The 115,343-nt window shown below is 45.5% G+C and carries 94 protein-coding genes and 1 riboswitch (1 of these 95 running past the window's edge); of the genes, 47 read left to right on the forward strand and 47 right to left on the reverse strand.

Annotated elements, in window-relative coordinates:
- Positions 1–195: 195 nt before the first annotated feature.
- Positions 196–651 (reverse strand): helix-turn-helix domain-containing protein, encoded by a 456-nt coding sequence (locus Q5691_RS01720; protein ID WP_333209312.1) that lies wholly within the window; start codon positions 649–651, stop codon positions 196–198.
- Between the two features lie 1,251 nt (positions 652–1,902).
- Here Q5691_RS01720 and gatA point away from each other — a divergent pair.
- Positions 1,903–3,363: an Asp-tRNA(Asn)/Glu-tRNA(Gln) amidotransferase subunit GatA gene (gatA, locus tag Q5691_RS01725; RefSeq protein ID WP_333082744.1), complete on the forward strand. Its 1,461-nt coding sequence runs from the start codon at positions 1,903–1,905 to the stop codon at positions 3,361–3,363.
- 118 nt (positions 3,364–3,481) lie between these two features.
- Entirely contained in the window at positions 3,482–4,540 is a 1,059-nt protein-coding gene (locus Q5691_RS01730) for an alpha/beta fold hydrolase (RefSeq protein WP_333209203.1), read from the forward strand.
- A 104-nt stretch (positions 4,541–4,644) separates the two neighbouring features.
- Here the strand turns inward: Q5691_RS01730 and Q5691_RS01735 are convergent, their stop codons facing one another.
- Together Q5691_RS01735 and Q5691_RS01740 are read right to left on the reverse strand one after the other, a co-directional pair.
- The gene (locus Q5691_RS01735) at positions 4,645–5,388 is read right to left on the reverse strand and encodes a pentapeptide repeat-containing protein (RefSeq protein ID WP_333209205.1); all 744 of its coding nucleotides are present in this window, start codon (positions 5,386–5,388) and stop codon (positions 4,645–4,647) included.
- Between the two features lie 149 nt (positions 5,389–5,537).
- On the reverse strand, positions 5,538–5,807 hold the full coding sequence (locus Q5691_RS01740) for a hypothetical protein (protein WP_333209207.1): 270 nt from the start codon (positions 5,805–5,807) through the stop codon (positions 5,538–5,540).
- Between the two features lie 170 nt (positions 5,808–5,977).
- Between Q5691_RS01740 and Q5691_RS01745 the strand changes: the two genes are divergently transcribed.
- Together Q5691_RS01745 and Q5691_RS01750 are read left to right on the forward strand one after the other, a co-directional pair.
- A complete protein-coding gene (locus tag Q5691_RS01745) occupies positions 5,978–6,631 on the forward strand; it encodes an ATP-binding protein (RefSeq protein WP_333343806.1) in 654 nt (217 codons plus the stop codon).
- A gap of 297 nt (positions 6,632–6,928) precedes the next feature.
- Complete coding sequence (locus tag Q5691_RS01750) at positions 6,929–7,228, forward strand: DUF3593 domain-containing protein (RefSeq protein WP_333209210.1); 300 nt, start codon at positions 6,929–6,931, stop codon at positions 7,226–7,228.
- 42 nt (positions 7,229–7,270) lie between these two features.
- On the opposite strand, the gene Q5691_RS01755 is transcribed toward Q5691_RS01750, so the two are convergent.
- The gene (locus Q5691_RS01755) at positions 7,271–11,101 is read right to left on the reverse strand and encodes a DNA polymerase III subunit alpha (RefSeq protein ID WP_333209212.1); all 3,831 of its coding nucleotides are present in this window, start codon (positions 11,099–11,101) and stop codon (positions 7,271–7,273) included.
- Positions 11,102–11,361: 260 nt separating this feature from the next.
- Between Q5691_RS01755 and Q5691_RS01760 the strand changes: the two genes are divergently transcribed.
- A complete protein-coding gene (locus tag Q5691_RS01760; RefSeq protein WP_333227580.1) occupies positions 11,362–12,225 on the forward strand; it encodes a DUF4037 domain-containing protein in 864 nt (287 codons plus the stop codon).
- A gap of 73 nt (positions 12,226–12,298) precedes the next feature.
- On the opposite strand, the gene Q5691_RS01765 is transcribed toward Q5691_RS01760, so the two are convergent.
- Both Q5691_RS01765 and Q5691_RS01770 read right to left on the reverse strand, forming a co-directional pair.
- Positions 12,299–12,718 carry a lysozyme inhibitor LprI family protein gene (locus Q5691_RS01765; protein ID WP_333209216.1) on the reverse strand — a complete coding sequence of 140 codons (420 nt, stop codon included), beginning with the start codon at positions 12,716–12,718 and terminating at the stop codon, positions 12,299–12,301.
- A 16-nt stretch (positions 12,719–12,734) separates the two neighbouring features.
- A complete protein-coding gene (locus Q5691_RS01770; protein WP_333154630.1) occupies positions 12,735–13,046 on the reverse strand; it encodes a DUF2499 domain-containing protein in 312 nt (103 codons plus the stop codon).
- 410 nt (positions 13,047–13,456) lie between these two features.
- Here Q5691_RS01770 and csaB point away from each other — a divergent pair, with 410 nt between their 5' ends.
- The 3 genes from csaB to trmB all read left to right on the forward strand — a co-directional run bounded on the left by csaB (position 13,457) and on the right by trmB (position 16,061).
- A complete protein-coding gene (gene csaB, locus Q5691_RS01775; RefSeq protein WP_333227582.1) occupies positions 13,457–14,494 on the forward strand; it encodes a polysaccharide pyruvyl transferase CsaB in 1,038 nt (345 codons plus the stop codon).
- Positions 14,495–14,516: 22 nt separating this feature from the next.
- On the forward strand, positions 14,517–15,269 hold the full coding sequence (locus Q5691_RS01780) for a Uma2 family endonuclease (RefSeq protein ID WP_333343807.1): 753 nt from the start codon (positions 14,517–14,519) through the stop codon (positions 15,267–15,269).
- Positions 15,270–15,428: 159 nt separating this feature from the next.
- Positions 15,429–16,061: a tRNA (guanosine(46)-N7)-methyltransferase TrmB gene (trmB, locus tag Q5691_RS01785; protein ID WP_333209314.1), complete on the forward strand. Its 633-nt coding sequence runs from the start codon at positions 15,429–15,431 to the stop codon at positions 16,059–16,061.
- Positions 16,062–16,210: 149 nt separating this feature from the next.
- Here the strand turns inward: trmB and Q5691_RS01790 are convergent, their stop codons facing one another.
- Positions 16,211–17,725, reverse strand: a complete 1,515-nt coding sequence (locus Q5691_RS01790) for a phospholipid carrier-dependent glycosyltransferase (protein WP_333227584.1) — start codon at positions 17,723–17,725, stop codon at positions 16,211–16,213.
- A 308-nt stretch (positions 17,726–18,033) separates the two neighbouring features.
- Here Q5691_RS01790 and Q5691_RS01795 point away from each other — a divergent pair, with 308 nt between their 5' ends.
- Positions 18,034–21,792, forward strand: a complete 3,759-nt coding sequence (locus Q5691_RS01795; RefSeq protein ID WP_333343808.1) for a CHAT domain-containing protein — start codon at positions 18,034–18,036, stop codon at positions 21,790–21,792.
- 142 nt (positions 21,793–21,934) lie between these two features.
- On the opposite strand, the gene acsF is transcribed toward Q5691_RS01795, so the two are convergent.
- A complete protein-coding gene (acsF, locus tag Q5691_RS01800) occupies positions 21,935–23,011 on the reverse strand; it encodes a magnesium-protoporphyrin IX monomethyl ester (oxidative) cyclase (protein ID WP_333309872.1) in 1,077 nt (358 codons plus the stop codon).
- Positions 23,012–23,428: 417 nt separating this feature from the next.
- On the opposite strand from acsF, the gene Q5691_RS01805 reads away from it, so the two are divergent.
- Together Q5691_RS01805 and rpmF are read left to right on the forward strand one after the other, a co-directional pair.
- The gene (locus tag Q5691_RS01805) at positions 23,429–23,905 is read left to right on the forward strand and encodes a TM2 domain-containing protein (RefSeq protein ID WP_333209224.1); all 477 of its coding nucleotides are present in this window, start codon (positions 23,429–23,431) and stop codon (positions 23,903–23,905) included.
- Between the two features lie 180 nt (positions 23,906–24,085).
- Positions 24,086–24,259: a 50S ribosomal protein L32 gene (gene rpmF, locus Q5691_RS01810; protein ID WP_006632406.1), complete on the forward strand. Its 174-nt coding sequence runs from the start codon at positions 24,086–24,088 to the stop codon at positions 24,257–24,259.
- 42 nt (positions 24,260–24,301) lie between these two features.
- On the opposite strand, the gene queA is transcribed toward rpmF, so the two are convergent.
- Positions 24,302–25,444 carry a tRNA preQ1(34) S-adenosylmethionine ribosyltransferase-isomerase QueA gene (queA, locus tag Q5691_RS01815; protein ID WP_333209226.1) on the reverse strand — a complete coding sequence of 381 codons (1,143 nt, stop codon included), beginning with the start codon at positions 25,442–25,444 and terminating at the stop codon, positions 24,302–24,304.
- 157 nt (positions 25,445–25,601) lie between these two features.
- On the opposite strand from queA, the gene Q5691_RS01820 reads away from it, so the two are divergent.
- Positions 25,602–25,991: a hypothetical protein gene (locus Q5691_RS01820; protein ID WP_333057186.1), complete on the forward strand. Its 390-nt coding sequence runs from the start codon at positions 25,602–25,604 to the stop codon at positions 25,989–25,991.
- A 198-nt stretch (positions 25,992–26,189) separates the two neighbouring features.
- Here Q5691_RS01820 and Q5691_RS01825 read toward each other — a convergent pair whose 3' ends face one another.
- Positions 26,190–26,819, reverse strand: a complete 630-nt coding sequence (locus Q5691_RS01825; RefSeq protein ID WP_333209228.1) for a YraN family protein — start codon at positions 26,817–26,819, stop codon at positions 26,190–26,192.
- 14 nt (positions 26,820–26,833) lie between these two features.
- Between Q5691_RS01825 and Q5691_RS01830 the strand changes: the two genes are divergently transcribed.
- Positions 26,834–27,349: a pentapeptide repeat-containing protein gene (locus Q5691_RS01830; RefSeq protein WP_333042425.1), complete on the forward strand. Its 516-nt coding sequence runs from the start codon at positions 26,834–26,836 to the stop codon at positions 27,347–27,349.
- A 157-nt stretch (positions 27,350–27,506) separates the two neighbouring features.
- Here Q5691_RS01830 and dnaG read toward each other — a convergent pair whose 3' ends face one another.
- On the reverse strand, positions 27,507–29,525 hold the full coding sequence (dnaG, locus tag Q5691_RS01835) for a DNA primase (RefSeq protein WP_333343809.1): 2,019 nt from the start codon (positions 29,523–29,525) through the stop codon (positions 27,507–27,509).
- Between the two features lie 402 nt (positions 29,526–29,927).
- On the opposite strand from dnaG, the gene Q5691_RS01840 reads away from it, so the two are divergent.
- From Q5691_RS01840 to Q5691_RS01850, 3 genes are read left to right on the forward strand one after another with little or no spacing between them, the layout of a single operon-like run.
- Positions 29,928–30,863, forward strand: coding sequence for an NAD-dependent epimerase/dehydratase family protein (locus Q5691_RS01840; RefSeq protein ID WP_333343810.1), 936 nt, complete (start codon positions 29,928–29,930; stop codon positions 30,861–30,863).
- Between the two features lie 60 nt (positions 30,864–30,923).
- Entirely contained in the window at positions 30,924–31,868 is a 945-nt protein-coding gene (locus Q5691_RS01845; protein ID WP_333209234.1) for an Rpn family recombination-promoting nuclease/putative transposase, read from the forward strand.
- Between the two features lie 19 nt (positions 31,869–31,887).
- Positions 31,888–33,984: a tetratricopeptide repeat protein gene (locus tag Q5691_RS01850; RefSeq protein WP_333343811.1), complete on the forward strand. Its 2,097-nt coding sequence runs from the start codon at positions 31,888–31,890 to the stop codon at positions 33,982–33,984.
- Positions 33,985–34,051: 67 nt separating this feature from the next.
- Here Q5691_RS01850 and Q5691_RS01855 read toward each other — a convergent pair whose 3' ends face one another.
- Positions 34,052–34,789: a hypothetical protein gene (locus tag Q5691_RS01855; RefSeq protein WP_333209237.1), complete on the reverse strand. Its 738-nt coding sequence runs from the start codon at positions 34,787–34,789 to the stop codon at positions 34,052–34,054.
- Entirely contained in the window at positions 34,786–35,112 is a 327-nt protein-coding gene (locus tag Q5691_RS01860) for an MgPME-cyclase complex family protein (RefSeq protein ID WP_333209239.1), read from the reverse strand. Before Q5691_RS01860 ends, Q5691_RS01855 begins: the two co-directional genes overlap by 4 nt.
- Positions 35,113–35,226: 114 nt before the next feature.
- Between Q5691_RS01860 and Q5691_RS01865 the strand changes: the two genes are divergently transcribed.
- The gene (locus tag Q5691_RS01865; RefSeq protein ID WP_333209242.1) at positions 35,227–35,433 is read left to right on the forward strand and encodes a hypothetical protein; all 207 of its coding nucleotides are present in this window, start codon (positions 35,227–35,229) and stop codon (positions 35,431–35,433) included.
- A 391-nt stretch (positions 35,434–35,824) separates the two neighbouring features.
- Positions 35,825–37,024: a glycosyltransferase gene (locus tag Q5691_RS01870; protein ID WP_333209246.1), complete on the forward strand. Its 1,200-nt coding sequence runs from the start codon at positions 35,825–35,827 to the stop codon at positions 37,022–37,024.
- Between the two features lie 203 nt (positions 37,025–37,227).
- Here Q5691_RS01870 and Q5691_RS01875 read toward each other — a convergent pair whose 3' ends face one another.
- The 4 genes from Q5691_RS01875 to Q5691_RS01890 form a co-directional block, all read right to left on the reverse strand.
- Positions 37,228–38,136, reverse strand: a complete 909-nt coding sequence (locus tag Q5691_RS01875) for a MoxR family ATPase (protein WP_333209248.1) — start codon at positions 38,134–38,136, stop codon at positions 37,228–37,230.
- Between the two features lie 178 nt (positions 38,137–38,314).
- Positions 38,315–39,529: a bifunctional riboflavin kinase/FAD synthetase gene (locus Q5691_RS01880; protein WP_333343812.1), complete on the reverse strand. Its 1,215-nt coding sequence runs from the start codon at positions 39,527–39,529 to the stop codon at positions 38,315–38,317.
- Positions 39,530–39,922: 393 nt separating this feature from the next.
- Entirely contained in the window at positions 39,923–40,825 is a 903-nt protein-coding gene (locus Q5691_RS01885) for an MBL fold metallo-hydrolase (protein ID WP_333209252.1), read from the reverse strand.
- A gap of 608 nt (positions 40,826–41,433) precedes the next feature.
- Entirely contained in the window at positions 41,434–41,652 is a 219-nt protein-coding gene (locus Q5691_RS01890; RefSeq protein WP_333343813.1) for a hypothetical protein, read from the reverse strand.
- A 301-nt stretch (positions 41,653–41,953) separates the two neighbouring features.
- On the opposite strand from Q5691_RS01890, the gene Q5691_RS01895 reads away from it, so the two are divergent.
- Complete coding sequence (locus Q5691_RS01895) at positions 41,954–42,907, forward strand: hypothetical protein (protein ID WP_333209255.1); 954 nt, start codon at positions 41,954–41,956, stop codon at positions 42,905–42,907.
- Here Q5691_RS01895 and Q5691_RS01900 read toward each other — a convergent pair.
- Complete coding sequence (locus tag Q5691_RS01900) at positions 42,875–43,456, reverse strand: hypothetical protein (RefSeq protein WP_333343814.1); 582 nt, start codon at positions 43,454–43,456, stop codon at positions 42,875–42,877. The genes Q5691_RS01895 and Q5691_RS01900 overlap by 33 nt on opposite strands.
- 565 nt (positions 43,457–44,021) lie before the next feature.
- Here Q5691_RS01900 and Q5691_RS01905 point away from each other — a divergent pair.
- A complete protein-coding gene (locus tag Q5691_RS01905; protein ID WP_333209258.1) occupies positions 44,022–44,933 on the forward strand; it encodes an alpha/beta hydrolase in 912 nt (303 codons plus the stop codon).
- Between the two features lie 157 nt (positions 44,934–45,090).
- Here Q5691_RS01905 and Q5691_RS01910 read toward each other — a convergent pair whose 3' ends face one another.
- Entirely contained in the window at positions 45,091–45,615 is a 525-nt protein-coding gene (locus tag Q5691_RS01910) for a DUF4330 domain-containing protein (protein ID WP_333209260.1), read from the reverse strand.
- A gap of 371 nt (positions 45,616–45,986) precedes the next feature.
- On the opposite strand from Q5691_RS01910, the gene Q5691_RS01915 reads away from it, so the two are divergent.
- Positions 45,987–46,838 (forward strand): M48 family metallopeptidase, encoded by an 852-nt coding sequence (locus Q5691_RS01915; protein ID WP_333209261.1) that lies wholly within the window; start codon positions 45,987–45,989, stop codon positions 46,836–46,838.
- Between the two features lie 312 nt (positions 46,839–47,150).
- Here the strand turns inward: Q5691_RS01915 and Q5691_RS01920 are convergent, their stop codons facing one another.
- The 5 genes from Q5691_RS01920 to rfbF form a co-directional block, all read right to left on the reverse strand.
- On the reverse strand, positions 47,151–47,921 hold the full coding sequence (locus Q5691_RS01920) for a metallophosphoesterase family protein (protein ID WP_333209263.1): 771 nt from the start codon (positions 47,919–47,921) through the stop codon (positions 47,151–47,153).
- Positions 47,922–48,250: 329 nt separating this feature from the next.
- A complete protein-coding gene (locus tag Q5691_RS01925; protein ID WP_333209265.1) occupies positions 48,251–48,997 on the reverse strand; it encodes a DUF1995 family protein in 747 nt (248 codons plus the stop codon).
- Between the two features lie 109 nt (positions 48,998–49,106).
- Positions 49,107–49,838, reverse strand: a complete 732-nt coding sequence (locus Q5691_RS01930; RefSeq protein ID WP_333209266.1) for a cyclase family protein — start codon at positions 49,836–49,838, stop codon at positions 49,107–49,109.
- A 77-nt stretch (positions 49,839–49,915) separates the two neighbouring features.
- Positions 49,916–50,980 carry an acyl-CoA dehydrogenase family protein gene (locus Q5691_RS01935; RefSeq protein ID WP_333209267.1) on the reverse strand — a complete coding sequence of 355 codons (1,065 nt, stop codon included), beginning with the start codon at positions 50,978–50,980 and terminating at the stop codon, positions 49,916–49,918.
- Positions 50,981–51,185: 205 nt separating this feature from the next.
- Positions 51,186–51,962, reverse strand: coding sequence for a glucose-1-phosphate cytidylyltransferase (gene rfbF, locus Q5691_RS01940; protein ID WP_333209269.1), 777 nt, complete (start codon positions 51,960–51,962; stop codon positions 51,186–51,188).
- 317 nt (positions 51,963–52,279) lie between these two features.
- Between rfbF and Q5691_RS01945 the strand changes: the two genes are divergently transcribed.
- Positions 52,280–52,819 (forward strand): RNase A-like domain-containing protein, encoded by a 540-nt coding sequence (locus Q5691_RS01945; RefSeq protein WP_333209271.1) that lies wholly within the window; start codon positions 52,280–52,282, stop codon positions 52,817–52,819.
- A complete protein-coding gene (locus Q5691_RS01950; RefSeq protein ID WP_333209272.1) occupies positions 52,816–53,115 on the forward strand; it encodes a contact-dependent growth inhibition system immunity protein in 300 nt (99 codons plus the stop codon). Before Q5691_RS01945 ends, Q5691_RS01950 begins: the two co-directional genes overlap by 4 nt.
- Positions 53,116–53,185: 70 nt before the next feature.
- Here the strand turns inward: Q5691_RS01950 and Q5691_RS01955 are convergent, their stop codons facing one another.
- From Q5691_RS01955 to Q5691_RS01965, 3 genes are all read right to left on the reverse strand, one after another.
- On the reverse strand, positions 53,186–54,514 hold the full coding sequence (locus tag Q5691_RS01955; protein WP_333209274.1) for a GH39 family glycosyl hydrolase: 1,329 nt from the start codon (positions 54,512–54,514) through the stop codon (positions 53,186–53,188).
- A 71-nt stretch (positions 54,515–54,585) separates the two neighbouring features.
- Positions 54,586–58,092 carry a glycosyltransferase gene (locus Q5691_RS01960; protein ID WP_333209276.1) on the reverse strand — a complete coding sequence of 1,169 codons (3,507 nt, stop codon included), beginning with the start codon at positions 58,090–58,092 and terminating at the stop codon, positions 54,586–54,588.
- A 134-nt stretch (positions 58,093–58,226) separates the two neighbouring features.
- The gene (locus tag Q5691_RS01965; RefSeq protein WP_333343815.1) at positions 58,227–60,773 is read right to left on the reverse strand and encodes a glycosyltransferase; all 2,547 of its coding nucleotides are present in this window, start codon (positions 60,771–60,773) and stop codon (positions 58,227–58,229) included.
- A 160-nt stretch (positions 60,774–60,933) separates the two neighbouring features.
- Between Q5691_RS01965 and Q5691_RS01970 the strand changes: the two genes are divergently transcribed.
- From Q5691_RS01970 to Q5691_RS01980, 3 genes are all read left to right on the forward strand, one after another.
- Positions 60,934–63,252, forward strand: coding sequence for a tetratricopeptide repeat protein (locus tag Q5691_RS01970; protein ID WP_333209280.1), 2,319 nt, complete (start codon positions 60,934–60,936; stop codon positions 63,250–63,252).
- A 183-nt stretch (positions 63,253–63,435) separates the two neighbouring features.
- Positions 63,436–64,728: an ATP-binding protein gene (locus tag Q5691_RS01975; protein ID WP_333209282.1), complete on the forward strand. Its 1,293-nt coding sequence runs from the start codon at positions 63,436–63,438 to the stop codon at positions 64,726–64,728.
- Between the two features lie 419 nt (positions 64,729–65,147).
- Positions 65,148–70,343 carry a PAS domain S-box protein gene (locus Q5691_RS01980; RefSeq protein ID WP_333343816.1) on the forward strand — a complete coding sequence of 1,732 codons (5,196 nt, stop codon included), beginning with the start codon at positions 65,148–65,150 and terminating at the stop codon, positions 70,341–70,343.
- 63 nt (positions 70,344–70,406) lie between these two features.
- Here the strand turns inward: Q5691_RS01980 and Q5691_RS01985 are convergent, their stop codons facing one another.
- Complete coding sequence (locus tag Q5691_RS01985; protein WP_333309852.1) at positions 70,407–70,970, reverse strand: Uma2 family endonuclease; 564 nt, start codon at positions 70,968–70,970, stop codon at positions 70,407–70,409.
- A gap of 163 nt (positions 70,971–71,133) precedes the next feature.
- On the opposite strand from Q5691_RS01985, the gene Q5691_RS01990 reads away from it, so the two are divergent.
- Positions 71,134–72,519, forward strand: coding sequence for a lipid-A-disaccharide synthase-related protein (locus Q5691_RS01990; RefSeq protein ID WP_333343817.1), 1,386 nt, complete (start codon positions 71,134–71,136; stop codon positions 72,517–72,519).
- Between the two features lie 322 nt (positions 72,520–72,841).
- Here Q5691_RS01990 and Q5691_RS01995 read toward each other — a convergent pair whose 3' ends face one another.
- Positions 72,842–73,633 carry a 2-phosphosulfolactate phosphatase family protein gene (locus Q5691_RS01995; protein ID WP_333309857.1) on the reverse strand — a complete coding sequence of 264 codons (792 nt, stop codon included), beginning with the start codon at positions 73,631–73,633 and terminating at the stop codon, positions 72,842–72,844.
- An 89-nt stretch (positions 73,634–73,722) separates the two neighbouring features.
- Between Q5691_RS01995 and Q5691_RS02000 the strand changes: the two genes are divergently transcribed.
- On the forward strand, positions 73,723–74,616 hold the full coding sequence (locus Q5691_RS02000; RefSeq protein WP_333209291.1) for an EI24 domain-containing protein: 894 nt from the start codon (positions 73,723–73,725) through the stop codon (positions 74,614–74,616).
- A 3-nt stretch (positions 74,617–74,619) separates the two neighbouring features.
- Here Q5691_RS02000 and Q5691_RS02005 read toward each other — a convergent pair whose 3' ends face one another.
- Positions 74,620–74,874 (reverse strand): hypothetical protein, encoded by a 255-nt coding sequence (locus Q5691_RS02005; RefSeq protein ID WP_333084919.1) that lies wholly within the window; start codon positions 74,872–74,874, stop codon positions 74,620–74,622.
- Between the two features lie 467 nt (positions 74,875–75,341).
- On the opposite strand from Q5691_RS02005, the gene Q5691_RS02010 reads away from it, so the two are divergent.
- Both Q5691_RS02010 and Q5691_RS02015 read left to right on the forward strand, forming a co-directional pair.
- Positions 75,342–75,662, forward strand: coding sequence for a DUF7873 family protein (locus Q5691_RS02010; protein WP_333209293.1), 321 nt, complete (start codon positions 75,342–75,344; stop codon positions 75,660–75,662).
- 114 nt (positions 75,663–75,776) lie between these two features.
- Positions 75,777–76,715 carry a serine/threonine-protein kinase gene (locus tag Q5691_RS02015; RefSeq protein WP_333209294.1) on the forward strand — a complete coding sequence of 313 codons (939 nt, stop codon included), beginning with the start codon at positions 75,777–75,779 and terminating at the stop codon, positions 76,713–76,715.
- On the opposite strand, the gene Q5691_RS02020 is transcribed toward Q5691_RS02015, so the two are convergent.
- The 3 genes from Q5691_RS02020 to Q5691_RS02030 form a co-directional block, all read right to left on the reverse strand.
- Positions 76,709–77,335 carry a J domain-containing protein gene (locus tag Q5691_RS02020; protein WP_333209296.1) on the reverse strand — a complete coding sequence of 209 codons (627 nt, stop codon included), beginning with the start codon at positions 77,333–77,335 and terminating at the stop codon, positions 76,709–76,711. The genes Q5691_RS02015 and Q5691_RS02020 overlap by 7 nt on opposite strands.
- A gap of 130 nt (positions 77,336–77,465) precedes the next feature.
- Positions 77,466–78,059, reverse strand: coding sequence for an ATP-dependent Clp protease proteolytic subunit (locus Q5691_RS02025; protein WP_172188328.1), 594 nt, complete (start codon positions 78,057–78,059; stop codon positions 77,466–77,468).
- Positions 78,060–78,306: 247 nt separating this feature from the next.
- A complete protein-coding gene (locus Q5691_RS02030) occupies positions 78,307–78,966 on the reverse strand; it encodes an ATP-dependent Clp protease proteolytic subunit (protein ID WP_333209298.1) in 660 nt (219 codons plus the stop codon).
- A 72-nt stretch (positions 78,967–79,038) separates the two neighbouring features.
- On the opposite strand from Q5691_RS02030, the gene Q5691_RS02035 reads away from it, so the two are divergent.
- From Q5691_RS02035 to thrB, 4 genes are all read left to right on the forward strand, one after another.
- Entirely contained in the window at positions 79,039–80,274 is a 1,236-nt protein-coding gene (locus Q5691_RS02035) for a VWA domain-containing protein (protein WP_333343819.1), read from the forward strand.
- Positions 80,275–80,597: 323 nt separating this feature from the next.
- Positions 80,598–81,164 carry a Uma2 family endonuclease gene (locus Q5691_RS02040; RefSeq protein WP_333209302.1) on the forward strand — a complete coding sequence of 189 codons (567 nt, stop codon included), beginning with the start codon at positions 80,598–80,600 and terminating at the stop codon, positions 81,162–81,164.
- A gap of 3 nt (positions 81,165–81,167) precedes the next feature.
- Positions 81,168–81,662: a tetratricopeptide repeat protein gene (locus Q5691_RS02045; RefSeq protein ID WP_333209303.1), complete on the forward strand. Its 495-nt coding sequence runs from the start codon at positions 81,168–81,170 to the stop codon at positions 81,660–81,662.
- A 90-nt stretch (positions 81,663–81,752) separates the two neighbouring features.
- Positions 81,753–82,784, forward strand: coding sequence for a homoserine kinase (thrB, locus tag Q5691_RS02050; protein WP_333343820.1), 1,032 nt, complete (start codon positions 81,753–81,755; stop codon positions 82,782–82,784).
- A 283-nt stretch (positions 82,785–83,067) separates the two neighbouring features.
- Here thrB and Q5691_RS02055 read toward each other — a convergent pair whose 3' ends face one another.
- Positions 83,068–84,339, reverse strand: a complete 1,272-nt coding sequence (locus Q5691_RS02055; RefSeq protein WP_333343821.1) for an ATP-binding protein — start codon at positions 84,337–84,339, stop codon at positions 83,068–83,070.
- Positions 84,340–84,802: 463 nt separating this feature from the next.
- Between Q5691_RS02055 and Q5691_RS02060 the strand changes: the two genes are divergently transcribed.
- On the forward strand, positions 84,803–87,505 hold the full coding sequence (locus tag Q5691_RS02060) for an endonuclease MutS2 (RefSeq protein WP_333343843.1): 2,703 nt from the start codon (positions 84,803–84,805) through the stop codon (positions 87,503–87,505).
- Between the two features lie 262 nt (positions 87,506–87,767).
- A complete protein-coding gene (locus Q5691_RS02065; protein WP_333209307.1) occupies positions 87,768–88,709 on the forward strand; it encodes a site-specific DNA-methyltransferase in 942 nt (313 codons plus the stop codon).
- On the opposite strand, the gene Q5691_RS02070 is transcribed toward Q5691_RS02065, so the two are convergent.
- Together Q5691_RS02070 and Q5691_RS02075 are read right to left on the reverse strand one after the other, a co-directional pair.
- Positions 88,672–89,223 (reverse strand): hypothetical protein, encoded by a 552-nt coding sequence (locus Q5691_RS02070; RefSeq protein ID WP_333343822.1) that lies wholly within the window; start codon positions 89,221–89,223, stop codon positions 88,672–88,674. The genes Q5691_RS02065 and Q5691_RS02070 overlap by 38 nt on opposite strands.
- Entirely contained in the window at positions 89,213–89,425 is a 213-nt protein-coding gene (locus tag Q5691_RS02075) for a helix-turn-helix domain-containing protein (RefSeq protein ID WP_242715747.1), read from the reverse strand. The genes Q5691_RS02070 and Q5691_RS02075 overlap by 11 nt, the downstream gene beginning before the upstream one ends.
- A gap of 384 nt (positions 89,426–89,809) precedes the next feature.
- On the opposite strand from Q5691_RS02075, the gene Q5691_RS02080 reads away from it, so the two are divergent.
- A complete protein-coding gene (locus Q5691_RS02080; protein ID WP_333209311.1) occupies positions 89,810–90,415 on the forward strand; it encodes a DUF3038 domain-containing protein in 606 nt (201 codons plus the stop codon).
- 66 nt (positions 90,416–90,481) lie between these two features.
- Positions 90,482–92,053: a DUF4335 domain-containing protein gene (locus Q5691_RS02085; RefSeq protein ID WP_333343823.1), complete on the forward strand. Its 1,572-nt coding sequence runs from the start codon at positions 90,482–90,484 to the stop codon at positions 92,051–92,053.
- Between the two features lie 408 nt (positions 92,054–92,461).
- On the opposite strand, the gene Q5691_RS02090 is transcribed toward Q5691_RS02085, so the two are convergent.
- From Q5691_RS02090 to Q5691_RS02100, 3 genes are all read right to left on the reverse strand, one after another.
- Positions 92,462–92,845 carry a VanZ family protein gene (locus Q5691_RS02090; RefSeq protein ID WP_333213324.1) on the reverse strand — a complete coding sequence of 128 codons (384 nt, stop codon included), beginning with the start codon at positions 92,843–92,845 and terminating at the stop codon, positions 92,462–92,464.
- A gap of 123 nt (positions 92,846–92,968) precedes the next feature.
- Positions 92,969–94,327 carry a DUF3370 domain-containing protein gene (locus Q5691_RS02095; RefSeq protein WP_333343824.1) on the reverse strand — a complete coding sequence of 453 codons (1,359 nt, stop codon included), beginning with the start codon at positions 94,325–94,327 and terminating at the stop codon, positions 92,969–92,971.
- A 104-nt stretch (positions 94,328–94,431) separates the two neighbouring features.
- Positions 94,432–95,355, reverse strand: coding sequence for a nucleoside hydrolase (locus Q5691_RS02100; RefSeq protein WP_333213326.1), 924 nt, complete (start codon positions 95,353–95,355; stop codon positions 94,432–94,434).
- Between the two features lie 79 nt (positions 95,356–95,434).
- On the opposite strand from Q5691_RS02100, the gene Q5691_RS02105 reads away from it, so the two are divergent.
- Together Q5691_RS02105 and Q5691_RS02110 are read left to right on the forward strand one after the other, a co-directional pair.
- Positions 95,435–97,378 (forward strand): S9 family peptidase, encoded by a 1,944-nt coding sequence (locus Q5691_RS02105; protein ID WP_333343825.1) that lies wholly within the window; start codon positions 95,435–95,437, stop codon positions 97,376–97,378.
- A gap of 212 nt (positions 97,379–97,590) precedes the next feature.
- Positions 97,591–97,809 (forward strand): hypothetical protein, encoded by a 219-nt coding sequence (locus Q5691_RS02110; RefSeq protein ID WP_006632461.1) that lies wholly within the window; start codon positions 97,591–97,593, stop codon positions 97,807–97,809.
- Positions 97,810–98,019: 210 nt separating this feature from the next.
- Here the strand turns inward: Q5691_RS02110 and Q5691_RS02115 are convergent, their stop codons facing one another.
- From Q5691_RS02115 to ntrB, 4 genes are all read right to left on the reverse strand, one after another.
- Complete coding sequence (locus Q5691_RS02115) at positions 98,020–98,805, reverse strand: universal stress protein (protein ID WP_333311602.1); 786 nt, start codon at positions 98,803–98,805, stop codon at positions 98,020–98,022.
- Positions 98,806–98,851: 46 nt separating this feature from the next.
- Positions 98,852–99,691: a nitrate ABC transporter ATP-binding protein gene (locus tag Q5691_RS02120; protein ID WP_333311603.1), complete on the reverse strand. Its 840-nt coding sequence runs from the start codon at positions 99,689–99,691 to the stop codon at positions 98,852–98,854.
- 262 nt (positions 99,692–99,953) lie between these two features.
- Positions 99,954–101,381 carry an ABC transporter substrate-binding protein gene (locus tag Q5691_RS02125; RefSeq protein WP_333343826.1) on the reverse strand — a complete coding sequence of 476 codons (1,428 nt, stop codon included), beginning with the start codon at positions 101,379–101,381 and terminating at the stop codon, positions 99,954–99,956.
- A gap of 153 nt (positions 101,382–101,534) precedes the next feature.
- A complete protein-coding gene (gene ntrB, locus Q5691_RS02130; RefSeq protein ID WP_333343827.1) occupies positions 101,535–102,383 on the reverse strand; it encodes a nitrate ABC transporter permease in 849 nt (282 codons plus the stop codon).
- Positions 102,384–102,482: 99 nt separating this feature from the next.
- Positions 102,483–102,695: riboswitch (cyclic di-AMP (ydaO/yuaA leader) on the reverse strand.
- Between the two features lie 172 nt (positions 102,696–102,867).
- On the opposite strand from ntrB, the gene Q5691_RS02135 reads away from it, so the two are divergent.
- Positions 102,868–104,061 carry a HAMP domain-containing sensor histidine kinase gene (locus Q5691_RS02135; RefSeq protein ID WP_333213332.1) on the forward strand — a complete coding sequence of 398 codons (1,194 nt, stop codon included), beginning with the start codon at positions 102,868–102,870 and terminating at the stop codon, positions 104,059–104,061.
- A 58-nt stretch (positions 104,062–104,119) separates the two neighbouring features.
- On the opposite strand, the gene Q5691_RS02140 is transcribed toward Q5691_RS02135, so the two are convergent.
- Positions 104,120–105,457 carry an ArsB/NhaD family transporter gene (locus Q5691_RS02140; protein WP_333213333.1) on the reverse strand — a complete coding sequence of 446 codons (1,338 nt, stop codon included), beginning with the start codon at positions 105,455–105,457 and terminating at the stop codon, positions 104,120–104,122.
- Positions 105,458–105,664: 207 nt separating this feature from the next.
- Between Q5691_RS02140 and Q5691_RS02145 the strand changes: the two genes are divergently transcribed.
- Together Q5691_RS02145 and bchD are read left to right on the forward strand one after the other, a co-directional pair.
- Positions 105,665–106,948: a HAMP domain-containing sensor histidine kinase gene (locus Q5691_RS02145; protein WP_333213334.1), complete on the forward strand. Its 1,284-nt coding sequence runs from the start codon at positions 105,665–105,667 to the stop codon at positions 106,946–106,948.
- Positions 106,949–106,982: 34 nt separating this feature from the next.
- Positions 106,983–109,091 carry a magnesium chelatase ATPase subunit D gene (gene bchD, locus Q5691_RS02150; protein WP_333227699.1) on the forward strand — a complete coding sequence of 703 codons (2,109 nt, stop codon included), beginning with the start codon at positions 106,983–106,985 and terminating at the stop codon, positions 109,089–109,091.
- Positions 109,092–109,176: 85 nt separating this feature from the next.
- Here the strand turns inward: bchD and Q5691_RS02155 are convergent, their stop codons facing one another.
- Positions 109,177–109,500: a PEP-CTERM sorting domain-containing protein gene (locus Q5691_RS02155; protein WP_333213336.1), complete on the reverse strand. Its 324-nt coding sequence runs from the start codon at positions 109,498–109,500 to the stop codon at positions 109,177–109,179.
- 505 nt (positions 109,501–110,005) lie between these two features.
- Here Q5691_RS02155 and Q5691_RS02160 point away from each other — a divergent pair.
- Both Q5691_RS02160 and Q5691_RS02165 read left to right on the forward strand, forming a co-directional pair.
- Positions 110,006–110,734, forward strand: coding sequence for a Bax inhibitor-1 family protein (locus Q5691_RS02160; protein WP_333177599.1), 729 nt, complete (start codon positions 110,006–110,008; stop codon positions 110,732–110,734).
- A 250-nt stretch (positions 110,735–110,984) separates the two neighbouring features.
- Positions 110,985–112,568: a tetratricopeptide repeat protein gene (locus Q5691_RS02165; protein WP_333343828.1), complete on the forward strand. Its 1,584-nt coding sequence runs from the start codon at positions 110,985–110,987 to the stop codon at positions 112,566–112,568.
- Between the two features lie 78 nt (positions 112,569–112,646).
- Here the strand turns inward: Q5691_RS02165 and Q5691_RS02170 are convergent, their stop codons facing one another.
- Positions 112,647–113,393, reverse strand: a complete 747-nt coding sequence (locus Q5691_RS02170) for a Uma2 family endonuclease (RefSeq protein WP_333213338.1) — start codon at positions 113,391–113,393, stop codon at positions 112,647–112,649.
- Between the two features lie 206 nt (positions 113,394–113,599).
- Between Q5691_RS02170 and prfB the strand changes: the two genes are divergently transcribed.
- Positions 113,600–114,716 (forward strand): peptide chain release factor 2 gene (prfB, locus tag Q5691_RS02175; protein ID WP_333213339.1). Its coding sequence is split into 2 segments (ribosomal slippage): positions 113,600–113,671 and positions 113,673–114,716, totalling 1,116 coding nucleotides; the frame shifts between segments, so codons are not numbered across the junction.
- 278 nt (positions 114,717–114,994) lie between these two features.
- Complete coding sequence (gene rpsU, locus Q5691_RS02180) at positions 114,995–115,189, forward strand: 30S ribosomal protein S21 (RefSeq protein WP_006632476.1); 195 nt, start codon at positions 114,995–114,997, stop codon at positions 115,187–115,189.
- An 11-nt stretch (positions 115,190–115,200) separates the two neighbouring features.
- On the opposite strand, the gene Q5691_RS02185 is transcribed toward rpsU, so the two are convergent.
- Positions 115,201–115,343: the 3' portion of an AtzE family amidohydrolase gene (locus tag Q5691_RS02185; RefSeq protein ID WP_333343829.1), read on the reverse strand. 1,321 nt of this gene lie beyond the right edge of the window; the window shows 143 of its 1,464 coding nt (coding positions 1,322–1,464); its start codon lies off the right edge, out of view; the stop codon is at positions 115,201–115,203.

Raw genomic sequence — 115,343 nt, forward strand, 5'->3', positions numbered from 1 at the left:
TTAGATTTTAGATTTTAGATTTTAGATTTTAGATTTTAGATTTTAGATTTTAGATTTTAGATTTTAGATTTTAGATTGCAGAACAAATCTACAATCTACAATGTGAAATCCGAAAGTTAGATTGCAGCAAAATAACCAAAATAAAGGGAGCGATCGCACCAAAGCAATCAACCCCCTTTAAATATTGCGAACTATCTACTTTCTGCGCCGCCGTCGCCAGTCAGCACCCAACCGCTTGAGGTAATCCCAGCCGCGTTGGGGCCAGACATGATCGCTACCAATCTTTTCGGCAATCCAGCGAGCGACTTTGGGGCCTGTCCAGTCTCCGCCGTCGGGGGCAGGGCCTTGCAGCGCTTGTCGCAGTTCTTCTTGCTGTTCTGGATTCAGCAAGGATTTTGCAGGAGGGGGCTGGCGGTCTCCGCTGCGGTTCCTGACAGAGGTAGGCCCTTCTCGGTTATAGCGCTGGACAATTTCTTTGGCGTAGTCGTAGTTGAGGCCTACGACTTGGGCTGCTTGTTTGATAGTCCAATTTCGGGAAACTAACAGCAGCAAGTGCCAGCGGCGCGACTCTGTGGTGTTTTGTGCCTGCCGGTAGCGAATTTTGAGTTCCTCTGCCGTCAGGTGGGATTCTAAGTGAGCTTTAGGTGGCATTCCTCCAACGGGGCATCGGGAACTTCTTACCATATATCTTGGGTTTTGGGGATAATTCCGGATGAAATTATTTTCCTGGGGATCGATCGGGCAAATAAGTAGCTTTTTTTACCGCAGATGCACGCAGCTAGTCGCAATTGAGGAAGGACTGCTGTTTTTTTGCAGGTGCGCGCAACAGGAGACCACGGCGTGGCGGTGAGCGTTCCCAGCTTTTTTGTGAACCCCAGATTTATGACAGGCTTGTTGACCGAAAGCATCCAGGATACAAGCCGCCGGATTCATTCCGAAAGCAGACTCAGGATCCAGAAATAAAAAACCTGTATCCGATGAAACTTGCCCCCCGAATTTATCCGTGGGGTCAATGCTTCAATTCTAAAATCTAAAATCTAAAATCTAAAATCGATTGACCTCTGGCACAGGGGGCGTGGATCGGAAAAGGTCGATCGCTATTTTCTTCGATCGGGCAGCGGCCCTTAATTCACTCGGCTGAATGATAACTTTTAGTCATTTTTGACTAAAAAAGTATTCTTCATAATCTGACCCTAATTATTAGGCTATATACCGCCATAATCTAATCTTTTATTATCATATTTTTTATATTAAGTTTATTTATTTATATGTTTACAGGAGATTAATCTTCTATAAAATCAGCTTAAATGCTGCTAATTATGCCCTTTAAAATAACTTAAGCCTAATAAACAAATATGTATTGTGAACTATAATATTCTGAAAATTCCCCGGAATAAAGCATTCATAACCGGGAATTGGTTTATTTTCTATGCCTTCTTTTTCTTCCCTAAATACTTGGTTGCGTCGAAGAAAAGCTAGGTTCTATCTAATATTTGAGAATTTAGATTGCAGAATTGGGAATGACTAATTTCCTAATGATTGTGATCTTGCATACACATTCTTGGAGGCATAACCTAATTATGTAGGGGTCTCATTGCACACATTACCCCTTCTTCAAATAATTCGCGAGTCCAACCACTTGTTGCATAAGTTTTGATACAGTTGCATTCTTGGTTTGTTAAAAGATGAGGTAAAAAACTCGATCGCTATTTTGTGTTCGGTGGGATTTGGGGAATTTAATCTATTGTAGATAAAATGACCTATCGCCCGTTAGCGGAGTCCTCTTTGAGGCTCGAACTTTCGCCACAAAAATAGCCGACTTTGCCTTCGGGCTGTAAGCAGGTACAATTGCCAGTTATATTAACTGTATTGTCTCAAAGTAGAAAGAATAAAGGTACGAGCATGGCATCCATCCGCGAGTTGCACCGACAACTGGTCAATAAAGAACGCTCTGCTGTGGAAATTACTCAAGAAGCATTAGACCGAATTACCCAGCTAGAGCCGAAGTTGAAAAGCTTTCTGTGCGTGACGGCAGACAGCGCACTGGCGCAGGCCCATAAAGTGGATGCCCAAATCGCAGCCGGAGAGCAAATTGGCCTGTTGGCCGGCATCCCGATCGCCGTTAAAGATAATATGTGCACCGAGGGCGTTCCCACAACCTGCGCCTCTCGGATTTTGGAGAATTTTGTGCCTCCCTACGATGCAACCGTCGTCTCCAAACTCCAAGCAGCCGGTGCGGTGATTGTGGGTAAGGCGAATATGGACGAGTTTGCAATGGGGAGCTCGACAGAAACTTCTGCTTATCAAGTTACCGCGAATCCTTGGGACTTGGAGCGCGTGCCCGGAGGGTCTTCTGGCGGTTCTGCCGCAGCGGTAGCCGCTGGAGAATGCGTCGTGAGTTTGGGTTCGGATACTGGGGGCTCAATCCGCCAACCTGCTGCTTTTTGCGGGTTGGTGGGGCTGAAACCAACTTATGGGTTGGTTTCTCGCTACGGTTTGGTGGCCTATGCTTCTTCTCTCGATCAAATCGGGCCCTTTGGCCGGACTGTTGAGGATACGGCGATTTTGTTGGGGGCGATCGCGGGTTATGATCCGAGAGATTCCACGAGTCTTAATGTCCCAATTCCTGACTACGCTCAAGCTTTAAGACCCAGTTTGCGACCCAAGGGTCAAATTAGAATTGGTGTAATTAAAGAAACTTTTGGTGTAGGGCTGGACTCGGGGGTTAAAGACGCTGTTACTAAGGCGATCGAGCAATTTCAACAATTGGGCGCAGAAATTCAAGTCATTTCTTGCCCCCGGTTCCGCTACGGTTTACCCACTTACTACATCATTGCTCCCTCGGAAGCTTCGGCAAATTTGGCGCGATATGATGGAGTGAAGTACGGTTTCCGATCTCCAGACTCCGATAATCTTTTGGATATGTATGCCAAAACCCGCTCTCAGGGGTTCGGTGCGGAAGTTAAACGCCGGATTGCGATCGGCACTTACGTATTGTCGGCTGGATATTACGATGCCTATTATCTAAAAGCTCAAAAAGTTCGGACTTTGATTAAAGAAGACTTTGAAAAAGCTTTTTCTCAAGTTGATGTTTTAGTCTGTCCCACTGCTCCTACTACCGCATTTAAGGCAGGCGAAAAATTCAATGATCCCCTGAGTATGTATTTGTCAGATTTGATGACTATTCCCGTGAATCTTGCTGGTTTGCCAGCTTTGAGTTTGCCCTGCGGATTTGATGATAAAGGACTGCCCGTGGGTATACAACTGATTAGTAATGTTTTGCAAGAATCTCGGTTGTTTCAAGTGGCTCACGCTTACGAACAGTCTACGAATTGGCACTTACACCACCCGGAATTGCATTAATTTTTGAAAATCGGCGGAATACGGTGGCGGAAGTTAGTAATCGATCTTGGCTAATTGTCTAAATTAATAATTTGCCATTAGCTTTTGAGCGATCTCTAATTTCCCGCGTGCTCTATCTATGAACAATTTGCTAGTATTCCTTTTGTCTAAATCGCTAATAGCTTTTGGGATAGTTTTGGCCGTTGCTTATTCTGCTGCTTGTGTATTCCTATTTGTAGCGCAAGGTAAGTTTATCTTTTTTCCTGCGCGGGCGATCGAAACTACGCCAGATGATTTTCAGTTGAAATATCAAGATGTCTGGCTGCCAATTTCAACTAAAACAGGCGCGGTTGACAGCGTGCACGGGTGGTGGATTCCTGCCTCGGAAAATCCCCCCAGCCCCCCCTTAGCAAGAGGGAGAGCAAGAAAGGGAGAGGCCGTTCCCTCTGTTAACACCGGAGGCTCGGATAGCCCCCCCAGCCCCCCCTTGCCAAGGGGGGGAGCTAGAGGAGTCGGAACGTCCCCGCAAAGTGATAGACCGACAGTCGCTCCGCTTCCCCCCCTTAACAAGGGGGGGTTAGGGGGGGTAGTTTTGTACCTGCACGGCAATGCTTCAAATGTGGGATCAAATGTCGAACACGCTCATCGATTTCATCGATTAGGTTTGTCGGTATTTGTGATGGATTATCGTGGTTATGGAAAAAGCCAGGGCGATTTTCCGAGTGAATCTCAGGTTTATGAGGATGCTCAACTTGCTTGGGATTATTTGGTGAAACAGCGGGGGATTAACCCGAATCAAATTTATATCTACGGTCATTCTTTGGGAGGCGCGATCGCGATCGATCTAGCCGTGCGTCACCCGGAGGCGGCGGGGTTAATCGTAGAAGGATCTTTTACTTCGACGCGGGCGATGGTGAATTTCCAAAAAGGCTTGTTTTGGATGTTTCCGATCGATTTTTTGCTGACACAGCGGTTTGATTCTCTTTCAAAAGTCGATCGCCTGCAAATGCCCGTGCTGTTTATTCACGGAACTGCTGACAATGTAGTTCCAGTGGAAATGACCAAAAAACTGTTTGATGCAGCACCTGAACCCAAACAGCTTTACATAGTTCCTGATGGAGGTCACACTAATGTGGCACAGATCGGGGGCGCAGAATATCTGCAAATACTGAGCCAATTTTTAGGTTCTTCAAAGTAGATAAAAGCTATTGGCGGTAACAGGTTAAGTTTGATATCTGTACCGCCTGCTCGCACTTCTAACAGTAGATATCTAAAGCGGAGTAGTTATCCCGATGATACCGCTTAGTATAACCTTAATACATTCAGCCACCAGTCATTCACGGCATAGCAATAATTGCAATAATTGTTCGTACTTATAGCTTGTTCTTTCTTAACTTCGCAGCCGCGCCGAGATGTTTTTCGATCCGGCATCCGGGCGCCGCAGAGATTGGCACCTGTGAGATTAGTTTTGTTCAATCTCGCATCCCTCAAGTCTGCCGATCTAAGGTCGGCACCGCTGAGATTTGCACCGCTTAAATCGGCTTCTTGGAGGTCGGCACCGGTGAGATTTGCACCGCTTAAATCAGCATTTCTCAGGTCGGTTCTATTTAGTTTAGCAGCGCTCAAATTACTGCATTTTAAGTTAGCCAACTGGAGGGATGCGCCTCGCAGGAAACTCTCGCTGAGGTTGGCATTTTCTAAGTTGGCTCCCCTGATGTCTGCCCTGCTCATATCGGCTTTGCTGAGGTCGGCGTCAGCCAAAAAGGCGTTTCTCATGTTGGCGTGGTTTAAATTAGCTTCCATTAAATCAGCCGCAGTCAAATCGGCATCAACTAAGTCGGCCCTGTTGAGAGTGGCGCGGCTCAAGGAAGCGCCAAACAAATCTGCACGGCTCAAGGAAGCGCCAAATAAGTCGCATCCGGGACATCCTCTGGTTTCTAGCAGCCGCTTGACTAGAGACAGATTTTGAGCTTGCAAGGGAAGTGCGGCGCAAAATGGGAGTAGCATTATCGCTGCAGTCAGAATTTTCAGTTGGATTTTGGTCATAGTTTGGGTAAGTCCTGTAACTGCCTTTCATCACCGATTTGTCTGCTGGACTTACGCGCGCGGGGTGAAAAACCCGGTTTCCTCGTTAATTTCTCGCTGTCAAACGCAATATTCTTAGCAGAAACCGGGTTGTTTGCCCAAGTCCTAGTCTAGTGGATGGACGCGCCTCGACGGTGTAAGGTTCGATCGCGCTCACGAGTCCGGATATTACTTACGCCTTTGGGATGAGAGCGCGCCTCAAGGCTCCCTTGCAGCGAACAGCGAACTGCCGGAGTCCCTGAATACCAGGGATTTTGGAGCTTGCGACGGCTGCGGCAAGTGGTTGACTCCGACAGCGCATAAGTATTTGTAATCGATGCAGTGGGATTTTGCTGCGGAGGGTGATCGTTCTCCGTACAGGCGATCGGTAAATAAGCCAATTGGCTTAGACTCTTAAGACATATTGCTGATGCGCTGCCTTCTATAAAAAAGATAGCATTTTTATGTGATCCCCGAAATAATACCGAGCCAGCAAGTATAAAAAAGATACCGGGTGTCTCGGCGGGCGGGAAAATAGGGTACAGCTAATACTTTCATACGAGGAAAATAGATGTCTAACAGCATAGATCAACTTGCAGAATGCGGCAGGGGGATCAAACTCATGTGGCAGATTGCAGACGAGATCAGTTACACCCGGACTCTCGACAATCGAAACTGTTTGTGGCTGACCAAAACTTACGAAGTAGAAGGTCGCAAGCGATCCCAAAATTTTATAAAAAAAGCTAGCGTTTTAGATGGATTAATGAATTTATTAAACACCTGGGATTGGCAGAGTAAACAGCAGCAGGAAGAAGAGTTCCATGAAACTTGTATTCAACATATTAGCCTGCAAGTCAACACAGATGTGAATGCTTTAACTCAAGTTTTGTTGTGGTTTGAGCAGTTGAAAGATTTATCGCTCCCCAATGAGGTTTGGTGGAAGTTTCAGTTGGCGCTGGCTGAAGGTTTCACTAATGCAGTTCGCCACGCTCACAAAAATCTGCCAGTAGAAACTCCTATTCAACTGGAAATTATGGTGTTTAACGGACGGTTGGAACTCAAAGTTTGGGATTGTGGCCCTTGTTTTGATTTTGATGCTAAGCTGAAGGAAATTCTGGTAGCAAATAGAAATAACTGCTTGGATTTAGAGGTTTTGAACGATGCTTGCTTGATGCCTAGCAGACAAAAAACTTTGGAACCGTCTCTATTTCTAATTGCTGGGTAGCTTTGGGGTGATGGACAATTAACAGACTGGCACGGTGAAAAATGTGTTATGCTAAAAACGGTGTTAGGGGAAAAGTTACGGGTTTTGTCTCCGCGTGGGTGAGGGGTTTTAAATACTGCCAACCTGCTGCAGCTTGGGTTAAGAGCTATGGTCTTGGGTAATTCTAAAGCAGTTCGATTGAAACGGGTGCATCTGTCTAATTAAATATTAAAAACTAAACATTAAAAGTTAAAAATTATTCACAATAATTTTTGAGCTTTTAATTTATCATAGTATCTGGTTGCTCACCAATTACTAATGATTTCCAAAGAAACTTTATTTGTTCTGTCTCTATTTCCCTACTTGGGATTTCTCTGGTTTTTGACTCGATCGGGAAAAACACCCCGTTTAGCTCTGATGGGATTTTACGGCACTCTCGTTTTTGTAGCGGTGACGATTCCCGCCGCAATTTACGCAAAAGTTGCCTACAACGAGTCACTAGCAAATGTCGATTGGCTGCACGGTTCTGCGGAACTATTCTTGACACTTGCCAATATTTTATTAGTTTTAGGCTTTAGAGAAGCGGTGATTAAAGCCAAAGCATCCTCGCCCGAATAAACTTGAGAGGGTAGTTGGGATTAATGCGAAACTTTCATTTGGCTAGCGTCTGTTTAGTTGGGCGAGATAAGTGACATACTTGTGAAGGCGATCGGTTTCAGTGTCAAGTAAACGACTAGCCCAAGAATGTACATTAAGTTGCGATCGCATTTCTCGAAATGCCACAGTATCTCCGCGATTGTCTAGAGGAAAAACCCAAGCATCAAATCCAGCCGACTTGAGACGGCTAACAGTTCCCTCGCCATCTTGCACCCACAATTGTGGGTTAATGCGAAGGGGTTGACATGAATATTCACCGACAACAATTCCCCCCAAAGAAACGCTAGCATCTTCTCCCCGATTGGAAAGTTCTTGCAAAATAGCTTTGAGGGAATTGAGTTTTTTCCCGTCTTGTACTTGTTGCGGTGTAAGCTTGAAAATCACCATTTCTAAAACTTCGACAGGTTTTGTCGATCGTACAATGTTGACTGGTTCCGCCGGCCAATGGTTATTTATTTCCGGTTCCCCCCTCTCGATTTCCTCTGTAATTTGTACTGTTTCAACCGGCTTGGCAGTGTCTACAATTATCTGAATTTCCTCCCCATCTTTCTCAAGTTTTCCACTAATCAGTAAGATCGCATTCTCTACGATGTAAGGTTTCACTTGTTCGTAAGCCTTGGGGAACACAACCGCTTTTATTTGATGTGTCAAATCTTCTAATTGCAAAATTGCCATCGCATCACCTTTTTTAGTCACTACCAGCTTGATAGCGCTGATCATGACAATAACTGATACTTTCCCCTTTTTATCTGCTAACTGTTCGAGAGTCACCACATCGGGGTCTGGGTTTACTTGCATGAGAAACTTTAGAGGATGTTCTGACACATAAAAACCAAGTAATTCTTTTTCTAAACGCAATTTTTCCTGTTTGTCATAATCTTGTACCAATTTAGATTTTGGCGCCGACTCATAGGTATTGACCGACTTACCAAAGCTATTCGCACCTAACAAATCAAAGAGATTGCCTTGGCCACTTTCCCGATCTCTTTTGCGGTCTTGCGCCCATTTCACCACCCCTTCGATGTCGTTTACTAATTGATGACGGTTGGGCTCAATTTTATCAAAAGCTCCGCATTGAATTAAAGCTTCTAGAGCGCGGCGGTTGACAGAATGGAGATTTACGCGATCGCACAAATCAGCCAACGATTTAAACTTACCCCCTTCCTGTCGCGCAGCCAAAATATTTTCAATTGCCGATTCTCCCACATTTTTAACAGCCGAAATCCCAAACAAAATTTTATCTTTTGCAGAGCCAGTCATCTGTTTCGGCATCGGTGTAAAAGTAAGTTCCGAGCTATTAACATCGGGCGGCTCAACCTCAATACCCAGCTTCAGACAATTGGCAATATATTTCTGTACTTTATCCTGATCGCCCCTGTTAGCCGTCAGCAGTGCAGCCATATATTCTAGAGGATAATTCGCCTTTAAATAGGCAGTTTGATAAGTGATATACGCATAGGCCATTGAATGGGATTTATTAAAACAATATTCCGCGAATTGTAGCATTTGCGCGAACAACTTTTCAGCAATTCTTTGACTGACTCCATTCTTAGTGGCGCCGTCGATAAATGTTTCCTTTTGCTTCTGCATTTCATCAGCTTTCTTCTTGCCCATTGCGCGCCGCAGCAAGTCAGCTTGACCCAAAGAATAGCCCGCCAAATCTTGAGCCATCCGCATAATTTGCTCTTGAAAGCAAAGCGTTCCGTAAGTCTCTTTTAAAATCGGCTCTAATAGCGGATGATCGTACTCAACTGTTTTACCATGCTTGCAGTCAATAAACTGAGGAATCAAACCTGCGTCCAGCGGCCCAGGTCGGTAAAGTGCCAAAATAGAAGAAATATCATCCAGACAGGAAGGTTTGAGTTTTTTCACTACATCCAGCATTCCAGATGATTCTAGCTGAAAAATACCTTCTAAATCTCCTCTTTCTAAAAGTCTATAGGTTTTATCTACATCATCGGGTAACTTTTTGATTCTGCCAAAAGTCTCTTGAGCTCTGCGCTCTATATCAGAAGGTAGCATTTCTGGATCGACAATTAGATTTTGGGTTTGCTTAATATAATCAACAGTTTTCTGGAGCGTTGTTAAGTTTTTCAATCCCAAAAAGTCCATTTTCAGCAGCCCCAAAAATTCCAAATCTTCCATGAAATATTGGGTAATCACAGCACCCTCATTATTCTTTTGCAGCGGTACAATTTCATCCAACGGCTCTGAGGAAATTACCACACCTGCCGCGTGAACACCATAGGTTTTGTTAGTTCCTTCAATGCGAATTGCCATGTCAATCCACTGACGAACGGGGACTTCAGTACCAGTTTCTGCATTTATGCAAATTGTATTTTCATAGTTGTCTTTAAATTCCTGTGCAGGTGTGTCATTGGAAATCATCACTTTAAGTTTTTCCGGTTTTCCCCTGGACACGGGAATTAGTTTAGCCATTTCGTCGGCTTTTTTGTAGGGAATACCTAACACTCTCCCAACATCTTTCAAGACAGCTTTTGATGTCATTCTGTTGAAAGTAATAATTTGCGCTACGCGCTCGCTACCATATTTTTCCGTAACGTATTTAATCATGTCGTCCCGTCTTTCTATGCAGAAATCGCTATCAATATCTGGCATAGATTTCCGTTCGGGATTGAGAAATCGCTCGAATAGTAGTCCGTGGTGTACGGGGTCGATATTGGTGATTTTGAGGACGTATGCAACTAGAGAACCTGCGGCAGAACCGCGTCCTGGCCCTACTGGGATATCGTTATCTCTAGCATATTTTATGTAGTCCCAAACTACTAAGAAATATTCCGAAAATCCCATCTGCTGAAGCATTTTCAGTTCGTATTCTAGTCTTTGTTTGTAGACGGGGGGGATTTCATTTCTGGTGCGGGCTTTGAGGCGTTCTAACAGTCCCAGCCAGGATATTTCTTCTACATAAGTATCGGCTGTATGTTCTGGAGGAATTGGAATTGTGGGAATTCGAGCTTCTCCTGTGAGCTCGTATCTCGATACTTTATTTGCGACCTCTAGGGTATTTTCGATCGCCTCTTTGATTGTTTCATCATCCAAATGATCTCGAAACAGTTGCGCCATCTCCTCGGCGGACTTAAGATATTCAGTACCGCTGTAGCGCATCCGCTTGTCTTCTTCAATCAGTTTGTTGGTGTTAATGCACAGCAAAGCATCGTGTGCTTCTACGTCGTTGCAGGAAATATAGTGAGAATCATTGGTGGCAATTATTTTAATCTTGAGTTCGCGGGCAATTTTAACGATTTCAACATTAACAATCCGGTCTTCCGGGGAACCGTGGTCTTGAATTTCTATATAGTAATCTTCCCCAAATACTTCTTTATACCAACTGGCTACTTCACGGGCAGCATCTAACTTGTTTTGCAGAATCATTTGGGGAACTTCGCCACCCAAACAAGCACTGGTAACAATTAAACCTTCGGAGTATTGTTTTAGCAGTTCCTTGTTAATGCAGGGGCGGGCAAAGATACCTCTTTCAGGCATTCCCTTTAAGTGGGAAATTGTGGTTAGTTTGACGAGGTTTTTATAACCTTGGGTATTTTTAGCTAAAACAACTTGATGGTATTTTCTTCTACCTCGAACTTTTACTTCAATGTCGCCGTTGACGACATACATTTCATTGCCAATAATCGGCTTAATATTTTTATTTCGGCAAACTTTGATGAGTTCGATCGCGCCGTACATCACGCCGTGGTCTGTAAGGGCGATCGCGGGCATCCCCAATTCCACCGCCCGTTCTGCGAGCTGTTGTAGCTGAGAAGCCCCATCTAGTAAGCTATAATCGCTGTGAATGTGCAAACCAACGAAGGACATAGGGATTTTAGATTTTAGATTTTAGATTTTAGATTCTACACTATCCGCGTGTCAAAGTGTAAAATAAAAAACAAACTTTTATGTTACTTTTGAGATAATTTTGGTAGGGGATACGAGACCGCAGCGCATCAGTTCGCCTCCGCCGTATTTGTTAACAATTATCAATTGTTGAGTTAGGAGTTCAAAGTTATGCGTTAAAATCTTGATCGCTAGAGTTAAGCATTTGCTGTGATTTTTTAAGTGCAAAACAAGGTAATTAAATGCCGCACAATTATCAACTAGCTCTCGAACAAATTCCCCCACTGGCTCAAACTATTGGGGAGCAGTTTAGCAGTTTGCCTCAAGTTGTAGCCGTCGTTTTAGCAGGTTCTCGAACAACTCTCGTTACGGATGAGTCATCGGATTTTGATTTTTACGTATATGTTAAAGAGGAAATTCCTGTTGACATACGGGAGGCGATAGCGAGACAATTTTCCGATCGCATTTCAATCAACAATCAATTTTGGGAACCCGGAGACGAGTGGATAGATATTAACACTGGCTGCGGTATAGATATTATGTACCGCAGGCCCGAATGGATCGAAGAAGAACTCGATCGCATCCTGGTAAAATATCAAGCATCAGTAGGTTATTCAACCTGTTTTTGGTGGAACATTCTCACCTCAGTATCATTGTATGACAGAGACGGTTGGTTTCAGCAATTTCAAGCCAATGTCGATCGACCTTATCCAGAACAACTCCGTCAAGCCATAATTGCCAAAAATTATCCGATTTTGCGCCACCAGATTTTTTCATTTCGCCACCAGCTAGAATCCGCTGTTTTGCGCCGCGATTCAGTAAGTATTATCCACCGAACAGCCGCTTTTTTAGGCAGTTATTTTGATATTATTTTTGCTGTTAATTCTATCCCTCATCCGGGCGAAAAGCGTCTGGTAGAAAGGGCAACAGCTTTGTGTTCAAAATTGCCGGAAGATTTGGAAAGCCAAATTCACAGTCTAACTAATTCTATTTCGTTACCTGCAGGCGATCGCCAAATTTTACATTGTCTTGATGGACTGGTTGACAGTCTCGATCACTTGTTGATTGAGGCAGGTTTAATTGCTACTAATTCTCTCGCTAACTAGGTAAGTGCAAAAAAAACAGAGTGCCATATCCTAGGGTTAGCAGTGTGCACCTCCCTAAATAGCGATCGAACTTTTACAAATTTGCTTGTTGCAAATAACGCTCCAAATCTTTAATCCGTTCTTGCGTCACTCTTGCCCTGCAATAACCGTAGGTAGAAGCAGCCAAAGAACCGCCTTCAAACTGCCCCATTTCATAATTGCAAGATTCATCTCTAAACTTGAGCCAACTACGCTGTGCTACTATCAATCTTTGCTTTTGTTTGCTGTTGAGTTTCGGCTGAAGTTGCTGATATACTTGATTGAGTTTCCTGTCGGCTGCCTGAAACTCCTGACTGGAACACGCATTCTGCTCCTGTGTAGTTTGAGGACTTTTGCAGTTGGGCTGTTGAGCGAGTTGCAAGGAAGTGTTGCTGGCTTTGCTAGGAAGCAAAAATCCGGCTGTTAACAACAGCGAACTCGTGGCTAATTTGACCCAAATAGTGATTTTTTTCAAAATATTTACCTCTTTTTCAATCTTTAATTTTTTCGGGTTGAGCCGATCGCCAAATCCACCAAGCCGCCGCCCACAAAGTAAAATTGCCGAAGAGAGTCATCGCCGCTTGCAGGGTAACTATCCATTCTAGGGCTGGGGAGTTGTCAAAATAGTGCCATGTACAGGCACACATAGCGCTGACGAGAGCGGGCAGCATTCCGGCGGAAAGGGCCCACCAAGCTCGGTTTTGAGTGACTTCGCCGTAAGTCCAAATTAACCAGATGGCGGCAATCCACTCGACGACGCTAGAGACGTGAATAATCCAGGTGGGAATTGACAAAGCGTGCATTTTTTGTATTGTGAACGAAGATGAAAGATTTATCGATCGGGACTTACGCAACGGTCATATAAAGTATGATGAGTCAGTCGATTTTAGATTTTAGATTTTAGATTTTAGATTTACTCCACAGATGAATCTTGGAGCTTGAGCTTTGGTCTAAAATTTTAGGAGCATCCACGACTTAAGTCGGGGCTTGTACCTGTTTTTGGGCTGGTCATACAATTTTAGATTAGCGATTCGAGATTTTATTAGATTTGCGATTTGAGCTGACTGATGACGTAAAGCCTTGAAGCTTACTGACAGTAGCGTTTTTTTGGGTAGTAGTATTATCAAATTTCAAATCTCAAAAAAATCTAAAATCCAAAATCTAAAATCTAAAATACTTAGATTCTCCATCACAAACAAACAAAAGAGTAGAAATGCGAGCAATTTTGTGCGGCTATTACGGTAAAGGCAACGGCGGCGACGAGGCGCTGTTGGCATCGCTACTGCAAATGTTACCAGATGGCGTGACGCCGATCGTCCTGTCTGGCAATCCTGTTGAGACAAATCAGCGGTACGGGGTAGCTGCGCGCGATCGCATGAATGCCTTTCAAGTTCTCGAAGCACTCCGCACCTCCGACGCCCTAATCTGGGGCGGCGGTAGTTTAATCCAAGACGCTACTAGCATTGTGAGTCCTTTCTATTATGGTGGTTTGATGGGATTAGCGCAGCAGATGGGCTTAAAAACTGTTGCCTGGGCCCAGGGAATTGGGCCTTTGAAGCGCGAAATGACTCGCAAGTTATCTCAGCGCTGTTTTGCGGGATGCACCGGCGTCAGCGTGCGGGATAAAGGTTCAGCTACTTTACTTGCAGATTGGAAAATTCCCTTTACTTTAGCGCCCGATCCGGTGTGGGCTTTGGAGAACTCGCCCGTGTCGGGTTTGTGGGATTTACCTGCGCCCAGAGTAGCTGTTTGTTTGCGTTCTCATCCTACACTAACTACCGCCCGTTTATCAATCTTAACTCAAGCTTTAGTTGACTTTCAAAAAGCAACTCGCACCTTAATTTTGCTGCTGCCTTTTCAAGCGTCTCACGACTTAGAAATTGCCCAACATTTGCACGAAGCCCTGCCCAAAAGGAGTCGCATCCTCAGTTTAGACGATCCGAGAAAATTGAAAGGAGTGTTCCGGGGAGTCGAAATGGCGATCGGGATGCGCTACCACAGTTTAATTATGGCAGCATCGGAAGAATGCCGCTGTTTTGCCCTCAGCTACGATCCGAAAGTCAGCCAGTTAATGGAAGAGCTAGAAATGCCGGGATACTTATTATCAGAATTGCCAGACGATCCTTATTTAATCAGCAAAACCTGGATCGAACACTATGCTAACGGCGACGCCTTATCGTCAGACAGGATAAAATTTATAGTAGAGCGATCGCTCTTTCATCGCGAAGTATTGCGAGCCGCGCTCCAATAATCTCATTCAGAGGTGAAATACAATGACAGTCAGTACAGCCGACTTAAAAATTACCTGGGAAAAATTGCCAGACGACTTCATTTTAGACGAGCAACCAGTGGAAAATATCGACCAACCCTTGGTAGCCGCCGCCTTGCGCGAAATCTTAGAAATCGCAGGGCTAATTGTAACAGGAATATTAGTTGCCCCAAACATAGGAATTTGCGCTACATTAAACGGCAAGCTAGTTATTAAAGCTCCAGATTGGTTTTATGCCCGCAACGTCCAGCCGCTTTCCAGTCAAGAAATTCGCCGCAGTTACACTCCAAACTTAGAAGGAGACATTCCGGCGATTGTCATGGAATTTTTGTCAGCTAGTCCCAACGATGAATATTCTAGCAAACAAACTTATCCGCAGGGAAAATGGTTTTTTTACGAACAAGTATTGCGAGTTTCAATCTATGCACTTTTTGAGCCTGCCGCTGGAGTGTTAGAAGTCTACCAGTTGGATTCATCAGGAAAGTATGAAGTACAACCACCAGATTTAAACGGCCGTTATTGGATTGCAGGAGTTGGGTTATTTCTGGGGGTTTGGCAGGGAACAAAAGCCGAAAGAACGGGATATTGGTTGCGGTGGTGGGATGAGAGCGGAGAAATGTTATTGTGGGGAGCAGAGATGGTAGAAAGGGAAAGGCAGCAAAGGGATCTCGCTCAACAGCAAGCCGAACAAGAACGAGAACGATCGGAAAGATTAGCCGCCCAATTAAGAGCAGCAGGCCTTGAACCAGAAGCCTAATGCAATAATGAGCAATTTAAAATTGTCCCTCTGCAATTTAAGATTGCTCATTAATTAAAAAGTATTGGCTAAGATCGCAAAAATCAATATTTATCTGCGTTAATCCACGTTCATCTGCCTTCATCAGCGGTTCAAAATTACATTCAGGAGACAGCAAAATTGGCAAGAGTAAGAGTGCGGGAACACGTCAATCCCCTATCAATTAGATATCAAGCATCTGCAAGTCCCCCGGATTGGACTAAAATCTATGCCGACTTAAATTTACCGCTGCATTTAGATATTGGCTGCGGCAGAGGACGGTTTTTGTGGCACATGGCGCAAATCCAAACAGACTGGAACTTTCTCGGATTAGAAATTCGCGAACCTCTGGTAGAAGAAGCGAATCTTTGGCGGGACGAAAAAGGCTTGACAAATTTGCACTATTTGTTTTGCAATGCGAATAGTTCCCTGAAGCCAATTTTAGAAACTTTACCCGCAGGCACTTTGCAGCGAGTTAGCATTCAATTTCCAGATCCGTGGTTCAAGAAAAAGCACCACAAACGGCGGGTGGTGCAGCAGGAATTAGTCAATGAATTGGCAAATTATCTGGCAATTGGTGGGGAAGTTTTTATCCAGTCAGATATTGAAGAAGTAGAAAGAGAAATGTGCGATCGCTTTTCATCTCACCCGATTTTTAAACGTCAAAATGGCGGCGAATGGTTAGCAGAAAATCCCCTGCCTGTGGCTACAGAAAGAGAAATTGCTACTCTGAAACGGGGTGAACCAGTTTATCGAGCACTCTATCAAAAATAATGCTTGCTTTCGCAAACTCACCTTTGTCATAAATGTTATAACTTACATCTTGCACCTTGGTTAGGAACAGGCAAGATGCCTGTTCCACAAAACTTAATTTTCTTGTGGAACGGGCCGGAGAGCCCGTTCATAAAAGAATTATTTCTAACTTAAACCCAAGACGGCAGCCACATCCGAATATTGAATTCCCACTTCGACAAAGGCAGTCCCAAATAGATAGGCATCCAGAAAATAAAAGCACCCAAAACCAGAAAAATAATTGTTACCCCCATCCCTCGGAGTCTAGTTTGAGGGCTGTGCAGCCACCTGTCAACCCACCAAGCAAGTGCTAAGCCTGAAAACACAGAACAGCCCATATAATGGTATAAAAATATGCAGCGAGTCACCTTCACCCAAGGCAGCAAATTAGCGGCCCAATTAACTATTAAATATAACCCCAGCCACATTTCAGCAGTCGGCGGAAACAAAATCGGCTGCTGCTGTTCTATCCTTTCAACAGAAGCCTCGTTGCGCGTTTGCAGCCACACCAAAATTCGGTGAACTAAAACTCCTATTACTAGCAGTAAAGCTAAGGTTGACAGCCACCAAAGGAAGGGATTTCCCATTGCATGAACGTCAAAAATTACCTCAGTTGCACCTTCAGGTAAAGGCGGCAAAACCGGATCTGATTGTGCATTGTTGCTAGCTTTTTTGAAGAAGTAAACTATCGGGCGCAGCATCAACGGCCAGCCGTACCACGCGGAACAGTAAGGATGCACATCTGGGCCACTTTTAATCCGCTGGTGATAAGTCAAGATTTCCGTTTGCATCTGCCAGAAATTGGGAGTTGGATTAAAGTGCAGGTGAGGAATCCAAGAGATGCTGTAAACTAGAATAGGAATAATAGCTAGACTCAAGCAGAGTTCTATAAAATTGAGTTTAGTCAGTTTTTGTACTGGACTTTCGGCAGGAATTAGAGGTGAATCTACCTCGCGGCTTTGTTCTTCATTTCCTCTGTTACCCTGGATAAAACGAACGACCCAAGCACAGATTAAAATTAGATAAGTACCGAAAAGGAACCATAATCCGTTCCATTTGATAGCCGCAGATGCGCCGAAACCTATTCCGGCGAGTACCAGCCAAAGCCAGCGCTTTTTGCCTTCGGCTTCTACGGATTTTAAAATAAATAACTGACCTAAAATTCCAAATAAAACCAGATAAATGTTGTTCAGCGCGTAGCGAGACTCAACTAAAAACAGACCGTCGCAAGCGATCAATAAAGCAGCAATAAAAGCAAAGGTGCGGCGCGGAACTAGCTGATAAGCCAGGGTTCCCACAACTAGCGGAATAAAGGAACCTGTAAGAGCATTCAGCCAACGGTAATCCCAAGGAGAAAGCAGGGAACCAGCCATACTGTTGACGGCTGTTTTGCCGAAGGGAAGGTGAGTGCCAATCCAAATGCCGATCGCAATTATGTACTGGCTCAGAGGCGGGTGAGCGTTGAAAAAAGGAGTTTTTGTGAGATAATTGTTGGCAAATTTAGCGTAATAAACCTCGTCAAATACTAAAGTGTTAAATCGCTCTAGTTCCCAAAAGCGGAGAGTTAAGGAAAATAGAAAGATGCCGAGCATTGCTAGGGAGAAAATAACATTCGATTTGTTAAATTGTTTTTTCTTGATTTTCATAAAACAGCAGCAAATAATAGATACTAAATTTGAGGGCGATCGCTAATTTAAAATTCCTGAGTTGAGAGTAACGTAAAATAGGACTTGTGCAGAAACCGAATTTTTAATTATAAACCGGGTTTTTTGGAAAAACCCAGTTTCTTAAACCCGGTTTATAATAATGCTTGGAGAGTGCAGCGAGAAGCAGTAGCGACTATTGTTTCACCAAATACTCCCGATCTAATTGGCAAGCAGGAAGGAAAAGGGTGCATCACAAGGTGCGATAGATTATGATAGCAGCTAATCATGTCTTTTTTGAGCGAGTGCTTATGAATCCCATACTTTCGATTTGGGGGCGTTGGGGGTTAGCTGTAGGTGCGACTATCCTGATGGGATCTGCCGCGGCGCCAAATCCCCAGACATTTGAAACTTTTGCTGATTTTTGTACAAACAAAGAGAATTTGCCCCCTGGAACCAGACATACGGTGGAGGTGTTGCTATCAAAAGCAAAAACACAAGAGTGCGATCGCGCTCAAACAGCACTGACTAATCTCACAGAACTTTCCCTAATTCGCAATCAAATAGTCGATATCAAACCATTATCAAAATTCACCAATCTGAGAGAGCTCAACCTCAGTACAAATCAAATAACAGATGTGCAACCCTTATCGGGACTGACTAATCTGAGATCCCTCGTCCTCAATTTCAATCAAATCTCAGACGTGAAACCATTATCGGGGCTGACTAATCTGACAGACCTTTTCCTCGAAGCTAATCAAATCGTAGATGTAAAACCTTTAGCGGGATTAACTAATCTAACAAAGCTGTCCCTCGAAGCTAATCAAATTGTAGATGTGACACCTTTATCGAGAATGACTGAGTTAAATTTTCTTTATTTGGGTGACAATCAAATCTCAGACGTGAAACCATTATCGGGACTGACTAATCTCACACTACTTTACCTAGCTGACAATCAAATAGTCGATATCAAACCATTATCAAAATTCACCAATCTGAGAAGGCTCAACCTCAGTATAAATCAAATAACAGATGTGCAACCCTTATCGGGACTGACTAATCTGAGCTCTCTCGTCCTCAATTTCAATCAAATCTCAGACGTGAAACCATTATCGGGGCTGACTAATCTGACAGACCTTTTCCTCGAAGCCAATCAAATCGTAGATGTAAAACCTTTAGTTGGATTAACTAATCTAACAAAGCTGTCCCTCGCATCTAATCAAATTTTAGATGTGACACCTTTATCGAGAATGACTGAGTTAAATTTTCTTTATTTGGGTGACAATAAAATTGCAGATGTGAAACCATTATCGGGATTTGCCAATCTGATACTGCTTTTCCTCGAATCCAATCAAATCGCAGATATCAAACCTTTAGCGGGATTGACAAATCTGACCGCCCTACACCTCAGTAGAAATCAAATCGCAGATATCAAACCTTTAGCGGGATTGGTATATCTGACCACCCTCGATGTCAGTAGAAATCAAATCCCGGATGGAGAAGCCGATCGATTAATTGAGAAAAACAAACAACGATTAAATCAAAAAACAGATGAAGCCGAGCGATTGGTTGAGGAAGCTGGGCGACTATTCGATCGGGAAACAGCAGCATCTTACCAGGAGGCATTGCAAAAGTTTGATGCAGCGCGTTCGCTTTATCAAATGCTTAGAAATCGGGACAAGGAAGCTAAGACGCTGAATATAATGGGCTTGATTAGTAATAGATTAGGAGAAAGACAGCAAGCCCTGAACTACTACAAGCAAGCCCTTTCTGGGTCTCAGACTGTAGGCGATCGCCAGATGCAAGCCCTCATCCTCAACAATATCGGCGCCTTCTACTATGCTTTGGGAGAGAAACAGCAAGCCATCGACTACTATAACCAAGTCCTTTCCTTAATTCGGGAAATGGGCGATCGCCCTGAAGCAAGTATCAACCTCAGCAACATCTCGAACCTACCCGCAAACAGCGATAGATCTTCGGTCAATCGCACTGCGGAAGCCACCACACTCAACAACATCGGCTTAGCCTACAAAGATTTTGGAGAAAAACAGAAAGCAAAAGAGTATTTTAACCAAGCCCTTACCTTATTCCGCGCTATGGGCGATCGGACTAAGGAAGCCACTATCCTCAACAATATTGGCTTAGTCTATTCAGATTTGGGAGAAAAACAAACAGCCCTCGACTACTACAAACAAGCCCTAGATTTGAGACAAAAAGCGGGCGATAGGCGTGGAGAAGCCAACAGCCTCAACAATGTAGGTAATACTTACTCAGAATTGGGAAAACTGGAGAAAGCAGAAGAATATTTCAACCAAGCCCTGCCGCTGTTTCGCACTGTGGGCGATCGTCCTGGGGAAGCCCTCACCCTCTACAATAGGGCTATTCTCAAAGGCGATCGAGGCAATTTAATCGCAGCCATCACTGACATTGAAACCTCCATCAAAATCATCGAAAACCTCCGCACAAAAATTACCAACCACGAGCTCCGCATCTCATACTTTGCCACCGTACAACACTATTACCAGTTATACATTGACCTGTTAATGGAACTGCACAAAGCCAATCCCAACTCTGGTTACGATCGCAAAGCCTTAGAAGCCAGCGAAAGTTCCCGCGCCCGCAGCCTCCTAGAACTTCTTCAAGAAGCAAACGCCGATATTCGCCAAGGTGTCGCCCCGGAATTATTGCAGCAAGAACGCAATTTACAACAGCAACTCGATGCCTTAGAAACACGGCGGATCGAAACTATAAGCCGCCCCAATCATACCCCCGCAGAAAAAGCAGAATTAGACCAAAAACGGCAAACTTTACTAGGACAATATCAGGACATTCAAGCCCAAATCCGCTCCACCAGTCCTCGGTACGCCACCCTCACCCAACCGCAACCTCTAACGCTGGCACAGATTCAACAACAAATCCTCGATGACAATACCATTTTACTCCAGTATTCTTTAGGGAAAAATCGCAGCTATCTCTGGGCTGTGACTAAAACCAGTATCACCAGTTATGAATTGCCCAAACAGGTTGACATCGAAAAAGCCGCCCGCAATTTCCGCAATGCTGTGACTAGCCCGCTCTACCGAAACATTCCCGCTCGAGTTGCTGAAGCTAACAACACGCTTAGTCAAATTATTTTACAGCCCGTAGCAGCACAACTCGGTCAAAAGCGCCTGCTGATTGTTGGCGATGGCATTCTCAATTACCTCCCCTTTTCCGCCCTTTCGCTCCCCGAAACACCCGGTAAAAATCCGAATCCGCCTTTAATTGTAGACCATGAAATCGTGCTGCTGCCTTCCGCCTCCACCTTGGGAATCTTAAGACAAAACTACAATGACAGACAACCCCCAACTCGGACTTTAGCAATGCTCGCCGATCCAGTTTTTAGCGGTGACGATGAACGAGTCAGAACCCAGTCTAATAGCGCCAATCCCCAAGCAATAGAATCAGTAAATCTCGGTTTAAGCCGCTCTAGCCGCGCCAATAACATACAGTTGAGCCGTTTAAAATTTACACGCCAAGAAGCTCAAATCATTCAAGCGTTAGTTCCGGCCAATTCTCGCACCGCATCTTTGGATTTTGCAGCCAGCCGCGCCGCAGCAACCAGTCAGAACTTAAGCCAATATAAAATCATTCATTTTGCCACTCACGGTTTAGCGAATAGCACTAACCCGGAACTATCAGGAATCATCTTGTCGCTGATAGATGAAAAGGGCAACCCTTTAAACGGATTCCTGCGACTTACTGATATTTTCAATCTGAAGTTAGCAGCCGATTTAGTAGTGTTAAGTGCCTGTCAAACCGGATTAGGGCAGAACATCCAAGGCGAGGGCATGGTAGGATTAACGCGGGGATTTATGTATGCAGGGGCGAAGCGAGTTGTGGTGAGTTTATGGAATGTGGATGATGAAGGAACGGCTAACTTAATGTCGAGTTTCTATCAGGGAATGCTGCAAAAAGGGTTAACGCCAGCGGCTGCTTTAAGGGCGGCGCAACTCGAAATGTGGAAGCAGGAAAAGTGGCGTTCTCCTTATTATTGGGCGGCTTTTAACCTTCAGGGGGAATGGCGATAAATTTTATGAAAGAAACCAGCATTAATTCCAATTCCGGGCGACTGTAAGTCGGGCGAGAACTTTTTGCGGTGAATCTGGATACCAAAAAAAAGCGGTTCTGCTTGTCGCAGAACCGCCGTCACAGAGGATGAAAAATCAAAACTTAACGCACAGCGCCCTGTACTGAAGGTGATTCAATTGTTTTCATGAAGTACAGCTTCACTAATTGCCAGCCGTTCGACAGATACAAAGGCAATTTTTGGAAGAATTGCAAGAATTTCGGAGTATTAGAAGCAACAATTGCAGTCAACTTCTGATTGTTCTTGAGGCAAATATCCAGCCGTTCATAAAATTCTGGATTGTTCACGTCCAGCATGACGGGGAATACGCGGCCTGCTGTTTCGTTGGTCTTTTTAATCACTTCGATGTCGTATTCGCGAGCATCGAGACCGAGCGATCGATAAAAACCCGCGCGCTGGATATCATTGAGATACATTGTCGCGAACACTGACAGCAAGAAGAAACGGCACCAAAGCTTAGCGCGCCAATCGTTCAACATCTGAGGCTGAGCTCTCATCACGGCATCGAAGAAATCTCCGTGGCGGTTTTCATCCTGGCACCAATTTTCAAAGAATCGGAAAATCGGATAAATCTGGTCTTCAGGATGGGCTTTTAAGTGCTGATAAATCGTGATGTAGCGCCAATAACCGATCTTTTCAGACAAGTAAGTCGCGTAGAAAATAAACTTCGGCTTAAAGAATGTGTAACTGCGGCTCTTTGTCAAGAAACCTAAATCCAGGGACAAATTAAAGTCGGACAGCGCTTTGTTGAGGAATCCGGCGTGCCGCGCTTCGTCGCGCGACATCAGGTTGAAACCCTCGGCGAGCACTGGATTTTTGTCTTTGAGCCTGCGTCCCAATTCTTTGTAAAGCAAGAACCCAGAAAACTCAGCGGTGCATGAACGTTCTAGAAACTCAATGAACAACTGGCGTTTTTCGCCGTCAATGTGATCCCAAGATTGAGCGAACTCCTCATCCCGCACGAAGTGGTTTTTGTTGTAGTCAACGCGGAACTCTTGGATAATTGCTTCTAGTTCGGCTTCATTTACCGAGATGTCCATTTTGGCCATCTCGTCAAAATCTGTTGTGTAAAATCTCGGCGTGAGAATAGTTTCTTTGGCTGGGGCTTTCACTCCCGGCCGCAGTTCTTCAAAAGTGGGTTTTTTGAGGGAATCTACCATATTTTTATTGGATTTCTGCTTATAACTACTCGCTTGTTTCCATTGTCGGGTACTGCGGGCGATCGCGCTCGTGTATTTCCGGCCAGCGCTGGCGGCGCGCTTGGTTTGGCGCTCCGTGTGGAATCCAGGTCTAAGCTGCTGTAATTTCCACGCCCTCCAGTTTACCAAGCTCTCGCCCGCGCAAATATGTTGCGGGCGTTAAGAATTGCTACGCAAAATTACTCATGGGGCATGGGGCATGGGGCATGGGGCATGGGGCATGGGGCATAGGGCATGGGGAATTGGTAGTAAATAAACAATAACTTCGGACTATGCACAAATATCTGCTGGTGTCAAACTGTTCAAAGACCAGATAGAAAGTACAAAATGTATACAGGGACTCCAATTCTTAGAATTATCAGGCAGGACGGTCAGAAAATGAGCAATTTAGGTGTTAGTTACCTTTTATGGGCAGCTTGTTTTTTCGGCCCATTCGGACTCCACCGCCTCTACAACGGCAAGATTGGTACGGGTTTGCTGTGGCTGTTTACCTTTGGTTTGTTTGGGTTTGGGCAATTGTTTGACTTGCTGCTGCTGCCGAACATGGTGGACGAACGCAATGCCAGTCTCAGGGGCAAACTCGGCGTATCTCGCGAAGGTATACCGCTATATCCAGTCAGCGGGGCGATCGCCGCGACATACCCCAAGCCAACTCCAGACCAGTTAGGGGTTAAACTCCTGAAGGCAGCTTATACCAAGAACGGAAGATTATCTGTTACCCAAGGGGTGATGGCAACCGGCGCTACTTTTGCCGAAGTGGAAGAGGCTTTCACGGCAATGCTCAAAACGGGTTATGTGAGTATCGAGAACGATGCCGTAACTGGCGTTGTGATCTACCACTTTCACGAACTTTAGCTGCTGCGGGTGCGTTACCTATGGGATTTGGTCTATTTTTCCAGAAGCTAATCGCTGACGCACCCTACTACTTGATATTGCTTACCGAGCAGTTATTGGGGTTTTTCGAGTAAGCATTGCCGACAAAATCGGCTAGAATGTTTGTTTGTCTATATAAGCAAGCAAAAAGTATTTAGCGTCATGGCAGTCCCTAAGAAGAAAACCTCCAAATCCAAGAAGAATATGCGTAAGGCCACATGGAAGCGCAAAGCTGTAGTGGCAGCTCAGAAAGCTCTGTCTCTGGGCAAATCTGTTCTAACTGGACGTTCCAACAGCTTCGTGTATCCCGGCAATGAAGAAGAGGAGGAAGAATAGAAACGGAATACCGGGCATGGGGCGAACCCGATGCCCGATCGATCAATCCTTTTTTGCTGCTGGTAAAATCAGCATGGCATCGCCAAAGGAATAAAAGCGGTACTGATGCTCGATCGCTTCTCGGTACAAATCCAACAGCCGAAGCCTTCCAATCATCGCACTTATCATCATCATCAAAGTAGAGCGGGGCAAGTGAAAATTGGTAATCATCCCCTCTACAACCCGCCACTTGTAACCAGGGTAGATAAACAAATGGGTCGGGCCACAAAAAGGTTGCAAGGAAAAATCGCCACTCGCGGCTGCGGCTCCCTCTAAAGCTCGCACTGCTGTTGTACCCACGGCAATGATCCGCCCGCCTCTGGCTTTAGTTTCCCGGATTTTTTCAACGGTGCCGGGGGGTACTTCCACCCATTCGCCGTGCATTTTGTGAGCCGTCACGTCTGCTACCTCCACCGGGCGAAACGTCCCTACTCCGACGTGTAAGGTGACAAAAGTTTTTTCGATTCCCCGCTGTTCCAAGCGGCTGAACAATTCTTCGGTGAAGTGCAGGCCTGCTGTGGGGGCCGCCACCGCCCCAAGGCGATCGGCATAAACAGTCTGGTACTGTTCCGCTGAAGCTTGGGAATTTTCGATGTAGGGTGGCAGGGGTACGTGGCCGTATTCGTCCAAAAACTTCACCAGATTCTCATCAGTGGGGATGTCAAACTCCAGCAGCCGTCCCCCTGTTGCGTCGTCCCTCTCTATAACTGTTGCAGTCAATCGACGACGATGGGGGGGCATCGTGGCATCGGGAAGGCAGCAGCAAGGAGCTGTGGTCGAGTCCTCACAGGCAGGGGCGATGGGATCAAACTCAATTTTTGCTCCCAACTTTAAGCGTTTCCCCGGTTTAACCAAAGCCAGCCAACAGTTGTGCTGCCGTTCTTCCATCAACAATATCTCCACAGCCGGGCCGTTGGGTTTGTGCCCGTAGAGTCTCGCTGGCAGCACGCGGGTGTTGTTGAGTACCAGCAAGTCGCCCGGTTGCAGCAAATCGGGTAAATCCCTGAAAATCCGGTGTTGGTGGCTGCTGGGAGAATCTACAGCCAGCAAGCGAGAACTGTCCCTCGGCACTACGGGATTTTGGGCAATGCGCGAGGGCGGGAGTTCGTAGTCGTAGCCGTCCAAAGACCAGTCCATCTCTGTCATCGAGTGAATTCCTGTGCGATCGATCTGTCAACTGGGTAACAAATTGGGTAAAAACCCCCATTCAAAGTCGGGTGCTTTTCCCCTTGTGGTGGCGGGTAGAGTCCGCGACGATAGAGGTATAGCATCAGCTTTGCTCATAAGGCTCATAAGGATCGTTATGGAATACCTCTACTACATCGCCAATACTAGCCTTACTCTGAGAGTCGTGGATTACCTACGCACGGCTCATCATCTTCCTTTGCAATTTATCACTGTTATTCACCAAATTGACGGATGGGTGGTAAAGGTGAAAATGAGCCAATATTTAACTCCCGAAATGCACGGGGATTTTCGGGCTTTTATGAACGAACTCGGGATTCCTTACGATCCTGAAATTCGCTTGCAAATGGCGCTTTGGAGTTTGGAAACGGGACAGTCGCCGCTGAGCGTGATGCGCCGCTACCAGGTGGCAGTGGTTTGTCACGGCTGCCCTGACCGCAAAGAAATTGAAGCGTTTCGCCAGCAGTTTGTCAAGGGTCTGGGATATTGCCCGGAAACTCTGGCCTAGATTGCTACGCATATACATTAACTGTGATGGCAGAACAGGAGAGGGAGAGAATGGGCAAGCGGGAGAAGATTTAACGCTTTTTTCAGCTCCGTTAAATCTCAAGAGAAAAATGCGCGACAGCCTAGGCAAGTTAACAATTAAAAATTACCTACTGGCATTGGTTTGAGATTTTACCCTCTAAATTTTAATTATATATTTTTAAATGCTAAAAGCCGAGCGAATGTATTCTTGCAGGGTGAGTCGGTAGTTACCTGCAACGGCGGATAGAGAATGCGCTGCAGTTAATGGTGGTAATATTTGCTTAGTGTTTTGTTGTAAAGGTTCGCACCTGACTAAAGCGACATCAAAACGACAATAATTATTGGCTAAATCTGCATGAGTGCTTAAAAATATTTCGGCTGTTTGCCAAAGTTTGGCTTGTTTTGTGGTATTAATAGCCAACATTCCACCAGCATCCCAATTTCCTCGACGGCGAGTTTTTACCTCAACAAATGCTAATGTTTGGGAATGGGGAATGGGGAATGGGGAATGGGGAATGGGGAATGGGGAATTTTCGTTACCTCTGTTGATTTCGCTTTCTTCATCTCTTCCGAGTGCGATGATATCAATCTCTCCCCAGCGACAGTGCCACTGCCGGTGCAGGATTTCCCAACCTTGCTGCTGCAACCAGTCGGCAACTAAGTTTTCTCCCAATGTGCCGATATCCCTAGAGTTTGGGGATTGGGGGGAATTGGAGTCAGCGGTGGCAAGCGGGCGATTCCCTACGGGATAGCTACGCTTGACGCGCTTTCTGGTAGAATTCAATTCTGAACTGTCACGACTGCTCATTAGCTTGAACTTGTATGATGATTTCTCGAATTCGCCAACATATTTATACTTTCTTGCTGAGTTTTGTTATTTTAGCAGTAATTGCCGCTGGGGCGATCGGTATTAATCCCGCACCTGCTTTCGCTTTGGATCACGACAAAGAAATCCTAGTCGGCGCTGATTTTACTGGCCAAGTTCTGACTGACGACAGCTTTAATAAAGCCAATCTTCGCAACAGCAATTTTACTAATGCAGATTTGCGGGGCGTCAGCTTTTTTGCAGCCAATATGGAAGAAGCAAATTTAGAAGGCGCTAATTTCACGGGTGCGACTTTAGATTTGGCTCGCATGATGAAAGCGAATTTAACTAATGCTATCCTTGAGGGTGCTTTCGCTTACAATACCAGGCTGGAAGGAGCTATTATTGACGGTGCTGATTTTACTGAGACACTGCTGCGAGACGATATGATAGAAAAACTTTGTAAAGTGGCAAAAGGTACTAATCCAGTGACAGGTAGAGATACTCGCGAAACTCTTTTTTGCGACTATTAAAATGCTCGTTGAATAAAGGAATAAAGTCCTTAGTACAAACAAGCTTGTACTAAGGAATTTTTTACTTATCTAAGTTAAAACAATGTAACCGCAGGCAACCTTCCAACATCTATCGAACGAGTCATCCCCAATCTAAAATCTAAAATCTAAAAGAGTATTAGCCCCAAGGTACGGATGTTAAATCGTAAAAATTAACTTGACGCAGCCTCTCTAATTCCTTGAGCCATTCTTGTTCGGCACAGAATAGTTGGTGATATTCTATAGCCTCTTCGCCACTGCTAGCGGCCTTGGCTTTTTCCCACATATTGAGTGCAATCCTGCGGCGCTTCATGCTGATAATTTGCTCGATACAGGCGAGGGCAGATCTAATGACTAGAGGTGCGCGATAAACGTTTCTTTCTGAGAACTCATTTAAGTGAAATAAATGCGAGATTTGATTGAGTTGATTTGGATATTCAATGAAGCTATCTTGCAATTTCAATATTAACTCAGAAGGCGCTACTTGTAAAGACATTTTGTGCAATATTTCTGCATTCACAATCTGGTGCCACAAAAATCTGTGGTGAGAAAGGCTAAACTGTACGTCTCTAGCTTCTATTGCTTCTCTGACATCTTGGCGGTATTCGGGACAGTGCAAATAAATCTGCAATAATTGCGCTTCTGCTTCTTCTAAAAGACTGCGGGCTACGGCAGATAAGCTGGATTTTGAGCTTTTGTTGTCGCTGCTTGCACGTTGCTTTTTATATTGTTTGTTCGGCTTCAGCTTGTTTCTGATTAACAGGGGCATTGTCAATGATTCGTCTTGACTCTGCCGCTTTGCCCAATCGCTAACTACTTGATTGAGCAAGTTTTCAGCGATCATTTTTGTGAGTCTAAAATCTCCTTTGCTGAGAATTTCTGCACATTTTTGCAGGTAATGTGCTAACTGATTGTCGTCAGTGATATTGGTTAATAAATTAATGATTTTTTTGGTGACTTGCTGGGAAGTATCGGCTTGCTTCAAATCTTGATTGACGAGCATTTGTTGCAATTGCCAGTCGAGCCACAAGGGAGCATTTTCCAGCAATTCTCGATATTGTTCTGGGGAGTATGTTTTGAGATATTCGTCGGCATCTTTGCCGTCGGGAATGTTGAGCACCCGCAGTTGGACTTCTCCTTGATAAGCGAGTTTTTCTATTTCTCCAATAGCGCGTTCTGCTGCTTGAGTTCCTGCTTTGTCGGCGTCGAAGTTGAGGATAATTTGTTTGGAGTCCGTGTACCGCAATAACTGCCGCACTTGGTTTAAACTTAAGGCTGTGCCGAGGGAAGCGACGGCGTTGGAGATGCCTGCTGCTTGAAGTGCGATCGCATCAAAGTACCCCTCTACAACCACTGCGCGATCGGCTTTGCTAATGGCTGTTTTTGCTGTATCTAAGGCGAATAAAGTTTTGCCTTTATCGAAGAGTTCTGTTTCGGGAGAATTGAGGTATTTCGGCTGTTCGTCGCCGAGAGCTCGGCCGCCGAAACCGATTACTCTGCCTTGGGTGTCGCGAATGGGAATCATAATGCGATTGCGGAAGCGATCGTAATAACCGCTGCCGCCATTTTTTCGGGGTACAATTAATCCAGCTTGTTCTACTAATTGCGCCGGATAGTTTTTCTGTTCTACTAAATAACTGTAAAGTGCTTCCCAACCTTGGGGTGCATAACCTAATTGAAATTGTTGGATAGTTTCTTCGCTTAGCTGTCGCTCTGATTTGAGATATGCTAAGGGTTCTTCTCCTTGGGTTTGTCGCAAAGCGTGTTCGTAAAAGTTGGCTGTTAGCGCTGAGATTTCATAGAGTTGTTCCCGCAGAGAAATTTGCCGCTGCAATTCTTGTCGGTGTTCCGGTTCGACAGTTTTGACGGGAACTTGATAATTTTTAGCTAATTCTAATACTACTTCGCTGAAAGAGCGTTTCTCCAATTCCATGAGAAACTTAAAAGCATTGCCACCTGCACCGCAGCCGAAACAATAATACATTTGTTTGCCGGGACTGACAGTAAAGCTGGGAGATTTTTCGTCGTGAAAAGGACACAGACCTACAAATTCTTTGCCGCGTTTTCGCAACACGACGCGACCGGAAATAACGTCTACTATGTCGGCTCTTTGTTTGACTTCTTCGATTGTTTCTGGATGCAGCCGGGGAACTTGCATAGGGCTATTTTAGGCAAATTGAAAGTATAGCGGAAGGAAGAAGGAAGTTCGGCAACGAGCAATGTACAAGATGTAACGGATGTCAGGAAGAAGGAATAAGACTCTTCAGCTTTGCCATCTAGTAAACAGAAGGAAGAAGGAAGAAGGAAGAAAATCAATGGTTTTAGCAAGTGAAAAAGTGTTAATCGTCTTAAGGATTGCTATATGTTTATTTTGAGCGATCGCACTTTAGTAAATTATAAAACTGACTTTCAGGAATTGCACACAAAAACTCAAGCGTTCCGGTTTTTTGTACCAGGGCTGATCGCTGTTAATATGTGTTTTCTTTAAAAACCAGGTTTCTCCGTAAGGCATAACTTTATTGTAAGATATTTACACTAACTGTAAGGAGCATCGAAAATAATGCGAATTTTAATGATGGGCGGTACTCGGTTTATTGGGGTTTATCTTACTAAGATTTTAGCAGCACAAGGGCATGAAGTGGTGTTGTTTAACCGGGGCAACAAGCCTGTACCGGTGGCGGGCGTAAAACAGATTCAGGGCGATCGCACAAATGTCGAACAACTAAAAGAAAAGTTATCGACGGTCGAGTTTGACGCGGTTTTTGACAACAACGGCCGCGAACTCAGCGATACAAAGCCTTTAGCTGAAATATTTAAACGGCGGGTGCAGCACTTTGTTTACATGAGCTCTGCGGGGGTTTATTTGAAATCGGATCAAATGCCTCATATCGAAGGGGACGCTACTGATCCTAAAAGTCGGCACTTGGGTAAATGCGAAACCGAAAATTACTTGGCCGAGTCCGGTTTGCCTTGGACTTCGATTCGTCCGACTTACATTTACGGCCCCCAAAATTATAACGATTTAGAGGCTTGGTTTTTCGATCGCATTGCGCGCGATCGACCGATTCCGATTCCCGGTAACGGAATGCACTTCACGCAGTTGGGGCACTGTCAGGATTTGGCTAAAGCAATGGCGGCGGTTTTGGGGAACGAAAGGGCGATCGGGCAAATTTACAACGTTTCGGGCGATCGATTTGTCACCTTTGACGGTTTAGCCCGCGCCTGCATTCAAGCGGCAGGCAAATCCCCTGATGCTATTAAGATTGTACACTACGATCCGAAACAATTTGACTTCGGCAAAAAGAAAGCTTTCCCGATGAGATTGCAGCACTTTTTTGCTTCAGTTAATAAAGCTGTCACCGATCTTAGCTGGAAGCCGGAGTTTGACTTAGTTTCGGGGCTAAAAGATTCATTCCAGAATGATTATCTCATTTCGGGACGGGACAAAGCCGAGATAGATTTTTCAGTCGATGATGAGATTTTGAAAGCCGTTTAAAGTAGAATTAAAGTATGGTGTGCAGCGCGCACCATACCAATGTCTAAGGAGAAAAATAACATGAGATTTATCAACCCCAAAATTAGATTTGCATTCAATAAAATATTTGGTTCGGCCAAAAATACAGAGCTTCTGATTAGTTTTTTGAATGCTATGCTCTATGAAGGGCAACCCATAATTGAAAGCTTAGAGATCATCGACCCTTATGTTGTCCTCCAAATACTCGGAGCCAAAGATAGCTACTTAGATATTCTAGCAAAACTTAACAACGGCACGTCTATAATTATTGAAATCCAAGTTCTATACGTGCAGACATTGGCTAAGCTAGTTTTGTACAATAGTGCAAAGACTTATGGGACTCAATTAATGATGGGAGAATTGTACAAGGGATTTCAACCTATAATTTCTTTGATGATAGCGGACTTTGAAATGTTTGAGAATTGTCAAGATGTTACTTCACGATTTGTTTTCAAAGAAAAAACTCACCTGTTTGATTATCCCTACAATCAGATTGAGTTGATTTTTGTGGAATTGCCAAAATTCAATAAGAAATTGGAGCAACTGACAACCATTAAAGATAAGTGGATTTACTTTCTCAAACATTGTGGTATTTTAGAAGAAATTCCAGCACAAATGAGTGAAGTTCCGCAAATTCAGAGAGCTTTTGAAATTGCTAAGGAGGGTAATTTGAATTTTCAGGAATCTGATACGTTACAGAAGCAAGAGTTTTTTGTGCACGATATGCAAACTTTGGTTGAGGAAGCCCTAAAAGACGGTCGAAAAGAAGGGCAAGAAGAAGCAAAACAAAAAGGCCAGCAACAAGGACAAGTAAAGTTAATTATGCGTTTGCTGAGTCGCTGTTTAGGTCAACTAGACCCCGACAGTCAAACCAAAATTAGCAAATTGCCCATCCACAAATTAGAAAATCTTGCAGAAGCCCTGTTAGATTTTTCAAACGCCGAAGATTTGACAGCTTGGTTAGAAGCTAATTCTCCAAAAGACTAAGAAATATTAGGTAAATCTCATGCTTGGAATCACACTCAGCAGTCGCTACAGCATTATCCGTCACTTGGGAGGTGGCGGATTTGCTCAAACTTACTTAGCTGAAGATAAGCAGCTACCAGGCAATCACCTCTGCGTCGTCAAGCAGCTTAAACCTCAAGCAACAGATCCCGAAACTCTACAGGTAGCTAGACGTTTATTCGATACGGAAGCACAAGTTTTGTACAAGTTGGGAAATCACGATCGCATTCCCCGACTTTTTGCTTTTTTTGAAGAGAATCAAGAGTTTTATCTAGTTCAAGAATTTATAGAAGGTCACGATTTAAGTCAAGAAATTACGCCCGCTTCTCATGGGAATGCGGGAGTCATGCAGGAAGATCAAGTTATTTGTATATTGCAAGAAATTCTGGAAATTTTAGATTTTGTACACCAGCAAAATGTGATTCACCGCGATGTCAATCCCCGCAATATCCTCCGCAGAGATAGAGACGGAAAATTAGTTTTAATTGACTTCGGCGCCGTCAAAGAAATTACTACTCAAATCACCACGTCTCAGCCCAAAAATAGCTTGAGTGTCAGCATTGGTACTCCCGGTTATATGCCCAGCGAACAAGCTCACGGCAACCCCAAACTCAGCAGCGATATCTATGCCGCAGGTGCGATCGCAATTCAGTTCCTCACTGGCATAAATCCTCACCAAATGCCAAGGAACCCCGATACAGAGGAAATTATTTGGCAGGACAAAACATCAGTCAGTCCTGAATTTGCGAAGATTTTAGATAAGATGGTAAAGTACGATTTTAGGCAACGTTATTCTAGTGCCGGCGAAACGCTGCAAGCTATTAAAGAATTGAAAAATTCTTTCAGCGGTACAGTTCCTGTATTGCCTCCGGTTGCTGCTGCGAATAAGACTGTAAAATCCCGAAAAAAACTGTATTTAAAAATATTGTCGATCGCGAGTTTGATTGGCATCAGTATTATAGCATCTATTTATGGTGTAAACACTTTTAATTCTGCCAATGCAACTGACCTGTACAACCGAGGTAATACTCTTTACAATTTAAGCCGATTTGAAGAAGCTCTGGCCGCTTATGAGCGAGCAATAAATCTCAGGCCTGACTACGCGGAAGTGTGGCAGGAAAAAGCCAAAACTTTGTACAAATTGAAAAAATACCAAGAATCGCAGTCAGCTTATGATAAAGCCATAGAATTAAAGCCGGAATACTTAGAAGCTTGGACGGGACGCGGTTATGCTTTGGATAAATTGCAGCAGTCTCAAGAGGCGATCGCATCTTTTGATAACGCTTTGAAAATCCAGCCCGACTATGCCTCCGCCTGGGAAGGCAGAGGCGATAGTCTGTTAGATTCGCAGCGGTACGAAGAAGCGATCGCCTCCTACGAAAAAGCGGTACAGTTTCAGCCCAATTTGTACGGTGCTTGGTACAATCGGGGACAAGCTTATCAAAAATTAAAACAGTACGATCGAGCCGTAGAATCCTATGAAAAAGCAGTTGAAATTAAATTCGATAATTCTGAAGCTTGGTACAATTTAGGCAATGTTTTCCTCGAATTAAACAAAAACCAAGAAGCTTTTGAAGCCTACGAAAAAGCCGTGCGGTTTCAGCCCAATTTTTATCAAGGCTGGTACAGTAAAGGCATCGCTTTGCTGAAAATGCGGAGGCATGAAGAAGCGGTAGAAGCTTACGAAAAAGCTGTTAAATTAAAACCTGATTATTATCAAGCGTGGTACAATTTAGGTTGGTCATACCACGAATTACGCAAGTACGAACAAGCAATTCAGTGTTACAGCAGAGCCTTAGATTTAAACCCGAAAGAATTTCAAGCGTGGTACAATAGAGGCAATGCTCAGTACAATTTGCAGCGGTACGAAGATGCGATCGTCTCTTACAATGAAGCCGTCTATGTCAAGCCTGACTACTCGGAAGCTTGGTACAGCCACGGCAATGCACTTGTAGCGGTAAAAAGATACGAAGATGCGATCGCCTCCTATGACAAAGCAATTCGCTACAAACCAGATTACGGAGCGGCAATCGAAGCAAAAAAGCGGGCAGAAAGTCAGCTAGGAAGAAGTCCGCTAGAATCCGAACAACAACAATAATTGTTATTAGTTACCTTAAGCGGACTTTGTTTGACAAGAAGCAATTTTAATTGCCAACTTTTATATTTTAGCGAACAGCGGGAGCAATTACGGTAACTCGACGGCTGTCTACTAACATCGGCCAAAAACCTCGATCGCTCAATGCTTTTACCGCATCAGTAGCGGCGTTTTGATCCGTTGTATAAGCGACGAATAAAAAGGGACGCTGGCCGTAGGAAGCTAAGCCTACTTGCGTGCCTAATGCTTGCCTGACTTGGGCGGCTAATTCAGGCTGGTTGAAGTAATCTACTAACACTGCATAACCAGGGCCGAGGGGTTGGGGATTGAAGGCAAGATTGCCCGTTGGAGAATTGGTGATTGGTTCAGAACCTGGTGCTGGCTGAGGGTTGTAGACTGGCAAATTTTGGGGTAGTGCCGCTGCGGGCGATCGTACTACGTAAGCTTGCAATCCGACAACATCTTCGATGTATTTAACCCAATCGCTGGCGATTTGCGAGTCGCGAAAGCCACCAACTCGCGTCACCGTGTCATTGATGTACCGACAAACTGTGTTGTTAGTATTTCCAGGGAAAGAGCGTTTTGCTCTTTCTTGCTGTTCGGGTTTTGGGGTGACAATTAACAGTAGATATTCATCGGACTGGGGCGGTTGGCAGCTCGATTGAGCCTTAACAGAACTCGATAAAATTGTCAATACCAAAAGGGCGATCGAAGTAGCAGAAAATAGGGGAAGAGACAAAATAAATTTGTACAATTTACCCCTAATTGTTGTTAGTTGTTTTGTCGGATATTCTGCTCTTTTATTCATGCTGTCTGTAGGGATGCGAGGGCATCGGGAATAGTTGCTGACGGTGCTTGAAATTCACCTGTCAGTACATATTCTAATCGCAGTTTCAACCAGGTGATGAAGACTGGATCGGTAGAAATAATAGCAGCGGCTGGCTGAGGGCATTTTGCTTTAACTTCTGTCATTGTCGGTGCTTCTATAAAAGCCGGCTGTTTGACCAACCAGAAGTCTATTTGTTTTTCTTGTTCGTTGTAGTTGCGGGTTCTTTCTTTAAACACTTCATCTAGGGCTTCTTCTTCTAGCAAAAAGCGTTGGCTGGCTAAAACGTAGTAGTAGGTTTGCATTTTTCTCGGTTGTTAGGGGTTGACGGTTAGCGGTTAATGCCGCCTGTACCGGCCAGTTTTGCTGGTCAGGGGCGGGTTTGCCGAGTTGCGGTCGTTGGAGAGTTCTAGACTCTTGTGCCGTTTACTTTACCTTATTTGCTGTCATCTTGGGTAGATGCAGAGCAAGTCGCCTCAGAAAAATCTTTGGTGGTTAGTGTTGGGCGAGTTGTGAGAGTTGCGAGAGTTGCTGGTTTTTTGGGGATTTGGGCGATTATTTTTCGGGCTGGTGATTTTCGGGAAAATTTAGGTGACAATAGGAAATTAGATGGAATTGCACGTTAAATAATTACCAATTATTGAGACAATCTGGGGCTGTCAAATCTGATTGGGAGTAGTTTGGATATGAAAACACTTCGGACAGTTTTTAATGGCTAACCCTAAAAAAAGGCTTTCATGGCGATTCGGCGATCGCGCTGCCTACATGAAAATCAAGGGTTTGTGACTACTACCTAAAAACTGTCGTGACTATTGTATTAAAAATGTAAAATGTGTGGATGGATTTGCTATCACCGGAATAGCGATCGCCCCGCTGTCACTTCCCCCATCCCACCAAAAGCGATCGCCCTTCGCCCCTGCTCAAATAAGCTCAACAAATCAGCTAAATTTGTTGCCCACCGAATGCAGCCAAAGGCTAAACTAATCTAAGTTTTACCATAAAATTTTCTCCCCGTTCATGAACATCGCTTATTTAGTTAACCAATATCCCAAAGTCAGCCACAGCTTTGTCCGCAGAGAAGTGCTAGCCGTTGAAAATTGCGGCATGAAAGTCGCACGTTTTTCGATCCGATCGTGCGAGTCAGAACTCGTTGATGAGGCCGACAAACTAGAGCAAGAATTGACTAAAGTAATCTTAGGAGTTGGTGTACAGGGGTTAGCGTGGGGTTTGCTGCGCGTTGCCGCAACTAGACCAATTCGATTCATCGAAGCTGTGCGGTTAATGTTCAAAGTTGGCTGGCACTCGGAACGGGGGATTTTGCTGCATCTAGCTTATTTAGCAGAAGCTTGTATTCTTTTAAATTGGTTTGCAGAATCGGGTACAGCACACGTTCACGCTCACTTCGGGACAAATTCTACAACAGTCGCAATGCTGTGCCGCGTCCTTGGCGGCCCGACTTACAGTTTCACCGTTCACGGTCCGGAAGAATTTGATAAAGCTACACTTCTTTCCTTAGACGAAAAAATTAAACTATCGACCTTTGTAGCAGCAGTTAGTTCCTTCGGTAAAAGTCAGCTTTTTCGGTGGTGCGATCGCACTTTTTGGTCAAAAATTCACGTCATACACTGCGGCGTAGATGCTGCATTTTTAGCTGCACCCTACGTCCCCATACCCGCAGCACCCCGCTTAGCTTGCATTGGCCGGCTCAGCGAACAAAAAGGTCATTTGTTATTGCTAGAAGCTGCTAACTTGCTAGCAGTTCAAGGCTTAGAGTTTAAGTTGGTACTCGTAGGAGACGGGCCACTGCGATCGGATATTGAGAAGCAGATTCAGCAACTCGGCCTGCAAAACCATATAGAAATTACCGGCTGGGCCAGTGGCGATCGAGTTCAGCAAGAGATTTTAGCTTCACGGGCAATGGTATTGCCTAGTTTTGCTGAAGGTTTGCCCGTCGTAATTATGGAAGCCCTCGCTCTCAATCGGCCCGTAATTAGCACCTATGTTGCTGGCATCCCGGAGCTCGTAGAACCCGGTGTTTGCGGTTGGTTAGTTCCTCCCGGTTCCGCAGAAGCATTAGCCGTAGCAATGCGCGCGGTATTGGAAGCACCTGTAGAAAAACTAGAACAAATGGGGAAAACAGGAGCAGAGAGAGTTGCTCAACAACACAATGTTGATTTAGAGGCAAAAAAATTAGTGGCGCTGTTTGAGAGTCCTTGAGAATGGTGCAAAACCTATTGATTAACTGACATCTTGCATCATTATTAAGAAGTCTTTCAAGGGTGGGCATCCTGCCCACCCCACAGGAAAATTAATTGTTTGTGGAACAGGCATCTTGCCTGTTCCTTTAATTAAGCTGTAATTGTTTGTGGAACAGGCATCTTGCCTGTTCCTTTAAATAAAACAACCTACTTACAAACTTTTTAAGGAATAGGAACAGACCGCAACAACTTGTCAACAATCGTCTTAGCCCTTCTTCCCCCCGCCGGAATCAACCGGTGAGAAAGTACGTGTGGCGCCAAATACTTCACATCATCCGGGGTAGCAAAATCCCGGCCCTCCATAAATGCCAAAGCCTGGGATGCCCGGTGCAAAGCCACCGCACCCCGGGGACTCACCCCCAGAGTAATCTCCTCATCCTCTCGCGTCGATCGCACTAAATCTACAATATACTGTTTCAAAGAGGCTTCCACCTTCACACCAGCGCACAAACGACGCAATTCCTGCACTTCTTCCAAAGAAATACAAGGCTGCAAATCTTCAACAGCAAAACTATCAGAAAGCCGTTCCAACATTTGCAACTCTTCCAACGCAGCGGGATAGCCCAAAGTCAAAGACAAAGTAAACCGATCCATCTGGGCTTCCGGTAGGGGAAAAGTGCCTTGATATTCGATCGGGTTCTGAGTCGCAATCACAAAAAACGGCGTCGGAACATTTCGAGAAACTCCATCTACTGTCACCTGCTTTTCTTCCATCACTTCCAGCAAAGCTGACTGAGTTCGTGGCGTCGCCCGATTGATTTCATCGGCAAGCAAAACATTAGCAAAAACTGGCCCGGGCAAAAACTCAAACTCTCCGCTGCGCGGATTCCAAATATTAGTACCGGTGATATCCGTCGGCAACAAATCGGGAGTGCACTGAATCCGCTGAAACTTGCCATCGATCGATCGCGCCAAAGACTTCGCCAGCAGCGTTTTTCCCACACCAGGCACGTCTTCTAGCAGCGCGTGTCCGCCGGAAAGCACCGCTACCAACACCAAGCGAATAGCATCGGCTTTGCCAACAATAGTTTTGCCTAGATTTTGTTTGAGCCGCTCAATATGTTGTCTCATATCCCTGATTTCTAATTGTTAATTGCGAATTGCTAATTGCTAATTGTTGAAAAGATATCAAGATTGCCAAAATCTTGAGTCTTTGCCTTGCGGACTTCGTATTTGTACAACTAGAATTTAGTCTGACTCATCTTGCACCATTTTTAAAAGCGATCGCCTGTTCTAGATCACATAATTATTAGACTTTAGCAGTTAAGAGGCTTCTAGCAATATCGCAATCTGCCTGAATTTGAGTTTTGAGAGCATCCAGAGAAGCGAATTTTTGTTCGGGTCGCAAAAACTCTACCAAACTCGCACTCAAGGTTTGACCATACAAATCCCCAGACCAATCTAACAGGTGAACTTCCACAGTGGGTTGCAGGCCGTCTACTGTCGGGCGGCAGCCAACATTCATCACCCCATTGACAAAAAATAAAGTTGATGCTATTCCGGGGATTAGAGATTTGGCATTTTCCGGCTGATAGGAAGAACTTCGATCTTCCATCTTTTCCCCTCCCTGCTTCACCGAGACTCGCACCGCGTACACGCCAAAACGTGGCAAAAATTTTTCCGGCGGCAGTTCGATATTAGCAGTAGGAAATCCGATCGTCCTACCCAGCCGCTGTCCCCTAACCACAGTCCCGACTAAACTGTAAGGTCGCCCCAGCAACTGATTCGCTCTTGTGAGGTCGCCTGATGCCAGACCTTCGCGGATTGCAGAACTGCTGATCCGATCGCCCTCACCGCAATTGTGCAGGGGTACAAGAGCAACATCAATACCGTAACCAGAGGCGATCGACTGCAAATCCACAGCCGTCCCAGCGCGTCCCCGTCCAAACCGAAAATCCACCCCCACACTAATTCGACTCGCTTTTAGTTGTCGCACCAAAATTTCCTCGACAAACTCAGAAGCAGTCAAAGCCGCCAATTCTCGATCGAACGGCAGCAGCACAAGTTGCTCGACGCCCATTGCTGCGAGCAATTCTACCTTTTCTGCCAGAGGCGTCAGCAGTTTTTTCGGTTGACCCGTAAAGAATTCTTGCGGGTGCGGATCGAATGTCACCACAGTGCTGTAAAGCCGATCGACCCCATCAGAATCGATCCCAGAGAGGCTGTTGCCATCTGCCTTGGGGGCTATCAAACTATCGAAATTATGGCTGCTGCCGGCTCGATCGGGCGGTGCTGCTGAGTCGTTGTAGCAGGTCGCCGGAGGTTCGCTTTCCAAATTTTCATCTCTGCCAGCGTAGGAGCGCAAGTTTGGCCCCGACGCAAGAATCGTCGCAGAATTTTGCTCAGGCGATCGATTTAAAATTGGCTGCACGACTTGTCGATGCCCTAGGTGCAAACCATCAAAGTTTCCCAAGGCAACAGAAGTTGGAGTCAGAGCAGCGGTACAAGAAGAAGTTACCCACACGCTTAAAATTTTGACATACTTAGTGCGATCGCCAGTCGATGTTAGATTTTAGATTTTAGATTTTAGAATTGACTCCACAGATAAATCTGGAAGCTTGAACTTTGGTCTAAACTTTTTGGTTTTCCACGACAGAAGTAAGTGGCACGGTATCCGTCTTTAAGTGAGGTCAATCGGTTTTCGATTTTCGATTTTCGATTTTCGATTGAAGCATTGACTTGCGCGAGATAAATTCGGGGGTTCATTTATCGGATACAGGTTTTTTATTTCTGGGCCATGAGTCTGCTTTCGGAATGAATCCGGGGGCTTGTATCCTAAATGCTTTCGGTCAGACCTCGCTTAAATGTCAGATTTCACCGATCGAGATTTCAGAACCATCTGACAAGCTCAAATCCATCAGACATGAACTTGAGGCGCTTGCACCGACGCTTCAGACAAATCGTTATTAGGAGGCAACAATTGTAACGACAAACCTTCCCGCGCCATCAAACTGTTCGGGAACCTTTGAGCCACTTGTTCTCCCACCCTGTCTAAAAACTCGTCATTGTGCAGCGGATCGTGGTGAAAAATCACCAACTTTTTGACATTAGCAGCCTTTGCTACCTTCACCGCTTCCTGCCAAGTCGAATGTCCCCAGCCGACCTTGCTGCTCTTCTCGGCATAATACTCCTCATCGGTATAAGTAGCATCGTAGATCAGCACCTCAGCATCCTGAGCCAAATGCAGCACATTTTCGTCTAAACGATCGGGAAAATGTTCGGTATCAGTCACGTAAGCAGCCGCATACCCCCGCCAGTTGACGCGGTAGCCTATAGCTTCCCCAGGATGGTTCAGCAAAGCAGTTTCCACCTTAATCTCTCCGATTTCCAGCGGTTTGCCCACTTCTATATCGTTAAATTTCAGGTCTGCCCCCATAATTTGCAGGGGTACCGGAAAATTGGGGTGCAGCATCTGGTCATGGAGGCGCTGCTGGATAGTAGCCTGATTAGGAGCAATAGCCCCATAGATGTGAAAGCAGTTCCCAGGAATAAAAGCTGGGACAAAAAATGGGAATCCTTGAATGTGATCCCAGTGAGAGTGAGTAAAAAACATATGAGCTTTTACGGGCATCTGGGACAGGAGAGTTTGTCCCAAAACCCGCAATCCAGTACCGCCATCGAAAATTAGGCGACTGTCACCCACTCGCATTTCTACACAGGGCGTGTTGCCCCCGTAACGTACTGTTTCTGCCCCGGGAGACGCTATGCTACCTCTAACGCCCCAGAAGTGAACCGTGAATTGGTTTTGCATACTAGACATGGGTTTTCTTGCAAGATTGTTCCGGCGAGTTGGCGAGTTATCGATAAGGTGTTTACATATTACTAAGGGCTTTACCATCAAACCCAAGTTCTTTGACGGTCGAGTTCCCCACTTGTTGGAAGTGCCAAGAGTCTCGCTCATCGCGAGAATGCAAAACTGTTGGGCTTGACAACTGAGCAATAAATTACAAGGTAGACTAATGAAGTCTCGATCGTAACTATTCTTTTCGTCTCTTCACTAGCCTAACCTCCGCAGACACACTTTGGGGCAGTAGTTCTGTATTAGTTTGGTCAAAAGCCGCTGTTTTTCCAGCCTCCGCACTTGGCGAACACGATCGCGCGGTCGGTTGTTTGCCTTGCTGCTTTACGGGTTAGAACGCGGATGATGGGCTTCCTGCTATCTAGTCCGGTCGATCAACCATAATATGCAGATGTCGGGACTTTTATTGCGCCGATATCTGGCTAATATTGCCGATCGGGCGTAAAGACGCCTCTACAAGAATGACGGTTAATTTACCCGACTGGAGATGCTCCGGCCATTTAACCGCTGCCCATGAGCATCAGGGAGTCGTTTTTACCCCGAACCCGGTTTAATTAACTCAACTCCCATTAATAATTCAAAAATCTTAGCAGTTTAGGAATGCTTCTGCTATTAATTATCCGCCAATACTGTCTGGATTCTCGGCCCGCCCGGAGGCTGCGGTTCGTCCCGCAAGCGGTCAAGCTGAACCCAGCCTCATCTGACACCGGGGTAGCAGCGAGAGTCCGGGCCTGCTGGCAAAAGGCTAAATTTTCGTCGTGCATTTCTTGGCGGACGAATTGAATCACTCAAAATTCCCCTATTTTCGGAAATTAAAAAATTTCGATTTTTTGCCATCATGCCAACTCCGATCGCCATTCTGTCTCCAGAGTGATGCAGAAATATTCGCTGTTAACCTCTCGTGATTTTCTCAAAAATCTTCAAGTGCTCTATTTTTGGTAAGGATTTCTCGGAATTCGGCGCAGTTCCGGTACTCGCCACGGGGTTGAATTTCCGGTATCATAGAAGCTTAGAGTCTTATTTGCCGAGAATCTAAATCAGTGCTAAAAAAGCCTGGATAACTTTAAGTTATTTTTCCAAAAAGTCAGTATGAATCAAGTTAAAAAAACTACAACCAAGCTGAATAGATCGCCTGTGAAAGTGTCCGATCGCACTTTAGAACTCGGTAATCTTCCGTTGAGCGACCTGTCTTTAGAAATAACTGATGGTCAAGCTTTGAGAGAATTTAGTTTGGACGATCGCCTGCCGGGAGCCCCAACAGCCACAGACCGCACTGCCGCAACAAGACGCCGGAGGGTAGATGGCAAGAGCGAGTGGGCCCGATCGCCTGTGGTTTCTACTGCGTTTCTCAAATGGCTGCTAGAGAGTTTGACTCGCTCAAAAGGTTGGCTGGGAATTGTCACCCTGGCAGCAGTTTGGGGGTGGTGGAACAGTCAGTTACTGTTTTCCACAGGCCTGGGGATAGCAGCGATGATGCTGGTTTACCGAGGGCAGTCGTGGGACTGGCAATTGCTGCGGGCAAAAGGCGAGCAATTTTGGGATGGCCCGAACCGTCGGTTCGTTTTAGCCGTCGGCACCGGCGGCATTGCTACCTTGGGCGCTTACATGAGTTTGGCGGTTTGGGCGGACTCAAGCAGCCACTGGATGGCTTTGAGCCTAATTTTGCAGAATTTGGGGACGATCGCGATTGCAGGGCTGTTACTGCGGCAAGGGTTGAGTCTGGGGGCCGCAAAAGATGAAGTGGCGCTCGATCGCATCTTGGCGGATTTGACTGATGCTGACCCCGTGAAGCGTTTAATTGCTGTGCGGCAAATGACCGATTTGGTGAATCAGGGTGGGTTTGGTGCTGTGAGCTCTGTCAAAAGTTCGTTAGCAGAGCCCTCGCAGAGGATCGCCCGTTCCCGCGCTGCGGAGTGCTTTCGCCTGATGCTGAGTCGGGAACCAGAAGCTGTAGTCCGCAATGCCCTTCTCGAAGGTTTGCAGACTTGGGACACTACTTATGGCATGGCTTTAAAATCCAAAAATCAAGTCATCGACTATTAGCTGACCATCAAAAGCGTAAAAACTAATTCGATGAATATTCGGAGCTTTTACGCGCAGGGGAGCCCTAGGGGCGATCGGAGAATTAGACCCGACCAGATTGGGCGCAGGCATTTCATCCTGAACAATTGGGTTGCCGTCAATGTCACAAGCAGATAAAACAGTTCGTCGCGAACTGGTGACAAGCCCTGACACCCAGCGAACTGGATACTTAAAAGTTACTTCTATCAGTCCGCTTTTGGGGGCCCCCATTAACACTGTTGCCCCAGAACCAGTGAAAAATGCTGGGTTTGAAGGTTGGATGGCGACGGCATTGCTAAAAGTCACCCCCCAATGTGCAAACTGGTGTTCTACTACTTCAAAGCATTTCAAGTCTTCTAAAGCTACGCGGACGATCGCAGGTACCGTTGTGGCGCGCGATCGCACATCTGAAGCCGCGCCTGAGCGTTCTGGAGTGGCGACCAAAGACTTTTTGCTGTTTAAATCCATGCTTCGATAGGCTGTGTCAAATTCTGCAAACCCGTCTGATTGAAGACTTTTCGCATCAACCATAAAACCCTCGCGATCCCTTTTTCTGAGCAGTTGCATTTTAGTAGACCTCCCTGAGATTAGTTGTTTCTTCTGTTTTGGAATTGATAACGGCGATGCCAGTGATTGCCAAACTTGCAATTAGGAATCGAAACCCCATCGCCCGCCATCCAACAAAGACTTTCGACCTCAAAAGCCACTGCTCCGCAAAATATCGTGATTAATGATTTGTGATTGGCGAGCGTCGGCCAACCTGCCGCCTGCCTGAAAGCGAGTTCTAATATTCCTCCTTTCCGAGCGCCTGCTTTCGGGGTTGGCGAACAGACTCTATTTTGTTGAGGGGTCTCACCCATCATTTTGCTATTATCTCCGATCGGCGCTAGTTTGCAAGGGTAAGGATAACTACACAGCCGAATTGCCCAAATCGCAAAACTTACTTGCTGTCTGTAGTTTCACGCTTCACCTGTACTAAAATAGATTTAAATCATTACTCAATCTTTACAAAAACGCCACCAGCTTTGCAAGTTTTTTAAACAAAGACGGGGCGATGGAAAAGAATCTAAAATATAACAGCGATTAAGGTTAGTTTATGCTTGTACCCCTCGGCTTCGGTCAGCGATCAATAGTTACTTCTCTCGGCAGAATGGTCTACTACACTGCTGAAAAAATGCCTTGGATGGGGTTGCCGACCTCAACTTCGGAAAATAAGAATAAGCCGAACTTAGTATTTTTTCACGGTTTTGGCGGCGGGTCGAGTGCCTACGAATGGTCGAAAGTTTATCCGGCTTTTGCGGCAGAATATCGAATTTTAGCACCGGATTTAATCGGTTGGGGGCGATCGGAACATCCGGCAAGAAATTATCAGGTTCAAGATTATATCACAACTTTGATCGAATTTCTCGAAAAAACTTGCGACAGTCCGACAGAGGTGATTGCTTCTTCGCTAACAGGGGCGATCGCGATTCGAGCTGCGATCGCACGGCCGGATCTCTTCAAATCCCTAATTTTGACCATACCCAGCGGTTTGTCGGACTTCGGACAAGATTACGGCAGCAGTTTCTTCGCTAAGCTAGTCAACACGCCGATATTAGATCGCTTGCTCTACAGTACCGGAATCGCCACAGACGGCGGCATCCGTAGCTTCCTAGAACAACGCCAATTTGCCGATTCGCGTCGCGTTTACCAAGAAATTGTTGATGCTTACCTCCAATCTGCTTTGGAACCAAATGCAGAATATGCCGCCCTGTCTTTTGTGCGGGGAGATTTGTGCTTTGACTTGTCGCTGTACATCACTCAGCTAACAACGCCGACAGCGATTATTTGGGGAGAAAAATCGCAGTTTACCGGGCCCGATATCGGCCAGCGGTTGGCAAATCTCAACCCCGAAGCAATCAAAGTTTTTCAACCTCTGGAAAACGTAGGTTTGACTCCGCAGTTAGAAATTCCCGCTGTTACGATTGGCTTACTTCGGCAATACTTAAAATTGCTTTCGGAAGGGTAAAGAAGGAAGAAGGAAGAAGGAAGAAGCAAGAAGGAAGAAGCAAGAAGGAAGAAGGAATATGAATTCCCTCTTCCCCCTTCCCCATTAGCAATGACTAATGACTAATGACTAATGACTACTGACTACTGACTACTGACTACTGACTACTGACTACTAATTATTCTTTTACTCGCACGTCGATGACGCTGGCGTTGAAAATGTACTTGTTACCTTCAAGCTCTAGCGTGGTGCCAATTTTGACTTTCGTATTACCTAAAACCGGGCCATTTTCAGTAAGTTGACCTTTTCCCTCTAAGGTAAACATCATATTTTTGCTGAAAGCTTCTTCTTCTCTTGGATCGGGGAGAGCTTTCAGAGTGCCGTTGGGCTGAGGAACTGCTAGGGTTCTGGTGAGAGTTTTGACAGATTTGATGGTAATCTGACCGGAGGGTTGATTGCGGATCACCACATTGATTTTATCACCTGTTTTGAACAAATCTTGAACGTTTGTTCCTTTGAGACCGATCGCAATTGCATCAATTTCTACAGGTTTGACACTGGTGCCGACTTGGGCGACGGAACCGCCAGAAGTGCCGGGAAAGAAAAAGATTCCGATTGCAACTAGCAGTACGATCAGAGCCGCACCTACGTCTAGAATGCTGAGTTTGCCGAACAGTCGGCCTTGAGAATCCAAAATTTTCATAATCGCCTATTATACTGATAGCGACAGGAGTATGTTTACAAGCTCAGGACTTACCCAGACATCGATGAAAAACAGATGCTGCTATTGCTGAGCTACCGCTGGCAATGACATACTTTATTGATGCGTAAGTCATGAAGCTAAAAGATATTACCACAACGATCGCCCAAAATCCGCATGACTGGGGCACTTAACCCAGAAGGGAGTTGACAGCGGTTGGTTGGCCTTGGCTCGATCGCCCATAAGCTGGTGGCGCCGTTAAAAATTGACAAAAAGCTAGAATAGCAACTAAGCAGCCTCAAATTACGTCTGCCTATTTAGTGACTTTTCGAGTTTTTCCTACAATTTTATCTAACTTCTGGCACCTATCACTCATGTTAAAAAGTTTTTGGTTGACTTGCCGGCATACTTGTGGCCGGGGGATTTATCTGTTTCTGTCCCTGATTGTGGCTGCGGGTATCTGGGTGGTTTCCCCGGAACCCACTCAAGCATTTTCTTTGCCTGAACTAATTTTTCGCGGCATTCAAGTTATTCAATTGTCGAATATGTCCGATCGCCAAGAGGTGACTATTGGCCGACAAATTAATCAGCAGTTAACGAACAGCGAGTTTAAGATTGACCGAGATCGCGACACTACAGAATATATCAACCGCATCGGTCAACGACTCGCTCAAGAAAGCACTCGCCCAAATATTCCTTATACTTTTCAAGTGATTGACGACGACAATATTAATGCTTTTGCGACAATGGGCGGTTTTGTTTATGTGAATAAAGGTTTGATGACGGCGGCGGACAATGAGGCAGAATTAGCAAGTGTGATCGCCCACGAAATCGCTCACATTAATGCTCGCCACGCAATTAAACAAATGCGTCAAATGGCCATAGCTTCTGGTGTAGCTTCGGCGACAGGGCTCGATCGATCTCAGGCGGTTCAGATTGGGGTGGAATTGGCTTTGCGGCGCCCCCACAGTCGCCAAGCTGAGTATGAGGCGGATCAGTTGGGATTGCAAACTATGGGGCGAGCGGGCTACGCTCAATCTGGGATGGTTGATTTTATGAAAAAGTTGCTCAATAAGCCTTCTCCTCCGAGCATTTTGAGCACTCACCCGGCAACTGGCGATCGCATTGCTGCTATTTCGCAGGCTATAGATCCAGATCTTGCTAGCGGTGAAGGTTTAGATAATGAGGATTACAGGCTAGAGATCCGCAGACTTTTAGGTTCGTAGCAAAGGTAAATCTATCAGGCACTCTCTTCTTTTAGACCTCTTACAGAAATAGCTGGGACGGGCAAGATGCCCATCCCACAAAAAGTTTTTTCTATTGTGGGATGGGCATTTTGCCCGTCCGAAACTTTGCTTAAAAGGACTTTTGCAAGAAGTATTTTCTCTTCTCTTCCCTTCTCTTTTCTTACTTCGCGATCTTCGCGTCTTCGCGGTTCGTTAAAAAATAAATCCAGTTACTAGGGTAAGTCAGCAGCAAATTAATTTCGATTTAATAGATCGGACTTAAGCTGACATACCCTACAACTAAAACTTGATTTAACACTCCTGTGGAACAACAGAATCGATCGCAGGTTCCGGGGGTGCAATCGGCTGCGGCTTCAATTGCCGAACAACTTCGTCAAACGGCAAAATTCGGACTTGATGGTTAAATACATTTACTTGATAAACTCTGCGGTAGCTGAGATCAAATCCTGTCAGCCAGCCGCTTTTGGGATGATAAGCACCCGTGTCAATATCCAACCACCCTTCGCCCCTGACTAATTCGCCCGGTCTAACCCCATGAAAGGTAAAGGTGATCGTGTGACCGGTGATAATTAATTTATTGGGAAAATAGGGTTTCGACATGGTGTGAAATTCCCTGCGAATCCAACACAGTTGTTCGATCGACTGTTCATCGATCGACAGATGGGGGTCAACGCCCGCGTGAACCAGCCAGATGTCCCCTAAGTCCCGGTACGTAGGGAGCGATCGCAGCCACTCTAAGTGTTTGTACGGCATCATCCCTGTATCTCTGTAGCTTGCTACTGTCGCATCGCCGCCACTGTAGAGCCAAGATTGCCACGCTCGCATATCCATCGGCGTCCCCGACAAAGCCTCCAGCATCAGTTGTTCGTGGTTGCCCAACAGAGTTTGGTAGGGGCTTTGCTGCACAAAATCTAATACCTGAGCGCTTTTGGGGCCACGATCGATTAAGTCTCCTAAAAAATAGACGCGATCGTCCAAGCCGGGGGCAAGTGCCTCTAGCAGGGTCATTAAGCCGTCGTAATGCCCGTGTACGTCCCCGATAACAATGCGCCGGTGCTCCATTGTGTTTATCCGCTTCCCTGACTCAAAAGCCCCATCTCTAGCTTATAGCATCTGATTTTGCTGTTATTTGCCTGCCCTCTTTTACGGGGGAGGGGTGTCACCCATTATACTGCTTTTTATAAAGATTCTGTAAAGCTCACCAGTAGCTGTTTGCGTAGCTACTGATAGAAACACAGGCAAGCTGCTAATTCTGCTTCTGCAACTGCTGTTACTGAGGCAAAGCTTTGAGTTATTTCACTCTTTAGGGTGCATCAGCGATTAGCCGACGGATTAAGTCGAAAATAATCCTAGCTGACACACCGTAAAATACGATCGAGCCTTAACAATGGTCACTGAGTCAAAGCTTTGAGAAATGTCTGGAGTTCTGCCAAAAAACCTTTCTTTTTTAAGGGTTTGGCAGGTGTGGTGGAGTCAGGATCGGCGCTTGGGAGAGAACCGGCTAAAATCCGCTCTAAATCGTCTCCGACAGGTTTTTGGGCGGTTTCAGAAATTAGTTCGTATTCGTCGTTTGTTTCCAGCCACACTTGCCAGGATTGGGGGTAGCAGCGGAATAAAGCCGCAGTGTCTAGGGGTCTGATATAGTAGCAGGATTCAATTTTGCTGAGGAATCGATCGCGCAATTGGCGGCCCGCATAGCCTATACCTATGGTGGCAACATCTTCCAGGCGGGGGTTGAGTAGAATTACTGGGCGACCTGCCGCAGCTATATAAATTTTTTCGACTTGGGCAACTTCTACGGCTGCTGGATTGATCAAAAGGAAAAGTTGATCTTCCGGTGCTATTTTATCTTCAACAGGGGTGCGACTACTACCCAAATCAGTGACTTTAAACGGTGTTTCTCCCCAGTCGCGGCGCGCGAGGGCTGCCGCACCGGTGTCGGGAAAAAAGACTTTTACTCCGGGGTAGATTTCCTCAAATTCTGGGAGAAATTGTAAGGTGATAGACTGTGCTTGCAGGGCGATTTCTGGAAATACTAATTCGACTTGCAGTAGAGTTTTGCCGTCCGAGAGGGCAGCGGCGGTGGCAATGCGGGATTGGGCGATTGCCTCGTTGAGATCCTTGGGCAGTTCTGTCATTAATCTTATTGTTTTTACTCGACTTCTCTCTATCTAATTTTACCTGAGATATTGCACCATTCTCAATTACCTGTTCTTGAGCATGGTGCAAGATGTAAGTTTTACCGCCTCAAGCAACAAAAGCTAACACCGACACAGGCGAGCCAGAACCTCCCAAAAGGCGCAATATTCCGATAACTAAAGTGATGTCAGCCGCAGGTAACAAGTCGAGATTTGCCAGATTTTCCAGCACTATTCGCTGCTTTTCCAATACCAATCTGTTAACCGCAAAACTTTCATCTTGCCCGGTATCGACTCCGTGAGTGTCGGTTCCAACTCCCGCAATAGAGCGTTCTTCTAGCAAAAATTGAGTTGCTGCTTTGCTAAATCCGGGAAAGTGGCAAATTCCGCGATCGTCTCGGTTGAAAAATGCTCCCTGATTATCCCATTTTTCTTGCCAGCCAGTATACAATAAAACTAGATTTCCAGGTTCTATAAGTTTGTGCTGCCGTTCCCAATTTAATACATCGTCTATGGTTAAAGTGTAATCTGGATTGGCAAGACTTTGCTCTCGGATATTGATCGCAATTGCCGGCACAACGAGCGACTGCGGGGAATAATTATCAATGCTGGCGCCTCCTACATAAAAGCTGTTGGGTGCGTTGATGTGAGTGCCGCTGTGTTCTCCCATCGATAATTTTCGCAGGAAATACCCGTCTGTTTCTATTTGAGCTACTGTGGTAATTTCTGTCGCTGGATCTCCTGGCCAAATGGGAATATTTGGGTGAATTGCATGGGTTAAGTCTACAATTTTGCTGTAGGCGATAGTTTTTAAGTTATTTGACTTAAAGTTGTTTGTCATCAGGTTAAATATATCTATTATTTATTAAACACAGTTGAGTTTTTTACCTTCTGCGAACTCAATCTAAAATCTAAAATCTAAAATTCGATTAGTCGATCGAGCGTTGCTTCCATCACATCCTTGGTTTGCCCGGAAACAGTATACACCAAAGCTTCTCGATAAACTCTCCCGGCGGGGTGTAGCACACCGTTAGCAGCACCGCTAGAAACTGCAACCGCCGCGTGCCCGCAACGCACCGCTAAATCAATGGCTTGAGCTCGCAGCGCTAATTGTTCTGCTTTCGAGCTATGTTGAGATTGTGAGAAATTCTGTTTTAGCCGATCGAGCTTTTGCTCTAGTTTTTGGCAAGCTGCCGTTATAAAAGGTGAATTCTTAGCAGCCGCTGCTGCTGCAATTACATCCAATCCGGCTCGAATACAGCCAAAAGTAGCCGGAACAAAATTCAGTATATTTTTGCTGTCGTTTTCCGAAATCCAGCCGACAGGTTTAATTGAAATTATTTCCGATTCATCCAGCAACCAATTATCGAGAGTTGCTGTCACAGTATTAGTCGAGTTCATGGCAATTAACTGCAGGATTTCGCTACAAGCTATTTTACCCGATTCGCGTTCAATATTGGCAAAAGGCACTAAACCGAAAACAGCGCGTTCGTCAGGAAGTACCGCAGCTACAATAAACTTTTGAAACAAGCGAAAACCTGTTACCCAAGGAACTTTTCCTAACAGTAAATAGCCCGATTTTGTGGGAGTTGCGGTGACAGCCGGATCGCCCGATCGCCTTAAATGCGAAAACCCAATACCCAACCGTAACTCTTTTTGGGCGATCGCGGGCAAGTATCTGCTTTTTAGCATTTCATTGTCGCTGTTGGCAAGCATCGCAGTTGCGCTGTGGTGCTGAGTTTGCAGGAAAGACAAAGCGCCGGAATATCGAGCCGTCAATTCCTGATATTTGTAAAAAATCTCCGGTGCAACTTCGGCACCGCCCCATTTGTGGGGAACTCGCAACGCTAAGAGCGATCGATCTTCCAATCCCGCAACTGCTGTTTTCAGGGCTTCGGAGTCGCTGTCGATAATTTCCGCGTGGGGTGAAACGCACTTTTGTAGGTAAGTTTCTGTGCTGTTGAGAATATCTTGGGAATCCATTTTTTATAATTATTTTATAGTGAGTTTTACCTTATTTGGGAAAGTTTCATTTCCCACGGATAGGGAGCTATAAAAACCCAGTTACTACGATTTTTGCGACAACTCACGAAAAATCTACGAAGCAACCGGATTTATGAGGTAATTTTATAGTAATTTTTAGTCAAACTTGTGTGGGGCGGAAATTAAACCTCGCCCCCAAACTAATTTATTTCCACACTTTCCAAGGAGCCTTCCCTTCATCCCAAAGTTCGTTTAAATACTTGTACTCTCGAAAAGTATCCATCGCAAAGAAGAACCCCTCATGACGGTAAGCCATCAACTCTCCGTCTGCCGCCAAACGCTGCATCGGCTCTTGTTCTAAAATACAATCATCTCCCCCCAAATACTCAAATACCCGGCGGTTAAATATCATATATCCAACACTGATCCAGCCGTCGATTTGAGGTTTTTCAGTAAATTGAACTACGCTGCTATCGCTGTCTACCTCCAAAATTCCAAAGCGAGAAATCGGACGAAATGTAGTGACAGTGGCCAGCTTCCCGTGAGATTTGTGAAAATCCATCAAGGCGTCAATATCGACATCAGCTACTCCATCGCCGTATGTCACCATGAAATTCTCGCGATCGATATATTTTTCGATCCGTTTTACCCGCCCTCCTGTCATGCTTGCGGCGCCAGTTTCAGCTAGTGTCACTTTAAAATCTTGTTCGAGATGTTCCTCGTGATAAGTGATGGTATTTTGGCGTCCCAGACAGATAGTAAAGTCATTATTCATGGCTTCATAATTGAGGAAATATTCCTTAATCATGTTGCCGCGATAGCCCAAGCACACAATAAAGTTTTGGAAACCATAGTGTGCATAGATCTTCATGATGTGCCAAATAATTGGATGGCCTCCCACCTCAACTAAGGGTTTGGGACGAAATTCTGTTTCTTCTCTGAGACGAGTACCGAGACCGCCAGCTAGGATAACTACTTGCATTTTGTCACATTTTTAAAGATGATAAATTAATTTATCATCAATCATCAGGATTTTTTTCAAAGAATTATTAACATTTTCTCATAGTGAGTGAAGCTTTGTAAACTGCAGAAATCACGAACTCTTATAAATAATTCTAGGGTGCGCGCGACCGCACCGTATATTTAAATGCTGCGCGCAATTTCTAACTAACAGTAGGGTGGGTACTGCGGACAGTATATTTGGCTACAGCGCAATTTTTAACTATTAAGAGTCGATTAATAAATAGACAAAAGAACAGCAAATACCTATTATAAATATAAGAAATAGATTCAACAGCAATGAAAAATCAACTCGATCGCCTAAAAAAGTTTTTAGGTATCCTCTGTGCGATCGCCTCAATAATTATATTATTCCAATCGGCTATACCTGGTGTTTACGCCACGGTTGTTGTACCGGAAGGATCAACTATAGCACAAACCACCCTAGCTTTTGTGCCGAACATACCGGGCGGCGGATTAGACTTTCACGAATCAGCAGGAGGACACACTTTAGAAAGACACGTTGGTAAAACAGAAGCAGAACTAGCACAGCGACTCGCAAGCGAAACGAGAATTTCTGCAGCATCTTCTTTTACTGATCGTTCCGTCGCCGAAGCGGCTATTGCAGAAGCAATGAACAGAAATCAAAGTGCGATCGACTCCTGGGTGAAAAGTCGAGGCAATCGTTATACGATCGACTACAACACCAACAGAATAATTGGCATTACTCTGCGTCGCCGCGCATCCAAAGCAACTTCAACATCTCGCCTGAGAATCGTCCTCCAGCGCAGTGCCAAATTACCTCCCGGATACTTTATTCTCACAGCCTATCCCCAATGATCAATCAATTTCCTCATTTAACCCAATTTTTCAGTTCCTACTTTCACCAAGACTGGCCATTAGAAGCTGACACTCCTAGCGATGTAGTGAACAACTACCGCAGCAGCGAACCGCCCGCAAGTGTTGAAGCTGCATCGCAAGAACTCAGCAAACTGCTCGAAATGCCGATCGCCCCAGCCGATTTAGAAGCATTCATCCTCGATGAATTAGGGTGTTACTACGATCCACAATCCGAAAATCAAACAGTCCGAGAGTGGTTGGAATCGGTGCAAAAATCTTTGAATAATCCTAGATAAAATCTATATATTTGTAGGGACACGGCACTGCCGTGTCCTCTATATAATTCTTATGCAACCGAAAACGATATCACTTGCTAACCGTCAATAAGTAGCCTTCGTGGACATTAAAATTAGGGATAACATACGCCAAGCTGCCGCTACCCACCGACAAACTTTCTTCTTTAACTGTGACAAGCTGTGGCACGGCTCCTTCTTGATTGTTGGGTATCTTTTCTAACTTTAGAGTGATTTTCTGACCCCTTTGAATACCTAGCTGCTCCAAATTTCCGAGGGTTAATGTTACCGTTGTTGCTGAGGAAAAATTGGGGTCGAAATAACCTAAAAGTATCTGTGCTTTACCTTCATGATTTGACTTGCTGGCTAAAGCGACAAGGCGATTGTTATTTGACCAACTCCGCACCCGCGAATTAACTCCGTCAGCATAAGCTTTGTAAGCCCACCAAGCTGCTCTTGGCTCAAAAGTATTAGGCGTGACCATCCCACTCAGCGTATTGTTGAAGCAATTGCTAACTTTATTTGGCCCTTTACTCTCCCAACAAGCTCTGCAAGCACCGTCAGCTTTTGCATACTCTAAGTTATACAAATAACCTAAGATTTCCCCCGGCTGGTACTGCGCTAAGTTCCCGACAATTTCGTTGACGTAAATTTTTTGCAATTTCAGTTCCTTGTAAGAAGGACTTTGCTGAAAATTGCGTTTAGCCTCAATTACGTGATCGTCAACAAATAAAATCATCGCGTCGTTAAGTTCGTGCCATGAGAGGAAATTAACTTCAAGTTTGTTAGCCTTGCAGTAATCCAAAAAAGCCGCGAGATATTCTTTGCTGTAGCGGCCGAGGCTTGGCCCGCCAATCATTGCTGACGGCCCCAATTCTTCCCGCAAGATTTTGTAAGCTCTTTTGTAAGTTTCAAAGAATTGTTCTCTGCTTCCGTTCCAAAATGGATCTTTCCAATCTGGTTCATTCCATACATCCCAAATAATTTTTTTGCCTTTATTTTGCTGGGCTAACTGTCGGATGAATGCTTCCCATGCAGGGTAGTTTTGATAGGGCCACCCATTGGGATTGCTACCGTAGCCCCACAAATCGCTGACTACTAACTGAAACTCGGCTCCGCTGGCGATTACTCGATCGTAAATATCGAGTCTCCCCGCCCGCCAAAGTTTGGGCTGCAAGGGTTTGATAGAACTATCCGGCGGTTTTGCGGTGTCGATTCCGTGCAGGATGCCGCTCATGGAAATTGTACCGGTGGCTGGCTGTCCAAAATCTACTGTAACGTTCGATCGCAGTTGGGCGATCGCTCTTGGCTGTCCCAAATAGGCTATTAACAGAACAGTGACAATAGCTAAACCAATTGGCAGCAGTTTACTAATACGTGGGAACTTGAATGTAAGTTGCATATTTTTTTGTAGTTGATGTTTGGTGGAATGGGCATCTAGCCCGTTCCTAATAAGGCTGCAAGAACTCAGTTTTAACGAACGTATGACAACACTTCAAAACCCTGTATTGATTCTATCACTTGTTGCCACGATCGGGAGTTAATCAGCTCGTTGGTATCGAACGGAACTCCTTTTTCCGCAGCAAAAATACCAAAATTTTTCACCCAATCAAAGATAGTTTCTGTGGTAAAATAAGGTGTGCAGGCCCAAGCAGATTGCAAATTATTCACCATCGCGGACATATCTCCCCGATCGTAAGCTTCCCAAGCTTTCCACACTAAATAATAGTATTTCAGCAGGCTATCCACTTGCTGTACCTGTTTTTTGAGTTTCGGACTAATAGATAAACTATCGCTCTCATCGTCACTTACAAATGCCTGCTCAATTATTTCTTCATATTCCCGAAGCATCCGTTCTTCTTTGAATAGTTCTTGGGCTCGCGCTTTGCACGATTGTCCTGCAAGCCTGCGCGCTTCGGGATTTTCTGCCCATATTTCGACCGTTTCTACCAACTCTTTTACTGTTCCTGCTGGATCGATTGTAGGATCGGGCAGTAGCTTTCCCGTGTCTCCCAATTCTTCGGGAATACCGCTGACGGCTGTGGCAATTACGGGCAATCCTTTCGCCATTGCTTCCATAATTGCTAGCGGCATTCCTTCTGCTTGGGAAGATAAAATAAAGATGTCGCTGGCGTCGAGCCAATCGGCAATATCCCAGCGCTGTCCTAAGAATTTCACCTGTTCTTCTACTCCTAATTGGCTCACAGTTGCTCTTAATTCAGGTTCCATATTGTCGTGAGTAGTAGACCCAGGCCCGGCCCAAACAAAGTAAATTTGCGACCAAATCGGACGATTTTTCAATTGGGCGATCGCCTGCAATTGATACTGATATCCTTTAATTGGAGTCAATCTCGCCGCCGTGAAACAAACAACAGCATCTTCGGGGATTCCTTGTTCTTGACGCAGGCGTTGGCGAGTTGAAAGATTCGGTGGCTCAAAATAACTATTTGGTCTGCCATAATAGATTACTTTGCCCCGTTCAAGACGTGCTTTAAATAGACTTTGGAACAAGTTTAAATTCTCGTGGGAAACTGCTACTGCTGCTTTGGCTACAATGTACTGGTAGGCAACTGCATCGAAATAGGGAATTTGATCGCCGCGATCGAAGGTCTCATAATTGCGATTGATATAACCCAGACTGATTATGTACGGTATATTTTGCTCGATCGCAACTTGTTTAGCTGCAAAGTTAGCCATCGGCCAGCCGTCACTAAATATAATTAAATCCGGTCGAGCTTGGGCGTAAATCTTTTGAGCATCATCTAAATTGTAAGCTATTCGCAAAAACTCTTTCATCGTGTCGAACTCTAGCCAAATATGTTCGATACCTAGCTGTTTTTGTTCGGTAATTAAAGGATTAGAAGCTTGACTTTGAACGCTGGTTACTCGGTAGCCATCAGCAGCTAATTTACACATCAGCGAGTGGTTAAACTGAGCCAAACCGCCGACTCCTGAGTCTTCTGTGTACAGGAGTACGTGCTTTGTCTGCTGCCGAGAAAGCGAACTGGCGGTCGATTGGAACTGATAAGGATTGTTTGCTGCGATCGCCACTATGTCTTGCCATTCCTGTAAATTGGTTAAGGCATAGGCATCAAAGTTGTAGCCGTACTGTTCCGAAACCCCCTTAAAAGTTTCCAGCCAATTAAAAACAGTTTCAGTGCCTGTCAAACGAGTGTAATACAAAGATTTTTCCAGACTTTCGACCATTTCTGGCAAATATCCGTTGCAGTACATCCGCCATGCTATCCATACTAAACACTTGTAACGTTCCGCGCGTTTCAAGTCGCGGATGTGCTGAGGCAAATCTGGCCTCGCAAAAAATTGCTCCATCAAAATTTCCGTATTTTTCATTAATTTGGAGCCGTTGGACATAAGATTGGTATCGTGCTGACGATAGCCCGTTAATATGTCTTTTAACCAAACTGACTTGCAGCCTTTTAAACCTAAACGTAGCACAAAATCTAAATCTTCGGTTGGCGGCAAGCGATGATCGAAACCGCCCAAGCGTTCCCACCACTCTCGCCGCAGCATCATGGCGCTGGGACGCACTGATTTGTATAAAACAAAGGCTTCTAAATCTAATTTTGGTTCTTCTTCCCAAGGCTTGACTCCATAGATACCTTCGTCGTTTTTGCCAACAATAACCCAACCTGTTTGCACCATATCTAATGTGGGGTCAGCGTCAAAGCAAGCTACTTGTTTTTCTAGTTTTTCTGGTAAGAAGAAGTCGTCAGCATCTAGAAAAGCTAAAAATTCGCCTTGTGCTAACTTACAAGCACGATTTCGAGCAATTGCTGCTCCTTGGTTATCTTGATAGATGTATTGAATTACATCGATGTAAGGTGACAAAACTTGTCGAGTGTTGTCTGTTGAGCCGTCGTCTACGACGATAATTTCCCAGTTTTGATAAGTCTGGCCCAGAACACTCTCTACGGCTCTGACAATGTAGCGCTCGCAGTTGTAAGCCGGGATGATGACACTGACGCGAACTTTTTTGGGAGTAATAATACTAGCCATTAACTGTTTCCATTCTGGTAATTTTCGGAGAGAATTTGCATCGATATTGCGGCCGTAGGTTTTAGCAATTTCAGTGATGCGCTTTACCCAATCTGCTATAGTTGCTGTTAGGGAGTACGGAGTATAATCCAAAGATTTTTGCAAATACTCAGTCATTTCTGCCGGATATCCGCTGTAGAAAAGTTGCCACGCCATCCATGTCAGAGCCTCATAAAAAGCCAGCTTTTCTAATTGGCGGATGTCCTCTGGTAAGTCGGCTCTACTGAAGAAACTTTGCTTTAATTTAATACAAAGGTTTGCTTGTTTTAGCGCTCTCTGGATGGACACATTTTGCCCGTGCTGGCGGTAGCATACTGTCACTTGAGGCAACCAAGCAGCTTCGCAGCCAGATAGTGCTAAACGCAAGATTAAGTCGGCATCATCTACTGAATCATACTGAGAATCAAAGCCACCGACTCGTTCCAGCCACTGCCGCGAAAACATCATGGCGCTGGGAAGTAGGGGCATATAAACAATCCAGGTTTTTAAGTCTAGCTGAGGCAAGTATTCCCAGGGTGTGACATCGAAAATACTTTCGCCTTGCTCTTTAACCATTCGCCAGCCACTATTAACAATTCCTAGTGATGGCTGAGCGTCAAATAACGCAACTTGTCCAGCTAACTTATCGGACAAGAAAAAGTCATCTTGATCTAAAAAAGCAATTAATTCACCTCTGGATTCTTGAATTCCTCGGTTTCTCGCGGCAGCTACTCCTTGGTTTTCCTGATAAACATAGCGAATTTTGTCAAAATAAGGCTGCAATGCTTGGCGGGTGTCGTCGGTTGAGCCGTCGTCTACGACGATAATTTCCCAGTTTTTATAGGTTTGGCTGATGACGCTTTCTACCGCTTGCGCGATGTAGCGAGATCCATTATATGCTGGAATAATTACACTTACTCGCGGTGTCAGATTTGCAATTGACATGAATTTTATCGGTGGTAAGGAAGTTCGGCAACGGATTCTGTAACGGATGTAACGGATGTAACGGATGTTAGGCAGAAGGCAGATGCAATTCTACTGTTGAGAGCAATCCGAATTTGAAATGTAAATTTGGTATTTTAGCGTGCATAAAATACAGATTCAATCCCCTGTACTTCCTCGACTAATTGTTGCCATTCTACTGAATTAATTAGAGAATATGTATCTAAACTATGCCCTTTAGCTGACGAAAAATTACCAAAATATTCTACCCAGTTTAAGAGCGTTTCTGTACTCAAAAAAGGTGTGTACTTCAAAGATTTTTGAAGCGACTTCTGCATTCCGCTTAGATCTTCTTGACAGTAAGCCTGCCAAGCATTCCATACTAAAGAGCTGTAGTTGACCAGGCTTTCTATTTTCGCCATTGACCTCTGCACCTTGTTTTGAGTAACAAATGGATCTGTTTGACGATCATCGCAAACTAAAGCTTTTTCGATCGCCTCCATCGACTCTGCCAACATCCGTTCCTCTTTAAACACTTGCTCGGCCCGCTGCTTGCAAGCTTGACCGATTTGATGGCGTAATTCTGGATTCATTGCCCAAGCTTCTACAGTTTGCGCCAATTCCCTCGCGGTTCCCTCTGGATCGGTATTCGGATCTGGCAACAATTTCCCAGTCTCGGCAAGCCCTTCAGGAATGCCGCCTACAGCCGTTGCAACTACCGGCAATCCCTTAGCCATCGCTTCCATAACTGCAAGAGAAGGCGCTGCATCTGCTACAGAAGTCAAAATGAATATGTCACTAGCATCCAGCCAATCTAGGATATCCCAGCGCTGTCCGATCGCCTTCACGCGATCGCTCACCCCTAACTCTTTAATAGTTTGCCTCAATTCTATTTCTACATTATCAGCGCTTCCCTCACCCGTTCCTGCCCAGACAAAATACAATTTAGACCACACAGGAGACTGCTGCAACTGCTTGATTGCTTCGATCTGATATCGGTGTCCTTTAATCGATGCCAATCGAGCCGATGTGAAACAGACAATCGCATCTTCAGGAATTCCTATTTCTTGTCGCAGGCGTTGACGAGCCGCAGCATTAGGAGGTGCAAAATATTCAGGAGAACGCCCCAAGTAAATCACTTGTCCTCGCTCTTTCGGCAACTTGAAATGTTGGCACAATAAATTCAAATGTTCGTAAGCGCCAACAATCAATGCTCTAGCTTGCAGGCAGTGGTAGAGCACTCCTTCTACATAAGGCACTACATCCCCGCAGGCAAAAGTTGCGTGTTCTGGCATAACTAATCCCATCACCATCATGTATGGTATTCCCATTTCAATAACTACCTGTTTAGCTGCAAAATTGGAAAATGGCCAACCATCGCTAAAAATAATCATATCCGGTTGATTGCTAGCAAAAAGCTCTCGTGCATCCTGAGTATTTCTTAACACCCGCTGTAAATCTTTATGGCCACTAAAATCCAGCCACAAGTGCTCTATACCTAACTCTCGTTCTCGCTCAAGCAAGGGGCTAGAATATTTGGTTTGCACGCAAGTGACTCGATACCCTAATAAGGCTAACTGACAGAGAATGGCATGATTGTATTGCGCTAATCCTCCCACACCCGGATCGTCGGTGTTGTAGAGTAGAATGTGGGCTTGCCTTTTTGAAGGTGTGGGAATAGAACTCTGTTGAGATTGGGGTGGATTAGTCATCACCATCAAAATTATCTCTTGCCATTGGGCTAAGTTACTCAGCGAATAAGCGTCAAAGTTTTCACCATATTCTTCAGAAGCCATCTGAAAACTTTCCAGCCAATTCAAGACTGTTTTTGTGGGCGAAAAAGGCGTATATTGCAATGACTCTTCTAAACACTGGGCCATCTCTGTTAGATGACCGTCGCGATACATCCGCCATGCCAGCCACTTTAAGCATTGATAGCGTTCTGAGTTTTTTAACTGCCGGATTGACTGAGGCAAATCGGGTCGAGCGAAGAATTTTTTCATCACAATTTCTATATCCTTCATTACGCGAAAACCGCTTGACATGAGATTAGAATTGTGCTGGCGATAACAGGTAAGTGTCTCTTCTAACCAAACTGCTTTGCACCCCTTTAAAGCTAAACGCAAGGCAAAGTCTAAATCTTCTGCTAGTGGCAACTGAGAATCGAAACCGCCCAATTTTTCCCACCACTTTCGGCGCAGCATCATCGCACTCGGTCGCACGCATTTATATAGAATAAAGCTTTCTAAATCTAATTTAGATGCTTGCTGCCAAGGCTTGACAGCAGAAATCTCTCGCCCGGTTTCATCGACGATAACCCAACCTGTTTGCACCATATCTAAGGTGGGTTCAGCGTCAAAGCAAGCTAGTTGTTTCTCTAGCTTTGATGGTAGGAAATAGTCATCGGCATCGAGAAAGGCTAAAAACTCGCCTTGCGCTAGTTGGCAAGCAATATTTCGGGCGGCTGCTACTCCTTGATTTTCCTGGTATATGTAGCGAATTCTGTCAAAATAAGGCTGCAATACTTGCTGCGTGCGATCTGTGGAACCATCGTCTACAACTATAATCTCCAAATTAGTAAAAGTTTGACCTAGGGCGCTTTCCACCGCTTGTACGATGTAGCGATCGCCATTATATACAGGTATAATTACGCTTAATTGCGGTGTTTGAGTAGCTGTTGACATTATTTAGCTCGCTGTTAACCTATGATTATCTAGTTTAGATTAATGTGGCGGACATTCATTATTATTCTCTGTTCGGTTGCTCTACTTACAAAAACTTGAACTTTGGCAAAGTGTAGCATATAATTTTACATGGAATGATAACTCAAAAGGAAAATAAAAAATGAATTCGGAAACGGCGCAGGTGAATTTTCAGCAACAGGCAGAACTTTATTTAGCTACAGGCAACTTCGATCGGGCGATCGCACTTTGCCAACAAGTTTTGGCATCTGAACCCAACTCTGCAGAGACTTGCAAGACCTTGGGGAAAGCGCTGCAAGCTCAGGGTAAACTAGAAGACGCAAGGTATTGGTATAAAGTTGCGATCGCCCACCAACCGGATTTTGCCGAAGCTTTTGCTAACCTAGGCACTCTCTCCGCTACTTTGGAACAGTGGCAAGAGGCGATCGCCTGTTACCAAAAAGCCATCTCCCTGCAACCAAACTTTGCAGGATTTTACCGTAATTTGAGCCGGATATTTACCCAAGTCGGTCAAGCTGAAGAAGCAGCAGACTGTTGGTATCAAGCACTAATCGTGGAACCGATAGAAATAGCAGAAGAATATCTCGATTTAGGTAATACTTTGCTTGCCCAAAATAAGCCAGATAAAGCGCTGACTTGTTACCACCGCACGATTTATTTAAACCCCAGCTTTTGCGAAGCTTATTGCAAAATAGCCGAAGCGGCTAGCGAGCTAAAGCAGTGGGACGAAGCTATCGTTAACTACCGCAAAGCTATTCAACTCCAGCCGGAGATTTCGGAGTTTCATTACAAACTAGGCAATGTTTTGCAAGCTAAGGAACTCTGGCGCGAAGCGGAGGCTGCCTACCGAAAAAGTATTGATTTAAATCCCAATTCTTTTTTGTCATACTACAACTTAGGCAGCGTGCTGCTCAATTTAGAAAAATGGGAAGAAGCTGCGATAGCCTACCGCACGGCTGTTGAAATTAACCCGGGTTTTTCTTGGTCTTACTACAGCATCGGTGCAGCTTGCGATCGATTAGAAGAATGGTCTGAATCCGCCGCAGCTTACCAGCACGCTACTGAAGTAGACCCAAATTTTTTCGCAGCTTTTCACAAGTTAGGAGATGCACTTTTTAAGCTAGAAAAGTGGTCAGAAGCTGAGGCTGCATACGAACGGGCGATCGCACTAAATGCAGATTTATTTTGGTCTCATTATAACTTAGCTTTGACTTTAGTTAAACTTCAAAAGTTTGCAGGCGCAACACTCGCTTATCGGCGGGCGATCGCAGTCGATCCAGAATTCTCTTGGACTTACCACAATTTAGGAGAAGTGCTGTTAAAAACCCAACAGTGGAAAGCCGCAGCTACCGCTTACCAACGTGCTATAGAACTTAATCCCACTATTTCTTGGTCTTATTACAATTTAGGCGATGCTTTTAGTGAAAGTCACGCATGGAACGATGCTGTTTCCGCCTACCTTTGTGCGATTCAAATCGAGCCGTCTCTACCGGGAATTTACATAAAATTAGGTGCGGCTCTAATTAAAAGAACTCCGGTAGATTCAGATGTAGCAACTAGCTATTATCACCACGAAATGCAGCCGCCGCACGCTCCTGAATTTTACTGCGAAATCGCTCAAAAGTTTGCTGAGAGCGATCGGCTTAACGAAGCCATAATGTTGTACTTGATGGCATTAGAAATTAGACCAAAAGATCCAGAAATATCCCCAAAATTAGAGGAGATTTTAGAAAAACAGCGTCAAACAGGGGAATCTACTCTATTATTAGAGTTAGAGGCTAAGGATATTCGCGATCGCTACATTGCCCGAGTAGTCAAAGGCAAGACTTTTGCAGAAGTCGGCGGCTTGTGGGGAACTGTCAGCGAAAAAGTATCCGTAGCTAGCAAATACGGTGCAGTTTCTCTGACAATGATTGATGCCATGCCGGCATCCCTTAACTGGTGGCAAGATTTTCACGATCGGATGACAAGTTTAAATATTGCTAATTATCACTGTATCAATCAAGATATCACTCAGATTCAACTTGCAGACATTGGCGAACCTTACGATGTAGTTCACTGTGCAGGAGTTTTGTACCATCACCCCCATCCGTTGCAGATTTTAGTTGCCTTGCGTCAGATAACTCGCGAGCATTTAGTTTTCACTTCAGCTATTACCCAAGAAGTTATAGAGAATGAGTTAGGACGCTATGAACTTCCCCCTTCTGGAGTAATGTTTATTCCCGCTTTGGACGACGCCGAACGAGCTATTTTAACAGCTTATTGGCAGCTATACATCAACAACAACCCACTTATAGGGATAACTGAGAAAGCAGTTTTTGACATGAACAATTTTGCGGCGTGCTGGTGGCTGCCTACAGCTACTGCTTTAGAAGCTATGTGCGAAGTCGCGGGATTTAAAGTTTTAGACAAAGGATTGACTTGGAGCAATAATGCTCTGACTCTGCTGCTGGGGATTTGAGGATTGCTAAACGAATAATAAGAGGACTTGCTTGTGCACAAACGGCTAAACACCCGGTTTATGAGCGGATTCCTCGTTTTCTTTCCCCAATATTCCTACTAGAAACCGGGTGTTTTCCGTAAGTCCTAAATAAAATAGCTGCCAACATTTTTTGTGAATAAAACAGGAACTGGGAAATAATCAATGAACAATCAGCAACCAGGGACGCCGTTAGGAAACATTTTAGTAGTAGACGATACAGCAGAAAACCTGCGTCTGTTGTCTACGATGTTGACTCAGAGGGGATACACCCCCCGCTGCGTGATTAACGGAAAAATGGCTTTGAGAGCCTGCAATTCTAATCCACCAGATTTGATTTTGCTCGACATAATGATGCCGGAAATGAACGGTTATGAAGTTTGTCAGCACTTGAAAGTAGAGCCTAAAACTCGCGAAATCCCGGTAATTTTTATCAGCGCTAAAGATGAAGTTTTCGACAAAGTAAACGCATTTGCTGTGGGAGCTGTTGACTATATCAGCAAGCCATTTCAGTTTGAAGAAGTGCTCGCCCGCATCGAAAGTCACCTTAGCCTGCGGAATTTACAAAAGCAGCTAAAAGAACAAAATATGCTGCTGCAAGAAGAAATCACGAGCCGCTTAGCAGTGGAAAAAACTCTTCAGGAAAAAAACCAAATCTTGCAACAAGAAATCAGCACCCGTCGCGCTGTTGAAAAAGCTCTGCAAGAGCAAAATTTGGTACTCCAACAAGAGATATCCCACCGCCAGCGCGCCGAATCTGCTTTATTAAAATCTAACCAAGAATTGGCGCGTTCAAATGCAGAACTAGAACAATTTGCTTATGTGGCTTCTCATGACTTGCAAGCGCCTTTAGCAACCATTGCTAGTTACGCTCAACTTTTAGAAAAACGCTACAAAGACCAACTCGACAGCCAAGGTAGTAAGTTTATCGGCAATATCGTTCAGGGTTGCACCCGAATGCAAACTTTAATTGACGATTTACTCGAATATTCGCGCGTTGGCCGGAGTCGGAAACCTTTTGAACTGACAGATTGCAATCATGCAGTCGAGCAAGCACTCGCGAACCTGCAAGGGGCAATCCGCGAGAATAAAGCCGTTGTCACCTACAGCGAATTACCAACGGTAATGGGGGATAGTTCTCAACTCGTACAGCTATTTCAAAATTTAGTCAGCAATGCGATTAAATATCGCCACGATGCACCGCCTGTGGTTCATATTGCCGCTTGTAAACAGGAGGAAAACTGGTTAATTTATGTCTCAGATAATGGAATTGGGATTGCTCCCCAGCATCAAAAACGTATCTTTCAAATTTTCCAGCGCTTGCACACTCAAAGAGAATATTCTGGGACAGGTATTGGTTTAGCAATTTGTCAAAAAATTGTGGAACTTCACGGCGGATGTATCTGGGTAAAATCGGAACCGGATCAAGGTTCAACTTTTTACTTTACTCTCGCTTAATTGAGACATAACTTCGGCCACAGCTATAAGCTATAAGGGAGGTAAAATTAATTACTTTCTATATTCTAAATCCTAACCTAGAAGATATAATCTAGAAGGTAATACTATTGAATATGGCAGATGAAAGCAGTAAAGAATTGGGAAGAATGTGACTATCGGGGTGTGGATATGGGCTATAGTTGCATTTTTTTAATTGGTATAAATGCCCAGTTATAATAAAAATTATTTTCCGTTGACAGTCTAGTTGGTGCGTGATATAATTTTAATTATTAAACAAAATTTTTGTAGCGCTTGCTTACCCTCCCTAATCTGACGGTCAATGTATGTGTACGTGCAATTGAATGACTGCCCTGAAAATAAAAGGTAGAATTCAAGTTAGTTTAACATTTTCTTGATTATTTTCTTGATTAATAAATATTATGAAAGCAGTTTTTAACTTAGCTTTGCCTCCTATCTGCTTTAAAGTTCTGTTAGTAGAAGACAACCCTCATGAAGCTGAGCTGATTGAAGATTTGCTGTCAGAAATAGGTGGCTCGCAGCGTATAGTGCTGACGAAAGTAGAGCGTCTCAGCGAAGCACAGCAGCGATTGAATCAAGAAACTTTTGACATAATTTTATTAGACCTTTCATTGCCCGATAGTCTGGGAATCGAGACGGTAGCTCGGGTACAAGAGTACGGGGTAAATGTGCCGATCGTAGTTCTGACCGCCCAAAACGACGAAGAACTTGCCCTGCGGTTGATTGCGGTCGGCGTACAGGATTATTTGGTAAAAAGAAAAATTGACAGCGAACTGTTAATTCGATCGCTCCGTTACGCCATAGAACGCCAGAACAGTCAAGATGCTTTGCGAAAAAGTGAAGAAAAATATCGCTCGGTGGTGGAAAATTCCCTGATCGGCATTGCCATCATCGCTCCAATTATTGACAGCGAAATTCCTCTAAATTGCCACTGGATAGAAGTTAACGATGCCCTGTGCAATTTGCTGGGCTATGAGCGCTACGAACTCGTGCAAAAGAATTGGCTAGAGTTGACTCATCCAGAAGATTTGGAGGCTAATTGTGAAAATTTTTCTCAGATGTTAGCAGGTAGGCTCGACGGTTACATCTTAGACAAAAGGTGGCTCAGAAAAAACGGCGGAATAGTTCACACGCGAGTTTCCCGGCGCTGCATCCGTCGCCTGGATGGGTCTATCGACCGGATAATCGAAGTAGTGTTGGACGTGAGCGATCGCTACCGCTACGAAGCCAAACTGAAAGCGTCAGAAGAATTTTTAAACCACACCATAAATGCTACGCCAGACCCAATTTTCGTCAAAGATGAGCAACACCGCTGGATGATATTAAATGATGCTTTTTGTCAGTTGGTCGGCCAATCCCGGCAAGAACTGATCGGCAAATCAGATTATGACTTTTTTCCCCAATCAGAAGCTGCTGTTTTTTGGACAAAAGATGAAGAAGTATTGACAACTGGTATCTGCTTGGAAACCGAAGAAAAATTTACAGACTCGGCAGGGAAAGAACACATAATTTCTACAAAAAAAAGCGTCTTCCAAATAGCAGATGGTAGTAAAGTAATAGTCGGTACAATTAGAGATTTTACCGCATATAGGCAGCAACAAAAAGCCCTGGAACAAAGCGAAGCTCGCTTTCAAAAATTGGTAGCTAATCTGCCGGGAATAATTTATCAATTACGAATGTCAGCCACTGGAAAAATGTCTTTCCCCTACATCTCTTCAGGCAGCCGGCAACTCTACGAATTAGAGGCAGAAGCAATAGAGCAAAATGCGGAACTGATTTCCAGCGGAATTCACCCAGACGATCTCTTAGATTTAAAAGCATCGATCGCAATTTCAGCCACTACGCTGGAACCTTGGCAGCAGCAGTGGCGGCAGACTTTACCATCTGGAAAAGTTAAGTGGCTGCAAGGAGCTGCGAGACCAGAAAGGCTCACTAATGAGAGCAAATCTGGCAGCGCAGGCGATATTCTCTGGGACGGTTTAGTGATGGATATCACTGAATTAAAGCAGGCACAAACAGAGCGCGATCGTTTTTTTACCATATCCTTAGACTTGCTTTGTATTGTAGGTTTTGACGGTCATTTTAAACGTTTAAACCCAGCTTGGTCAACAGCTTTAGGCTACAGTATTAGTGAATTGTTTGCCAAGCCAATGATCGAATTTGTTCATCCAGACGATCGAAAAGCTACCGCAGCGGAAGGAGCCAAACTAATTGCGGGTTCGTCCAGTATCTCCTTTGAAAACCGCTACATCTGCAAAGACGGTTCTTACAAATACTTCCTGTGGACGGCATCGCCATTTAGCGAAGAAGGTTTAATCTACTCAGTCGGTCACGACATTACCTCTCGTAAACAAGCAGAGTCCCAACTCCAGCGACAATCAGTAGCAATGGCCGCTGCTTATGACGGCATCGCCATTTTTAATAACAATAAAGAATGTATTTATTCCAACGACGCTTATCTCAAAATGTACGGCTTGGCTAGCCCTAGCGAACTGTATGGGAAGCAATGGAAAATGCTCTACAGTAAAGCAGAAAATTTATTTTTTGAACTACAAATAATGCCGATGCTCCTGCAAAATGGGTACTGCAATATAGAAGCTATCGGTGAGCGCCGTGACGGTACTAAGTTCCCTCAAGAATTGTCGCTGACCATGCTTGTCGGTGGCGAAATAATTTCTATAGTCCGCGATATAACTAATAGAAAACAGGTAGAATCAGCCCTGCGATCGAGCCAGCGTCGCTACCAAATTTTAGCAGAAGCATCGCCAGTTTGCATATTCCATACCGATACCTTGGGAAATTGCCTTTATGTGAATAAACGGTGGAGCGAAATTACGGGATTAAACGCAGGAGTAGCAGCAGAAATAGGCTGGATGAATGCCATACATCCCGATGATGTCGAGCGAGTAAAAAATGAATGGCATCTAGCAATTTTTGAGAAAATTCCTTTTAAATCAGAATACCGCTTTCAGCGTCCAGACGGTCGGGTAATCTGGGTGATCGGTCAGGCAATTGCAGAAATCGGAGACAAGCAGGAAATTAAAGGCTATATCGGCACTATTACTGATATTAGCGATCGCAAACAAGCAGAATTAGATTTGCTGCGAGTTACTCAAGCGGTGGAAAGCACCAGCGATGCGATCGGCATTGCTGACTTGACAGGGCGATCGCTCTACCACAATCAAGCTTTTGTTCAACAGTACGGCTACACCGCAGAAGAACTAAACACAGCAGGCGGATTAACAGCAATTTACCCCCAAAGTAATGTGCTGCTAGAAATGTTTAAAACGATCCGTAAAGGCAAATCTTGGCAAGGCGAACTCAAAATCAACACTAAAAACAACAAACTGGTAACAACTTTATTTCGCGCCGACGCCATTAAAGATGAAACTGGTCATTTAATCGGGTTAGTGGGAGTAATTACCGACATCACCGAACGCAAACAAGCGGAGATCGCCTTGCAGCAGCAATTAAGGCGAGAACGGCTGGTAGTTGCCATGCTCGATCGCATTCGCTCCTCCCTAAACTTAGAAGAAGTCCTGACAACTGCTGTCGAACAAGTGCGGCAATTTTTGCAAACAGACCGCACAGTTATTTACCGCTTTAATCCCGACTGGAGCGGTATTGTAGTTGTCGAATCTGTAGCCAAAGATATAGTTTCGCTGCAAGATTTTGACTATTTGGATACGTGTTTTAGAGATAAATTTGTTGATATTTACCAGCAAGGAAATATTCGCGCTATAGAAGATATTTACGCGGAAAATATGAGTGAATGTCACATTAAATTCCTAGAAAAATTTGAAGTTAAAGCTAACTTAATAGTGCCAATTTTACAAGCACGAGAAAGCATTTCCCAAGTCCAACCGACGGCAGAAAATCAGCTCTGGGGACTCCTGATCGCTCACGATTGCAGTGGCCCCCGTTCCTGGGATTCCTCAGAAATAGAATCTCTCCGGCAATTGTGCGTGCAATTGGCGATCGCGATCCAGCAATCGACGCTATTTCAACAAGCAAAAACGGAAATTGTCGATCGCAAACTTGCAGAATCTGCCCTCCAACAAGCTGCATTAGCTGCTGAAAGCGCCAACCGCGCCAAAAGCGAATTTCTTGCGAATATGAGCCACGAACTACGCACGCCTTTAAACGGCGTTTTAGGTTACACTCAAATCCTCAAAACCGACAAAGACTTAAGCTCTGATCACCAAGAAAGTCTGAGCAATATTCAACAGTGTGGTCAACACCTGCTGATGTTAATCGACGATGTTTTAGATCTTTCCAAAATTGAAGCTAGAAAAATGGAACTCTACCCGGAAGAGTTAAATTTTCTAAATTTTACGAAAAACCTTGCTGATCTCTTTCAGATGCGGGCGTCTCAAAAAGAAATTTTATTCCATTACGAACAAGTCTCTCCCCTGCCTAGCGGCGTTCGTGTCGATCCAAAAAGATTGCGCCAAATTCTCATAAATTTACTCAGCAATGCCGTTAAATTTACTAACACCGGCGGTGTGACTTTCAAAGTCGGCTATGTCGGCACAGGGGCCTGGAGTCGAGGGCAAGAAGAAAATTATGAGTTCTCGACTTTGAGTTCGGAACTGAAAGAAAACTATATGCGCTTCGCCCACAATCCGATCGCAGCCAAACACGCTTTAAAAATCCGCTTTCAAGTCGAGGATACCGGCACGGGAATAGACCAAAGCAAGTTAGAAGAAATATTTTTGCCTTTCCACCAAGTAGGATGCAATACGTTTGTTGAAGGTACAGGTCTCGGACTCTCGATTAGCCAGAAATTAGCGAAACTAATGGGTGCCGAAATTCGCGTCCACAGCACTTTGGGAAAAGGCAGCACTTTTTGGGTAGATTTAGAATTGCCAGCAGCTAAACGGTACTTAGAGGTGTCTCCTTTGCAGGAAAAACGCTGGCTTGTCGGTTTTGTTGGCAACAAGCAGAAAGTGCTAATCGTGGATGACAATCAACTGGATCGCGATTTGTTGTGCAGGCTGCTGCTGCGTTTGGGGTTTGAGGTTGCAGAGGCCCAAAACGGTCAAGAATGCCTCTGCAAAACAGTTGAATTTCAACCAGATATCATTTTAATGGACTTGCGGATGCCTGTAATGGATGGCTTAGAAACGGCAAGAAGACTGCGGCAGTTGCAGGAAGTAAAAGATGTTGTGTTAATCGCTATGTCAGCTAGCGTTTTCGAGGCTACGCAGCAAGATAGCATCCTCGCAGGGTACGATGCTTTTCTTCCCAAACCGATCGAAGCAAATCACTTTTTGGAACAGTTGCGCGTGCGTTTGGGACTAGAATGGATTTATGGGGAATCTTCGGAAAACAAAAAGCGCAAACATCCCAGTTTGTCACCAGCCTCTGATTTTCCTGCTTATTCTTCTCTGTTACCTGCAGCTTCTGAGTCGGTAGTAAAACTTTTGAAACTCGCAGCTATGGGCGACATTGAAGAAATTTTTGATGAGAGTGCTAAGCTGGAGAGTTTAGAACCTAATTTAATGCCGTTTGTCTCGAAGCTGCGCCAACTTGCTAAGGGATTTCAGCTCAAACAAATTCGGAATACTTTAAAGCAATATATCGATGGTCAGTAGTCAGTAGTCAGTGGTCAGTAGTCAGTAGTGATATCATGTGCGATCGCTCGATAGGACATGATATCACTCTAATAGCCAACCAAATAATTCTCCTACTGTCAGTTGCAATTCCCTGGCAAAAGATGGCATGGGCAATAACTGTTCCGGTTCGTCAAATACCTCCGTTGATTGAGTCGGCCGATATACAAAAACCGATCGCTCCTCTGGATCGATTAACCAACCCATTTGAGTTCCGTGCTTGAGACAATGTAAAATATTTTTAGTAACTTTAGTTTGGCTTTGGTCGGGGGAGAGGATTTCAATTGTCCAATCCGGGGCGATCGCAAACACATTTGCCACACCACCATTTTCTTTACGGGGAATGCGCTCCCAAGTGAATACAGTCACGTTGGGAACGATCGCTCGACCGCCAAAAATGCACCGTAGTTCTGGAAATGCTCGCGCCACCTTTTGAGGTTTAAGAGCAGTATTAGCAGCGCTTGTCAACTCGCCTTGAATGACACTATGTTCTCCTTGAGGCATCGGTTTTTGAATGATTTCACCGTCAATGTACTCGCTGGCTGGTTTGGTTTCTGGCAACTTCAGAAACTCTTGGAGTGTCAAAGATTTTGGCAGGGTTTGTACCATCCAATTTTACCTATAAAATAGAGTTTCATCTGCTATTTTACCCAAAAGTCCCGGACTCGTGCGATCGGCGATCCACTTACTTCAACATCCGGCTATAGCACCTTGCATCCTGCGGCTAATCTTGCTTCTATATATTCAGAGACAGTTTTTGAGAGAGTTGGGATTGAAATTACTTTGCCTCAGTAACGGCCACGGAGAAGACGCGATCGCCCTTCGCATCTTGCAGGAACTGCAACAGCACCCGCATCCGCCAGAATTAGCCGTGTTTCCGCTAGTGGGTGAAGGGCAAGCTTTCGCTCAACTAGAAAACGCCCGCATCATCGGCCCGGTGCAGCGGATGCCTTCGGGCGGCTTTATTTACATGGACGGGAGGGAATTTTTGCGCGATGTCAAAGGCGGCCTGCTGCAGTTGACAATCGCTCAGTTTAAAGCCATCCGCGCTTGGGTGCGAAGCCAACAACAGTCTGGGAATCAAGACGGCGTTATTTTAGCCTGCGGGGATATTGTACCGCTGCTGTTTGCTTGGCTCAGCGGCGCGCCCTATGCCTTTGTCGGTACTGCCAAGTCCGAGTATTATTTGCGGGACGAGGACGGGCCTCTGGCTCGCAAATCCAGGGTCTTTGGTGGGTGGAATTGGTCGCGATCGGTTTATTTGCCTTGGGAGCGCTGGTTGATGGCTCGATCGCGCTGTAGAGCCGTTTTTGCCAGGGACGCGCTGACCGCCGAGACTTTACAAAAGCTGGGAATTCCCGCTTACAATCTCGGAAACCCGATGATGGACGGACTCGAACCGGAAAACCCCGCCGGTTTTTACGGCCCTGACGCAGAGTTTCGGGAAATCGAGCGATCGCTCATCATCACCTTACTCCCCGGTTCTCGAGCGCCGGAAGCCTATGCTAATTGGCTGCTAATAGTAGAGGCTGTAGCCGGAATTTTATCGCTGTTTGCCGATCGCAAATTGTTATTTTTCGGAGCCATTTCTCCCCAGTTAAACTTAGAAGCTTTGCGACCTAGTTTAGAATTTTTCGGCTGGCGACAAGACGGCGAAATTAGAACGCAGCGGCGAGAAGGAAGTATTTTGCGACCTCCTGTTTCTAGCGCTCAAGAAATGCAGAAAGAATCTCCTAATTTACTATTGCCCATGACATTTGTGCAGAGAAACGCCACGATGATTTTGACTCAGCAAAGTTTTAACGATTGTTTGTACGAAGCCGATTTAGCAATAGCAATGGCAGGTACGGCTACAGAACAATTTGTAGGTTTAGGAAAACCCGCGATCGCCATTCCCGGAAACGGCCCGCAATTTACTTTCGCTTTTGCAGAAGCTCAAAGTCGCCTGTTAGGCCCGTCATTAATTTTAGTCAAACATCCCGCCGAAGTTGCCGGCGCCGTGCAGTCTTTGCTCCGCGACCCCGACAGGTTGCAGCTAATCGCTGAAAATGGCTGGCGCCGCATGGGAGAACCCGGTGCAGCAGCCAGAATTGCCGAATGTTTAATTCAGCGGTTCGGCGGTGAATGCAGCAATTCTCAATTGCCTGCAATCGACTAGGGACAAAACAATGTTTTGTCCCTACCAAATATCTTTAATTCTACTTTTTAAACAAAAATCTCGTTGGCTAACTACTAACTTCCGTTGTCTGTAGTGAGGAATGCAAGTCCTCTGATTTTTATGAGGACTTGCATTCCGATGCTGCAAACCAATTTTATTGTGCTTGTTCGAGTAGGTGTGCAGGGCCGTGCACCTTACTAATAAGCTGTTGCGGCCTTGAAATTGTATGTCAAAAAAAATCAAAGTCTTGTGGGGTGGGCGTCCCGCCCGCCCTGAATATACAATTTAAATGCGCGACAGCTTACACCACTTGCAGAAAAATTTAATTCGCCGTTTTTTCCGAAGATGGAACCCAGAAATTAGCTTGAGGAATTTTAAAATCAGACTTAACCAACACTCCCGGTTCTCGCTGCACAGGCAGCACATCTAAAGTATCCGTTTGCGCGCAATATTTTAAATCTTCAATAACACCTAAACCGAGGAGGCGCTGACCGTGGCTGGCCCTTTCCAACAATTCGTGCAACCTATCTTGCCAGTGCAAATAAAGAGCAATAGCCCCAAATACTTCATCGTTACCAGCAAAATCGCTCGCAGGAATACCGCTTTCTGCCAGGAGACTTTGGGCGATCGCACCAGCACAAACCGTATCTTCCAACGAATAACTCCCTTCCCAACCAGAACCCACAATCCAAATAGTTTCCGGCTGTTTATTTAACAAAAACTGCACCACAGATTTGCGGTTAATCAAAGCCGCCGTTAACACAGTTGCAGCAGCTTGCACTCGTTCCAGAGCCCGAGTACCGTTAGTTGTGCTGATAAAAATTCGCTTCCCAGTCACCTTTTCTGGCGTGCAGTCGAGGGGGGAATTCCCCATGTCAAATCCGTCAACTTTGCCGCCACCGCGCTCTCCGGCGCGAATCCGCTTATCTGCAGGCCATTTTTCGCTCTCGGCCATTAGCTTATCTAAGTCGCTGAAAACTTGGACAGCTTCCGCCCCATTATTCAGGGCCGTTGCCATTGTCGTAGTCGCCCGCAGCACATCAACTGCGATCGCGCAAGCCGGCATTTTGTCGCCTGGCGTAAGTTCCGGGGTATGGTAAATAAAAAGCTTCACTTTTGGGCAACCTGCGATAAATCCTCATCAGTCATAATAATGGAAAATGGATGATAGAAAATAGAGTCGAGTCCTCAAAAGCAGAAAATATGTCAAAACAGTTAAATTCAAACCCCGCCCACGCCGCCATTACCGCACCAATTGGACTCCTGGCAGGTTTCACTTATCCTTTGCGAGCTTTCACGCTAATTTTGCAAACTCCCAAGCTGTGGACTTATGTATTAGTTCCCGTGGTGCTAAATTTTATAATTGGTATTGGTCTTTATTTAAGCTTGCTATTTCCCAGTTTGGCTAGGATAGACGTTTTGGTTGCCGATTTGTCCGTCCGATTTAATGCTTTAATTGCGAGTTTTCCAGCTTGGCTGAGCTTTCTTGGCGTGTTAACAGTCGCTTTCGGCTGGCTGCTGCGCGTACTCCTAGTGTCAGGACTTTTGCTGATAATTGGATTTTTGTTAGTGCAGTTTGGCGTGATTTTAGGTTCGCCCTGGTACGGCAAACTTTCCGAACAATTGGAACTGCTGCGGAACGGTCAATTGCCCGCAGAAGCACCAATGAATTTGGCGAGTAGTTTTGAGGATATTCAAAGGGCGATCGCCTTTGAACTGCGAAAACTACAAATTTTGTTGAGCGTCGGTATACCGCTGCTGCTGCTAAATTTCATTCCAGGAGTCGGCTCTATTCTTAGCAGTTTGGGTGGCGTAGCTTTGGGCGCGACTATTGTCTGTTTGGACTTTTTAGATGCACCTTTGGAGAGGCGGAGGCGACCTTTTCAGGAGAAGTTGGAGATCATTTGGGCGAGTTTGCCGGCCAGCGGGAGTTTTGGTTTGGTTTGTTTGGGTTTGGTAAGCATTCCGCTGTTGAATCTGTTGGCGATTCCGCTGTGTGTGACGGCGGGAACGTTATTTTTTTGCGATCGCATTTGGCCGGCGCGCTTTGCCCCAGAAGAAAGAAAGAGCGATCGAGAAACTAACATTACAACTTAAAAACTAGGGAGATGCTTCTTCCTTCGGCTGACTCTGGGAGTTAAGACCCAAAAACGGGCTTAACAACAGCCAGCTAATGAAGAAAAATGATGCTGTAAATAGCTGGACAATATCGATCGCCGACAAATATCCGTCAGATAATAGTGCAATAGTTCTATCTGTCAGCCCGAATATCCAAGAGAGAATCCCAAACAGCCAAATGCCTTTTTGGAGCATGGGCAAAAATGCTGAAACTTCGGAGTTTTGCTGCTTGTTCATTGATTTAGCCCTTGTTTGCGAAAAGTCTAATTAACCGGGGCACCCCAAGGGCTTAAGGATTTTTGGTGTCTCCTCGGATTCCCTTTGTTATCTATATGTTAAGAAATATTTCCCGATATGACAACGCGCCCTGAGAGGGATTCCCGCATCTATCTCAAGAGGTAGTTGGAGCGCTGACAAAGAGTTATATTTGCTACACTTTGGCAGCGACGCTAGAGATTTTGCCGATTTTTTGAGAGATAAATTGCTGACCACGGATAGCAGCGGGATCTCTTGGCACAAAAAAAAGCTTGTAATTTATATTGAATTATACCATACTACAAAATGAACAAGTCTGGTTAAAGAACGATCGTGAGTTTTGTACTGAGGAGGGAGAGTTATCAAAGCCCTAAAAGCCACAGCACAAACAATTTGATGATCAGTATCAACCCGGCTTGATATGAGTTCAGCGTCAATAAAATCGAACAATGGCACGCTTAAATCAGATTATTGCGATCGAAAAAGGCATCAAAAGCCGATCCGTCCAAGAACTCGCAGAAGCTCAAAAAGCACTCCAGAAGCCCGCTGTGCTTTCTGGAATCTCCCGTACTTACCGCCCCAAAGACGAAGAAGGCGAACAACTGCCGCCAGAGTCCAAAAAAGTTGAAGTCAAAGCCGAAGAGATTATCCGCAAAACGACTGAATTTTTGACCAAACTCTTCGACGTAACCGCAACCAAAGATTGGACAAATTGTAGCGCCAGCGCTGACATAACTGTAGACGATCAGAACTGCTGGGTTTTATGGTAATTTATCAATCAAAGTGATACGACTTCCCCAAAAAAGAATGCAAAACCAAGCTCTAAACCGATACAGCGTCAGTCATTTCCAATCTAAAATCTAAAATCTAAAATCTAAAATGGTATGATTTACTGCATCAATCCTCAATGCGAACAACGCGAAAATCCTGCTGCTGCTCAAAATTGTCAGGCTTGTGGCACGGATTTGTTAATTGCCGATCGCTATCGTATCCTTAAACCAGTGCGATCGCCCAATCCCGCACGCCCCACAGACATCTTTGAAGTCGAAGACTTGGGAACCGGGGAAAACGAATGGGGCACTGTCAAAATTTTAAAAGTCTTGAAACACGCCCACAATCCCGATTTAGTTCGCTTGTTCAAGCAAGAAGCGCGAGTTTTGATTTGGCTGGCCGGAAAGGGTTCAGTTCCCCATGTCGAACCTGACGGTTATTTCCAAATTAAACTCCCCCATAACTTCCAGAAATTGTCTTGTTTGGTGATGGAAAAAATTAGCGGAGAAAACTTGGCAGAATTCTTAACTAAAAAACAGTACGTTTCTCAAAAGCTGGCTCTTGATTGGCTGCAACAAATGCTTCGTATTTTGCAGGAAATCCACAAACATCATGTAGTGCATCGGGATATTAAGCCATCCAACCTGATGGTTGAAGCCAATGGAAAATTGAGATTAATTGACTTCGGCGCCACCACAGAAGCAGAGATAGAGACCGCACCCATAGGTTCTGCTGGATACGCTGCACCGGAACAAATTCTAGGTAAAGCAGGCGTGCGATCGGATTTTTTTGCTTTAGGGCGTACTTTTGTACACTTATTAACAGGCATAGAGCCGATCGACTTTCCCGTTAATGAAAAAACTGGTAAAATTAATTGGAGGAACCAGGCTGTAGATATTGACCCGTTACTTCTAGAGTCGATCGACGAATTGATCGAACCGCTACCGGAAAACCGACCGGAAAATACCCAAGTTATTTTAGAAAAATTAGAAAAATTAAAAATTCACGACGCAGACCCCCTGAAAAAGGGGGACGCAACATCGCTTCAATAAATCTCTTCCAACCTGCGAAAATCCCGCTCAACTTCCGCCCACAAAGCCCGATTGTGAGGGTCAGTTTTCACAGCCTTTTTCAAATAAATTCTCGCCTTATCAACCTGCTTTTCTCCGATCAAATGCCGTCCCCAGCGCTGATAGGCGATCGCCTGCCACTGACGCACCTCCAAATCTTCGGGAACCCGCTGGGCCAAACCCTCAATCAAGGCGATCGCCCGCGGGAACCTCTGATATTTCAGCAACTGCTGCAACTCAACATAAGCATCTTGCTTTAACTTTTGTTCTACCGCCGACAGATCCGCATTAGATTGAACCGCGGCCTCTTTTCGAGTCACTTTAACTGCTTGCGGTTGAGCTTTCACCCCCAGATCCGGCGGTGTCGAAGTAGGCGGCACAGTTGAATTGGCAACTTTCGACTCCGCAACATGGTGGGGGGCAACATTCACCAGGAACTTATAAGCCTCAGTAATAGCAATAAACTTATTTTTAGCCTGTTCGTTTCCCGGATTCACATCGGGGTGATACTGTCTCGCTAACTGCCGATAAGAGGTCTTAACTTGCGATAAACTCGCACCTGACCTCAGTCCTAACTGTCGGTAATAATCTGCAATATCCATTTAGCATGAATGAGCGTTGATAATTCCATTAAATATGGCAGAATCCTTAAATGTAAAGATTCTGCCAAAATTTAGTGCGAACTAGGTTGTAGTGGGAGGGTTGCCCACACTACGGTCGCGCAAAAATAACTTACGGACGATCTTCGATTACTCTGTCAATCAAGCCGTATTCCTTGGCTTCCTCAGCGGACATGAAATAGTCGCGATCCATGTCCTTCTCGATTTTCTCGATCGGCTTGCCAGTATTCTTAGCATAGATATTATTGAGCTCGTGGCGCAGCCGCAGAATCTCTTTCGCCTCAATCTGAATATCCGTTGCTTGTCCCCGCGTGCCCCCAGAAGGCTGGTGAATCATGATTCGCGAGTGAGGCAAAGCTAAGCGTTTCCCCTTCGCACCGGCAGCTAACAGGAAAGAACCCATCGAAGCAGCCAAGCCCACACAAATCGTCACCACGTCTGATTTAATGTGCTGCATGGTATCAAAAATAGCCATGCCTGCCGACACCATTCCCCCTGGGGAATTGATGTACAAAATAATATCCTTACCAGAATCTTCCGAATCAAGATAGAGCATCACAGCGATGATTTGATTGGCAATTTCATCGTCAATGTCTCTGCCCAAGAAAATAATTCGTTCCCGGTAGAGGCGATCGTAGATATTAATCCACTGAGTATCATAACCACCCGGCATTTTGTAGGGAACTTTTGGCACACCTATAGGCATAATTCGGAACTCCGTTTAGTTGGTAATTGGTGATCGGGCAATTGGGCATCGGGCAATTGGGCAATTGGGCATTGGGCATTGGGCAATTGGGCAATTGGGCATTGGGCATCGGGCATTGTTAGTCATAAAAAGACTATTTAGTAACTAATCAGGGTAGGAACTACTAGGCATTAACCCTTAATTCTTAGTCATTCCCGATTCCCGATTCCCGATTCCCAATTCCCGATTCCCGATTCCCGATTCCCAGTTAGATGACTCCTGCAGGCAGCGGTTTCGGCAATTCTTCCGAACTTTCAAGAACGCGATCGATCAAACCGTATTCTTTCGCTTCATAAGGCGTCATGTACAGCAACCGATCCATATCTTTAGTAATCTTTTCGATCGGTTGGCCAGTACAGCTTGCAAAAATATCAAGCATTGTCGCTTTATTTGCCAGCACTTCCTTAGCCCGAATTTGAATGTCGCTTGCTTGACCCCGCGTGTAAGCCTTGGGTTGATGCAACACAATCGAAGCGTGGGGCAAACTCGCCCGAAAGCCTTTTGTACCGGCCGCTAACAGCATCGCAGACATCCCCATTGCCGAACCGAGGCAAATAGTGTGCACAGGCGGCTTAATGTACCTGATCGTATCGCAGATAGCGAAGGCTTCTGTTTCAAAGCCGACGGGTTCGCCACTGTAACCAGAAGTGCCGGTCGAGTTGATGTAGATTTTGATCGGCTTATCCGGGTCTTCGTACTGCAAGAACAACAGTTCAGCGATAATCAGTTCTGTTACCGCAGGCACCAGAGGCATCCCCAGATAAACGATCCGCTCCTTCAGCAACAGGGATGGCAAATCGGGAGGTGGCGTCCGAGAGTTCCCTTCCCCGTAGTATGGCGATTGCACAGCTTTAATTGGTGTGTTCATATAACCGAAATGTTGCCTGAACTGATGGAGCTATTCTTAAAGAAATAGTAACGCAATCTTTAGGTATCCCGCATGAAAGTTAGTTTGCTCCCGGTTTTAAACGACCCTAACCTTGACGCTGCTGCGCCCTCGACGCAGCGCCAGCTAGCTATTTCAGTGTCTGCGACGGCAAGCTCGATCGACTCCAGCGTACCCTTAAACCTGTGCCTGATTCTCGACCACAGTGGTTCGATGGGCGGACGCCCCTTGGAAACCGTCAAACAAGCCGCCGGACGGTTGCTCGACAGGTTGAAGCCCGGGGATCGCTTTTGCGCGGTGGCTTTCGACCACAAAGCCAAAGTCCTCGTCCCCAATCAAATTGTGGGAGATCCCAGCAGCATTAAACGGCAAATTGAGCAATTGCGCTCGGCCGGTGGCACAGCAATTGATGAGGGCATTAAGTTAGGTATTGAAGAGTTGGGCAAAGGCAAAAAAGAAGCTATATCTCAGGCGTTTCTGCTGACTGACGGCGAAAACGAACACGGCGACGACAGCCGCTGTTTGAAGTTGGCTAAATTGGCTGCCGACTACAACATGACTTTAAATTCTCTGGGATTTGGCGATAACTGGAACCAGGATATTCTGGAAAAAATTGCTGATGCTGGCGGCGGTGCTCTGGCTCACATTCAGCGTCCTGAAGATGCGGTTGACGAGTTTGGTAAACTGTTTAGTCGCGTCCAAGGTGTAGGTTTGACTAATGCTTATTTGCTATTTTCCCTAATGCCAAAAGTGCGGTTAGCCGAACTCAAACCGATCGCCCAAGTTGCCCCGGATACGATCGAATTACCGATACAGCAAGAGGGCGATCGTTTTATGGTGCGCCTGGGAGATTTAATGAAGGATATAGAGCGAGTAGTTTTGGCTAATATTTATATTGGACAGTTGTCCGAAGGTACACAGGCGATCGGGCAATTGCAAATTCGCTACGACGATCCGACTGTCGGGCAAGGTTTGCTTTCCGATCCTGTTGCAGTTTCTGCTAATGTCTTAAAAGTTTATCAGCCAGCACTTAACCCGATGGTGCAGCAGCACATTTTAGCTTTGGCTAAATACCGCCAAACTCAACTCGCAGAAACTAGATTGCAACAGGGCGATCGCGCCGGCGCGGCAACGATGTTGCAAACAGCAGCTAAAACTGCTTTGCAAATGGGCGATAAAAGTGCCGCAACTGTGCTGCAAACCTCTGCTACTCGCTTGCAATCTGGTGAACAATTGAGTGAAGCCGATCGCAAGAAAACTCGGATTGCTTCTAAAACTATTTTGAAGTAATCGCGCGATTTGAAATTCTAAATAATTTTAAATTGGGCGATCGGACAATTTGGTGATGCGAAATCGCCTCTACAAAAACGAAACCCGCCTGGGCGCGGGTTTCAATATTCTGAGTCTCGCCTGCAAAAGGCGAAAGTCAGTGTATGCCGATTGTTTCAAGCTGTGGATCGTGTAGAAGCTCGATCGTTTAGAATGTTTGTATCACCTCTCAACAGTGCTTGTAAGCTGTTGTGCATTTAATTTTTAGGTTGAGGGCGGGCAGGATGCCCACCCCATAAGAGGAAAAATTTATTTTAGTATGCAATTTAAATGCGGATTAGCTTATGAGCCAGACAATATCTGATAAAGTACGCTGGACTACCGCCGATTTAGAACTATTGCCCGATAACGGCGATCGTTACGAAATTATTGATGGAGAGTTATTTGTGACCTGGGCAGCACACTGGAATCATCAAGAAGTTTGTGGTAACATTTGCATAGAGTTAAATAATTGGTCACAAAAAACAGGATTAGGAGAATCAGTAATTAGTCCAGGGGTGATTTTTACAGATGTAGATTGTGTTATTCCTGATGTGGTTGGGATTAGCAACGAACGCTTGGCTATCTTGCTAGACGAAGCGGGACATTTAACCGCCGCACCAGAGTTAATTGTTGAAGTGTTATCCCCCGGTGCAGACAATCAGACACGCGATCGAGACGTGAAACTCAGACTCTATTCGGTGCGACGAGTGCAGGAATACTGGGTTGTGAATTGGCAATTGCAGCAAATAGAAGTTTATCGCAGGGAACAAGCAAGTTTAAGGCTCATTGCTACACTGTTGAGCAATGATGAACTAACTTCCCCTTTGTTGCCCGGTTTTAGTTGTTCGGTCGCTCAAATTTTTGCCTAAATTATGAAATCATCATTTTACAATTTAATTGCTACTCTAGTAATCTTTACTATCTTTGGTAATATATCCCCTGCTGTCTCTGCTAAATCCTCAGCAATATTAATAGCTCAAAAAACGATTGTTCAAAATCCTGCTGAAGATTTATTTAATAGTGCTTTAGCCAAATCAGAGGCAGGAGACATTCCAGGGGCGATCGCCGATTACACAGAAGCCATCCGCCTCAACCCGAACTACGCCAAAGCCTACAACAAACGCGGCATCATCCACGGCCGCAATCTCAAAGATTATCCAGCAGCTAAAGCAGATTTCGATCGCGCAATTGAAATTAACCCCAACTACGGCGACGCCTACTACAACCGCGCCAGAGTCCGCGAGTTCTTAGAAGACAAACCGGGGGCGATCGCCGATTATCAAAAAGCAGCAGAACTCTATCAAAAAGATGGCAATACCAACGATTATCAAGATGCCATCAAACATCTTCAAATGCTGCAAGAATAAATGGCTTTTGAAAACATAGTATAATATGCTTCGATCAGCGTTCATCCGCGTCCATCTGCGGTTAAACACTCCAAATTAACTATTCAAAAAATGCCCGAAAATTCCACCGTTACCGTTACCGTACCCGCCACAACCGCCAACCTAGGCCCCGGCTTCGACTGCATCGGCGCCGCTTTAAGCCTCTACAACCGCTTCCAATTCTCCCGACTCGAACCCTCAGCAACCGAGAAACTAAAAATTACTGTTACAGGCAAAGAAACCACCAAAGTCAAGACAGATGACAGCAATCTCGCTTATCAAGCATTTATAAAGTTATACGGATACCTGAACCAATCGCCGCCGCCCGTAGCCATACATATAGATATGCAAGTGCCGCTGGCTAGAGGTTTAGGAAGTTCCGCCACAGCTATTGTCGGTGGGTTAGTTGGTGCAAATGAATTAGCCGGAAAGCCTTTGAGTCAGGTGGAAGTGATGCAATTGGCGATCGAACTTGAAGGACATCCCGACAACGTTGTCCCCGCTTTACTGGGAGGATGTCGCCTCGCTGCTAGCAATGCACCCCCCCAACCCCCCCTTAGTAAGGGGGGGCTAAGAGAAGAATTCCCCCTTACCGACGCGGGGATCACACAATCACCGCCCCTTAGCAAGGGGGGGCAGGGGGGGGGTTCATGGGAGATTTGCGATATTCCCTGGCATCCGAATATTGTGCCCGTGGTAGCCATCCCCGATTTTGAACTTTCTACAGCCGAAGCCCGCAAAGTTTTGCCAGCAGATTACAGTAAGGCTGACGCGATTTTTAATGCTGCACACCTCGGTTTGCTAGTGCGGGCTTTGGAAACTGGCAATGAAAACTGGCTGCGCTGCGCCCTCCAAGACAAAATTCACCAACCTTATCGGCAATCTCTGATTAAGGGATATGAAGCGGTGCAACAAGCTGCCCTGAATGCAGGGGCCTATGAAATGGTAATTAGCGGTGCCGGGCCAACGCTTTTAGCTTTAACGGATATGGCTAACGCCGAGGCGGTTGAAAAAGCGATGGCGGCTGCTTGGATGGAATTTGGGGTAAAGGCTGAGGTAAGGGCGATCGGCATCGATACTCAAGGCGCGCAAGTCTCCCTTTAGTTATTCCACTCCTAGACACACAACATCTACATAACCGTGTTTTGTAGGGGCAATCTCCCGTTGTTGCCCCTCTCCAGAGAATTATTCATATTTCTATTCTCTTCCTCTCTCCTTCAAATCTCTTGAAGATCAACTCAAGTCTCTTTTCGATAACTTCTGCCATGCCCTCTACAAAATTTTATATTAAAAAAAATGCAGTCATTGTAGGGGCGGATTCACCATAATCTCAGGCTAAAACAAACAATCTCAAAAACCCGCCCCCACCAACGGTAAATACTATTAATTAGCTGTGACGCATGGGAATTTCTATGTAAATTTTAGTACCTTTACCGGGTTCCGAAAAACACCTTAACTCTCCTTTGTGTTGCTCTACAATTATCTGATAGCTGAGAGCAAGTCCCGAGTAGATGGGTGGTTCCGTAGGTTGGGCAACCAAAAATGCCTCAGAAAGTTGCGCTGTGATATCTTTGCTAATTGCCATGTCGTTATCCGCAATCTCAATAGAAATTCGCTCAGCATCGACCACCTGAGTGCTAATCAAAATCACAGGCTTAAATTTGATTGATTCCAACTCCTCTAACTCTTGAGCCGACTCTTCCAAAACATCGATCGCGTGATTGATGATATTCAGAAAAGCTTGATTGAGCAGCCCTGCATAACACTCAATCTGTGGCAAATTGCCGAATTGTTTGATCACCTTGATATCTCGCCTTCCCTCGCGAGCCGGCAAGCGGTGCTGCAACAACAACAGAGTATTTTCTAAACCGTCGGAAACATCAAATAACTGCCAGCCTGATCGATCGCTGCGGGAAAAATCCTGTAGCGACAAAATTATTTGGCGTATGCGATCGCTCCCGGTACGCATGGAACTCACAATTTTTAATAAATCGTCGAGTACGAAGTCCACATCCATATCTTGTTGTTTTTGCAGAATTTCTGCTCCGGGATTGACTAGCTCTTTTTGATACAATCGCAGCAGTTCTATTAAATCGGTCGCGTAGCTTTGGACGTGAGTTAGATTGCTGTAAATAAAAGTAATTGGGTTGTTAATTTCGTGGGCTATCCCAGACACCAATTCGCCCAAACTAGACATTTTTTCATTTTGCAGCATTCGATCGCGCGACAGTTGCAATTCTTGCTGGGTTAACTCCAACCGCGCCCTCAACTCGCGCGATCGCTTAGACGCGCGCACCCGCGCCAATAATTCCTGCTTAACTATCGGTTTAAACAGAAAATCATCAAAGGGCGCATCCAATTCTTGAATTTCATCAAATTGCTCCGGTGTTGTCAGCAGAATAAAATAGGCTGTCGCCAATTCTCGTGAAGCGAAGCTATCCCGTAGGGAATCGGCTTTCACCAGCCGGCACACCTCCAAAAAGTTGATTTGAGGCGAAGCCCCGTCGCAAATTATCGCATCGGGGGACAATTCCCTTGCCAAGTCTAAACCCTCCTTGTCGTCGGGAACGACTCTCACCTGATGTCCCTCTTGGCTGAGTAACTCTTGCACAACTTGAAAAGTCACAGTATCCGCGATGATCGCCAGAATCTTTGCCATACTTCTACCACCTCCACAAATTACTTTTTAGGATACAACCGCCAGAATTGTGCTGACAGATTTAAAATTCCAAAATAGTTCAATTCCCTCAAAAAACAGTCCATCCCCGCTGCCTCAAAACAAAAAATAGCTCATACCATTTGAGATTTTATATTTTAGAGTAAAAAATTGGGAATGACTTACTGTATAATAGTTGGGAGCTTGCCTAAAGTTGCAAATTTTTTGGGGACTGCTATCACGAGAAGGTATAATTTTAGACGGGTAATGCAAAAATGCAAATTTTCTCCTTCGTAATTAATGTTACATCAGAGCTTGCGGTCGAAAGACTGCTGAGGGCGATCGCAAATACTTTCTCAAATTGCGCCAGGAAACAATAAAAAACTTTAAAATCAATTAATAGTATCGTCAAATTCACCTTCTCGGTCAGCGCCTGAGAATGCCAATTACCAACACCACCTCAACTTTGATTCAAGCCGAAACACTAGAACTATTAGAATGGCCGCGCCTGTGTCAGCACTTGGCTACCTTCGCGGCCACCAAACTCGGCGTCGCCGCCGCCCTCGACCTCGAAATCCCGGCAACTCAAGCTCAAACAGCAGAACTCCTAGCCCAAACTCAGGAAGCTTATCAGTTAGAGAGCCGCGCTGGCGGTGCTTTGAGTTTTGAAGGAATCCAAGACATCGGCACTTCCCTGCAGCGAGCCGAACTCCAAGGTTTGCTCAGCGGCGAAGAATTGCTGGCAATTGCTACTACCCTCGCCGGAGCAAGGCAATTGCGCCGGATAATTGACTCTCAGGCAGATGTGCCGACGCTCAAAGAACTGGCAGCCCAATTGCGGACTTATCCCGAACTAGAGCAAGAAATCCATCGCTGTATAGACGATCGCGCTCAAGTAGCAGACAGAGCCACTCCTAAATTAGCAGGAATTAGAGTTCAAATGCGACAGTTGCGCGATCGCATTTATCAAATATTGCAGGGGATTTTGCAGCGCCAATCCAACGCCGTACAAGAACAGCTAATTACCCAAAGAAGCGGACGCTTTGTCATTCCCGTCAAAGCTCCCCAAAAAGATGCCATACCGGGCATCGTTCATGACTCCTCTGCCAGCGGCGCGACACTGTACGTAGAACCCCACAGCACAGTCAATCTTAACAACCAAATGCGGCAATTTCTCCGGCAAGAACAAGCCGAAGAAGAAGCAGTCCGCCGCGCCCTCACCGAGCAAGTCGCAGCAGTCAAACCAGATTTAGACAGATTGGTGGTTGTAGTTACAACTTTAGATTTAGCGGCCGCTAAAGCGCGTTATAGTTACTGGTTGCAAGCAAATCCGCCGAAATTTATCGAATTGGGAGAGCCAGAATTAGCACCAAAAAATCCCGAAAGAGAAGATGAGGAAAAAGAGGAAAAAGAAGATGAGGAAAACTCAGAAAACAGTCAATTATTAATTCGCAACCTGCGATCGCAAATTACCCTGCGCCAGTTGCGCCATCCTTTATTAGTTTGGCAGCAACAGCACGAGCAAGGCTTTCCAGTCGTGCCGGTCGATTTAACGATCGGGCCGCACATCCGCGTCGTCGCCATCACCGGCCCCAATACTGGCGGCAAAACTGTCACCCTCAAAACCTTGGGATTGGCAGCTTTAATGGCGAAAGCAGGAATGTTTGTTGCCGCCCGCGAACCCGTAGAATTGCCTTGGTTCGACAATATTTTGGCCGATATTGGTGACGAACAATCTTTGCAGCAAAGTTTGTCAACTTTCTCCGGTCATATCCGCCGCATCAGCCGCATTTTAGAAGTTTTAGGCAATAAATCGCAGGCTGAAGTGGAAGAAAATTCAAACATTCCAATTACTAATTCCCAACAGCAAGACCAAGAAGTCACAGATACACAGAACACTGTTTCTGCTCTCCCAATTCTCAAACCTAAATTACAAATTCCCCTACCCCAAATCCCAATTACCAATTCCCAATTACCAATTCCCAAATCTTTAGTTTTGTTAGACGAAGTAGGAGCAGGGACAGATCCCTCAGAAGGCAGTGCATTGGCGATCGCCCTGTTGCAATACCTCGCCCAACATTCCCTATTAACAGTTGCAACTACCCACTTTGGCGAACTCAAAGCCCTCAAATATCAAGACTCCCGCTTTGAAAATGCCTCAGTAGAATTTGACGACAATTCCATGCAGCCAACCTATCGCTTGCTGTGGGGAATTCCCGGACGTTCCAACGCCCTCACCATTGCCAAAAGACTCGGTTTGTTAGCATCCATAGTCGAAGAAGCTCAAACCTATGTCGGGGGAGCGTCTCAAGATGTCAATCAAGTGATTGCTGGACTCGAAGCACAGCGCCGGAAACAGGAAACCAAGGCCAGAGAAGCAACTCAACTGCTACACCAAACCGAAAAACTGCACAGAGAAGTTTCTCAAAAAGCAGCCGCTTTGCAAGAGCGGGAGCGAGAACTAAAAATAGCTCAGGAAGTGGCAGTAAATGAGGCGATCGGGTCGGCAAAATCAGAAATTGCTCAAATCATTCGTCGCTTGCAGTCGGGCAACCAGACGGCTCAAAATGCCCAACAAGCGACAGAAACGTTAAATCAAATTTCCCAAAAACACCTGCCCTCTCGCCAACAACCGGCTAAACCCAAACCGAGTTTTATGCCGAAAGTGGGCGATCGCATCCGCATTCCCAGCTTGGGCCAAACCGCCGAAGTCCTCAGCGGCCCCGACGCTAACGAAGAGTTGAGCGTTCGGTTTGGGATTATGAAAATGACTGTCAAACTAGGAGAAATTGAATCCCTCGACGGTCAAAAACCGGAAACTAAAGCTCAATTAGCCAAGGCGGCCGCCCAAGCACAAGCACTCGCTACGGCTAAAGCTAAGCAAGCAGCGGCGGAACCTGCAAAACCCAATCCCGAAATTGCCATTCGCACTGCTAATAATTCGATCGACCTACGGGGTGCGAGAGTCTCAGACGCAGAAATCGAAATAGACAGAGCTCTTTCCAAGGCCGTGGAATACGGAGTCCTGTGGATAATTCACGGCAAAGGTACGGGACAGTTGCGGCGAGGCGTTCACGAGTTCCTCGCGACTCATCCGCAGGTTTCCCGCTTTGAGTTGGCTAGTCAAAAAGAAGGAGGTGCAGGTGTGACGGTGGTTTATTTGAAATAATCAAAATTTACGCATTTCCGGTTGACTCGTAATTATAGCAATCCTCGCATCATTGGTGAATTTCTTACTCCCTCCCCTTGGTAAGGGGAGGGTTGGGGTGGGGTAAAAAAATTACGAGTCATTTAGGATTGCTATATATATAGTTGTATGCCGCAAAACAAGTCGCAAGGAACATATCATACTGATGCAACCGGAATGGATACTATACTGCAAATGTGGAATAATTAAGAGTTGCTTTCCCACTTTAGTAACTGCCTGACTAATGAAAAAAACTCCCTCAAATGAAGTTTTGGTTGGCGACTGTCGTGAAGTGATGAAGACATTGCCAGAAAATTATATTTCTGCCTGTATCACTGACCCACCTTATAATTATGAATTTATTGGTCATAAATGGGATGACTCAGAAATTCAAAGGCGTATTGAAAGAGTCAATGGCAAGGGAAATAAAACCCTGGTTAAAAACATTCCCTATGGCAGTGGTTTAGCAGGTGGAGTCAGAAACCAAAAATGGTATCAAAGGAATCGCAACAACACTCTGGATTATGAAAAGTGGTGCTTTGAGTGGGGTGAGCAGCTTTTTCGGATCTGCAAACCGGGTGCGACAGTTTTAGTTTTCAACAGCACACGAACGGTTGCTCACGTACAAGTAGCACTTGAAAGTGCTGGTTTCTATGCGAGAGATATTCTTGTTTATAAAAGATCGAGTGGTATTCCTAAAGGTGTCAATATCAAACAACAGTTAGAGAAAAAAGGATATGAAAATTCTGAACAATGGGATGGTTGGCACAGTTGTCTGAGGAACGAATGGGAAGCAATCTGCGTACTTCAAAAACCACTGGTCAATAATTACTTGGAAACTCTACAGGAGTATGGTACTGGTCTATTTTATACTAAAGATCAGTTCGGTGGTTTTCAGTCAAATATTTTAGAAGGTATACAGCGTGAGAAAACCGAGGAGTTTAACGTCCATTGCACCGTTAAACCAATCGCTCTCATGAGAAAGCTGGTCGAAATATTTGTACCGCGTTTGGAAAATTCTATTCTAATCGATCCTTTCGCAGGATCGGGAACCACCTTGCTGGCGGCGCAAGAATTTGGCATTAGGTATGTTGGCATTGAAATAGTACCTGACTACATAGAGATTATCAACAAGCGCCTTAATAGTTTCAGCGGTATACAGGGAATTCTCCCACTTTTTCAATAAGAAATGACTTTAAATCAAACCCGCTTATTGTTTTTATGAACTCAAACGAATCGTCGCCTGTGTAAACTTTCCAAGTCCCTACTTGGCACGCTGTAATAGCTGCGGGTAAATTATCTTTTCTAAGAATCAAAAATACGGGTTCGTAATTATAAGTACGAAGCAGTTGGCCATAAGATTTGAACTTTTTCAGCGTTCCAGAGTCTCCTGAGCCAATACGATATTTTGTATCTATTGCGTACCCATCAACAATCAGATCGCACGGCTCATCGCTTCCAACTTTAAATGCTGGCTGAAAGCTACTGCAATATGTTTTACACGTTTCAGTAACTAACAATTGCCAACACATACCTAACTCACGTCCCCAATATTGCCTATTTTCTTTTTTTATTATTGGAGAAATACCAAACACATCCATTAAGATATCGTGTTCTTCATTCTCTTCTGCATAAATTTTTTCGGTAAATGACTTTTGGTATCTTGCTAAAATTTGCTCTAGTCTTCTTTCAGTCATCATCAATTACCAGATCGGCTAGACTAACGGATAATGCCTTGGCTATTTTGCTGGCATTAAGCAGCGTTATATTCCTTTCACCTCGTTCAACTGAACCAATATAGGTGCGATGTAATTCCGATAGTTCTGCAAGCTGATCTTGGGAAAGATTTCTGAGCTTTCTGAAATGTCTAACTTTTTTACCAAATTGCTCCGTAATATCCATAGATGGCGCCAGATGAAGCAATGATAACTATAATCTGACAGACTATAAGTAGCGACAGACTATAAGTAGCATTCGAGAGCGCTAGGATCTTTGCATTGATATAAGTCCCGATAGTTTCAAAGCACTGATTTGATTTCGGTCACTCTGCGGGGTAGGATGGTTAGAAGTAAAAATCTCTAGGTTTTGCGGATTGTGATCGATCGAACTTGAAACCGCAACTTTTAACCCGCAACTCCGTCCAGCAGTTAGGATTGCCGGAATCAAAGCAACGAGCTATGGAGACAAATTAACAGATGTGCTGTTGCCCACAGGCCACAAAGCTTTAATCACTGCATACTGTTTGATATCCTGCCTCAACCAGTCTTAATTTCCCGTGCTGAAGCCATGCGCTCGACCGTAAAGTCCTCCGCTCCCACAAACGAAACGGGCCAATCTCCCAACTGGGCAGAATTGACCCAAAAAGCACCAGAACCTACCCAGTTGGACAACATTAAAGCCCAACTGGATTTAGTGCTGTTAGCACTAGAAGCACTGGCAGAAATTGGCTCAGAGGCGATGCTCAAGGTAGCAGCCGAACTGAATTTAGAGCCAATGGTAGCCGATCGGGTAGCTTTGTGGCGGCTGCGACAGTCTAACCCGCTGCGGAAAGGCCAGGGAGGGCGCAAAAAACTAGATGTGGAGGAAGCTCGATCGCTCGTTTTGATAAGCTGTCATTTGGCAAAACAGCACCAAGCTTTAATCCGCCGCGCTGTTGCTTTGCTCGAACAAATGGCAGAGCAAAACCGCGAACCTCACACCATCGCTTTGCTGGGAGATTATATTGACAGGTTCAGCAACACTTATGGCTCGCGCATGGAAGATGCAGAAAATTTGTCGGCCCGAGAGTTGACTGATTTGGCCCTCAAACTCCTGATCGATTTGCTATTTTACAGCAGTCCCGGCGGCCACCGCCGCCTCTGGCTGGCTCTTCTAGACCGCGCTAAAAATTAAACAACAGCCAACAGTCAACAGTCAACAGCCAACAGTCAACACTCAACCGTCAACAGACTTCCTGCTATGGTTCTCAAACGGTTCACGCCCCCCACTTGCACGCTGGAAATTACAGCCAAAAGTTCGCCTCTATCTCGCTGGGCGGGCCAACCGGTGTTTAAATCTTTAAGTTTCGAGCTGCGACTCGACGACCCCAGGTTGCCAGATACCGAACACGTTACTCTCAGGGGCGATCGAATTCAACTCGAAACCCTCCACGAAGCTGTCAGCAACTACGTCCAAAACTTGCTCGGCGAATCCCGCGATTGGGAAAGCAACCTCAACTCTCAAACCGCTCGTACCGCAGCAGGCCCAGACTCGCCATCCGCCGTGGGTAACGCCCTCATATTCGATCGAGCCGCCAACACTTCCGAAATAGCAACCTCCAACCCCTACTCTCTCCCAACCTCCTACCTTCCGGTTCCCCCCCGCTTAGAACCCCGCGGCTTGCTCGCCCACAACTTGTTTTTAGGCTCTTTGAGCGCCGCTGAATCCGGGCCAGTAGTTCCCTTGAGCACCCTGCAACTGTTTGACTTGGCCACAGCACTAGATGACTGCGCCGCCGAAGTGATGGCGCTTCCCAACCTCAACCGCGAGCCCCGACGGCCGGTGTCCTCACCCTGGCTCAAGGTGGCAGCATTGCTGGTCGCCAGCGCGGGCCTGACGACAGGAATTATCAAAATGCTCGATCGAACCGCCACCTCCCCGCAAACCGCAACAGCCCCCGATCTAGGACAGCCCCAGCTAGCTCCAGGCGTCTCCCCCAGTCCCCTTCCCGCCCAACCGACACCCCCAGCACCAACACCCGCCGCCACACCCGCTTTACCGCCCCTGCCACCCCCGCCCATCAACACCGCCGCCTCCCCCAGCCCCAGCTTGCCCCCCATCGCCCTCGCCCCAAATCCCCCCAGCAACAGACCCAGCCCCATCCAGCAGCCACCCCTGCTATTTCCCGCCAACGGCAGTGCAGCCAGCGCCCCACAGAGCGCCCCAGCATTCCCTCAAGGGCAAACAATCACTATTCCCGCCCCCGAAGAACCGCCCATTTCCACCCCCCAAGCACCCGCACCAGTACCCTACGTGCTGCCCCCCCTACCGCCGAGACTAGCTCCCGCCGTACCGCCCCCCCTGCCGCCCTCCCTGTCTGCTTCCCGATTTCCCGTTCCCCCGCCCCAAACCTTCCCCAGCCCCATCGAGCCGATTGTCCCCCCCGCCAGTACCGAACTCCCAGCCCTTGAGGATGCTCAACCAACCACCGAGTCTGAGGATAACAACGAGGTGGCTGCCAGCAAAAAAAACCGCACTTTATTTGATACAATTCCTCAAGTTTCCGAAGCTAGAACTTACTTTGAGGAACGCTGGAAGCCTCCTGAAGGAATGGAACAAACTTTGGAATACAGCGTGCTGATCGATGAAAATGGGTCAGTTCAAAGTATTATGCCGATGGGAAAAGCAGCAGCAGATTATATCGAGAAAGCTAATATGCCCTTAGCTGGCGAGCCGTTTGTTTCTGCGGTTTCTAATGGAAAAAACCCGAAAATTAGAGTTGTTTTGCGACCGAACGGTAGAGTACAAACCTTTTTGGAAGAGAGTGATTAAACGCTCTCAAACACATTATCCAGATGGGAAATCCCGGTTAATTGCTAATCTTAAACAAGTTCAAAAAAAATCAAATTTTAACTGTGCTAGCAGCAGCCAGCCTATTGACAGTTGCTCCAGTTTGTCCTACCCATATCTCTTGACCCGTGCGGGCAGAGTCACCAGTAAAAAAATTTGCTGACACTCGTCAACTGATGTGCATTGCACACCCTACAAACTTCCTTTTTCCTTCTTCCTGACATCCGTTACATCCGTCGAGCGAATCCGTTGCCGAACTTCCTTCTTTCTTCTATCCTTTACATCCGTTACATCCGTTACATCCGTTACAAAATCCGTTGCCGAACTTCCTTCTTCCTTCTATCCGTTACATCCGTTACAAAATCCGTTGCCGAACTTCCTTCTCTATCATCAATGCCCTTTTTTTCTATCCCAAACTTCTCCAATCCAATAAAAAACTGCAATCCCGCAAAAACTATATAAAAAATCTTCAATACTAGCACTGCGATTTGGTAACATTGCTTGCAGCATTTCTTCCGCAGCAGTGAACATAGTAAAAATTGCGGGTCCGAAAGGAATTGAATAATTAAACAAATTCATCTTTTTTTTGCCAGTTGCTCTATGGCACAAAAAAGATGCTATTCCGTACAAAATAAAGTGACCTAGTTTGTCATAAGGCGGATGAGCGAGAGGAAAGTTGACTAATTTCCCCGTACCTGCTAAAAGCATGATACTGAGAAGAATTAAAACGTACACAAAGCAAGCAATTACCCAGAATCTTTTTGAGAAGTTCATCTTGTTTTTTGCCAATACCGACTAGACACCAGCCAAGTTCGCGCCACGCGAAACTAATATCAAATTTGGTTAATTACGCATTGTCTTTGTAGCCGTCTACCTACCCGTAGCAGCCGCTAAAATTTAATTTGTTTTCACTGTCAAAACTTGGGGAGGCGACGCATCGGGCGGATAAATAAAATCTACTTGTACAAGTCGCTTTTCTCCCGATTGCATCTCTAATTTTACCAAAGGTTCCCCCTGCTGTCCCCGCCGCTGGACTAAATGCACGTAGCGAGTTTGAGGTACTTTATTGTCATCAGTATAACGCACTCTAACCGTCCCCCTAAAAAAAGTTTGAGGTGCCGGAGGTTCTAAAAAACTCAGTCCTCCTGAAGTTAATTTGTCTGTCTTAATTGGAGTTTGAATTGCGACAGTTACAGTTTGATTGTTGCTGGTAGAATTGTATAGCGGCAAGCTGAGACTGTATTGAATTCCGTAATTGCCGTGGGCGCGGTATGCTGTATCTGGGTAGCGGACTAGCATCTTCGCACTTTGCACTTGATTTGTGCCCAGCATTCCGCGCGGGAGGCTGCTTAATGGGTAGGAAAATGCTGTTCCGGGTTGGGGAATTGCTAGGTTTGATGTGGCGGGGTTGTCTGAGAGAAGTGCTCGCCATTCTGAACCTAATGCTATACCGGCAACTCGGCCGTAAATTATTTGACCTTCGGTGATTTCGGGCCGTGTGGGAGCTCGATCGCGCGGCCCGGCTATATTACCATTGTCTAATAAGTTTTGCCATTCTGCTAAGTTGGGCGATCGCTCGTTTCCCTGTCCGTTTCCCTCTGGGTCAAGTCGGGCAAACATGGCCAGACTGGCAACATAGACTATACCATCGCTCCGTAACCGCATCAAGGTCGATCGACCGTTTAGCGGAGGTACCAATCCCCGCACCGGTATCGGATGATTCATCAACAATTGGCTTTTTCCCGGTGGAATAATTAATACCGGCTCAAAGTCAGACTGTCTCCTTCCTCTGAGAATATCATTCACAGCGCGGCTTCCCGGCCCCGCGTAAATATTGCTGTTTGAATTATCGACTTGCGGCGGCAATTCAATAAAAGGTGCATCGGGTTGACTGAGATAACTCGCAGCTTGCAATATATCTAATTTTACTGGTTTATTGCCCGGATTGTAAACAATTACTCCTTGATACAAGGTTCGCAAATCTTCCGGCGAAGGTGCGCGGGCTATGTGGTGGGCAAATATGTCGAAACGTCCTTGAAACGGAAAGTTTAAATGTGCGGCTGGAAATCTTTTACCATCTGGGGGAAATGTCGAAAGTAAAATTCCTTCTTGCAGCACTAATTCGGGACTGTTACTGTTAAATACTGGTATGTTGTCTAACTGTCCGGGGAGAGGTCGCACTTCTTGGATTTGAACTATTTCTTGAGGTGCGGGAGGGGTTTGGGCTAAGGGAATAATTGATAGAATTGGCAACATTTTTTGATGTTTTGATTTAGTCTTAGATTTATAGGAAACCGCAGATTAACGCAGATTAACGCAGATGTCTTTCAAGATGGTTTGCGACTTTTGCAGTTTGTTTTTTACCGCGCCCACTGTTGTAATATGTAATTGTAAAATTTGGCGGTGTCTACTTTATCCATTGCTTGAATTTTCCGCCCTCCCGTTTTAACTTTTGTGCGTCCTTGGCTGATGCCTTCTGTAACTATTTCGGTTTCCCATTCTCGCAGTTGGTAAAATTCGGGATGCGCTAAATAAGCAGTTGCCAAAATGTCCCAAAAATAGTAATCTTGAGATATTGCTAGGGCATAACACTGTCCTGCTAAGTCGGAAATGGGATATTTGCGCTGTTTTGCTAAGAGATTGGAAAATTCGACTGTCAGCGGTACATTATTCGTGATATCTAAAGGACACATGACAACGGGAATTTGGGTTTGCCAAATTCTCTCGATTGCTATCGGGTCCCAGTAAGCATTCCATTCCGCCGACATATCTTGTCCGGGTTCCATATCTTTGCTAACATTGCCGATAACATTGAGGGCGCCTCCCATCCAGACAATTTCTTGAATTTTGTTTTCAATTTCTGGTGCGATATCTAAAGCTTGCGCTACTGTTGTTAACGGCCCTGTTACCATTAATGTGACTGGTGCGGCTGCATCTTGCAAAACTCGCACCATAAAGTTTTGTCCGGGTTCTGATATTAACGGCGTGTCAATGGTTCCTTTTTCATTTAGAATGGGAAGTCGATCGACTGCAAAGGAATCTCGCCGAAATAACACCGGAAATGGGTTGAGTCCCCGCACCGTACTCGCCGCCACTGGAACTTCTGAACGCCCCATCAAATCAAGGATTTTGCGCGTTGCACTCACGGCCGGTTGAATGTAGCAGTCCGCAGGAGTTACAATTACTCCCAGAGTTTCGACTTCCTCCATTGTCATCAGCAACACGACTGAGAGATAGTCGTCAACTGCACCGTCGTGATCCATTAATACGAGTTTTTTGGACATTTTGCTTCCCCGGTGACTGAATTAGTGTAAAGTACAAATATTAATTTTTTTGTGCGAAAAACACAACTGCCTCAACTATATGAATACAGTATCACCTTACGGCTCTTGGAAATCACCTATTTCTTCCGATTTAATTGTTTCTGGAACTGTCGGGCTCGGACAAATTGCTATTGACGGCGATGATATTTACTGGGTTGAGGGAAGACCTTCGGAAGCGGGAAGAAGCGTCCTCGTGCGGCGCACTCCTGATGGTAAAATCAGCGACGTGACACCGCATCCTTTTAATGTTCGCACTCGCGTTAACGAATACGGCGGCGCTGCTTTTGCAGTTGCTGGCGGTGTTGTCTATTTTTCTCATTTTGCCGACCAACGTATTTATGTTCAAACATTAAATTCTCAACCCAAACCTCTGACTCCTGCTGCTAATTGTCGCTATGCAGATGCGATAGTTGACAAGCAAAGAAATCGCCTGATTTGCGTGCGCGAAGACCACGCAGGTGAGGGCGAACCTGTCAATACTATTGTTAGCATTAATTTAGATAACGGCGAAGATATTCAAATCTTAACTCAGGGCAATGATTTTTATGCTTCCCCTCGTTTAAGTCCAGACGGTTCTCAACTTTTCTGGATTTGTTGGAACCATCCAAATATGCCGTGGGATGGCACAGAATTGTGGGTAGCAGAAATTAATACTGACGGTTGTTTAGGTGAAAAATACTTGGTTGCTGGCGGGGTTGATGAGTCGATTTTTCAACCGGAATGGTCGCCCGATGGAGTTTTGTATTTTGTTTCTGACAAGTCTAACTGGTGGAACTTCTATAGAACCGTCAATCCCCGCTTGCCGAGGGAACAGCAAGATGTTGAACCTCTGTGCGAAATGGCGGCTGAATTCGGACTTCCTCAGTGGGTTTTTGGAATGTCTACTTATGCCGTTGTCTCGGAAAGCAAAATTATTTGCACCTACACTCAGCAAGGCCTGTGGTATTTAGCGAGTCTTGATTTAACGACTAAGCAGTTGACAACTATTGAGACGCCTTACACTGATATTTCGTCGGTCAAAGCGCGGGGAGAAACAGTTGTTTTTCTGGCAAGTTCGCCGACTGAATCTACTGCTATTGTAGAATTAAATTTTGCAAAAAGCAAACTAGAAATATTGCGCCAATCGAGCAATTTAAGCATCAGTCCCGGTTATCTTTCTGTACCGGAACCGATTGAATTTCCCACGGAAAATAATTTGACTGCTTTCGGTTTCTTTTATCCCCCGAAAAATCAAGATTTTGCAGCACCTGCGGGTGAAAAACCGCCGCTTGTCGTCAAAAGTCACGGCGGCCCAACTGCTGCTACTTCTAGCAGCATGAATTTGAAAATTCAATATTGGACGAGTCGCGGTTTTGCCGTGCTCGATGTTAATTACGGCGGGAGCACTGGTTACGGCCGAGAATACAGAAAAAGACTGCAAGATAGTTGGGGAATTGTCGATGTTGACGACTGCGCTAACGGTGCTAAATATTTAGCTCAAAATGGTTTAGTTGATGGCGAAAGAATGGCGATCGCCGGAGGCAGCGCAGGGGGGTACACTACTCTGTGCGCTCTTATTTTCCGCGATGTGTTTAAGGCCGGTGCGAGCTATTATGGAGTTAGCGATTTGGAAGCTTTGGCAACGGATACTCACAAATTTGAAGCGCGCTATCTGGATGGATTAATCGGGCCTTATCCTGAAAGAAAAGATTTGTATGTACATCGTTCGCCCATTCATTCCGCCGAACGTTTATCTTGTCCCGTTATCTTCTTTCAAGGATTAGAAGATAAAGTGGTTCCGCCTAATCAAGCAGAAATGATGGTAGAGATATTGAAAGCTAAAGGTTTGCCGGTTGCTTATGTTGCTTATGAAGGGGAACAGCACGGTTTTCGCCGCGCTGAAAATATTAAAAGAACTCTTGACGGCGAATTCTATTTCTATTCGCGGGTGTTTAAGTTTGAGTTAGCTGAACCTGTGGAGAAAGTGATGATTTTCAATCTATAGAAAACATTAGTTTGCAGTTGCTCGGTTTTTCCTAAAACGCACCTGCAAGCTATATCATAATTCACAAATTTTTACTGTGATTTTGTTCACAAATTTTGCTGTTTACTATCACATCTTGAAAGGCAATACAGCTTAAAATTTTATAGTGCGATCGCCTTTTGTTGCAGCAGAAACGCCCGATCGCGCGATTGTCGAGTAGAGAGTCAATTACTATGCAAACTCCTGTCCACCTGATTCCATCTGCTTTGGGCGAGCTGTTTGCCGAAGTGAATCAAAATGGCTACATTACTCTAGCCGATAGGTACGGTTTGATGGCTGCTATTTTTGACGAAAATTTGACTGAGGAAGACAAACGCTCGATCGATCGGCTGCTGCGTTCTGTGTGTCGGGGAAGGATAAAATTAGTTAACGAACTGTCTATGATCAGATAAGTGCCGATAATTTTCCTTGACGATAATTTTTAAAGTCTCCACAATCAAAAAAAGTCCTAATTCTCTCATAATTAGGACTTCGAGCGAGGAAACCATTTTTAATTTTGATCGATATAGAATTTACGCAAAAAAAGGTTGGGCGCGCGAATTATAGTCGTAGGGTGCAGCGCACCTTACATAATTAGATTCTGGCCCAACGAGTGAACAAGTTTAACGTGCAGGTATAGTTGTCGCCAACTGTAACTTGCTCAAACTTTCTTCAGGCTGAACATCCATGTGATAGCTGAGTGCCGAAGGAATCCCGAGTACGCAGCACGGAAAATTATTGCCTAGTTCCCTAACCAGCCGATGGTTGCCAGAACCACAGCCCAAAAACAGTAAATTTGCTGATTCTAATTCAACCACATTTCTCAGTTCTGTAGCAACCCGCCCGATGCGTAAATGAGCTTTGAATAAACCGCGCCATTCCTCAGCCAAACAGCGCGCTTGCCACAGCAACTTATCTGCTACCTCGTACTCATTATTTTGACCATAAATTGCTTGGAAATAATACGGATCAATCCAAGTGTTTTGCTCGGATAGCGATGTGATTTCGGTTGGTAAAGCGAGTGCAGGTGCTGCACAATCAAGGGCGAATGTTCCCTCTAAATCAGACACTTTCGGCTGTGCTGCCAAGGCATTTTCTACAGCAAGTTTGCAACTATCTTCGCGGTAACTTTTTTGCGATTCGTCGATCACGTAGACAACTTGAACAGTGACTTCTTTAGTGGTTACTAAACGAGTTTGATGCGCCATCCAAAGGGTAATGTCCAGAGCTGTTTGACTTTTGGGAGAACTATTGTAACCGACAATAAAATTGATACTTTTTGCCTGTTTTGTAACTTTGGATTTCTTAGAACCTTGCACTTGTGGCTCCGGCAGCAACACCATTTCTTCTGCTAAGTTGTGGTATCCCAATGCACTTTCAAAACGCGCTAACATTGTTTTGAGATTCACAGGCTTGACCTCTATTAAGTGAATTGTTTTGTCGGTTCGTCGGGCGTTATTCGTCTTGGGTAAAGTAGCGATCGAGAAAATTCAAAGCATAGTTGCGGAGTTCGTAATACTCCTGGGATTCCCGCAACTCTTGGCGATCGCGCGGGCGCGCAAACGGCACTGACAAAATTTCACCTATCGTCGCAGCCGGGCCGTTTGTCATCAGCACAATGCGATCGGACATATAGATAGCTTCATCCACATCGTGAGTAATCATCATTGCAGCTTGTCTATGATTTTCCCAGATGTCCAGCACCTGTTTCTGCAACTTGCCGCGAGTCAGAGCATCCAGGGCTCCAAACGGTTCGTCCATTAATAACATTTTCGGTCGAATCGCCAAAGCTCGCGCAATCCCAACCCGCTGTTTCATGCCCCCTGAAATTTCGTCTGGATATTTATCGGCTGCTGCCGTTAAGTTTACCATTGCTAGATGTTCGTTGACAAGACTAATCTTATCGGGACGGCTAAGACTTTGCAAAACTTCATCAACTGCCAGCCGAATATTTTCCCGCACCGTCAGCCAAGGCAGCAATCCGTAGTGCTGAAATACCATCATGCGATCGGCTCCCGGTTTCCGAATTTCTTTTCCTTCCAGTGTCACCATTCCCCTGCTCTGTTTTTCCAAACCAGCAACTATTTTTAGCAGCGTTGATTTGCCACACCCAGAGTGACCGATTACCGAAATAAATTCGTTTTCTCTAATACTTAAATTGATATTTTCCAAAACGCTAAATTCGCTACCATCAGCATTTTTATAGGACTTGAACAAATTGTTAATTTCCAGAAATTCATAGGAGTTGGAACCTTGGCTATTGGTGTTGATTGAAGTAGCAGTATTTTGAGTCATCTGATGTACCTGGTAATTGGTAGTTGGTAATTGTATATATCGCTTGTAGCTGAGTCTCGATCCCCCTAAATCCCCCTTAATAAGGGGGACTTTGAATGCTTTTATATCCTCTTTTTAAGGGGGACTTTGAATGGTCTTGTCCCCTCTTTCCAAGAGGGACTTTGAATGCTCCGGTTCCCCCCTTATTAAGGGGGGTTAGGGGGGATCGAGGAGCTAGGAGGAAGCGGGAGAAATCCAGAAGGAAGAGAGCAGATATCAAACATTAAGACTGAAAAAAAGACTGAGGGCGGTTGGCTCGAATTTCAAAACTATTCAAATAACCCACCGGATCGCTAGGATCAAATGCCTTTTTATCAATAAAAAGTTCTGCAGGTTCCACTTGGTAATCCTCCTTCGGACAATCGAGTCCCATTTCGGCAACAATCTTGCGGTAAAGGTCGGTTCTCCAAGCTTTTTTAGCTAATTCCTCAGCATTTTTGGGAACTTCTTTAATCTGTCCCCAGCGAGCGGCTTGAGTCATCAACCAAATACTCTGAGACTGCCACATAAATGTTGAATGATTTCCCGGTATTTGAGGCAAATTCTTAGGAATGTTATAGAAAATAGTTGCATCTTCCGATTGTATAATGCGGTCTTTTCCGTCAAACCCTCCATAGTTGTAGTCGCCAACAATTGCCGGTCGCGTAAATTTGTCGATCGCCCCTTTTTTCGGTTTCGCCCCCGTAAACGATCGCTCAGTTAGCAGCGCCGATATTTCACTGCGATTTTCCGGCTTGCTGCAATACTGACAAGCTTCCACCATTGCCTTAACCAGCGAGTAATAAGTCTTCGGATTTTCCTCAATGAATGATTCCATTACTCCCAAAAGGCGATCGGGATGTCCCAGCCAAACTTCTTTGCCTTGCACGAAGGTAAAACCCACTCCCAAATTGCCTTGAATAGCCCGCGTATTCCAAGGTTCTGCCACCATGTAAGCCTGCATGGCGCCAATCCTGATGTTCGTTACCATCTGCGGCGGCGGCACAATAATTACCCGAAATTCTTTGAACGGATCGACACCGGCAGCCGCCGATATGTAGCGGACAAAATATTCGTAAATCGCAGAACTCAGAACAACTGCCCAAACCCTGTTTTCCGCTGGCTGACTGTCAAAAAAGGCTCGAAATTGTTTGCCAAATTCTTCTAAATTGCCGTTGTATTCGTGCCACGGGCGCAAACCGAAATCCCACATAGCTTTGTTCATCGTCATGGCGTTGCCGTGGCGGTGAATTGTCATTGCGGCGCACAGAGGTGCGTGGCGCGCTCCTTCGGCGCCAACTCGGGCGTTTGTGACGGCGCCGGATACAACTGGGGATGCGTCGAGGCGGCCGAAGATTACGCCGTCGCGGGAGGTTGCCCAGCTTGCTTCGCGGTTGAGTTGGACGTTTAAACCGTATTTGCGGAAAAAGCCTTTTTTCCAGGCGATCGCAAATGGTGCACAATCATTAACCGGTACGTATCCTACGGTTAAATTTGGTTTTTCTAAGGTTCGGTAATCGACAACCGGCTTTACGGCTGAGGCTTCTTCTGTGAGTCCTTTTGCCGATCGATCCGCGCTAATTCCACAACCCGATAAAGCCATTCCCGCCGCCATTCCCATTCCTTGCAAAAACTCTCGGCGGTTCCATTCATTGGAAAACTTGTCACTCATACCATTTTAGATTCAAGAATTGGCCATGACTAATAGACGAGCAATTGCCTAAATCTTCGCTCGATAGAGTAACCGCAGATTTAAGGCAGATAAACACAGATAAACGCAGATAATGTCAAGAGATGAGGATGACTGATGACTGATGACTGATGACTAATGACTCTGGATTGATCGATGCGTTACCAATTCCTGTACTTTATCAACAGCAGCGTCGAGCAACAATCCAGTTATGCCAATTACAAACACCGCTAAAAAGACCGAGCTCAGATTCAAACGGCTCCACTCATCCCAGACAAAAAAGCCAATTCCCACACCGCCTGTCAGCATTTCCACTGCCACAATCACTAGCCAAGCAATCCCTAAACTAATCCGCAAACCTGTAAAAATGTAGGGCAAACTTGCAGGCCAAATTATTTTGGTAATCCGCCTCCAGCGCGGCATTTCCAACACTTGTGCCACATCCAGATAATCCTTGGAAACGCTAGAAACTCCCAAAGCTGTGTTGATAATTGTCGGCCACAAAGATGTAATGAATATGACAAAAATTGCCGACGGCTCTGCTAAATTAAAAATCGATAAAGCTATGGGCAGCCAAGCTAGCGGCGACACCGGTTTGAAGATTTGAATCAGCGGATTGAGCGCCATCATTGCCGGTTTCGACATCCCGATCAGAAATCCCACGGGAATCGCAACTGCTGCACCCAGGAAAAATCCCACCAACACCCGTCGCAAACTCGCTAGCAGCAGCCAGCCAATACCTAAATCTCCAGGCCCGCGCTGATAAAATGGATGGAATATGTAATCTAAATTAGCTATTAACGCCTGATAGGGAGTGGGAATCAAATCGCTGTTGAAGCTGGCAACAATCCACCACAAGCCAATAATTCCCAAAAAACCCGCAGCAGGTAACAAAACTGCATCTCGGATGACAACGGGTTTTACACGCTTCCACGTTGCAACTCCTGCAAGTACGATCGCAGATAAATTAAGCTGTATGAACATTTTAATCTCCTTCAGAGTCAGGGCAGGTACAAGAATCTTGAACAATACCAACCTGAGACACTGACGAAGCCAAACTATCTTGTTCAGAAAGTTGGCTTTTCAGTCTCTTCTCAATGCCTGCGAAGTTAGCTGACGGGCTAGGACTGAGAGATGTCCTTCTCCTTAGATTTCAAAATCAAAAACTACACTCACATTTGGCAATTTTTAACTTTGCTTTTTAATTCTGTAGAGATTCGCCCCGAAAATTGGTTCCTCCGCTCCAGCCACACGCTTGGTTTGATCGCGCAGTGCTGAATTAGGCTTGACTTTTTAAGCCAATTTAACATAAGCTAGCACGAGCATATAATTCTGTCAATACGTCTTTAGGAGTAGCTATTTGCGCTCGGCTACGAAGCCCAAAAGTTGAGAGAAAATTCAAAAAGTTAATTATTAAAGTAATCTAGAAATATAAAATACGATCGCTTACTTCATTTCTATAAAAGCAATGATAGATTTTAGCCAAGCGCTACAAGATAAAATTGATATAATTGTCCAAAACTGGATCGAAGCTGTTCGGGGCGACGAGGAAATCGGCACCGCCAAGCAACTCACCTACGATTCCGTGCGCGACAGCCTTCCCATCGTACTACAAGCGATCGTAACTATGCTGTCCGAATCAGAAGAAAGCGACTTTCGGGCAGTTATACAAGAAAGTTTAGACCACGGGACTGTCAGGGCACAACAAGGCTACGATGCCGAAGAAATTGCGCGGGAATACCGCTTGCTGCGAACCGTAATTTTCGATGCTTTAGAGCCAGAATTGCTAAAAGGCTCAGCCGCTGAAGTGAACCGAGCTTATCGCTTAATTGACGCTGCCCTCGACGAAGCAATTGCTGACTGTTTTCAAACCTATACCCAGGCAAGATTCCAAGAACTAGAGGACTTGCAAAACCAATTGCAACTTACAAATCAAGAGCTGAGTCGCTTACTTCGCGCCAGTCAAGAGAATATATCTCACTTAGCTCACGAATTGAAAACCCCCCTCACCTCTATTATTGGCTACTCACAATTGTTTTTGCGCCAAATAAACAATCCTAGAGTTAAAGATTCGGCTCCCAATTTGGCACATATTGATAAAGTCCTCAACAACGGCAGACTATTACTTAGATTAATTAACGATACTCTCGAAATCTCGCGGTACGACACGGGACGCATAAAATTGCAGCTAAGTGCCACAAATCTGCGATCGGCGATCGGCACTGTTGTCGAAATAATCGAGCCTTTGGCCAAAGCAAAAAATTTAGAGATCGCCCTTGAATGCGATCCGGTTCTCGATCAAGTTATGACAGATTACTTGCGCTTGCAGCAAATTATCACCAACTTGGTGAGTAACGCCATTCGCTACACCCAAGCTGGTACTGTTACCATAAAAACCGAATTATTGCCAGACCAACATTGGAGTATCTGCATCACCGATACAGGCATTGGCATTGCTTCAGAAGACTGCGATCAGATTTTTCAGCCATTTTTTCGGGCCAACAACTCCCTGGGTTCTGTGATGCCTGACAGTACCGGCTTAGGGCTAGCAATTGTCGCTCGATTAGTCAACCTCTTGCAAGGTAAAATCGAATTAGTTTCTGAAGTAGGAGTTGGCACCTCCTTCACTGTAATTTTCCCCTTAGAATTGGATGGAGTTTAGATTACTGTTAACTGTTGACTGTTGACTGTTAATTGTTGACTAATGACTAATGACTTCTTTAAATCAGAAACCGAAGAGTTACATAAACAGCCGCAGCCACCAATTGCACAGCCATCACAGGAAGCCCGTAACGCAGAAAAGTTTGAAAAGAAATCCGGCGTCCGTGCTGTTCAGAAATTCCCGCTGCCACTATATTAGAAGAAGCTCCTACCAAAGTGCCATTTCCTCCTAAAGTTGCTCCATACATCATCGCATAAAACAGCGGCAGCACAGCAGGTGGAAACTGCCCTGCAAAATCCGGCGCCAGCACTTCTGCCGGTGCAAGCCCGACATTGACAACATACTGTTTTAGCAGCGGCACCATTGCCACTACCAGCGGAATATTTGGCACTACGCTCGACATCAAACCCACAAAAAATAACAAAACTAAAGAACCAAGAAAAATATTCTTACCTAAAATCATGGCTAATATTCCAGATATACTGCCGATTACTCCGGTTTTTTCTAAACCGCCAATCAGCACAAAGATAGACATAAAAAATAGCAGCGTGCTCCAATCTAAATCCCGCAAAATATTATTAACAGAATCAATTTGGGAATGGTGAGCTAAAAGCATTGCCAAAGCAGCCCCCAACAAAGCAACGGCTGCCGGTGAAATAGGCACGGGCAGAGACTCTCCTATTACAAAAAAAGTCAGCACGAAAGCTATAATTAAGCCGCCTACTGCTAAGACTCGCGGGTGATTGATTTTTGGGTGGGGCAAATGTTCCAAATCGTCTAAGTTCTTGTGCCAAATTTCGCGGAACAGCCAAGGCAACATAACTACTATCACTCCTACTGCAATTGCCCCGCCCAAACTTAACTTTACTAGGTAATCTGCAAAGCTCATGTTAATAGCATCACCGACAATGAATGTCGCCGGATCGCCCACGATTGTCAGCAGTCCCGAACTGTTAGCCACAAATACCATTAAAATCAGTAACGGCACAAAATCTACACCGACTTCTTCTGCCATTGGTGGAATTAATGGTGCTAGCAGCATGACTGTCGTGGCATTGGGCAAAACTGCACAAATTGGCGTAGTAATTGCAACAATACCCAGCAATAGATTTTTGCCTTTGCCTTTAGCCAAAAGCACCATTTGAGTTGCCAAGTATTCAAATACTTTGGTAGGCTCAAAGGCTCTCACCATTACCATGACTCCGAAGAATAAGCCCAGCGTGGCGTGACTGCGACCGATATATTCGATCGCGTTGTTTAACGTCATCACGTGGGTAAAAACCAGAATCACCGCTCCCAGAAATGCCGCAACTGTGAGGTGTATCCATTCTGTAATTATTAAGAAAATTACACATATAAATGTTGTTGCAGCAATCACAGCTTGCACGTTTTCCATTTAGTCCCCTAAAAAAAATAAAACTTAAAAATTAAAAACTCTCGGTTCGAGTGAATATACTACTTTATGGCTCTTCTGTCAATAAATTTAAGTGCTGATTTTGGCAGCAACAAGCTGGAAGTGACTCATCAAGAGCTCTCCGGTACACGGAAAAAATAACCTCAAAACTACTTCTTTTGGGAGGGTCGCGATCGCCAGAAGTTTGATATGGCGATCCGGCGATCGCTCAACTACAATGAAGCATGGGCAATCTCTGCCAAACTCAACCCCCACGCAGAAATCATGGACTACAGCCAAGTGCTCGCCGAAAAAACCGATACTATCGTCCAAAACTGGATTGAAGCAGTTCGTCAGGATCGGAAAATTGAAAGCGCTGACGCCTTACCGCACTCAGCAATCGAGAATCACATACCTCACCTGCTGACGGCGATGGCCACAGTGCTTTCCCAATATCAACACAGCGAAATAAAAGTAATAATAGAAGCCAGTTTAGATCACGGATTTCTCAGAGCCGAACAAGGCTACGACGCCGCAGAAGTAGCCCGCGAATACCACTTATTGCGTCAAGTAATATTCTCCCAATTAGAAGCAGATTTGCTAGCAGGAACCACCACCGACGTATTCAGAGCTTTTCGGCTGATAGATGCCGTAGTAGACGAAGCAATTGCCCAGTGTTTCAATAGCTACGTTGCTCAGAGGCTGCTGGAACTTCAACAAATTCAAACTCAGTTACAACTCACCAATCAAGAACTCTCTCGCCTTGTCAGCGTCCATCAAGAAAACGTCTACCATTTGGCTCACGAACTCAAAACTCCTCTCAACTCAATTATTGGTTATTCCGAACTATTCCTGCGAAAAGAAAAATGGCAATCAGAAGTCAAAGATACCCTCCCCGGCATCGAACATATCGAGCGAGTATTGCGTAACGGCAGACAGTTGCTCCGCATGATTAATGACACGCTAGAACTTTCTCGCGCCGATGCCGGAAAAATTAAACTTAACCTGCAGCGAACTAATGTACGATCGGTAATTAACACCGTAGTAGAAATGATGCAGCCAATTGCTGATGCTAAAGGACTAAAGCTCGCTGTTACCAGCGACTGCGGCCCAACACAAGTAATCTCCGACTCTGGGCGGCTGCAACAAATTCTGATCAACCTGCTGAGCAATGCCATTCGCTATACAGAAGCTGGTAGCATCGAATTAAGTTGCCACCCTGCTGGAGAAGGAAATTGGGCGATCGCAATTACAGATACCGGCATTGGCATCGCCCCCGAAAATACAAAGCGCATCTTTGACCCCTTCTTTCAAGCAGGAGAAGCCGGCAAACAGCTCTTTCCTGCCGAAAGCACCGGCCTGGGATTAGCAATAGTATCGCGGCTCGTCACGCTGCTCCAAGGCAAAATCGAGCTAGTATCAGAAATAGGAGTCGGTTCAACTTTTACCGTGATTCTGCCCCTAGAAGTTAAAATACTCCAAGAAGTAAGCTAAACATTAAGTTCAAATTTTTACATCCGAAAATCCTATGCCCGCAGCCAACCTTAGCCCTTCCACCACAGCCTTTCCCCTCACCGCCGTAGTCGGGCAAGAAGCAATCAAATTAGCCCTGCTGTTAGCAGCAGTCGATCCCGGATTGGGAGGAGTTGCGATCGCAGGCCGCCGCGGCACAGCAAAATCAGTAATGGCCCGCGCCTTGCACTCATTACTGCCACCCATTGAAATTGTTAAAGATTCTTTTTGCAACGCCGAACCTAATGATATTCTTGCAGAACAAGCATCAGGCTTGTTACCAGAAAATGGCGGGCAAGATGCCCACACCACCGATACTAATTCCTTAACTACTGAAATAATTCCCACACCATTCATTCAAATTCCTTTGGGTGTCACCGAAGACAGACTCTTAGGTTCAGTTGATGTCGAACAATCAGTGAAATTCGGCCAAACCGTATTTCAACCCGGACTCTTAGCCCAAGCAAATCGAGGCGTACTATATGTAGACGAAATTAACCTCCTCGATGACAATATTTCCAACCAATTGCTAACAGTATTAACCGAAGGACGCAACCAAATAGAGCGCGAAGGCATTAGCTTCCAACACCCCTGCAAACCTCTATTTATCGCCACCTACAACCCCGAAGAAGGGCCGCTGAGAGAACATTTGCTCGATCGCATCGCGATCGTACTTTCAGCCGACGCCGCACTCGAACTAGAAGAAAGAGTCTATGCAGTAGAACAAGCTTTATCCTACTCCAGCTCCCCCCAAGAATTTCTCAATCAATACAGCGAAGACACCGACAACCTCAAAACCCAAATCATCCTAGCCAGAGAATGGCTCAAAGATGTCAGCATTAAACGCGAACAAATTGCCTACCTAGTAGAAGAAGCCATCCGGGGTGGCGTTCAAGGACACCGCGCCGAAATATTCGCAGTCCGCGTCGCCAAAGCCGCCGCCGCCATCGAAGGACGCACAGAAGTTAACGCCGAAGACCTGCGCCGCGCCGTAGAATTAGTCATCGTACCCCGCGCCACCATCATCCAAACTCCCCCAGACGAAAACTCTCCTCCTCCTCCCCCCCCACCGCCTCCCCAAAAGCAGTCAGAACAAGAACAAGACGAACCAGAAAACGAGCAAGAAGACGAAGAAGACCAAGATGATGAAGACAACCCGGAACCTGAAGAAGAACCAGAAAAAGATACCATTCCCGAAGAATTTCTCTTCGACCCCGAAGGCGTAATTCTCGACCCCAGCGTGCTTTTATTCGCCCAACAATCCGCCAACAAACAAGGCAAATCCGGCAGCCGCAGCACCATTTTCTCGGAAGATAGAGGCCGTTACGTCAAGCCAGTCTTACCCAAAGGCCCCGTCCGCCGCATCGCCGTTGACGCCACCCTCAGAGCCGCCGCACCCTACCAAAAAGCCCGCCGCGACAGGAATTCAGATCAGGAATCCACCGCCGGATCAATCACAAATAGAGAGAAGCGTGTATTTGTCGAACAGGGAGACATTCGGGCGAAGCGTTTGGCCAGAAAAGCTGGAGCTCTAGTCGTGTTTGTCGTCGATGCTTCGGGTTCCATGGCCCTCAACCGGATGCAGTCTGCCAAAGGTGCAGTCATGCAGCTACTCACAGAAGCTTATCAAAGCCGCGACCAAGTTGCTCTCATTCCCTTTCGCGGAGAACAAGCAGAAGTGCTGCTACCGCCGACTCGCTCGATAGCCTTGGCCCGCAAGCGTTTGGAACGGTTGCCCTGCGGCGGCGGTTCTCCCCTGGCCCACGGTTTGACTCAAGCAGTGCGGGTGGGAGTCAACGCGCGGCAGTCTGGAGATATCGGTCAAGTTGCGATTGTCGCCATTACTGACGGACGAGGTAATATTCCTTTGGCTCGTTCTTTGGGCGAACCGATTGTAGATGGAGAAAAGCCTGATATTAAGAAAGAATTGTTAGAAATTGCTGCCAAAATTCGTGGGTTGGGAATGCAGTTGCTGGTGATTGATACCGAGAGCAAGTTTATTTCGACTGGCTTTGCGAAGGAATTGGCCAAGACTTCTGGAGGGAAATACTATCACTTGCCCAAAGCTACCGAACAGTCGATCGCAGCTATGACTAAAAATGCTCTGCGCGACGCGATCGGCTAAAATCCTGATAGCCACATTTATCTGCGTTTATTCGCGTTTATCTGCGGTTAAAAATCCAAAAATTAGACTTTTTGCCAAAAAAAGTCTAATTTTTAACTCTCACTCTCCGGCGACTCAGGGCCAGCGAACCGGCAACTAAACCCAACCCTACCACCGCCGAAGGCTCAGGAATTCTTACGGGCAGAGGTACGCGGTTTGCCGTCCCCCGGTTCGGGGTTGAAGAACTTGTACTTTGGGGGAGTTGACCGGTCTGAGCCAGCAGCAAATTTTCTGAACCCTGCCATGAAGCAGCGGTAGAAACGGCTCGGACATTAGCTGCAACGGCAGCTTGACCGCCGGAAATAACGGCGACAGCCAATAAAATTCCGGCTGTAGGTGGCAATAATTTGCGCTCAAGAAATGTGGGCATTGGACATTACCTATTTAGCAGTTTGTCGATAGAATTCGATCTATTCATTAATTTTCTCGGTATCCTGTGTCTGAGCTACCTTAGCAATTAACCGAACTGATTTTATATTTTATATTTTAGATTATTCAAGTTTCTGGTCCCTAGTTTCAACTAAGTCGCAAATCAAAAACCTAAAATCAAATGTGGCCCATGCCTCTAGCATATACTCCTTAATCCCCAATCGTAAATCCCCCCTCCAAAATTGATCGACTTTAAGGTAGCCCTTGGCGGCAGATAGCGCCGGCCCTTTAAACTCAATTATAGTTTTGCCGCGAGGCGCAACGCGGCGAGACAGCGAAACGGCACCGACTTGTACGCAGTCTATTATAAACAATCGATCCCTGGTTTGGAGTGATTTCACCCCCGTTCTTTATCAAATCTTTAAACTATTTCAGGTTTTGCAAACAAAGTGTAAAGCTGTCACAATAATAGATAGAAATTCTCAGCCAAAATTAGGTAAATCCTCGTGAGTAACACTAGCAATTTCCGCGAAGCCGTGCGCGAGGCCAAAAACCACGCGCTGGTAGGCCCGAACGTCATCTCCAACGCTCTCCCCTTCGTGGGCGGCGGACTTGTCTTAACTGCTGTCGGCACCTACGGGGGCCTCGGAGTGATCCGCAACTATCCTGGGATCTTCTTTCCCACCTTCATTGCTGCGATCGTCGTAGAATTAATTCTCTTCTTCATCGCCCGCGGCGCCGCCGAACAAGGCAACAAAAACACCGCTTTGCCCCTGCTGGCAACCTACAGCCTGCTTTCCGGCTACACTCTCAGCGGATTGGTATTTACAGCCCTCAGAACCCAAGGCGTCGGCATCTCCGGCATCGCTTTTGCAGCCCTCGGATGTGGCATTACCTTTATCGCCGCCCGCCAAATTGGCTCCAACCTTTCTGAACAAGACGGCATGGCCCTCACCAAAACTATCAGTTTAGGTGTCATTGCTTTGTTAGTCGTCGTTGGCGGTCAGTTTCTGCTCTCTCTATTTGGCGTCTACACCCCAACTTGGTTGGAAATTGGCATTTCTGGCATCGGGGTGTTTATATTTGCCGGCGCTGCGATCGTCGATTTTTACATATTACCCCGCAGCTACCGCGACGACCAGTATTTACCCGCCGCTCTGTCGATGTACTTGACCTACATCAACTTGTTCATCTTTATTCTCCGCCTGCTGATTGCTCTCAACGGCCGGGATTAATTGAAACTTTAGCTTATTAAAAAAAACTGCGGCTCGATCGACATCCGGCCGCGGTTTTTTTTTATTAAGATTTGGAATCAAGATAGTCGTCCTCGTTTCCTCTGTCCCTCATACAAAAAACTTATATCATGTTCACAGCCGACAGACATAAGGTATAATTTTAATCTTTAATCACTCAATCAAAACTCTTGCTATCTAATTGTGTCGATCGCGATTTCAATATTAATCACAAATTAATTGGGGAAAACTCATGTACTTAAAATATGAAGATATCAGGAGAGTCAGCGTAGAAATTACCTCCCGGTGTAATGCAGCTTGTCCGCAGTGTCCCCGCACCGGCAACCCGATTTTGCCGGGGGCAGAATTAAAGATGGAGGATATTGAGAGAATTTTCCCACAAGAGTTTTGCTCTCAGTTGGATTTGGTGTATATGTGCGGCAACTACGGCGATGCTATGACTAGCAATACAACAATTCCGGCGATCGAATATTTGCACCGCATGGGAGTTCCTCATATCTCCCTGTACACCAACGGTAGCGGACGCAATCCAGACTGGTGGCAAGCCCTGGCAAAGGCGATGACAGGAGAACACGATCGCGTAATTTTTAGTATCGACGGGTTGGCAGATACTAACAGCATCTACCGCCAAAATACCAACTGGGACAGGATAATGCAATCTGTTAATGCCTTTATCCAAGCTGGCGGAAAAGCTGTATGGCATTACTTGATATTTGAACACAACCAGCACCAAGTAGAAGCAGCGCGAGATCTAGCCCAACAACTAGGATTTGTCGAGTTTGTACCGAAAGCTACCTCTCGCTTTGTGGCGAAAGAGATTTATGACAAAGAGTCCGCAAATCAACAGCCCCAGAAGGCAGAAAACTCTCAGCTAGAGGCTAAGAGCGATCGCCCCAACCAATCAGAAACAACTAATGCGTCAGCCCCTCGAAATCAAACACAGACGGCTGTTGGGTTGCACCAACAAGCTGAACACTGTTTGAAACAAGGACAGCTCTCAGAGGCGATCGCAGCCAGTCAACAAGCCCTAAAAATTCAACCTAATTTTGCAGCAGCCTGGAAAACTTTAGGCAATGCTGTTCAAGGTTTGGGGAAGATGCAAGCAGCAGCAGATTGTTACGCCAAGGCCCTCAAAATTCAGCCTAATTTTCCAGAAGTTTATGCTAATGTCGGCAGTCTTTATGCCCAACAGCAACAGTGGCAGCCAGCTAGTGCTTATTACCAAAAGGCGATCGAGCTTAAACCCAATTTTGCAGGAGCTTATCGCAATTTAGCTCAAGTGTTGACGCAGTTGGGGCAACCAGAAAAAGCAAATTATGCTTGGTATCAAGCTATAGCTATCGAAACCTCTCAAGCACCAGAAGCAACTCCTTCTGTCCCATCAAAGCCAGCCAACGAAGAACTGCAACCCCCATCCTTGGAACAATATAAAAATCCCCAAGGAGACCAATTTATCCAAGCTGTAGAAAAATTTGGTAGCCTAAACAATTACTACCGAAATGTAGAAATTAGCTGTCAAACTCAAGCCACCCAAGAGATTTTCATCAGTTTTGAAGCGGAACTCTGGCCTTGCTGTTGGGTAAGCCATACTAAATACGCTGTTTATAACCACACTTACAGACCGCAAATGCTGGCTTTAATTGAAAAGTACGGAAATGGCTTTAATTCTCTCAGAACTCAATCGGTGAAAGATGCGATCGCCAGAGATTGGTTTCGCGAAGACCTCACAAAAAGTTTTTCCTGTTCTAAAAGGTTGGACGTATGCGCTCACGAATGCGGTAAAACTTTCAATTCAACAGGTTCGCAGTATATCTAAGAAGTCATTAGTCATTAGTCATTAGTTATTAGTCATTAGTCACAAGGAAGAATGCGCTCAAGCCGATCGAATTTTATGTCACGATTCAGGCAGGTTATCGGGATCTATCCCTTGCGATCGCAAATACTCAGCTAGGCGTTCGGCTCGCTGTTGTAGACCCTCAGCTCGCTGTTGTTCTACTCTCAACAGTTCGCGCATCTGCCCCGCCACTGCATCCGGCAGGGGATAAACATTTCCCGACTCGTCGTACCAAACCAGAATTTCTTGCTCGATGCCCCCAATAAGTTGCTGAGATCGCCCCATGCCCAGTCCCACTTCTGGCATCCAATAGGGTTCGCCAATCTGCTGCCGGTAATGCCCGTCAATTAGCTTGTAGACTTCAAACGGTTGATGCCGATCGCGCCGCCAAAATTCGGGGTTGTAAATAATGTAGTACAAAACCCCTAACCCGGCATAAATCGACATTTTATCGTCGTACTCCCCACCGGGTTTGTGAGACACCATTTCCAATGCTACGATCGGCACAACCTCGTTTTCTTCCCAGACAGCATAGCTGCGGCGCGATTTGCCCCCTTTTCGGCGCTCCACCCCCAAACTGAGAAACCCGTCGGGGACGACAGGCACTTTGGGACTGATTCCCGTCGTGTGATACACCGCCATATCCACCCCAAAGTACCAATCCATGCGATCGGACCAAATGCTGGTCAGGACAAACAACAATAGGTTGGGTAGCAGATTCTGGTCTTCGTTATCCACAGGCGTATCGTCCGAACAGGGGAGGTCTTCGGTGGACGGCAAGCTTAATTTTAGTTCTGGGGAAATCATGGCAGTTAACTTCCATCGAGATCGTTAACCTGATTTTAGACTATAGCAACTTTTTGTGAATTTTGAATTTTGAATGCGGTAAAGTTTTTAATTCAACGGGTTCGCATTCGCACTATATCTAATCAGGAAGAAGCAATAACATTTTGTTGAAAGATCCCAATTTCAGCTAAAATCAAAAATACATCCCACAACTAGGAAAAGTAACAGTGGAAGTTCTAGACATCAAACACAATATCGCAACTTTGTCCGATCGACTGGGTACAACCCAGGACTATCTTTGACATCCCCGCACTTACAGCCAAAATTCAAGACTTAGAGCAAATCTGCGCCCAACCAGCATTTTGGGAAGACCAAGATCGAGCTCAAGAAACCCTCCAAGAACTTAATGACTTCAAATCTCATTTAGACCAATATCGCGGCTGGCAAACGAGCTTGGAAGATGCTAAAGCTATTTTAGAACTGCTGGAGTTAGAAGCCGACGAGTCCCTGTTCCAAGAAGCCTCATCGAGTCTTTCTCAGTTAACCCGTGAACTCGACCAGTGGGAACTGCAACAATTACTATCTGGGCCCTACGACGAAGGCGGCGCCGTTTTGACAATTAACGCCGGGGCCGGCGGCACAGATGCTCAAGATTGGGCGGAAATGCTGCTGCGGATGTACACCCGCTGGGGGGAAAGTCAAGGTTACAAAGTACATTTAATGGAAATTTCCGAGGGAGAGGAAGCAGGTGTTAAATCGGCTTCTTTGGAAATTGTCGGCCGTTACGCTTACGGTTATATGCGATCGGAAAAAGGCACTCACCGCTTGGTCAGAATTTCGCCTTTTAATGCTAACGACAAGCGTCAAACCAGTTTTGCTGGCGTTGAAGTGATGCCAATTCTCGATCGATCCGTACAGTTGGACATTCCAGAAAAAGATTTGGAAGTCACTACTTCCCGCGCTGGCGGCAAGGGCGGGCAAAACGTTAACAAGGTAGAAACCGCAGTCCGCATCGTTCACCTTCCTACTGGTTTGGCCGTCCGTTGCACGGAAGAACGCAGTCAGTTGCAAAATAAGGAAAAAGCTTTGGCATTACTCAAGGCTAGGCTGTTAGTGATTGCTAAGGAACAGCGGGCTTCGGAAATTGCCGAGATTCGCGGCGATATGGTGGAGGCCGCTTGGGGCCAGCAAATTCGCAATTACGTGTTTCACCCCTATCAAATGGTCAAGGATTTGCGGACTGGAGTGGAAACAACTGCCATCCAAGATGTGATGAACGGCGAATTAGACCCGTTTATTCAAGCTTACCTGCGGCAGGAAAATCAGTTGGTCAGTAGTCAGTAGTCAGTAGTCAGTTGACAGTAGTCAGTTGACAGTAGTCAGTAGTCAGTAGTCAATGAGGACTTCAGTCCGCAAAAAAGCAGGACTTGCATTCCTCACTACGAAAATTTGGGTTTGTAGTGAGGACTTCAGTCCGCAAAAAAGAAGGACTGAAGTCCTGACTACGAACCAATTTTCTGGTATGATTTTGGGGTTTTGACCGATCGCCCGACCTTCAACAGGTCGCGCGGCCAAAAACCTTGATATGATAAAACTTGATCTACCGAACAAAAGGAGAAATAATGACCCAAGTTGTAATAGGCGAAAATGAAGGGATTGAGTCAGCCCTGCGACGGTTTAAGCGACAAGTTTCTAAAGCGGGCATTTTCCCCGACATGAGAAAGCACCGCCACTTTGAAACCCCGTTGGAAAAGCAGAAGCGCAAAGCTATTGCCAGAAGGACTAAGAGACGCTTCCACCGCAACAACAAACCCTAGAATTATTAGCACTAAATTGATTCGGCAGATATAATGCCTTGCGATTCTAGTACCGCAGCGACTCGGAGAATCACCGCTTCGCTGTAGGGAGCACCAATAATTTGTACCCCCAAGGGCAAAGCGCCGGGCCGCTGTACGGGCACGCAAAGAACGG

The organism is Microcoleus sp. w1-18aA5, from assembly GCF_036701705.1.
Lineage (GTDB): Bacteria > Cyanobacteriota > Cyanobacteriia > Cyanobacteriales > Microcoleaceae > Microcoleus.

What these genes read in the sequence shown, in the direction of transcription:
- Q5691_RS01950 (WP_333209272.1), top strand. Translation starts at nt 52,816, where the DNA reads ATGATCAATCAATTTCCTCATTTAACCCAATTTTTCAGTTCCTACTTT.
- Q5691_RS02095 (WP_333343824.1), bottom strand. Translation starts at nt 94,327, where the DNA reads ATGTTGCCAATTCTATCAATTATTCCCTTAGCCCAAACCCCTCCCGCA.
- Q5691_RS01795 (WP_333343808.1), top strand. Translation starts at nt 18,034, where the DNA reads ATGAATCCCATACTTTCGATTTGGGGGCGTTGGGGGTTAGCTGTAGGT.
- gatA (WP_333082744.1), top strand. Translation starts at nt 1,903, where the DNA reads ATGGCATCCATCCGCGAGTTGCACCGACAACTGGTCAATAAAGAACGC.
- csaB (WP_333227582.1), top strand. Translation starts at nt 13,457, where the DNA reads ATGCGAGCAATTTTGTGCGGCTATTACGGTAAAGGCAACGGCGGCGAC.
- Q5691_RS01760 (WP_333227580.1), top strand. Translation starts at nt 11,362, where the DNA reads ATGCCGCACAATTATCAACTAGCTCTCGAACAAATTCCCCCACTGGCT.
- Q5691_RS01985 (WP_333309852.1), bottom strand. Translation starts at nt 70,970, where the DNA reads ATGGTACAAACCCTGCCAAAATCTTTGACACTCCAAGAGTTTCTGAAG.
- Q5691_RS01735 (WP_333209205.1), bottom strand. Translation starts at nt 5,388, where the DNA reads ATGACCAAAATCCAACTGAAAATTCTGACTGCAGCGATAATGCTACTC.
- Q5691_RS02145 (WP_333213334.1), top strand. Translation starts at nt 105,665, where the DNA reads ATGGCGATCCGGCGATCGCTCAACTACAATGAAGCATGGGCAATCTCT.
- Q5691_RS01935 (WP_333209267.1), bottom strand. Translation starts at nt 50,980, where the DNA reads ATGGATTCCCAAGATATTCTCAACAGCACAGAAACTTACCTACAAAAG.
- acsF (WP_333309872.1), bottom strand. Translation starts at nt 23,011, where the DNA reads ATGGTAGATTCCCTCAAAAAACCCACTTTTGAAGAACTGCGGCCGGGA.
- Q5691_RS01780 (WP_333343807.1), top strand. Translation starts at nt 14,517, where the DNA reads ATGACAGTCAGTACAGCCGACTTAAAAATTACCTGGGAAAAATTGCCA.
- rfbF (WP_333209269.1), bottom strand. Translation starts at nt 51,962, where the DNA reads ATGCAAGTAGTTATCCTAGCTGGCGGTCTCGGTACTCGTCTCAGAGAA.
- Q5691_RS01900 (WP_333343814.1), bottom strand. Translation starts at nt 43,456, where the DNA reads ATGGTTGATGCGAAAAGTCTTCAATCAGACGGGTTTGCAGAATTTGAC.
- ntrB (WP_333343827.1), bottom strand. Translation starts at nt 102,383, where the DNA reads ATGTTCATACAGCTTAATTTATCTGCGATCGTACTTGCAGGAGTTGCA.
- thrB (WP_333343820.1), top strand. Translation starts at nt 81,753, where the DNA reads ATGCCCGAAAATTCCACCGTTACCGTTACCGTACCCGCCACAACCGCC.
- Q5691_RS01895 (WP_333209255.1), top strand. Translation starts at nt 41,954, where the DNA reads ATGAATCAAGTTAAAAAAACTACAACCAAGCTGAATAGATCGCCTGTG.
- Q5691_RS01920 (WP_333209263.1), bottom strand. Translation starts at nt 47,921, where the DNA reads ATGGAGCACCGGCGCATTGTTATCGGGGACGTACACGGGCATTACGAC.
- Q5691_RS01945 (WP_333209271.1), top strand. Translation starts at nt 52,280, where the DNA reads ATGAAAAATCAACTCGATCGCCTAAAAAAGTTTTTAGGTATCCTCTGT.
- Q5691_RS02065 (WP_333209307.1), top strand. Translation starts at nt 87,768, where the DNA reads ATGAAAAAAACTCCCTCAAATGAAGTTTTGGTTGGCGACTGTCGTGAA.
- Q5691_RS01855 (WP_333209237.1), bottom strand. Translation starts at nt 34,789, where the DNA reads ATGAATAAAAGAGCAGAATATCCGACAAAACAACTAACAACAATTAGG.
- Q5691_RS02020 (WP_333209296.1), bottom strand. Translation starts at nt 77,335, where the DNA reads ATGGATATTGCAGATTATTACCGACAGTTAGGACTGAGGTCAGGTGCG.
- Q5691_RS01910 (WP_333209260.1), bottom strand. Translation starts at nt 45,615, where the DNA reads ATGAAAATTTTGGATTCTCAAGGCCGACTGTTCGGCAAACTCAGCATT.
- Q5691_RS02090 (WP_333213324.1), bottom strand. Translation starts at nt 92,845, where the DNA reads ATGAACTTCTCAAAAAGATTCTGGGTAATTGCTTGCTTTGTGTACGTT.
- Q5691_RS01750 (WP_333209210.1), top strand. Translation starts at nt 6,929, where the DNA reads ATGATTTCCAAAGAAACTTTATTTGTTCTGTCTCTATTTCCCTACTTG.
- Q5691_RS02045 (WP_333209303.1), top strand. Translation starts at nt 81,168, where the DNA reads ATGAAATCATCATTTTACAATTTAATTGCTACTCTAGTAATCTTTACT.
- Q5691_RS01790 (WP_333227584.1), bottom strand. Translation starts at nt 17,725, where the DNA reads ATGAAAATCAAGAAAAAACAATTTAACAAATCGAATGTTATTTTCTCC.
- Q5691_RS02055 (WP_333343821.1), bottom strand. Translation starts at nt 84,339, where the DNA reads ATGGCAAAGATTCTGGCGATCATCGCGGATACTGTGACTTTTCAAGTT.
- Q5691_RS01915 (WP_333209261.1), top strand. Translation starts at nt 45,987, where the DNA reads ATGTTAAAAAGTTTTTGGTTGACTTGCCGGCATACTTGTGGCCGGGGG.
- Q5691_RS02070 (WP_333343822.1), bottom strand. Translation starts at nt 89,223, where the DNA reads ATGATGACTGAAAGAAGACTAGAGCAAATTTTAGCAAGATACCAAAAG.
- Q5691_RS02155 (WP_333213336.1), bottom strand. Translation starts at nt 109,500, where the DNA reads ATGCCCACATTTCTTGAGCGCAAATTATTGCCACCTACAGCCGGAATT.
- Q5691_RS01960 (WP_333209276.1), bottom strand. Translation starts at nt 58,092, where the DNA reads ATGTCAATTGCAAATCTGACACCGCGAGTAAGTGTAATTATTCCAGCA.
- Q5691_RS02170 (WP_333213338.1), bottom strand. Translation starts at nt 113,393, where the DNA reads ATGATTTCCCCAGAACTAAAATTAAGCTTGCCGTCCACCGAAGACCTC.
- Q5691_RS02165 (WP_333343828.1), top strand. Translation starts at nt 110,985, where the DNA reads ATGTACTTAAAATATGAAGATATCAGGAGAGTCAGCGTAGAAATTACC.
- Q5691_RS01820 (WP_333057186.1), top strand. Translation starts at nt 25,602, where the DNA reads ATGGAATACCTCTACTACATCGCCAATACTAGCCTTACTCTGAGAGTC.
- Q5691_RS02135 (WP_333213332.1), top strand. Translation starts at nt 102,868, where the DNA reads ATGATAGATTTTAGCCAAGCGCTACAAGATAAAATTGATATAATTGTC.
- Q5691_RS01980 (WP_333343816.1), top strand. Translation starts at nt 65,148, where the DNA reads ATGAAAGCAGTTTTTAACTTAGCTTTGCCTCCTATCTGCTTTAAAGTT.
- queA (WP_333209226.1), bottom strand. Translation starts at nt 25,444, where the DNA reads ATGACAGAGATGGACTGGTCTTTGGACGGCTACGACTACGAACTCCCG.
- rpmF (WP_006632406.1), top strand. Translation starts at nt 24,086, where the DNA reads ATGGCAGTCCCTAAGAAGAAAACCTCCAAATCCAAGAAGAATATGCGT.
- Q5691_RS01720 (WP_333209312.1), bottom strand. Translation starts at nt 651, where the DNA reads ATGCCACCTAAAGCTCACTTAGAATCCCACCTGACGGCAGAGGAACTC.
- Q5691_RS02110 (WP_006632461.1), top strand. Translation starts at nt 97,591, where the DNA reads ATGCAAACTCCTGTCCACCTGATTCCATCTGCTTTGGGCGAGCTGTTT.
- Q5691_RS01970 (WP_333209280.1), top strand. Translation starts at nt 60,934, where the DNA reads ATGAATTCGGAAACGGCGCAGGTGAATTTTCAGCAACAGGCAGAACTT.
- rpsU (WP_006632476.1), top strand. Translation starts at nt 114,995, where the DNA reads ATGACCCAAGTTGTAATAGGCGAAAATGAAGGGATTGAGTCAGCCCTG.
- Q5691_RS01755 (WP_333209212.1), bottom strand. Translation starts at nt 11,101, where the DNA reads ATGTCCTTCGTTGGTTTGCACATTCACAGCGATTATAGCTTACTAGAT.
- Q5691_RS01845 (WP_333209234.1), top strand. Translation starts at nt 30,924, where the DNA reads ATGAGATTTATCAACCCCAAAATTAGATTTGCATTCAATAAAATATTT.
- Q5691_RS02015 (WP_333209294.1), top strand. Translation starts at nt 75,777, where the DNA reads ATGATTTACTGCATCAATCCTCAATGCGAACAACGCGAAAATCCTGCT.
- bchD (WP_333227699.1), top strand. Translation starts at nt 106,983, where the DNA reads ATGCCCGCAGCCAACCTTAGCCCTTCCACCACAGCCTTTCCCCTCACC.
- dnaG (WP_333343809.1), bottom strand. Translation starts at nt 29,525, where the DNA reads ATGCAAGTTCCCCGGCTGCATCCAGAAACAATCGAAGAAGTCAAACAA.
- Q5691_RS01825 (WP_333209228.1), bottom strand. Translation starts at nt 26,819, where the DNA reads ATGAGCAGTCGTGACAGTTCAGAATTGAATTCTACCAGAAAGCGCGTC.
- Q5691_RS02100 (WP_333213326.1), bottom strand. Translation starts at nt 95,355, where the DNA reads ATGTCCAAAAAACTCGTATTAATGGATCACGACGGTGCAGTTGACGAC.
- Q5691_RS02010 (WP_333209293.1), top strand. Translation starts at nt 75,342, where the DNA reads ATGGCACGCTTAAATCAGATTATTGCGATCGAAAAAGGCATCAAAAGC.
- Q5691_RS01870 (WP_333209246.1), top strand. Translation starts at nt 35,825, where the DNA reads ATGAACATCGCTTATTTAGTTAACCAATATCCCAAAGTCAGCCACAGC.
- Q5691_RS02105 (WP_333343825.1), top strand. Translation starts at nt 95,435, where the DNA reads ATGAATACAGTATCACCTTACGGCTCTTGGAAATCACCTATTTCTTCC.
- Q5691_RS01840 (WP_333343810.1), top strand. Translation starts at nt 29,928, where the DNA reads ATGCGAATTTTAATGATGGGCGGTACTCGGTTTATTGGGGTTTATCTT.
- Q5691_RS01860 (WP_333209239.1), bottom strand. Translation starts at nt 35,112, where the DNA reads ATGCAAACCTACTACTACGTTTTAGCCAGCCAACGCTTTTTGCTAGAA.
- Q5691_RS02075 (WP_242715747.1), bottom strand. Translation starts at nt 89,425, where the DNA reads ATGGATATTACGGAGCAATTTGGTAAAAAAGTTAGACATTTCAGAAAG.
- Q5691_RS01850 (WP_333343811.1), top strand. Translation starts at nt 31,888, where the DNA reads ATGCTTGGAATCACACTCAGCAGTCGCTACAGCATTATCCGTCACTTG.
- Q5691_RS01805 (WP_333209224.1), top strand. Translation starts at nt 23,429, where the DNA reads ATGAGCAATTTAGGTGTTAGTTACCTTTTATGGGCAGCTTGTTTTTTC.
- Q5691_RS02025 (WP_172188328.1), bottom strand. Translation starts at nt 78,059, where the DNA reads ATGCCTATAGGTGTGCCAAAAGTTCCCTACAAAATGCCGGGTGGTTAT.
- Q5691_RS01925 (WP_333209265.1), bottom strand. Translation starts at nt 48,997, where the DNA reads ATGACAGAACTGCCCAAGGATCTCAACGAGGCAATCGCCCAATCCCGC.
- Q5691_RS01975 (WP_333209282.1), top strand. Translation starts at nt 63,436, where the DNA reads ATGAACAATCAGCAACCAGGGACGCCGTTAGGAAACATTTTAGTAGTA.
- Q5691_RS02140 (WP_333213333.1), bottom strand. Translation starts at nt 105,457, where the DNA reads ATGGAAAACGTGCAAGCTGTGATTGCTGCAACAACATTTATATGTGTA.
- Q5691_RS02120 (WP_333311603.1), bottom strand. Translation starts at nt 99,691, where the DNA reads ATGACTCAAAATACTGCTACTTCAATCAACACCAATAGCCAAGGTTCC.
- Q5691_RS01930 (WP_333209266.1), bottom strand. Translation starts at nt 49,838, where the DNA reads ATGACAAACAACTTTAAGTCAAATAACTTAAAAACTATCGCCTACAGC.
- Q5691_RS02080 (WP_333209311.1), top strand. Translation starts at nt 89,810, where the DNA reads ATGCGCTCGACCGTAAAGTCCTCCGCTCCCACAAACGAAACGGGCCAA.
- Q5691_RS02005 (WP_333084919.1), bottom strand. Translation starts at nt 74,874, where the DNA reads ATGAACAAGCAGCAAAACTCCGAAGTTTCAGCATTTTTGCCCATGCTC.
- Q5691_RS02000 (WP_333209291.1), top strand. Translation starts at nt 73,723, where the DNA reads ATGTCAAAACAGTTAAATTCAAACCCCGCCCACGCCGCCATTACCGCA.
- Q5691_RS01885 (WP_333209252.1), bottom strand. Translation starts at nt 40,825, where the DNA reads ATGTCTAGTATGCAAAACCAATTCACGGTTCACTTCTGGGGCGTTAGA.
- Q5691_RS02085 (WP_333343823.1), top strand. Translation starts at nt 90,482, where the DNA reads ATGGTTCTCAAACGGTTCACGCCCCCCACTTGCACGCTGGAAATTACA.
- Q5691_RS01730 (WP_333209203.1), top strand. Translation starts at nt 3,482, where the DNA reads ATGAACAATTTGCTAGTATTCCTTTTGTCTAAATCGCTAATAGCTTTT.
- Q5691_RS01965 (WP_333343815.1), bottom strand. Translation starts at nt 60,773, where the DNA reads ATGTCAACAGCTACTCAAACACCGCAATTAAGCGTAATTATACCTGTA.
- Q5691_RS01830 (WP_333042425.1), top strand. Translation starts at nt 26,834, where the DNA reads ATGATGATTTCTCGAATTCGCCAACATATTTATACTTTCTTGCTGAGT.
- Q5691_RS01955 (WP_333209274.1), bottom strand. Translation starts at nt 54,514, where the DNA reads ATGCAACTTACATTCAAGTTCCCACGTATTAGTAAACTGCTGCCAATT.
- Q5691_RS01745 (WP_333343806.1), top strand. Translation starts at nt 5,978, where the DNA reads ATGTCTAACAGCATAGATCAACTTGCAGAATGCGGCAGGGGGATCAAA.
- Q5691_RS01875 (WP_333209248.1), bottom strand. Translation starts at nt 38,136, where the DNA reads ATGAGACAACATATTGAGCGGCTCAAACAAAATCTAGGCAAAACTATT.
- Q5691_RS01905 (WP_333209258.1), top strand. Translation starts at nt 44,022, where the DNA reads ATGCTTGTACCCCTCGGCTTCGGTCAGCGATCAATAGTTACTTCTCTC.
- Q5691_RS01770 (WP_333154630.1), bottom strand. Translation starts at nt 13,046, where the DNA reads ATGCACGCTTTGTCAATTCCCACCTGGATTATTCACGTCTCTAGCGTC.
- Q5691_RS02030 (WP_333209298.1), bottom strand. Translation starts at nt 78,966, where the DNA reads ATGAACACACCAATTAAAGCTGTGCAATCGCCATACTACGGGGAAGGG.
- Q5691_RS02040 (WP_333209302.1), top strand. Translation starts at nt 80,598, where the DNA reads ATGAGCCAGACAATATCTGATAAAGTACGCTGGACTACCGCCGATTTA.
- Q5691_RS02035 (WP_333343819.1), top strand. Translation starts at nt 79,039, where the DNA reads ATGAAAGTTAGTTTGCTCCCGGTTTTAAACGACCCTAACCTTGACGCT.
- Q5691_RS02125 (WP_333343826.1), bottom strand. Translation starts at nt 101,381, where the DNA reads ATGAGTGACAAGTTTTCCAATGAATGGAACCGCCGAGAGTTTTTGCAA.